Source organism: Mesorhizobium sp. L103C131B0 (assembly GCF_000502275.1).
In the GTDB taxonomy this organism is placed as follows: domain Bacteria; phylum Pseudomonadota; class Alphaproteobacteria; order Rhizobiales; family Rhizobiaceae; genus Mesorhizobium.
The window spans coordinates 1-110429 of sequence record NZ_AYXC01000017.1 but is presented as its reverse complement, the minus strand read 5'-3'; the positions used below and the strand labels follow the sequence as shown (position 1 = coordinate 110429).

The 110429-nt window shown below is 59.8% G+C and carries 88 protein-coding genes and 16 pseudogenes; 54 read left to right on the top strand and 50 right to left on the bottom strand.

Annotation, left to right across the window (positions count from 1 at the left end):
• The 9 genes and pseudogenes from X730_RS0134440 to X730_RS141325 form a co-directional block, all read right to left on the bottom strand.
• Positions 1-491, bottom strand: a pseudogene (locus X730_RS0134440) (type I secretion system permease/ATPase); the annotation flags it as partial.
• A gap of 487 nt (positions 492-978) precedes the next feature.
• Positions 979-1953 carry a LysR family transcriptional regulator gene (locus X730_RS141290; RefSeq protein ID WP_023685036.1) on the bottom strand — a complete coding sequence of 325 codons (975 nt, stop codon included), beginning with the start codon at positions 1951-1953 and terminating at the stop codon, positions 979-981.
• A 64-nt stretch (positions 1954-2017) separates the two neighbouring features.
• The gene (locus X730_RS141295) at positions 2018-2806 is read right to left on the bottom strand and encodes an ABC transporter permease (RefSeq protein ID WP_023698293.1); all 789 of its coding nucleotides are present in this window, start codon (positions 2804-2806) and stop codon (positions 2018-2020) included.
• A 3-nt stretch (positions 2807-2809) separates the two neighbouring features.
• Complete coding sequence (gene nodI / locus X730_RS141300; protein WP_023685034.1) at positions 2810-3721, bottom strand: nodulation factor ABC transporter ATP-binding protein NodI; 912 nt, start codon at positions 3719-3721, stop codon at positions 2810-2812.
• Positions 3722-3775: 54 nt separating this feature from the next.
• Positions 3776-4009: pseudogene (locus X730_RS141305) on the bottom strand (carbamoyltransferase N-terminal domain-containing protein); the annotation flags it as partial.
• Between the two features lie 37 nt (positions 4010-4046).
• The gene (gene nodS, locus X730_RS141310; RefSeq protein ID WP_023750023.1) at positions 4047-4655 is read right to left on the bottom strand and encodes a nodulation methyltransferase NodS; all 609 of its coding nucleotides are present in this window, start codon (positions 4653-4655) and stop codon (positions 4047-4049) included.
• 34 nt (positions 4656-4689) lie between these two features.
• Entirely contained in the window at positions 4690-6048 is a 1359-nt protein-coding gene (gene nodC / locus X730_RS141315) for a chitooligosaccharide synthase NodC (RefSeq protein ID WP_023750024.1), read from the bottom strand.
• A gap of 13 nt (positions 6049-6061) precedes the next feature.
• Positions 6062-6721, bottom strand: a complete 660-nt coding sequence (gene nodB / locus X730_RS141320; protein ID WP_023724589.1) for a chitooligosaccharide deacetylase NodB — start codon at positions 6719-6721, stop codon at positions 6062-6064.
• Positions 6718-7311, bottom strand: coding sequence for a NodA family N-acyltransferase (locus X730_RS141325; protein WP_023694280.1), 594 nt, complete (start codon positions 7309-7311; stop codon positions 6718-6720). Before X730_RS141325 ends, nodB begins: the two co-directional genes overlap by 4 nt.
• A gap of 237 nt (positions 7312-7548) precedes the next feature.
• Between X730_RS141325 and X730_RS141330 the strand changes: the two genes are divergently transcribed.
• Complete coding sequence (locus X730_RS141330; protein ID WP_023712679.1) at positions 7549-8574, top strand: LysR family transcriptional regulator; 1026 nt, start codon at positions 7549-7551, stop codon at positions 8572-8574.
• A 599-nt stretch (positions 8575-9173) separates the two neighbouring features.
• Here X730_RS141330 and X730_RS141335 read toward each other — a convergent pair.
• Together X730_RS141335 and X730_RS141340 are read right to left on the bottom strand one after the other, a co-directional pair.
• A complete protein-coding gene (locus X730_RS141335; RefSeq protein WP_023672231.1) occupies positions 9174-10205 on the bottom strand; it encodes a LacI family DNA-binding transcriptional regulator in 1032 nt (343 codons plus the stop codon).
• A gap of 304 nt (positions 10206-10509) precedes the next feature.
• Positions 10510-11838 carry a dicarboxylate/amino acid:cation symporter gene (locus X730_RS141340; protein WP_023706359.1) on the bottom strand — a complete coding sequence of 443 codons (1329 nt, stop codon included), beginning with the start codon at positions 11836-11838 and terminating at the stop codon, positions 10510-10512.
• Positions 11839-12995: 1157 nt separating this feature from the next.
• Here X730_RS141340 and nifA point away from each other — a divergent pair.
• The 3 genes from nifA (at position 12996) to X730_RS1000000166620 (ending at position 17262) form a co-directional block, all read left to right on the top strand.
• Complete coding sequence (nifA, locus tag X730_RS141345; RefSeq protein ID WP_023827200.1) at positions 12996-14759, top strand: nif-specific transcriptional activator NifA; 1764 nt, start codon at positions 12996-12998, stop codon at positions 14757-14759.
• Positions 14760-14993: 234 nt separating this feature from the next.
• Complete coding sequence (hisC, locus tag X730_RS141350; protein ID WP_031197237.1) at positions 14994-16133, top strand: histidinol-phosphate transaminase; 1140 nt, start codon at positions 14994-14996, stop codon at positions 16131-16133.
• 88 nt (positions 16134-16221) lie between these two features.
• Positions 16222-17262 carry an LLM class flavin-dependent oxidoreductase gene (locus X730_RS1000000166620; RefSeq protein ID WP_031194208.1) on the top strand — a complete coding sequence of 347 codons (1041 nt, stop codon included), beginning with the start codon at positions 16222-16224 and terminating at the stop codon, positions 17260-17262.
• A 554-nt stretch (positions 17263-17816) separates the two neighbouring features.
• On the opposite strand, the gene X730_RS141360 is transcribed toward X730_RS1000000166620, so the two are convergent.
• The 17 genes and pseudogenes from X730_RS141360 to X730_RS141435 all read right to left on the bottom strand — a co-directional run bounded on the left by X730_RS141360 (position 17817) and on the right by X730_RS141435 (position 33206).
• Positions 17817-19709, bottom strand: coding sequence for an ABC transporter ATP-binding protein (locus X730_RS141360; RefSeq protein ID WP_023727113.1), 1893 nt, complete (start codon positions 19707-19709; stop codon positions 17817-17819).
• Positions 19709-21577, bottom strand: coding sequence for an ABC transporter ATP-binding protein (locus X730_RS141365; RefSeq protein WP_023712675.1), 1869 nt, complete (start codon positions 21575-21577; stop codon positions 19709-19711). Before X730_RS141365 ends, X730_RS141360 begins: the two co-directional genes overlap by 1 nt.
• An 85-nt stretch (positions 21578-21662) precedes the next feature.
• Entirely contained in the window at positions 21663-22556 is an 894-nt protein-coding gene (locus tag X730_RS141370) for an SIR2 family protein (RefSeq protein WP_031197236.1), read from the bottom strand.
• Between the two features lie 32 nt (positions 22557-22588).
• Entirely contained in the window at positions 22589-22801 is a 213-nt protein-coding gene (gene nifT, locus X730_RS141375; protein WP_023672220.1) for a putative nitrogen fixation protein NifT, read from the bottom strand.
• On the bottom strand, positions 22798-23118 hold the full coding sequence (locus X730_RS141380) for a nitrogen fixation protein NifZ (RefSeq protein WP_023672219.1): 321 nt from the start codon (positions 23116-23118) through the stop codon (positions 22798-22800). The genes nifT and X730_RS141380 overlap by 4 nt, the downstream gene beginning before the upstream one ends.
• A gap of 98 nt (positions 23119-23216) precedes the next feature.
• Positions 23217-23411 carry a 4Fe-4S dicluster domain-containing protein gene (locus tag X730_RS141385; RefSeq protein WP_023672218.1) on the bottom strand — a complete coding sequence of 65 codons (195 nt, stop codon included), beginning with the start codon at positions 23409-23411 and terminating at the stop codon, positions 23217-23219.
• Between the two features lie 31 nt (positions 23412-23442).
• A complete protein-coding gene (gene nifB / locus X730_RS141390; protein WP_031197235.1) occupies positions 23443-24921 on the bottom strand; it encodes a nitrogenase cofactor biosynthesis protein NifB in 1479 nt (492 codons plus the stop codon).
• A gap of 227 nt (positions 24922-25148) precedes the next feature.
• Positions 25149-25300 (bottom strand): annotated as a pseudogene (locus X730_RS1000000168760) (helix-turn-helix domain-containing protein); the annotation flags it as partial.
• Positions 25301-25871: 571 nt separating this feature from the next.
• A complete protein-coding gene (locus X730_RS141395; protein WP_023687351.1) occupies positions 25872-26171 on the bottom strand; it encodes a ferredoxin family protein in 300 nt (99 codons plus the stop codon).
• 11 nt (positions 26172-26182) lie between these two features.
• Positions 26183-27490 carry an FAD-binding protein gene (locus X730_RS141400; RefSeq protein WP_023687350.1) on the bottom strand — a complete coding sequence of 436 codons (1308 nt, stop codon included), beginning with the start codon at positions 27488-27490 and terminating at the stop codon, positions 26183-26185.
• Between the two features lie 10 nt (positions 27491-27500).
• Positions 27501-28610, bottom strand: a complete 1110-nt coding sequence (locus X730_RS141405) for an electron transfer flavoprotein subunit alpha/FixB family protein (RefSeq protein ID WP_023685019.1) — start codon at positions 28608-28610, stop codon at positions 27501-27503.
• A gap of 18 nt (positions 28611-28628) precedes the next feature.
• On the bottom strand, positions 28629-29480 hold the full coding sequence (locus X730_RS141410) for an electron transfer flavoprotein subunit beta/FixA family protein (protein WP_023672212.1): 852 nt from the start codon (positions 29478-29480) through the stop codon (positions 28629-28631).
• 185 nt (positions 29481-29665) lie between these two features.
• On the bottom strand, positions 29666-30046 hold the full coding sequence (gene nifW, locus X730_RS141415) for a nitrogenase stabilizing/protective protein NifW (RefSeq protein ID WP_023687348.1): 381 nt from the start codon (positions 30044-30046) through the stop codon (positions 29666-29668).
• Entirely contained in the window at positions 30043-31251 is a 1209-nt protein-coding gene (gene nifV, locus X730_RS141420; protein ID WP_023727119.1) for a homocitrate synthase, read from the bottom strand. The genes nifW and nifV overlap by 4 nt, the downstream gene beginning before the upstream one ends.
• A gap of 25 nt (positions 31252-31276) precedes the next feature.
• Positions 31277-32443 carry a cysteine desulfurase NifS gene (gene nifS / locus X730_RS141425; RefSeq protein WP_023827194.1) on the bottom strand — a complete coding sequence of 389 codons (1167 nt, stop codon included), beginning with the start codon at positions 32441-32443 and terminating at the stop codon, positions 31277-31279.
• 36 nt (positions 32444-32479) lie between these two features.
• Complete coding sequence (locus X730_RS1000000168270) at positions 32480-32707, bottom strand: hypothetical protein (protein WP_023827193.1); 228 nt, start codon at positions 32705-32707, stop codon at positions 32480-32482.
• A 178-nt stretch (positions 32708-32885) separates the two neighbouring features.
• Complete coding sequence (locus X730_RS141435; protein ID WP_023672207.1) at positions 32886-33206, bottom strand: iron-sulfur cluster assembly accessory protein; 321 nt, start codon at positions 33204-33206, stop codon at positions 32886-32888.
• A 536-nt stretch (positions 33207-33742) separates the two neighbouring features.
• Here X730_RS141435 and hemP point away from each other — a divergent pair.
• The 6 genes and pseudogenes from hemP to X730_RS1000000167700 all read left to right on the top strand — a co-directional run.
• Positions 33743-33847 (top strand): hemin uptake protein HemP, encoded by a 105-nt coding sequence (gene hemP / locus X730_RS1000000167705; RefSeq protein ID WP_023672206.1) that lies wholly within the window; start codon positions 33743-33745, stop codon positions 33845-33847.
• Positions 33848-33877: 30 nt separating this feature from the next.
• On the top strand, positions 33878-34969 hold the full coding sequence (locus X730_RS141440; RefSeq protein WP_023672205.1) for a hemin-degrading factor: 1092 nt from the start codon (positions 33878-33880) through the stop codon (positions 34967-34969).
• Between the two features lie 844 nt (positions 34970-35813).
• On the top strand, positions 35814-37031 hold the full coding sequence (locus tag X730_RS141445; protein WP_031197232.1) for a cytochrome P450: 1218 nt from the start codon (positions 35814-35816) through the stop codon (positions 37029-37031).
• 39 nt (positions 37032-37070) lie between these two features.
• Entirely contained in the window at positions 37071-37262 is a 192-nt protein-coding gene (locus X730_RS1000000166610; RefSeq protein ID WP_081725572.1) for a ferredoxin, read from the top strand.
• A gap of 329 nt (positions 37263-37591) precedes the next feature.
• Positions 37592-38206: a nitrogen fixation protein NifQ gene (locus X730_RS141450; protein WP_032910252.1), complete on the top strand. Its 615-nt coding sequence runs from the start codon at positions 37592-37594 to the stop codon at positions 38204-38206.
• A gap of 264 nt (positions 38207-38470) precedes the next feature.
• Positions 38471-38577, top strand: a pseudogene (locus X730_RS1000000167700) (ABC transporter permease); the annotation flags it as partial.
• Between the two features lie 392 nt (positions 38578-38969).
• Here X730_RS1000000167700 and X730_RS141460 read toward each other — a convergent pair.
• The 5 genes from X730_RS141460 to X730_RS141475 all read right to left on the bottom strand — a co-directional run bounded on the left by X730_RS141460 (position 38970) and on the right by X730_RS141475 (position 47554).
• Entirely contained in the window at positions 38970-42713 is a 3744-nt protein-coding gene (locus tag X730_RS141460; protein WP_023827189.1) for a hypothetical protein, read from the bottom strand.
• Positions 42710-43882, bottom strand: coding sequence for a Fic family protein (locus X730_RS141465; RefSeq protein ID WP_032910265.1), 1173 nt, complete (start codon positions 43880-43882; stop codon positions 42710-42712). The genes X730_RS141460 and X730_RS141465 overlap by 4 nt, the downstream gene beginning before the upstream one ends.
• 371 nt (positions 43883-44253) lie before the next feature.
• A complete protein-coding gene (locus X730_RS1000000165450) occupies positions 44254-44718 on the bottom strand; it encodes a Mov34/MPN/PAD-1 family protein (protein ID WP_050593865.1) in 465 nt (154 codons plus the stop codon).
• On the bottom strand, positions 44715-46373 hold the full coding sequence (locus tag X730_RS141470; protein ID WP_023827187.1) for a ThiF family adenylyltransferase: 1659 nt from the start codon (positions 46371-46373) through the stop codon (positions 44715-44717). Before X730_RS141470 ends, X730_RS1000000165450 begins: the two co-directional genes overlap by 4 nt.
• The gene (locus tag X730_RS141475; protein WP_023827186.1) at positions 46373-47554 is read right to left on the bottom strand and encodes a cyclic GMP-AMP synthase DncV-like nucleotidyltransferase; all 1182 of its coding nucleotides are present in this window, start codon (positions 47552-47554) and stop codon (positions 46373-46375) included. Before X730_RS141475 ends, X730_RS141470 begins: the two co-directional genes overlap by 1 nt.
• Before the next feature lie 330 nt (positions 47555-47884).
• Between X730_RS141475 and X730_RS141480 the strand changes: the two genes are divergently transcribed.
• Together X730_RS141480 and X730_RS141485 are read left to right on the top strand one after the other, a co-directional pair.
• Complete coding sequence (locus X730_RS141480; protein ID WP_023724567.1) at positions 47885-48358, top strand: hypothetical protein; 474 nt, start codon at positions 47885-47887, stop codon at positions 48356-48358.
• Positions 48359-48370: 12 nt separating this feature from the next.
• On the top strand, positions 48371-49081 hold the full coding sequence (locus tag X730_RS141485) for a hypothetical protein (RefSeq protein WP_023827185.1): 711 nt from the start codon (positions 48371-48373) through the stop codon (positions 49079-49081).
• Between the two features lie 453 nt (positions 49082-49534).
• Here the strand turns inward: X730_RS141485 and X730_RS141490 are convergent, their stop codons facing one another.
• From X730_RS141490 to X730_RS141500, 3 genes are all read right to left on the bottom strand, one after another.
• Positions 49535-50794 carry a hypothetical protein gene (locus X730_RS141490; protein WP_155922505.1) on the bottom strand — a complete coding sequence of 420 codons (1260 nt, stop codon included), beginning with the start codon at positions 50792-50794 and terminating at the stop codon, positions 49535-49537.
• A gap of 668 nt (positions 50795-51462) precedes the next feature.
• Positions 51463-51888: a hypothetical protein gene (locus X730_RS1000000168265; RefSeq protein ID WP_280816029.1), complete on the bottom strand. Its 426-nt coding sequence runs from the start codon at positions 51886-51888 to the stop codon at positions 51463-51465.
• A gap of 939 nt (positions 51889-52827) precedes the next feature.
• Positions 52828-54078 carry a DUF3644 domain-containing protein gene (locus X730_RS141500; RefSeq protein WP_245261410.1) on the bottom strand — a complete coding sequence of 417 codons (1251 nt, stop codon included), beginning with the start codon at positions 54076-54078 and terminating at the stop codon, positions 52828-52830.
• Between the two features lie 274 nt (positions 54079-54352).
• Between X730_RS141500 and X730_RS0134425 the strand changes: the two genes are divergently transcribed.
• Entirely contained in the window at positions 54353-55405 is a 1053-nt protein-coding gene (locus X730_RS0134425; RefSeq protein WP_196814841.1) for a putative phage abortive infection protein, read from the top strand.
• A 12-nt stretch (positions 55406-55417) separates the two neighbouring features.
• Here X730_RS0134425 and X730_RS1000000165445 read toward each other — a convergent pair whose 3' ends face one another.
• The gene (locus tag X730_RS1000000165445) at positions 55418-55903 is read right to left on the bottom strand and encodes an HNH endonuclease (RefSeq protein ID WP_023827177.1); all 486 of its coding nucleotides are present in this window, start codon (positions 55901-55903) and stop codon (positions 55418-55420) included.
• On the opposite strand from X730_RS1000000165445, the gene X730_RS1000000169260 reads away from it, so the two are divergent.
• Entirely contained in the window at positions 55808-56182 is a 375-nt protein-coding gene (locus tag X730_RS1000000169260) for a transposase (RefSeq protein WP_348633131.1), read from the top strand. The two genes, X730_RS1000000165445 and X730_RS1000000169260, sit on opposite strands and share 96 nt — an antisense overlap.
• Positions 56183-56318: 136 nt before the next feature.
• Here the strand turns inward: X730_RS1000000169260 and X730_RS141510 are convergent, their stop codons facing one another.
• The gene (locus tag X730_RS141510) at positions 56319-56984 is read right to left on the bottom strand and encodes a protein kinase (RefSeq protein WP_023827175.1); all 666 of its coding nucleotides are present in this window, start codon (positions 56982-56984) and stop codon (positions 56319-56321) included.
• Between the two features lie 540 nt (positions 56985-57524).
• On the opposite strand from X730_RS141510, the pseudogene X730_RS01000000164750 reads away from it, so the two are divergent.
• Positions 57525-58555 (top strand): annotated as a pseudogene (locus X730_RS01000000164750) (IS110 family transposase).
• A 235-nt stretch (positions 58556-58790) separates the two neighbouring features.
• On the top strand, positions 58791-59393 hold the full coding sequence (locus tag X730_RS01000000164745; protein WP_245261409.1) for a phage integrase N-terminal SAM-like domain-containing protein: 603 nt from the start codon (positions 58791-58793) through the stop codon (positions 59391-59393).
• 221 nt (positions 59394-59614) lie between these two features.
• Here the strand turns inward: X730_RS01000000164745 and X730_RS141515 are convergent, their stop codons facing one another.
• From X730_RS141515 to X730_RS1000000167695, 6 genes and pseudogenes are all read right to left on the bottom strand, one after another.
• Complete coding sequence (locus tag X730_RS141515; protein ID WP_023827171.1) at positions 59615-60010, bottom strand: XRE family transcriptional regulator; 396 nt, start codon at positions 60008-60010, stop codon at positions 59615-59617.
• The gene (locus tag X730_RS1000000169255) at positions 60010-60216 is read right to left on the bottom strand and encodes a type II toxin-antitoxin system RelE/ParE family toxin (protein ID WP_348633130.1); all 207 of its coding nucleotides are present in this window, start codon (positions 60214-60216) and stop codon (positions 60010-60012) included. The genes X730_RS141515 and X730_RS1000000169255 overlap by 1 nt, the downstream gene beginning before the upstream one ends.
• Positions 60217-60826: 610 nt before the next feature.
• Positions 60827-62049 (bottom strand): annotated as a pseudogene (locus tag X730_RS06280) (MFS transporter).
• Between the two features lie 57 nt (positions 62050-62106).
• The gene (gene rpoN / locus X730_RS0134395) at positions 62107-63543 is read right to left on the bottom strand and encodes an RNA polymerase factor sigma-54 (RefSeq protein WP_031197223.1); all 1437 of its coding nucleotides are present in this window, start codon (positions 63541-63543) and stop codon (positions 62107-62109) included.
• Positions 63544-63612: 69 nt separating this feature from the next.
• On the bottom strand, positions 63613-64146 hold the full coding sequence (locus X730_RS141520; RefSeq protein ID WP_023724551.1) for a peroxiredoxin: 534 nt from the start codon (positions 64144-64146) through the stop codon (positions 63613-63615).
• A gap of 1201 nt (positions 64147-65347) precedes the next feature.
• Positions 65348-65608, bottom strand: coding sequence for a hypothetical protein (locus X730_RS1000000167695; RefSeq protein ID WP_155922504.1), 261 nt, complete (start codon positions 65606-65608; stop codon positions 65348-65350).
• A gap of 199 nt (positions 65609-65807) precedes the next feature.
• Between X730_RS1000000167695 and X730_RS141530 the strand changes: the two genes are divergently transcribed.
• The 20 genes and pseudogenes from X730_RS141530 to X730_RS0134380 all read left to right on the top strand — a co-directional run bounded on the left by X730_RS141530 (position 65808) and on the right by X730_RS0134380 (position 88266).
• Entirely contained in the window at positions 65808-67010 is a 1203-nt protein-coding gene (locus X730_RS141530; RefSeq protein WP_023827166.1) for a cytochrome P450, read from the top strand.
• 91 nt (positions 67011-67101) lie between these two features.
• Complete coding sequence (locus X730_RS141535; RefSeq protein ID WP_031197221.1) at positions 67102-68391, top strand: cytochrome P450; 1290 nt, start codon at positions 67102-67104, stop codon at positions 68389-68391.
• Positions 68375-68518, top strand: a pseudogene (locus X730_RS1000000169250) (ferredoxin); the annotation flags it as partial. The gene X730_RS141535 and the pseudogene X730_RS1000000169250, both read left to right, overlap by 17 nt.
• 168 nt (positions 68519-68686) lie before the next feature.
• Positions 68687-69529, top strand: a complete 843-nt coding sequence (locus X730_RS0134390) for an SDR family oxidoreductase (RefSeq protein ID WP_023715666.1) — start codon at positions 68687-68689, stop codon at positions 69527-69529.
• On the top strand, positions 69529-70872 hold the full coding sequence (locus X730_RS141540) for a cytochrome P450 (protein WP_023827163.1): 1344 nt from the start codon (positions 69529-69531) through the stop codon (positions 70870-70872). Before X730_RS0134390 ends, X730_RS141540 begins: the two co-directional genes overlap by 1 nt.
• Before the next feature lie 130 nt (positions 70873-71002).
• On the top strand, positions 71003-71992 hold the full coding sequence (locus tag X730_RS141545; protein WP_031197220.1) for a polyprenyl synthetase family protein: 990 nt from the start codon (positions 71003-71005) through the stop codon (positions 71990-71992).
• A 147-nt stretch (positions 71993-72139) separates the two neighbouring features.
• Positions 72140-73690, top strand: coding sequence for a hypothetical protein (locus X730_RS141550; protein ID WP_023827161.1), 1551 nt, complete (start codon positions 72140-72142; stop codon positions 73688-73690).
• Positions 73687-74589, top strand: coding sequence for a hypothetical protein (locus X730_RS141555; RefSeq protein WP_023827160.1), 903 nt, complete (start codon positions 73687-73689; stop codon positions 74587-74589). The genes X730_RS141550 and X730_RS141555 overlap by 4 nt, the downstream gene beginning before the upstream one ends.
• An 85-nt stretch (positions 74590-74674) precedes the next feature.
• Positions 74675-75724: a type 2 isopentenyl-diphosphate Delta-isomerase gene (gene fni / locus X730_RS141560; RefSeq protein WP_031197217.1), complete on the top strand. Its 1050-nt coding sequence runs from the start codon at positions 74675-74677 to the stop codon at positions 75722-75724.
• A gap of 643 nt (positions 75725-76367) precedes the next feature.
• A complete protein-coding gene (locus tag X730_RS1000000166605) occupies positions 76368-76694 on the top strand; it encodes a helix-turn-helix transcriptional regulator (RefSeq protein ID WP_081731633.1) in 327 nt (108 codons plus the stop codon).
• The gene (locus tag X730_RS141565) at positions 76669-77925 is read left to right on the top strand and encodes a HipA domain-containing protein (RefSeq protein ID WP_031197215.1); all 1257 of its coding nucleotides are present in this window, start codon (positions 76669-76671) and stop codon (positions 77923-77925) included. Before X730_RS1000000166605 ends, X730_RS141565 begins: the two co-directional genes overlap by 26 nt.
• Positions 77926-78384: 459 nt before the next feature.
• The gene (gene nifH, locus X730_RS141570; RefSeq protein WP_023712801.1) at positions 78385-79278 is read left to right on the top strand and encodes a nitrogenase iron protein; all 894 of its coding nucleotides are present in this window, start codon (positions 78385-78387) and stop codon (positions 79276-79278) included.
• A gap of 98 nt (positions 79279-79376) precedes the next feature.
• Positions 79377-80879: a nitrogenase molybdenum-iron protein alpha chain gene (gene nifD, locus X730_RS141575; protein ID WP_023827157.1), complete on the top strand. Its 1503-nt coding sequence runs from the start codon at positions 79377-79379 to the stop codon at positions 80877-80879.
• Between the two features lie 125 nt (positions 80880-81004).
• A complete protein-coding gene (gene nifK, locus X730_RS141580) occupies positions 81005-82546 on the top strand; it encodes a nitrogenase molybdenum-iron protein subunit beta (RefSeq protein ID WP_023827156.1) in 1542 nt (513 codons plus the stop codon).
• 55 nt (positions 82547-82601) lie between these two features.
• Positions 82602-84092: a nitrogenase iron-molybdenum cofactor biosynthesis protein NifE gene (gene nifE / locus X730_RS141585; RefSeq protein WP_023827155.1), complete on the top strand. Its 1491-nt coding sequence runs from the start codon at positions 82602-82604 to the stop codon at positions 84090-84092.
• 9 nt (positions 84093-84101) lie between these two features.
• Positions 84102-85484: a nitrogenase iron-molybdenum cofactor biosynthesis protein NifN gene (nifN, locus tag X730_RS141590; RefSeq protein WP_023827154.1), complete on the top strand. Its 1383-nt coding sequence runs from the start codon at positions 84102-84104 to the stop codon at positions 85482-85484.
• Positions 85450-85947, top strand: coding sequence for a nitrogen fixation protein NifX (gene nifX, locus X730_RS0134385; protein ID WP_031197212.1), 498 nt, complete (start codon positions 85450-85452; stop codon positions 85945-85947). The genes nifN and nifX overlap by 35 nt, the downstream gene beginning before the upstream one ends.
• 17 nt (positions 85948-85964) lie before the next feature.
• Positions 85965-86444, top strand: a complete 480-nt coding sequence (locus X730_RS141595) for a NifX-associated nitrogen fixation protein (RefSeq protein ID WP_023827152.1) — start codon at positions 85965-85967, stop codon at positions 86442-86444.
• A gap of 27 nt (positions 86445-86471) precedes the next feature.
• On the top strand, positions 86472-87257 hold the full coding sequence (locus X730_RS141600) for a response regulator transcription factor (protein WP_023827151.1): 786 nt from the start codon (positions 86472-86474) through the stop codon (positions 87255-87257).
• 103 nt (positions 87258-87360) lie between these two features.
• Entirely contained in the window at positions 87361-88266 is a 906-nt protein-coding gene (locus X730_RS0134380; RefSeq protein ID WP_031197211.1) for a universal stress protein, read from the top strand.
• 341 nt (positions 88267-88607) lie between these two features.
• Here the strand turns inward: X730_RS0134380 and X730_RS141605 are convergent, their stop codons facing one another.
• On the bottom strand, positions 88608-89075 hold the full coding sequence (locus X730_RS141605) for a hypothetical protein (RefSeq protein ID WP_023774416.1): 468 nt from the start codon (positions 89073-89075) through the stop codon (positions 88608-88610).
• Between the two features lie 92 nt (positions 89076-89167).
• On the opposite strand from X730_RS141605, the pseudogene X730_RS1000000166600 reads away from it, so the two are divergent.
• From X730_RS1000000166600 to X730_RS1000000166590, 8 genes and pseudogenes are all read left to right on the top strand, one after another.
• Positions 89168-89921, top strand: a pseudogene (locus X730_RS1000000166600) (IS5 family transposase).
• Positions 89922-90790: 869 nt separating this feature from the next.
• Complete coding sequence (locus X730_RS141615; RefSeq protein ID WP_023827148.1) at positions 90791-92074, top strand: TlpA disulfide reductase family protein; 1284 nt, start codon at positions 90791-90793, stop codon at positions 92072-92074.
• Between the two features lie 466 nt (positions 92075-92540).
• Positions 92541-92780: pseudogene (locus X730_RS1000000168260) on the top strand (DUF269 domain-containing protein); the annotation flags it as partial.
• Between the two features lie 111 nt (positions 92781-92891).
• Entirely contained in the window at positions 92892-93095 is a 204-nt protein-coding gene (locus X730_RS1000000168255; protein WP_031197208.1) for a CCE_0567 family metalloprotein, read from the top strand.
• A complete protein-coding gene (gene fdxB / locus X730_RS141620) occupies positions 93092-93409 on the top strand; it encodes a ferredoxin III, nif-specific (RefSeq protein ID WP_023827145.1) in 318 nt (105 codons plus the stop codon). The genes X730_RS1000000168255 and fdxB overlap by 4 nt, the downstream gene beginning before the upstream one ends.
• A 41-nt stretch (positions 93410-93450) precedes the next feature.
• Positions 93451-93762, top strand: a complete 312-nt coding sequence (locus X730_RS141625) for an exopolysaccharide production repressor protein (protein WP_023827144.1) — start codon at positions 93451-93453, stop codon at positions 93760-93762.
• Positions 93763-94097: 335 nt separating this feature from the next.
• Positions 94098-95048, top strand: a pseudogene (locus X730_RS06395) (1-aminocyclopropane-1-carboxylate deaminase).
• 329 nt (positions 95049-95377) lie between these two features.
• On the top strand, positions 95378-96223 hold the full coding sequence (locus X730_RS1000000166590; protein WP_081731632.1) for a radical SAM/SPASM domain-containing protein: 846 nt from the start codon (positions 95378-95380) through the stop codon (positions 96221-96223).
• 693 nt (positions 96224-96916) lie between these two features.
• Here X730_RS1000000166590 and X730_RS01000000164735 read toward each other — a convergent pair.
• Positions 96917-98056: pseudogene (locus X730_RS01000000164735) on the bottom strand (IS110 family transposase).
• A 629-nt stretch (positions 98057-98685) separates the two neighbouring features.
• On the opposite strand from X730_RS01000000164735, the gene ectB reads away from it, so the two are divergent.
• The 8 genes and pseudogenes from ectB to X730_RS1000000167685 all read left to right on the top strand — a co-directional run.
• Positions 98686-99942, top strand: a complete 1257-nt coding sequence (ectB, locus tag X730_RS141640; RefSeq protein ID WP_031197205.1) for a diaminobutyrate--2-oxoglutarate transaminase — start codon at positions 98686-98688, stop codon at positions 99940-99942.
• On the top strand, positions 99935-100774 hold the full coding sequence (locus tag X730_RS141645) for a hypothetical protein (protein ID WP_023827136.1): 840 nt from the start codon (positions 99935-99937) through the stop codon (positions 100772-100774). The genes ectB and X730_RS141645 overlap by 8 nt, the downstream gene beginning before the upstream one ends.
• Positions 100775-100963: 189 nt before the next feature.
• Positions 100964-101458 (top strand): GNAT family protein, encoded by a 495-nt coding sequence (locus X730_RS141650; RefSeq protein WP_023827135.1) that lies wholly within the window; start codon positions 100964-100966, stop codon positions 101456-101458.
• Positions 101459-101813: 355 nt separating this feature from the next.
• Positions 101814-102656: a transporter substrate-binding domain-containing protein gene (locus tag X730_RS141655; protein ID WP_023827134.1), complete on the top strand. Its 843-nt coding sequence runs from the start codon at positions 101814-101816 to the stop codon at positions 102654-102656.
• Positions 102657-103039: 383 nt separating this feature from the next.
• The gene (gene ehuC / locus X730_RS141660) at positions 103040-103723 is read left to right on the top strand and encodes an ectoine/hydroxyectoine ABC transporter permease subunit EhuC (RefSeq protein WP_023827132.1); all 684 of its coding nucleotides are present in this window, start codon (positions 103040-103042) and stop codon (positions 103721-103723) included.
• 2 nt (positions 103724-103725) lie between these two features.
• The gene (gene ehuD, locus X730_RS141665) at positions 103726-104394 is read left to right on the top strand and encodes an ectoine/hydroxyectoine ABC transporter permease subunit EhuD (protein ID WP_023827131.1); all 669 of its coding nucleotides are present in this window, start codon (positions 103726-103728) and stop codon (positions 104392-104394) included.
• On the top strand, positions 104394-105218 hold the full coding sequence (gene ehuA / locus X730_RS141670) for an ectoine/hydroxyectoine ABC transporter ATP-binding protein EhuA (RefSeq protein ID WP_023827130.1): 825 nt from the start codon (positions 104394-104396) through the stop codon (positions 105216-105218). Before ehuD ends, ehuA begins: the two co-directional genes overlap by 1 nt.
• Positions 105219-105444: 226 nt before the next feature.
• A pseudogene (locus X730_RS1000000167685) lies at positions 105445-105576 on the top strand (transposase); the annotation flags it as partial.
• Between the two features lie 688 nt (positions 105577-106264).
• On the opposite strand, the pseudogene X730_RS1000000165440 reads toward X730_RS1000000167685, so the two are convergent.
• A pseudogene (locus X730_RS1000000165440) lies at positions 106265-107610 on the bottom strand (IS110 family transposase).
• A 213-nt stretch (positions 107611-107823) separates the two neighbouring features.
• Here X730_RS1000000165440 and X730_RS141675 point away from each other — a divergent pair.
• Complete coding sequence (locus X730_RS141675; RefSeq protein WP_023827125.1) at positions 107824-108288, top strand: IS630 transposase-related protein; 465 nt, start codon at positions 107824-107826, stop codon at positions 108286-108288.
• Positions 108174-108782: an IS630 family transposase gene (locus X730_RS1000000168250; protein ID WP_348633132.1), complete on the top strand. Its 609-nt coding sequence runs from the start codon at positions 108174-108176 to the stop codon at positions 108780-108782. Before X730_RS141675 ends, X730_RS1000000168250 begins: the two co-directional genes overlap by 115 nt.
• Before the next feature lie 274 nt (positions 108783-109056).
• On the opposite strand, the pseudogene X730_RS1000000168245 reads toward X730_RS1000000168250, so the two are convergent.
• From X730_RS1000000168245 to X730_RS1000000167675, 3 pseudogenes are all read right to left on the bottom strand, one after another.
• Positions 109057-109620 (bottom strand): annotated as a pseudogene (locus X730_RS1000000168245) (IS110 family transposase); the annotation flags it as partial.
• Between the two features lie 3 nt (positions 109621-109623).
• Positions 109624-110103: pseudogene (locus X730_RS1000000168240) on the bottom strand (transposase); the annotation flags it as partial.
• Positions 110104-110131: 28 nt separating this feature from the next.
• Positions 110132-110429 (bottom strand): annotated as a pseudogene (locus tag X730_RS1000000167675) (transposase); the annotation flags it as partial.

Here is a 110429-nt window from a genome sequence, read left to right as displayed (position 1 = left end):
TCGGCATTGCAACGCGCTGCTTGCAGCAGACCATTGCGTGCCATGTTGTGGGCAACGGTATCGCTTATCGGCCCTTGCGAGAGAGTGTTGGCAAGGAGTGTCAGAGATGTGAGACCGACCGCCCCGATAAGTGCCGTCATGCCGATCCAGAAATGAAGGAGGAAGCAAATGCCAAGATAAAACAGCATCCATGGCAGATCGAAGAACGCTGTCGGACCGTTTCCACCTAAGAAGCCGCGAACATTGTCGAGATCGCGAAGCGGCTGCAAGCCGTCGCCCGGCATGCGCGTTGAAAGCGGAAGGCGAACGATCGCATCGTGAACGCGTCCGGAAAACTGTCCATCGAAACGCTCGCCAATCCGCAGCAGCACGCGGGCGCGCAAAATGTCGAGCAGGCATTGGAACGCATAAAGCCCCGCAGCGAGCACGACGAGCCCCACCAGCGTGGATACGCTGCCACTTGCCAGAACGCGGTCATAGACCTGAAGCATGAACAGCGGCGAGATGAGCGCAAGCACGTTGACCACGCCGCTGATCAACACAATGCCCCAAATCGCGGAAGTCAGAGGGAAGGGTCTCAAAGCTGAATCCTTTAAGGAATGGTTGTCACGTAAGTCTCCGGAGGCTGGCGACCCAGCTCCCTATATTGCTCCCCGACCGGCAACCGACTGCATCCGCTCGCTGGTTCAGGATCAGTGCTCCCGCCGAATATGTTTGGTCCTGGCATTTAATGGAGCGGGTCAACAACACCGTCCGGCTGAAGGTTTGGAAGGGATTCATCGTGGTCGGCCGCAAGGGCCCGAACAGGCTTCCGCTCCACACCTTCAGGCGCGTTCATATTCGTCATCGGACAATTGCAGAAATCGATTGCTTGGATAGGCACACATTTACGAAATGGATTCACTCTCGTTCGCTTCGCCCTTCTGCTGAGCAGTTGCGGGGTCGCAGGCGGCGGGGGATCGCCATCCATGCCTCCTCTCATAGTCGAGGGGGGGGCAGTTTCTCAATTTGGGGACAACTGAGACGTCCGGTGCTCTTAGGCAGAGGAATCATACGAGATCCCTCCTGCAACATCATTTCCCGCATCCACAGGCTTGCCGGATCACTATTGTGGAGCGCAGGCCATTGAACGGCCTCCGTGAATGCGGGAGGAAGTGGCGGCGGAAGTTTGACAATCCGCAGGGGTGTTGTTTTTGCGAAATGCTGCGCCAGCCGTAAGGGCATGGTCCCGATGCGGCTGGTGCCTGATACAACGGGCGGGATCAGGCTAAAGCCGTGTACGACAACTTCGATACGTCTCTCGAAACCGTGCTCGAGCAAATACCATTCCTCCATGGAGAGCTGCCGGGTGTCCCCGAATTTGAACACAACCTGCCCCATCGATAAGTATCGCTCCAATGTAAGTGGCTCTGACAGCTGCTTGTTCGTGCCGCAGCCTACGCACACGAGCATATCTTCGAACAGGGCTGCGCGAGGATGTTTCGACATGAATACTTCCGGCATGATCAGAAAATCAACGTCGCCGCGCCGGAGAAGCTCCTCGGGGTCGTCGGAAATAGGGAGACATTCAAAGCGGACGGCGGGAGCTTCCCGCGCAGCACGTTCTACGATCTTCTTAAAAAATACGAGCGTGATGTAATCGGAAAGGATAATCCGGAAGCGACGATCCGATTGGGCTGGGTTGAAGGCGTCCCAGGAAATAATCGATAGCTGGATGTGCAGCAATGCCTCCCTGACTGCTGGGGCGAGCCCCTCAGCGCGAGGTGTCAAAATGAGCTCGCGGCCGCTCATCGTAAATAGCTCATCGCTGAAATAGGCGCGTAACCGAGCAACGGCGGCGCTCATTGCCGGCTGGCTCAGGTTAATACTGCGGGCCGCCGCGGTGACTTTACGTTCCCTGACCAGAGCGTCCAACACAACGAGGAGATTCAGATCGAGTCCCTTAAAACGCATGTCTTGATCTAGGCGGCGTGTGAATGGGTTGCGACCAAACATTCAATTCGAATGGTGAGTAGCGTCAACGCATCAGCCTTCGACGAAAAAGAGCAATCGAAAAGAAGAAGGGCAAAACTGTGTATATGCAAAGCGCGCCGATATGCAGGCCCATTTTGTCAATCGGACGGCCAAGCATCGCTGGACGAATGAGGTCGATTGCATGTGCGAGCGGTAATAAGGAGGCAGCATACTGAAAAGCGCCGGGCAATTGGTTGATCGGAAACATCGCGCCGCAAAGGAACAGCATGGGTGTAATAACAAGCGTATTATAAAATATGAAATATTCATAACTGGGCGCAAGCGCCGTGACGACCATCGCTAGACTCGCGAAGGCGAGGCCATTGAGAGCGATGACTGGCAGCAAGCAGAGGATGGATGGCCACGATGCGTAGCCGAGCGTGGTGGCAACAATAGTGATTGCTGTGCCCGCCATGAGGGCCTTCGTGGCTGCCCACGCCAATTCGCCGAGTAAGATATCGCCGAGCGTCAGCTGAGTGCATAGCATTCCTTCCCAGGTGCGCTGGTCGCCCATGCGGCCGAAACTCCCGTAGACCGTTTCAGCGGTCGCCGATGCCATCACGCTTGTGGCAACCATGCCAGCCGCGAGAAACGCAATGTACGAAGTGCCCTCAACAGGACCTATCATTGTTCCGATGCCAAAGCCGAGACCGAACAGATAGATCATCGGATCGGCGAGGTTGCCGAGAACCGATGCAAGCCCGATTTTCTTCCATCCAAGATAGTTGCGGCGCCAAACCGCGACCCAATTCCACGCATTGGCGGGCATGCCCGCCGCATAACGTTCGCCCATTGTTCAGTCCTCCATCTCGCGCCCGGTTAACCGCAAAAACACATCCTCGAGATTGGGGGGACGCTGCAGAAGGCGTAGACCCGTGCGCCCGCGTAGCTGCGCCAGCACCTGCTCCGGATCGGGTGCATAGCAAAAAAGCGTCTCACCGCTCACCTCGATGCGCTGTGCGTACGGCCGGATCAGCGCACCCAGTTCATGCGGATTGCCGCCGTAGACCTCGACCACGTCACAGCCGATCTGCTCGTCAATGAGTTCGGACGGGCGACCTTCGGCGATCTTGCGCCCCTCCTCCATAACGCACAGCCGATCGCACAGCCGCTCGGCCTCTTCCATGAAATGGGTAGTCAAAAGAATAGTCTTGCCCCGCGCCAGCAGCGATCGCAGCCGATCCCAGATCAGGTGGCGGGCCTGCGGATCGAGGCCGGTGGTCGGCTCGTCCATCACCAGCAAGTGCGGGTCATTGATGAGCGCACGCGCGAGCGTCAGGCGCCGCTTCATGCCGCCGGACAGTTCGGCGACGCGCGCATCCGCTTTGTTCTCGAGGCGGGCGAACTCAAGCAGCGATGGTATGACCGCATCGATCTGGCGTCTGCTCATCCGGAAGTAGCGCCCGAACACCAGCAGGTTCTCGCGTACAGTGAACGCGGCATCAAGATTGTCGAACTGCGGGACCACGCCGATGCGCATACGCGCCAAACGCGCGCGCGCCGGCACTGGAGCGCCGAGCACAGTAATCTTCCCCGCATCAGGCGATGTCATGCCGAGGACCATACGCGCAATCGTGCTTTTGCCCGCGCCGTTCGGTCCCAAGAGCCCGAAGCATTCCCCCGCCGCAACGCGGAACGACAGCCTGTCGACAACGAGCTTGTCATAAGTTTTGCTTACGTCAGTAAGGTCGATCGCTATCATGGACATGGGTTCATTTTACCGAGAGGGACGACAAAACTGGCGGTTGCTTGGTTCCCTGCCGACCTGAAACTGTGACTCGTCTTCGCCATCCCCGCCGTCGATAACGAACTGATCGACATCACAAGGATCTAGCCGCTGCTCAGCTAAAGCGGCGACAATTGCGTCGAGATTATCGATGGATTGGTAACGCGGATCGTTGTGCCGCTTTTCCTGGTCATCGCAGAAGACGAGCCGTCCATCCTCGACCAGGGCGATCGCCCCATCATGGGTCAGCTTGGTACCACAGATGCGCATAGTGTCTCCACGTTAACGGCGATAGATTCGAGATTCATCAGGAAGCGGAAATCGGGTTCCGGAAACGGACGAGCAAGCAGTCTTCGTTGACGGACTCGCCCCGACACTCAAGCCGCTCTACCTCGATCAACGTTTCGTTCAGCATGGCGATGACCGGCTCAGCACCAGCGGCGTGACCCCAGCGACGGCAATTAGCATCCCTTGCCGATCCGAAGATCAGATGCCCGCCTGGCGCAAGCACCCGCACCAGGTTTTTGACGGCCGCGCGCATCTCGGCTATGTCTCCGAGGTAGTAGAGGACCTCCGCCACAACGATCACGTCAAACAACTCGTCGGTCGAAAACTGTTGAACATCGCAGACTATCCAGTTGATGCGCGACGGCTCCTTTATCCGTTGACGTGCTCGAGCAATCGCTTGCGCCACGACATCGATGACGGTGAGCCCTTGGCAGTAGGGGACTAGTTTTTCCGTGAATGCGCCGGCAGCGCACCCGACTTCGAGGGCATTTGTAATGGAGCCTTGGGCAAGCGCCAGCTGGAGCATTTGCGTGTGGCGCTTCCGCTCGAATGGATTGCCGTCGAGGCGCCACGGATCGTCGGCGGCCAATTCCCGATCAAGCAACTGATGATTCACGTTCTGGGTCAAACTCGTGCACCTCTCGTCCGTTAGGTATTTGCGGTCAGTCGTCGCCGCAAATGTTGTCCGACAGGACTAATTCCGAAGAATCCCGCGCAAGATTGAGCCTGCGAAGCGGAGCCGAATGGGGCGAGAGTTCTGCCCTGCTGGAACCAGTGATCGGAGCTTGGGTGGGGGCCTGTTTTCCCCCAGTGTTCGATGTAGCGACAGCAGAGCTTCGCGACAGCCAATCGCTATTGCTCAAGGTACACAGCGCGTAGGCCTTCAACGGAAGCAAGAGAAAGACGTTGATGAACGTGTGCAGCGAAAAGCCAAGAAATCGAAATTGTCGAGCACGAAATGCTACCACGCTGCATCGGAGCATGGTCATGGACACAATCATCAGTCCTGTCCACCAAGGCACAGTGCCTGTCAGTGCGAAATGTGCGAGGCCCGTTAATACCGATAGGGCGAGGAGTAGCGCGCCGAGATTCTGTCCGACCACGTCCAACGTGAGATAGCTATTTAGGCTAGGCAGCAAGCGCAGCCCAAGCAGCGTGTCCCGGAATGTGCTTCGTGCCCAACGGAGTTGTTGGCGCAGATACGGTCCGAGTCTGTTCGGAACGACTGTGGCCGCGATGGCGCTCGGAACGTATTCGGTTCGAAAGCCTGCTTTCAGCATCAGGATAGTAAGATGGCGATCCTCACCGAAGTCGCTTGGCTTGCCCCGAAAAAATTGCGACTCGTACTGGTCCAGTAACAAAAGGAGCGCAGACCGGCGGTACATGGCACATGGGCCGCAACAGCACATAACGGCACCGAAGCGAGCCTGTGCCGCGCGCTCCTCGTTGCAAGCCAGCCAGTACTCCATGTCTATCAGCCTGGTCAGCCAACTCTCGGTTCGGTTACTGGCCGTCAACTGACCCATGACTGCGCCGACCGCTGAATCTCGCATCTTCGGTACAAGCTTGGAAATGACGTCGGGCGCGAGTACCGTGTCTGAATCAACGTTAAGCACCAGATCCCCTGATGAGCGTCGTATCGCGGCGATCTGCGCCTTGCGCTTTCCAACATTCTCGGGAAGCAAAATGATGTCGAACCTGGGGTCGCGCGCGTAGTCTTCGTGGACAGTTCCTAAGGCTTCGCGATTTCCAGAACCGTCATCAACCAAATAGACCCGAAGTCTTCCGGCGTATTCTTGGTCTGCAATGGAAGCCAGGCACTCTGAAAGCGTGCGCGGATCCTCGTTGAAGCAGGGGACGATGACATCGACGCTGGGCAGTTTGTCGGAGCCGGCGAGAACCTCCAACGCCGACGAATCCTTTGTCGGCATAGCATAAAGCCCTTGCATGCTCTTATAGGCAGTCGAGAGCAGTGCATAAAGCGAAATGGCCACAGTGCTGGTTGTACCAAGAAGAGTCATGGGATCTCGTTGTTCAGTGATGTTGAGGAAGTGAGCGGATTACAAATCCGCGCTCACGCAGTGCTGGAATCAGCCGGGACAGCGCCGTGACCGTCTGGTCGCGCATGCCGGCGTGAGCGCCCTGGCTCAACTCGCCGGGAGGGCATCCGTCGTGCAAGAGTACAATTGCGCCCGGCCGGACGGAGGCGAGCACTTTATCGAGAATCGCCTCGACTCCAGGGCGAGACCAATCTCGAGGGTCGACGGACCAATGAAGGGCCGCCAGCCCGGCGATCTGTGATGCTGTGCAGACTTCTTCGCTCCAGGCGCCGTAGGGCGCGCGAACAAAGCGGACCGAGGCCTGCGGGCACGCTCTCATGATGGCGTCGTTCGCTTCAAAGACCTCACGTTGCACTTCGCCGAAACCGCATTGGTACAGATCCGGATGAGACATCGTGTGGTTGCCTACCTCGTGCCCTTCTGCGATCATCCGTTGGATTAGATATGGGTGCTCTAAGGCGTAGGCGCCGATGACGAAGAAAGTCGCCGGCACCCGCTGCTCTGCCAGCACGTCGAGAATCTCCGGTGTGAAAAGTGGATTGGGACCGTCGTCAAAGGTCAGATAAACGCTTCGACGGCCGGTGCCGTCAGAGCACTCACGGCGCACTTCGTACAAGCAATCGGACCGGCTCATAGCTCTGGTCCGTTCCGATCTATCATCGTGCCCGTGGGCCATTCGCTGATCGGCCGTCCAACTGGCAGAACAATTGTGAGTGCGTCATCGATGCGTGTGGGCGGCAGGTCGAGGCGGGCCTCTGGTCGGGTGGAGCGCACGCGAATTCCCGACAAAACGGCCATAGGGCTGTATCGCCGTCCAAACCTCTCAACATGATTCCGCAGCGCGTCCCTGACCGTTCCGAAAGCGAATGGAACGCCAAGCTCCTGCAGTATTGGAAGCATGACATGGATTGAATGGGCGATTCCCAGACCCTCAAGGTCCGGACGTACCCCGTACAGGCCCAGTTCAGCCACCAACAGGTCGACCGCGTCGACCTTGATGAAACGGCGCAGTATGCCCATGTGAGCCGCTACACCGCTTGAATCATAGGCGATTACGCGGAGTTCAGGCCTGGCTCCGGCCCAGCTTCGACTACCTTCGAACGGTTCTGCGTTGGACGCCCCAGTCGGCCCGTACGTATCACGAAAGAACTCGGCGAGCTTAACGTGATCGGAGAGCTGCAACTCGTTTTCCCAGCACAACTTCCACTGCACCTGATGGCGCATTCAGGACCTCTCTTCATATTGGTTTTTGCGGCCGCATTACTCGACCAAAGCGGCGTTGTTGGCTGCACTCAGCCGTTGTCGTTGGCGAAGGTGAGCCAGACACTCTCTCGAGTTCCGGCCCGTGTCGTCGATTTGAGCTTGACGTCGCTCACTTTCCGTTCCTCTAATGCATGGCTCGTAAATTCGTAAAATTGATTGTTTGAATGATACGCATCCACACGTTGGATAGAACATGACATGCGTTTTAAAGGGCTGGATCTAAATCTCCTCGTTGTGCTGGACGCTCTGATGAGGGAGCGTAAAGTCACTGCCGCGGCTCGCAGTATCAACCTGAGCCAGCCGGCCATGAGCGCCGCCGTTGCTCGGCTACGCGCCTATTTCAACGATGAGCTATTTACGATGAACGGCCGCGAGCTCATTTTGACGCCGCGCGCCGACGGGCTCGCCCCAGCAGTCCGGGACGCATTGCTGCACATCCAGCTATCGATTATTTCCCCCGACGCCTTCAACCCGGCCCAATCGGATCGTCTCTTCCGAATCATGCTTTCCGATTACATCACGCTCGTATTTTTTAGGAAGATAGTAGAGCGCGCTGCGCGGGAAGCTCCCGCCGTTCGCTTTGAATGTCTGCCTATTTGCGACGACCCCGAGGAGCTTCTCCGGCGCGGCGACGTTGATTTTCTGATTATGCCGGAAGTGTTCATGTCGAAACATCCTCGCGCAGCCCTGTTCGAAGATAAGCTCGTAGGCGTAGGCTGCGGCACGAACAAGCAGCTGTCGGAGCCACTTACATTCGAGCGATACTTGTGCATGGGGCATGTTGTGCTCAAATTCAGGCACACCCGGCAGCCCACCATGGAGGAATGGTATTTGCTCGAGCACGGTTTCGAGAGACGTATCGAAGTTGTCGTACAGGGCTTTAGCCTGATCCCGCCCGTCCTGTCAGGCACCAGCCGCATCGGGACTATGCCCTTACGGCTGGCGCAGCATTTCGCAAAAACAACACCCCTGCGGATTGTCCAACTTCCGCCGCCACTTCCTCCTCCTGCATTCACGGAAGCCGTCCAATGGCCTGAGCTTCACAATAGTGATCCGGCAAGCATGTGGATGCGGGAAATGATGTTGCAGGAGGCATCTCGCCTGGCGCCTTTGCCTGAAATCATTGAGCGTCTCGGGCACGCCGATCCGACCTTTCGTTTCTTGGTACCGACTGCCACCTCGAAATCGCGTGCGAAGTCCCGGAAGATGTTGAGCCCCACTTAATCACCGCCTGTAAGACAGGCTGATCAGCATGTTCGACAAGCGCCGGCGCGGCGCGTGTTACCTACGTTCTGGGGCTGATCTCAGGCGAGTTGCTCGTCGAGGATGTGTGGCAGAGTGATGCCAGCTGCCTTGATTGCCCGCTTTGGCCGTAGGTGGTGACGACGCGAGCATTCTTTTCGATGGCGGCTTCTGGAGGCGGACGCGATCGCGTAGGAGCGGTTGCCCTTCGGGCGTCGGGCCTTTGGCCCGGCAGAGCGGCGCAGTTCCTTGCTAAGTGCGAGGGGCCGGAACGAGCAGAACACACGCCCGGGCTGCTACTGAATTGACTGCCGCCTCGATTTGCGTGCGAAGTCCCAGAAGATGGTTAGCCCGGTTAAATTCCTACCTTGCCGGCTGTGCCGCGGCTTTTCACGTGCAGCCAGGCGAGGAGATGGCGGTCGACGAGGTCGACCCCAAATGGACTGTGCTGGCCTCGCTCGGCTCTTGCCGTGCGGGATCATTGACCACACCCCCTGCACGAGAACGTGGGGCATGTTGGCAAGTGAAGCCGGTGGAGGTTGACCCTGCGGATCTAGGCAATCTACCTCGCGCTTCCGCCCTCATATATTTTCCGGCAGATGGATGTCGAACGGCAGAAATGTCTGTCCGGGTGTTTCAGCGGTGCCGGTCTCGATAGCCCGTGTCATCAGCGTTATCAGCTCCTGGCAAAGCCGGCGCATTGGCGTGGCGACCGCCATCGTGACGATGTTATCTGCAAGCGCTGCCCGAGACTCAGGTGTGATTTCATTCACGATCGCGACGAGATCCCGACTTTTGCCCTCTTCTCGGAGCGCGGAGATCGCGCCCTCCATGCCGCCGCCGGCGACATAGAAGCCGACGAGCTCGGGCTCCCGCTGCATGAGATCAAGCGTTGCCTCGTAGGTGATCTGCCGCTTCTCGAGGTTCATGACCGGATCCAGCACCTCGAACGTGGGCGCGTTCTCACGGCAATAGGAGCGAAAGCCGACGTCACGGAGCTCGTGCCCCTGGAAACGATGGCTGCCGACAAACACCGCCACTTTGCCGGGCCGTTTTGCGACCTTGGACACCATCCAAGCGGCCGTGCGCCCCACCTTGCGGTTGTTGAGGCCGATATACCCCTGTCGCACGCCGGCGGCGAAGTCGGAAAGCAGCGAGAAAACCGGAATGCCCTTGGCCTTGAGGTCCTCAACCGCTGCTGTGATTTTCGGGTGGTCCGGTGCCACCATCGCGATTGCATGGCAGCGTGCGCCCAACTCCTTGAGCGGCGCGATCAGGTCGCTCGGCATATGTGACGGGGCGAATTCGACGAGCGGAATGCCGTGGAAGGACTGGGCCAAATTGACCGATGCTTCGACCTCGCGCGCAAAATCTTGGTAGAAATGCTGGGCCGGTTTTCTCAAGATGAAGCCCAGACGGTAGTGCGGTAGGTCTCGCCGCAACCGCTGCTTGATTAGCCCGGCAGCATGATAGCCGATCGCCTGGGCGGCGTCGTGGACCCGCCGCGCGGTCTCCTCGCGCACCGGATGGCGGGCGTTCAGAACCCGATCGATCGTTGCTACGCTGACTCGGGCTTCGCGGGCGAGATCGGCAATTGTGGGGCGCTTGGTCATAGGTCCTATTCTGATCGGTTTTTGACGCGGGCCGGCTCTCTGTCCGCCTAACGCGTTTCGGTTTCGGGTGGCAAAGTGAAGACGTCCCCATACGAATGGGCACAGCGTGTTGGACGAACATCATTGCAGACGTAAACCGGCCGGGTATACTGAAAGGCTCATTCGCTTAAAGGGCGGTGACGATTTGCACTCACACATTTAGCGCTTCTGATACATGGTCCGTGAGGAGCCGTTTAGAGGCTGCGGGTCGGTCGTTCAGTTATGTGACCAGCTAAGCGACTTCACAGGTCGTGGGCCGCCCACCTTACTTGCAGGAGGGTAGCCGGTTTGATGCCTCGGTAAGCTGATGACCGCTGAAGGCAGCTTTCATCTGTGCTCGGTCCAACTCTCCTTCCCAGCGTGCGACGACGAGGGATGCCACTGCGTTGCCGACGCAATTCGTCAGCGCCCGGCATTCGGACATGAATCGGTCGATGCCGAGTATCAGTGCCATCCCAGCAACGGGAACACTCGGAACTACCGCGAGCGTAGCCGCCAGGGTGATGAAGCCCGCACCTGTCACACCTGCAGCGCCCTTGGAGGAAAGCATTGCTACGAGCAGCAGCAGCACCTGATCGCCGATGGACAGATCCGTGTTCGTCGCCTGTGCGATGAAGAGAGCCGCTAGCGTCATGTAGATATTCGTGCCGTCCAGATTGAACGAATATCCGGCCGGGATGACGAGACCCACAACCGAACGCCTGGCGCCCGCCTTTTCCATTTTCTCCATCAGCGACGGGAGCGCCGCCTCCGAGGAGGACGTTGCGAGGACAAGCAGCAGCTCTTCCTTGATGTAACGAATGAGAGAACAAATCGAAAAGCCGTTGTAACGGCAGACTGCGCCGAGAACCCCGAACACGAAGAGGAAGGCGGTGAAATAGAACGTCGCGACCAGCATCGCGAGGTTGACTACCGAACCGATGCCATATCTGCCGATGGTGAAGGCCATCGCGCCAAAAGCGCCGATCGGCGCGGCCTTCATCAGAATTCCGACGAGCTTGAAGACAGGCACAATGAGCGCCTGGAGGAAGGAAACGACAGGCTTGCCCGTCTCTCCGGCCATCGCAAGCGCCATGCCGAACAGAACCGAGAAGAACAGCACCTGCAGGATGTCGCCTTCCGCGAAGGCACCGACGATCGTTGGCGGGATAATGTTCATCAGGAAGCCGGTGACCGACTGCGCTTTGGCTTTTGCGGCATAGGTATTCACGGCCTGGACATCGAGCGAGGCCGGATCGATGTTCAGGCCGTCGCCAGGCTGGACGACATTGGCGACGATGAGGCCGACGATCAGCGCGAGCGTTGAGAAGGTGAGGAAATAAACCATTGCCTTGCCGGCGACCCGGCCGACCTTATGAAGATCGTTCATGCCGGCAATGCCGGTCGCAATTGTCAGGAAGATGACAGGCGCGATGATCATCTTGACCAGCTTGATGAAGGCATCACCCAGCGGCTTCAGGCTCTCGCCGGTCTCCGGATAAAAATAGCCAATTGCGACGCCGAGCGCGATGGCGGCAAGCACCTGGGCGTAGAGCTTGGTGTAGAAGGGTTTGCGGGGCGCGGGACTCGCGCCGCGGACTTGTGCAGCTGACACTGTTTCTCTCTCCCTGACCGGATCGAGGTGGCGTGACTTCTCCCGGGCTTCTCCCTATCGCGGCGCTCCGGTCGAACGCTGCACCAACGCCGCCGCAATACCCATGCCAGATGAATCCGATCACCTGAACTGATGTGGGCTCGCCAATGATGGAGGAATGCGGTGTCAGACCAGCGGGCAAGGCCGCGGTCCCAACGCCCTTGATGGTCTGTGGCAGAGTGCTGCCGGTCGATCCCTCTGGCTAGCGGTTTTGCTGCACAGAGCGTGGTGGGTTCCTCGTTAGCCGGCTTTGGACCGGGCCCCATCGTTGGCGCCAGCGGGTACCAATAAGTCGCCTGTTCAAGGCCGTCCAGATGACAGGCTAACTTACCCCTTTTCGGAAGCGCTCGTTTCTAGACAGCCTACGACCATGCAGCCACTGCAATCACAGAATAAATTCGGACGGCCTTTTGGACGACCCATTTTGCAAATCAACGCCCGCAGCACGGGCAGCCGTTTTCAAGCGGTCGCATCGTAATCTGTTCAGACTTTTCGATACGCTCATTGAGTGTGCCGATTTCGGCCCCAGGCCGGTGATGGTGCTGACCACGACGATGCGATTCAGAAGTTGCGAGCACCGCCTACGAAGTCGTACTCGACGCCAGCTTCGCGCCTTCACACGCGACATCGCCGCCGCCTGATCAACTCGAGAAAGATGGCGCTTGCGGCAACGGACCAGTGCCGTTGGCTGTTATTATCGCTCCCGCCCCTCCTTCGCGGGCGCTGGTGAATGGCACGGCCCCGCATTTACACACCGCGCGGTCAGCCGCTCGGGCAAGGCATGGCCGGCCCAGGTATTTCTGCTTCAACGCAAAGATAGAACTGATGAATCCTATCATAAGCCGCGAGGTTTCCTTTCACAGATGAAAGAAAGCTCGATTGACTATGCCGCCTCGCTCCAGTCTTTTGAAAACAACGTGTGTTTGCCCGGGGCAAGCCAATAACATGGCCAAGCCTCGTGAGGGAGTAGCCAAGCGATGCGTCAGGGCTAGACCCGCTTTGCACTCGACCACACGGCGGCGGCACGAGTTCACGTCGGAGCATTTTCGCCCGTGCCCGCGACGTCGCGGGCGCACATGCCGCCAGCCTAGATTTGATGGCGCGAGATCGAGGATCACATGCACCACAACATTAGCAAGTCAGAACAGAATGCCCGCGACTGCGGCATATCGCTGCCGAATGCGATAAAGGGTTGTCCAAAGCCCGACACGAATCCTGCGAATGTGGCATTGCACGAGCGCGCGCTAACCGGCATCTTCGAAATATCGAAAGTACTCGCCGATGCCGCCCGGCTCGAACTCAAGTTGGCCAAGGTAGTCGATCTCCTGCACTCGTTTGTGCAGATGCGGCACGGCATCATCGCTCTCTGCGATGCCGAGGGCGGACTGGACATCACAGTGGCCAGCGGCTGCGGCACGAACGGCAATGAGCCCTCCCGCTCGCGCCTGCCGCGCAACGCCATCGACCAGATTGTGACGACCGACACGCCGCTTGTCGCCGACGACATAGTGATGCATCCGACCTTCACTGCCGCTGATATCGAGGTGCTTGGGGCCTCCGACACCGTGTCGTTCATCGGCGTTCCCATTCGTGTTGATGGGAACGCCATAGGCGCGCTGACTTTGGACCGGGTTTTGGAAAGCAGGTCAAGCTATCGGCTCGACGATGATGTCCGGCTGCTTACCATGATTGCCAACATGGTGGGACAGACAGTCAAGTTGCATCGCTTCTCCGCGGTCGACCGCGAGCGAACGCCGGAGCTGGAACATCGGCTGCAAACGAAATTTTCTGATGTTAAGCACCCTGCACCCCGGCGCAAAAAGGTCCACGTCGAGGGGATGATTGGTGACAGTCCGGCTATAAGCGCCCTGCTGGAGAAGATCGCGGTCGTAGCGAAGGCAAAAACCACAGTTCTGTTGCGAGGTGAGTCCGGTACCGGGAAGGAGCTGGCTGCCAAGGCAATTCACGAGTTGTCGCCGCGCGCCAAGCGGCCCTTCGTTAAACTCAATTGTGCAGCGCTCCCAGAGACAGTCCTGGAATCCGAATTGTTCGGTCATGAGAAGGGTGCCTTCACAAGCGCATTCAATTCCCGCAAGGGGCGTTTTGAGCTCGCTGACAAGGGGACGTTGTTTCTGGATGAGATCGGCGAGATCTCGGCCTCGTTCCAGGCAAAGCTACTGCGCGTGCTGCAGGAGCAGGAGTTTGAGCGCGTCGGCAGCAATCAGACCATCAAGGTCGATGTTCGCGTGATTGCCGCCACGAACAGGAACCTGGAAGAGGCGGTTGCAAGGAATGAGTTCCGCGCCGACCTATACTACCGCATCAACGTGGTTCCCTTGCTGGTACCAGCATTGCGCCAAAGGCGCAGCGATATTCCGCTCCTCGCAGCTGAGTTTCTCAAGAAGTTCAACGACGAGAACGGCCGTACGCTCACCTTCGATCCGCGTGCGATTGAAGTGCTGATGAAATGTGAGTTTCCCGGCAACATTCGCGAGCTTGAAAATTGCGTGCACCGGACAGCGATCCTGGCCGAGGGACTGTCAATCGGGAGAAACGACTTTGCCTGCTCCCAAGGCCAATGCTTTGCCGAGGCGCTGTGGAAGTGCAGATCGGGCAAGGCCGCGCTGCAACCACCGCCGATCCTGTCGGAGTCAGCGAATTTGGCCACGCCGCCGGACGCGGCCGCCAGTTCGGCCGCGACTAACCCACTTGCCGGCGCATCCCACCCAATTGGCGCGAGGACGCCCGATATAGAGCGCGTCATTGCTGCCATGGAAAGATGTGGCTGGGTGCAGGCAAAGGCAGCGCGCTTGCTTGGGCTGACCCCGCGCCAGATTGGCTACGTGCTGAGGAAATACGGCGTCGAGATCAAGCGTCTTTGAAAGCATGACCCTGGGCATGAGCTGAGCAGCTTAGCGCCTTGGCGCCGCGCAGCGATGCAGATCCGCGTGCGCGTCAACTCGATTCGACCGAGGACAGCTGGCTGAATTCCCATGTCAGCCGGCGCTGCGACCATTGTGTGAAAGGCAACCCTGCCATCGTCCAATCCCGTCCGCCATGTTGCTCTCGTTGCGAGCTCATGCGGATGCCCCTGTGTGACTGAAACGGAGTTAAATATGTCCGACGCAAAACTGCAAACTGTGCTTTCGGCTCTTTCGCAAGTGACACGACAGTTGGATGCTCTGCCGTCCAACGGACCAGCGCCGGACGCAAATTTTATCAAGCTGAATACGAATGAGAACCCGTTTCCGTTGCCGCCAATCATAATGCAAAGTGCAGTGGCGGCCCTCAAGCGCCAGTATCTATATCCGGATGACGATAACTTCAGACTGAGGGAAGCAGCGTCCAGCGCCTATGGCGTTTCCAGGGATCAGGTCATCGCTGGCAACGGGTCGTCTGAACTGCTCGGACTGATCTACAGAGCTTTCCTCGCACCCGGCGACAAGGTTGCGATGATGTCGCCAGGGTTTTCGTTCAACCGCAAACTTGCCATGCTCGAGGGCGCTGAGTTCCTCGAAATCGGATGTCAAGCTCATTCCCTGCCAATGGAGCAATTGCTTTCTGGTCCGGCAAAAGACGCCAAGTTTATTATGTTGGCCAATCCAAACAATCCGACCGGAACATTCCTCCCGATAAGCGATATCGAACGCCTCGTAGCACAATCGGACCGCTTGATTGTCCTCGATGAGGCCTACGTCGACTTTGCACCCGATCACGGACTGCGCCTCATCAACCGGTATTCGAACCTTCTGGTCTTGAGGTCATTCTCGAAAAGCTATGCCGCCGCCGGCATTCGCGTCGGTTTCGGTTTCGGTCACCCTGAAATTATTGGAAGGCTGCGAAACATCCAGAACGTCTTCAACATGAACGTGATCGGGCATGCCGTTGGTATCAGCGTGCTTGAACATCGCGGCGCCTACGCAGACAACCACAAGCACATCAAGGATGAACGAGAGCGAGTGACAGTTGCACTATCGCAACTCGGATTTTCCGTAACACCCTCCCGCGCAAATTTCTTGCTGGCCCGTGTGCCCGCGGGACAGGACGGCTCATGGTGGCAAGCAGCATTGGAGAGGCAAAAGATACTTGTCGCGTTTTTTCCGGACAAAGGCTTGGAACACTGTATCCGCGTCAGCATCGGCACAAAAGAGCAGATGGATGAATTTCTTGCTGCCGCTGGCGACATTGCTGGAAGCTTAACGGTGCCAAGCTCCAGAGGCAGGGAAGCGTCAGGCTCTGCTTCTTCGTTACGCTGACGCTAATCGGCGATCACACACATCTCTTCCGACTTGCTGGTGATCCCAGCAAGAAAACAGCCTGCTTTTAAAATCGGGGACTTAAAGAGTGACAAACGTCTTTCCTTCAAACCTGGCTTTCGGCATCTTCGATCATTTGGATGAGGATGGCCGCGATATAGGCCGGCAGTACGAAGATCGCCTGATATTAGCAGAGGCGTGCGATCAGCTAGGGTTCTATGCCTATCATCTCGCAGAACACCACTGTACTCCCCATGGGAGAGGCCCATCGCCGAATCTGTTCTTATCGAGCGTCGCCCAGCGCACCCGGCGCTTGCGTCTCGGACCCTTGGTGATGCTGCTTGCGCTTTATCATCCGCTGCGTGCGTTCGAAGAGATCTGTATGCTGGACCAGTTGAGCGGTGGCAGGCTCGAACTGGGCATAGGGCGCGGTGCTCTCCCGACCGAATTGGGCTACTTCGGGATTGGTGCGGACGCGGTGCCGGGCCGTTATGCCGAAGCCAGCGAAATTCTTATGCAAATACTTGTGAATTCGAGGGAGGTCGGCACGCTATGCTATCAAGGCCGCCATTTTGATCTCAATGACGTTCCTTTGACGCTGAGACCTCATCAGCGTCCACATCCGCCCACATGGGTCGCTGCCAATCGACCCGAGTCCACAGCTTGGGCCGCTGCGAATGGAACAAATATCGCGTGTGTAGGACCTTCCTCTTCTGTTCGCAAAACTACTGATGCGTTCCGCGCCTATCGAGAGGACAACGCAGGCGGGGGGGATCAAGGGAGATTTGTCGGATTGCTCCGCATGGTCGTGATTGGGCGTTGTGACACACATGCCTATTCGCTCGCGGCACCTGCTTACGCACGCTGGCTCAAGAGCTTCCAATTCCTTTACGAGCTTAACGCTATCCCCACTCCACCAAACTTGCCGCTAACCTTCGATGCGGCAGTCGAGAGTGAATTGTGCGTGGTAGGATCAGCAGAGTCTGTGCGAAAAGCTCTGCTAGATCAGTTGGAAGAGGCAGGTGCCAACTACCTGCTTTGTCAAATGGCATTTGGAAATCTGCCGCTAGATGCTTCCCTTTACACCGCGAGGACCATTCAGTCCGAAATCATGGCTCGACTTGGCTGACCATGTGCTCGAGCTTGCACGTGGTGGGGCGGGCAATCGGGAGGAGGCCAAACTGACGACGAGCAGGCGGCACAGAATACCAGCTTGTGCGTTGGCTGGCGTCTGGGCCATCGTGTGAACATGCACGATCCTAAGGAGAGGGTAGCCGAGCGCGTCACGATGCCGGCACGCGTCTGCTCGTCGCGCTGGCGCTAGTCGTTGCCCATAGCCAGCCGCAGGAGGTTCTTCTCGCCCGGGGCGGCGTCGGTGCGGCGCCCACTAATCCAGCTTCATCAGCGGCCCGTCGGTGGCAAAGCCGTCACTCGCTACGGCGCTATTGAGGGCGCGCTCGCGAGCGGCTTTGCGACGCCCAGCCAACACCTCCAGCGAGCTCGCCCGATGATGGTGGTGCACCGCGGTCGGATACGATGCTGGAGGAAATCGTTCGCAGCCGGTCTTCACGAATTGCGAGGAGTGCTCGTTCTTGAGTGCTGGCTGCTGGCCGGATGCGGTGGCCTGAGTGGTCTGCCGACACGCCCGAAAGTCAACGCCACTACCACAAGGCCGCCAAGATGTCAGGTCTGAGAGCCAGCTTGGACGGTGGTATCGTGTTCGGGAAGGTCGTCGAAGGAGGCGTAGTTGAGATAGTAGAGTTTGGAATACAGGCCGCCCATGGCTATTAACTCATCGTGGTTGCCAGTCGCAATAACTTGGCCATTCTGAAGCACGATGATGCGGTCGGCCCCCCGGACCGTGGCGAGACGGTGGGCGATGACGAGGCCAGTCCGCCCTTCAAGCAGCTTGATCAGAGCCTTCTGAATCTGCAATTCCGTGTAGCTGTCGATATTGGCGGTAGCTTCGTCGAGCACGAGGATCTTGGCGTCAGCGACGAGGGCGCGGGCGAAACTGATAAGCTGGCGCTGGCCGAGAGATAAGTTGTCGCCGCGTTCGCCAAGTTGGGTCTCATACCCGTCGGCGAGGCTCATGACGAAGTCATGCGCGCCGACAGCCTTGGCCGCCTCGATCACCTTGTCGCGCGTGGCTTCCGTCTTCTGGTATCGAATGTTCTCGAAGACCGTCCCGGTGAACAGGAATGGCTCCTGCAGCACCATGGCGACCTGGCGGCCGAGCGATTCCTGGGTGAGGTCGCGTACATCATGTCCGCCGACCAGCACCTGACCCTGCTGAACATCATAGAAGCGGTGGACCAGGGCCATCGCACTCGATTTGCCAGAACCGCTCGGTCCGACTAGTGCGACCGTCTCGCCCGGATTGACCTTGAACGAGACATTTTTCAGAACCGAACGGTTCGGATCGTAGCCGAAGGTGACGTCCCTAAACTCGACCGAGCCGTCCATTTCGGGCGAAAGCACCTCGGCATTGGGTTTGTCCTTAACATCGATCTTGACGTCGAGCACATCCGTCAGGCGCTTGCCTGAGGCCATGGCGCGCTGCATGACCGAATATTGCAGGGTGAGTGAGCGGATCGGGTCAAAGAAGCGCTGGATGTAAAATAGGTAGGCTACCAACACGCCCACATCTATACGGCTATTCATGACCATCGAGCCGCCGACCACAATAACGGCGGCCAAGGCGAGGCCGGTGATGCCATCGACGATGGGCACCATGACCAGTGCATATCTGGCAGCGATCAGGTGGGTCCTGAGGTTGGCATGGGCCCGATCGTCAAAAAGACTGAAATTCACCTGCTGGCGGTCCATTGACTGTATGGTCCGCACGCCGTGAATGGCTTCGGCCAGCGCGCCATTGACGACGGAATTGGTTTCGTGTGCAGCCATGAAGGCGTCGCGGGCACGCGGCAACCAGACAATGCGGACGATCACCAGGATCGGCAGAACCGATAGCGTCAGGAGGCCGAGGCGAAAGTCGAGCCACAGCATTACGAAAACGATGCCGAAGAGAAGCGCAACATCGCCTAGGGAATATACCGAGGTTTCCAGGAACTCCTGTATGGAGTTAACGTCGCCTTGCAGGCGCGACATCAGGCGTCCGACCTCGGTCTTGTCCATGAAAGAGAGCGAAACCTTTTGCAGATGGCCAAACATGGCGCGGCGGATGTCGAACAGGACAGTTTCGGCCATTTTCCCATCCAAGGCTTCCTGCATGTAGCCGGCGGCGAAATTGACCAAAATCGCCGAAAGGAACGCGCCGACGGCCGCAAGCTGGGCTGAGCGATCGGGCCTTGCGGGGTTCATGCCGAGGTCGATCGCGTAGCGGATGATCAAGGGGATGAGAAGCTGCGTCCCGGTGAAGATCAGCATCGCGACAATCGTGACAACTACCTTTGCCCGGTAGGGATGGACGAAGCCCCAGATGCGACGGAGGATGCTCTTGTCGAAAGCCCGGCCGAACATCTCCTCCTCGATCCGGTGCGAGCCGACGACCGCGCGCGGAGGGCGTCTCCCGTCGTCAGGTTCGGCTTCGAGTTCGCCGCGGCCCTGGTCCATCAGCGGGCGCCCCCATCCTGGCTAATAATGCTATCACCCGGGCACGTCTGGAGATCGTAAAGGGCCCTGTAGCGTCCCCGCTTCGCCAGAAGCTCTTCATGCGTGCCGCGTTCTACGATTTCGCCGTTATCGACAAAAAGGATTTGATCGGCATGCTTAAGCGCACTCAGCCGGTGCGCGATGATGATCGTCACCCGATCCTTTGCGAAGCGCCGCATCGCCGCGCGAATGCGCAGCTCGGTGCCGGCATCGATCGCGGCCATCGAGTCGTCGAAAATGATGACGGAGGGGCGCAGCATCATGGTGCGAGCAATCGTGAGACGCTGGCGCTGGCCGCCAGAGAGAGAAACGCCGCGTTCGCCCACGACCGTCTCATACCCTGCCGGGAGCCCGAGGATGTAGTCGTGGAGCTGGGCGAATTCTCCAGCGCGTTCAATTCGCTGTCTCTTCGCCCAGGGATCGCCATAAGCGATGTTGTTCTCGATCGTTGTGGTGAATAGGAACGCATCCTGCTGTACAACCGCGACCGCCTTGCGAAGGCTCTCGAGGGTGACATTGCGTATGTCCTGGCCGTCCAACGTGATGGCGCCACCGGTCACGTCGTAAAAGCGGGGGACCAGATGAGCCATCGTCGATTTGCCGGAACCCGGCGGACCGACGATCGCGATCGTCTCGCCTCTCCGGGCCTCAAAGCTGAGGTTCTTCAGAATGGCGCGGTTTTCGGCGTTGGGGTAGGCAAATGAGACATTGTGGAAGCGCAGAGTGCCGTCACTTATCTCAAGCGGTCTGGCCTCGAGAGCATCCCTGATGGTGATCTCCTGATCGAGGAGACCGAAAAGCCGCGAACCGCAGCTAGAAGCGCGGGCAAACGCATTGACCATGAGACCGATCTGGCGGACTGGCATTTGCAGCATGGTCATGAAGGTCAGGAAGGTCGCCATGGTTCCGACGCTGATCTCGCCAGCGACGAGCTTGTTGCCACCGATCCCAAGCACCAATCCCATTGCGAAAAAGTAGGACAAGGTCATCGCCGACGTGTTGGGTACGTAGATGTCAACGAGATCGTTGGCGAGGTCGAGCGCGTTCTTGGAAGCGCCGTCGAACTTCAGCATCTCATAGGATTGAGCCGCAAAAGCGCGGACCACACGGATACCTGCGAGATTTTCCTTCATCACGCGGCTTAGTACCGAAAGGCGCTCATAGAGGTCGAGCCAGGTGGCGCGCAGCCTAAGCTGTGTGGTCGATGAGCGCCAAGCGACAAAAGGCACGAAGCTGAGCGCGGCCAAGCCGAGCACGGGATCGGTCGAGATCATCATGTAAGCGCCAATCCCGATCAGCATCGTCAGCAGGAGCACCCGCATGAGCCCGGTGGAAAAATACATCCGCACGCCTTCGAGATCGAGCATTCCGGCGGTTATCAGATCGCCTGAATGGGCCCGGTCGTGAAAGGAAAAGCTTAGACGCTGGATCTTGTCGTAGTAGGCGAGCCGCAATTCGTACGCGACATGATGCCCGACGGCTTCGGCAAAATAGTTCTGCGCCATCGTGAAAACGCCGCGTAGCGCGCTGACGGCGAGCAGCAGGAGAGCCGGGGCCCAGAGTGCTTGTCCTGCCGCAGCCCCCGCGACACCGCCCCCGATAGCTGTCTGGGTCTGGTCGACAGCCCGGCCGAGAAGCTGGGGAATGAGCAACTGGAGGATTGCCGCCATGATCGTCGAGCCCATAGCGAGGGCGACCTGCCACGGATGGCGCAGATTCATACGCGTGATGCGCAACAGCGTACTCAAATCCCGGCCCCAGCGCGCCGCTTCAACATGGGCCAACGAATTCAGTGCGTTCGTTGCGCCGCTGACAGCTTCACTGTTCACGGGTGTATTCCCGACTGCATTTTGCGCCTTCGAGGAAAGCCGAAGCAGACATCATCAAAGGCATCCGCCATTGTTAATCCCGTCCTCAACCTGCAGCCGTGCCCGTTCCCACAAGCCGAGCCGCCGCTTGACTTAGTGGCATGTCGATCACCGTGATTCCGCTTGCCGCAAGAAAACGCGCTTCGTTTCTGGTCAGGGTTTCCGCGTCCATTACGGTGCAATAGGGACCGCGGGAGCGCTTCATGATCTGTCTGGCGTAGGTGCGCAGCATCTGATCGTTGAAGCGGCAGCCAACGAAGAAAAATCCACGGGTGATGCGCCGTTCCTTCACAGCGTCTGGGATCGGTGTCTGGATATCAATTTCGGACAGGACTTCGACGTAGTCGGAATCTGCGACGAGAAAGTTTTGCGCGGGCGTAATACTCCCGTGAGGTGAATAGAGAACCGTCTTGGCCCCCAATCGGGGGTCGAGCTCCCTCCCGGACAAATCGTAGGTTTTCGTCCAAATGTTGCCGATTTCATTCGCGCGCGTGACGCCTTGTATCTCAACGACGTCCGTTCGGCCGGTCTCTACCAGAGCCGTGCGCATCGCGCTGTCATACCAGCTGTCGATGATGAGGGAGAGTGGCAGCCTTGCGAGCCAGGCGTGGAAGGGGGTCGGCCCCACCGGCGCTGCGAATATGTCGGTCATCCAAGCTTGAAGCGTCCGGCGATGCCGGCGCTGTTCGATGAACTGTGCAACCGACCACATATTGGTGCGGATCCTGGAAGGGGCTGGAGCCCGTGCATTGAGTGCCGCGGCAACAACCTCCGGGGTATGCGGCACAGGCGGTTCCACACAGTTCAACTCAAGAAGACCCGGACCGAGATAGGGGATCACCTCATCGGCGGCGAGCGCTTCCTTCGCCAGGTCAAGCAGCTTTTCAGCAAAACTGTCCCGCACAATGACGAGGTGGCCCCATGTCAGGATCGTGTTCATCTCGTTTCCTCGCGACGCACCTAGGGGCAGCATCAGCCCTCTTCGGAAATCTTCCTTGCCTCGACGGTGATCGGCAGACGCGTATCATGTGGGAGATCGGGTAGGAGGAGCCGCCACCCGTTCCTGAGCGTGACCGTTCCGCCCCACAACTCTTCCTTCTCGAGTTTGATGATCGGCTCTTCGAGGTCCTTTTTGGGGACATACGCTGACAAACCAGCATCGGTCCTGCGGATCATGACTTTCATCTGGCCGTCCCTTCATTGGTATTGCTTTCAGCACTGCAGGGCGCCTCGGCCTCGTCGAGGCTCATCAGTTCACGCGCTCGCATACCGACTACGGTGCCACGGTCGATCCACTCGACCGCATAGATGAAGAACTGCTGGAGAAAGGTGCCAATGTCGCGCACATATCCCTCGTCCCCCTTCCGCACGAGATTTTCGCCGATCTCCCTGCCAGGATAGGTGCCGTCATTCTTTATGTGGCGAGTGGCACGTACCCGCTCTCCCGGCATGAATCGTGGAGGCCTGCGGATTTCGATCTCCTCTTCGCGTCCGAGCGACATGTCCGTTCCCTGATTTCTCTTGCGGCTGAGATTGCGAACAAGGCGTTCCAGGCGTCCTGCGTAGGCAGCCCCCAACCATGTCGGCAGTCCAATGTCCGTTACGCAGGAACGCAGGTCTTCGGCACCGGACATACCGAGGCACATTGCTGCGCATCGAAGACCCCCTCGCATTCGGTGCACTTCTGTGACTCGATCACGTAGCTCTCGCCTTTGAACTTGATCGCGCCGGAAGGACATTCGAATTCGCAGGCGCCGCATTGGGTGCATTGGGATGCGATGATCTTGAAAGCCATTTTAACTCCTGGTCCGAATGAATGAGACAGCTCAGGCCGTCGCCGCGAGTGTGGGGATCCCAGATGCGGCGATGTAAATCGCGCTGATTGCTGTCTCGATATAGTCATGGGCACAGGCGTCGGTGGCTCTGATTCCAGCCTCCGCGAGCTGATCCTGCGGGCAATTTCCAATCTTGGCGCACAGCACGATATCTATGCCTTGAAGCGCTGCGATGACGCCATCGAGGGCGGCTTCTGCGCCCCAGCCGCCAAGGCAATACTTGTCCACCTTCCGATGCCCGACGAAGCTGATCCCTTTCAGCGAGGCTTGATAAACCTGGAATTCCTTCGCATGGCCGAAATGCTCATTGACGCGGCCGCCGCCCTTGGTCGCCACCGCGAAGAGAAGGGACTTGCCGGGGCTCGCTGCCTTGACCAATCCGATCGCTTCTCTCCTAGCCTCGACGTGATCACGGCGCTCCTCCGCGACCAGCTCCCGATAGGCCTTGCGTTTGCTGGCATCGTAGGTGACCTCGCCGGGAATCCGGTCGACTGTGAATTCCTGGCCACGATCTTCTCCGAGCAGGCCCACGGCATCTGCCCGGCACTGCCGGCAGTGGCGCATCAACTGGGCGCCGTTTTCGACACGATCCTGAAGAGCCTTCATCTCCATTGCGTTTGGGCCGCGCTGCCCGCTCAGACCGTAGTGCGTGCCGTGGGCCGGGTCCGAAATCAGCGGCATAAGGTTGTGCAGGAACGCGCCTCGCTCCTTAATCCATCTATTCACCTCGATCAGATGCTCATCATTCACGCCCGGGATCACCACCGAGTTGATTTTGGTGAGGATGCCCCGCGCGGTCAGCATCTCCAGGCCCAACATCTGCCGCTGGTGCAGGATCCGGGTGGCTTCAATGCCGACGTAGCGGCGATGATCGTGAAAGATCCAAGGATAGATCTTTGCACCGACCTCAGGGTCGACCATGTTGATCGTGATCGTCACGTGATCGACATTCATGTCAGCAAGCTCATCGACATGGTCGGGCAGCGCCAGCCCATTCGTGGATATGCAAAACTTGATGTCTGGGATTTCCCTGGCGACCCTGGCGAAGGTCGCCTTCGTCTTCTTCCAGTCGTAGCAGGCGTCGCCCGGTCCGGCGATGCCGAGCACGGAAAGCTGCGGCACCTCATTGGCGACCAAGATCACCTTGCGTAGCGCCTGATCGGGCGTCAGCTTTTCAGAGGCCACCCCAGGCCGGCTTTCGTTGGCGCAGTCATATTTGCGATTGCAGTAGTTGCACTGGATGTTGCAGCCCGGCGCGACCGCGACGTGCATACGCGCGAAATAGTGATGCGCCTCTTCTGAAAAGCAGGGGTGATCCTTGATCTTCTCCCAGACAGCCGGATCCGTGTCGTCGGGCTTTGTCGACGAGCCGCAGGACGAAGACGCGCAGCCCCCGAGTTTCATGGTGCCAAGCAACTGGTCACCGAATGTCGTGCTGAGGCTCTCAAGCGAAATTGCCGGTGCAGACATGAACGGCTCCGTTGCTGCGTGATGTCGCAGTTCAAAGCGCAAGAGCTATGCCAGCCCAAAGAGCTGTTTCGGTTCACGAATAGGCTTCTCGTGTCAGATTCCTTCGGATTGCTCCGACACACCTTTGTCGGGCTTACGACAGTGGACAAGCAAATAGGGTCGCGAGGCTAGCAGCCTCGGGCGCGCAGAGTGTGAGCGAGACCACTCCGGGCTGCTTGCGCTTGACGTCATCGCGACGTCTGGAATTTCTTCACCCTGATACCATGCCGGCGCAGGGCGTAGCCGATTTGCCATGGCGTGAGGCCGAGGATACGAGCCGCCCAGGCAGAACCCAACCGGCCTTGTCAATCGCGTCGATCAGCCGGTTGCGTTCCGTCAGATGCGGGCGACAAGCGGCATGGTTCGGATGCGGCCGTAAGAGGAGATACCTTGATGCGGAGGCGCCGATGCGACTGGCCGGCAGCTGCAATTCGCTTGATCTGTTACGGCCTGTGATATGAGGCGGCGAGTGCCTGATTGAGGTGCGTGGGTATTGCCGGCAGTGCCGGCAATCTGCGGCTCTCCTTCAGCGTCCAGGACGACGATCGCTCAATTACCCGTCTGCAGAAAGCGGGCAGGACGTTCACGACAATTGGCCAGCGTATGGCGAGCGTAATCTCCAGCTCGCTCGGGGCGGTCGGCACCTTCACATATCGTAGAGTCCCTGAGCGGGTATCTGCTTAGGGCATGCTGGATGGGCGGTTCAGGGCCTCGTCGACCCGATCTGCGGCCCGGTGGCTCATAGAGACGACTTCAGCGGTTGTCGTCCAGAGTGAACCTGAATTTTTTATCTGAGGCTGAATTACGTATTCATGCAATGTCTCTTCATTTATTGGCTATTAAAGCAAAAAATGGCATGGCCGAGACTCAGCTGTACTGGATGATCGCCGCCTTAAGTGTGCGTGCGCCGGTCATCCGAATTTAAAGAGGATTCCGAAACCGCCGCGTGGATAGTTCCACTCGATCTCACCACTCGTCTCGCACAAAATCCGGCAGGTGCCGCACTCCATGCAGCCGTCGGCAGTGATCTCCACTTGACCCTTGTCGTTCAACTCATAACATTTCGCCGGGCAGACGTGGGTCAGCGCGAGCAAATTCGCGCTCGGCTTCTGGTGCGGTCGCACTTTGATGTGCGGGCGGCCGGAATCCACCAAGTAGCGGTTCTGGTAAAGCTTGTCCTCGACACGTGACTTCGTCGCTGCGCTGGTCATATCGTCTCCCCTCAGCGCCACGCCAATGCAAGGCGGACCGCGTCGCTGACCAGCCCCCAGCGCGAGCGCGCCTTGATGAAGGCCGCCGTGGTCGCCTTTTCCTTCTCGATCTTCGGCGTGCCGTCGACACGCATGAAGTTCTGCGCAGCTTGCGACATCAACCGCGGATAAGTCGTGAAATAATTGCTGGAATTGGTGTGGAGCAAGGCCGGCATGTCTTTGTATTTCCTCAGGTCCTTGACCACGAAGGACTTGTCCAGCATGGCTTTGTAAAGGGCGAGATTCCGTTTGTTCATCGGACCGTTGCGGCTCTTGACCTCGACGATTGCCTCAGCCGCAATGCGGCCGGAGGTCATGGCGAGGTTCGAACCCTCGCGGTGAATCGCGTTGTTCAGTTGCGCGGCATCGCCGACCACGACCCAACCATCGCCAAAGAGCTGCGGAATAGCCTTGTAGCCGCCTTCGGGAATGAGGTGTGCGGAATATTCTTTCACTTCCGAGCCGGCGATCAGCGGCCGGATCGAAGGATGGCTCTTCAAGGCATCAAGGAGAACGTAGGGGCTCTCGACCATCGCGGCAAAATCGGAGACGAGGCAGCCAATGCCCAGTGAGATGGACTCCTTGTTGGTATAGAGGAAGCCGAGCCCGGCCATGCTGCGGGAGGTCGTGCCCACCGCCTCGATCACGCAGCCCTCATCGCCCTTTACGCCAAACCGCTGCTCAATGACCTCTTCGGGCAAGAAATGCATTTCCTTGACGGCGAGGGCCACGGTTTGCGGCTTTGGCATCTCGCGCAGGCCGGCTCGAGTGCCAAGCAGTCCGCAGACACCTTCTGCGAGAACGACCACGTCCGCGTAGATGGCCCCGCCCGCCCGGTCTGTGCGGACGCCGATCACCCTGTCCTTGGCATCACGGATGAGTTCCGTCACGGTCGTCTCGCACAGAACGGTCGCGCCGGCCGCGCGCACCTTACGCGAAAACCATTTATCGAACTGGGCACGGATGATCGTGTATCGGTTGGGCTTCGCCTCATTGAAGTCGTCCGACCTATAGTGAATCCCGGTATGGGATGTGTCGTCCATCACCCAAAGCCGCTGTTCAACCAAATGCCGCTCGAGAGGCGCATCATCCCGGAAATCCGGGATGATCTTCTCCAGCATGTTCGCGTACATGATGGCACCCTGGACATTCTTGGAGCCCGGGTATTCACCCCGCTCCAACTGCAGCACCTTCAGGCCATGGCTGGCCATGGTGTAAGCAGCTGCGTTTCCGGACATGCCTGCCCCAACAACAATGGCGTCGAAGTTTTCCTCGATCATGTCCATCCCCTTAGCTCGAAAGCTTATCGCGACTGTGGGGCGACAGCCGCCGGGTGAAGGCTTCCGTCAGTGCGGGCAGGAAGCGGATCGCGTCGGTGACGATTCCGAGGTGAGCGAAATCGAAAATCGGCGCGTTCGGGTCGGTGTTGATGGCCACGATGAGATCCGCCCCCTCCACGCCAACCCGATGCTGGACGGCGCCGGAAATCCCGGCCGCTATGTAAAGCTTCGGCCGGATCGTCTTGCCAGTTTGGCCGATCTGCCGATCAGCTGGCATCCAGCTCTTCTGGACTAACGGACGCGAACAGCCGTGCTCGGCGCCGATTGCTCGTGCGAGGTTCTTCACAAGCTGCAGGTTCTCCGCCGCGCCAAGACCAAGGCCTCCCGCAACCACGACGTCGGCATAGGCAAGGTTTGCCTTCGCCGACTGATTGTCCGGCAGGAAGCCGAGGACTTTGGTAGCGATCTCGTCCTCGGCAAGCGAAAGCTTGTGCCGGATGACACGCCCGACCGGTTTATCCGTCCGCTGCGGCATGGGCATGACCCTCGGCCGCACGGTCGCCATCTGCGGGCGGAAATTGAGCGTATAGATCGTGCACAACAAGGAACCGCCGAAAGTCGGACGCGTGGCGGCGAGCGAACTGTCGGTATCTACATCGAGTTCGGTGCAGTCGGCCGTGAGCCCCGTCTGCAAGGTCGTCGCCACGGAGCCGGCAAGATCCCTGCCCAGTGTGGTGGCACCGAGAAGAAGGATTTCGGGTTTGTGGGTATCGACCAGATCCGTCAACGCCTTGGTGAAAGGTTCATTCCGATAGTCGGCGAGCAGGGGCGCCTCGGCGATGTAGACAAGGTCAGCGCCATACGCGAATGCTTCGGCAACGGCGTTCCCCACGGCCTCTCCCGGCGGTCCAAGCACGACACCTGCAAGCTGGACCTGAAGCTTGTCTGCTAAGTTGCGGCCTTCGCCGAGCAGTTCGAACGATACCGGATGGACCTCGCCACGTTCGAGCTCGATGAAAACCCAAACGTGCCGGTAGTCCTTGAAATGGGCGGGCAACTCCTTCTTTATGCCGGCGCGGCCGGCGGCAGGGCGAGGGGTTTCTCCATTCGCGGTCGACATCGTTTTTGCTCCTTGCCGTCACGCGCCGCCGTTAAAGGCGAGCTCATGTTCCAGCGCCGGCTGGCGGGTGAAGATTGCGGTGATGAGTTCGTCAGCGACATCGCGCAAGGCCTTCTCGGCGGTGTCGATTTGTGCCGCCTTTTCAGCTCGAGCAGGAGGGGCGAAAACACGTTTGACGACCGTCGGTGAACCGCGCAGGCCGCATTTGGTGAGATCCTCAATGCCGGCGTCGGCCGCGCTCCATTTCAAGACCTGGCTGCGCGCGGCGCACAAGGCGTCCTGGATCGAGCCCCGGCGGATCTCGTTTGTGCCTTCCAGCATGGTGATGAGGCAAGGGAGCCTGCTCTTCAGCATCTGTGTGCCGCCTTCGGAACGGCGCTCGACCTTGATCTCGCGTGCAGCAAGGTCGACAGAAGGGATCTTCGCGACATAGGTCAGTTGCAGGAGTCCGAGGCGCTTGGCGATGCCGGGCCCGACCTGGGCGGTGTCGCCATCGATCGTCTGCTTGCCGGTGAAGACGAGGTCTGGCGTGCCGAACGTCTCGCCAATCTTCGCGATTGCTTGGGAAAGGGCGAACGAGGTTGCCAGCGTGTCGGAGCCGGCAAAATAGCGGTCGGTCAAGAGCACCGCTCGGTCGGCGCCGTAACCGAGCGCCTTGCGCAGCGCGTCCTCTGCCATGGGCGGACCCATGGTGAGCACAGTGACTTCGCCGCCATGTGCGTCGCGCAGTCTGAGCGCTTCTTCGAGGGCGAACAGGTCGTAAGGGTTGATGATGGTCGGAACACCCTGGCGCATGATCGTGTTCGTGACCGGATGGACCCTTATCTGTGCCGAGTCCGGCACCTGCTTGATGCAGATTACGATGTGCATTGGCGGTTTCTCTAGGCTCCTGTCCGGGTCCGGCATTGCGGTTATCTCCTTTGTCCGCATTATTCGTGCCAAGTCTCTTGCGCTCCCCCTTTCCTACAACTTCGGCTGGTTGCTTCTGACGGCGCTGTGGTGATGACCGCATTTGGCGGCTGCTCGACATTGTCGCGTCGCACCCTTGTCGCCGGTCATTCCCGTCCGAACCGCTTCAGTACCGAGTCGAACGGAACAAAGGTGTGACCCGGCGCGGCAGGTTTGTTCGGATCGTGGTCCTTGAGCACCTTGAAAATCCGATGCGTGAGCGGCGAGGAAATCGCAAAGTCCTCGTAAGCTCGTTCGAGCGTCGCGCGCACCCTCGCGGCAATCACCTGGTCGGGCAGACCGGAGAAATCTTCTTCGGCGAGGTATTGGCCCACACGCTTCATGATATGGAGCCGCGAGACATTCAGTACCTTCGGGTCATAGGCGACGCCTAGGACTGAGAAGAATTCCTCTGCAGCCGACAAGCGCTTCAGTCGTGCGAGGATGTCGGTGACATCCATGGGGCGGCTGTCAGCGGAACAATTCATTGCATTCTTCCTGGTCGCAAAACTGTGGCCTCTGTGCGCTCGCGCACGGCTGACTTGGACCCGCACAGCTCGATGAGGGATGCCTCGCTGCACATTCCATCGTAGAGCTCGACCAGTCGAGTTGCAGTGACGGTCGATTTGGTCTCGGCCGCCTCGCGTCGGACGCGGGCCACCATCGCGGCTGCCAGATCCGGGTCGAGATCGCGACCGCTTTCGCTCAGCACATGGGCAATCGCAGTGGCGCCGGAATGCTTGCCGATGACGATCCGCCTGCAGCGGCCCACGAGAGTCGGATCGAGCCCCTGATAAGTACGCGAGTCCTTCAGCAGCCCTGCGACGTGAATGCCGGATTCGTGGGTGAATACATCGGCGCCGACGACCGGCTTAGTGGCTGCGGTCTGCCGGCGGGCGGCCCAAGCCACCTGGGCGGCGAGGCCGGGCAATGCGGTCAGCTCAATGCCGGTGTCTGCGCCGTCGAAGACTGCCATTGCGGCGGCCACCTCCTCCAGCGCGGCATTGCCCGCACGCTCGCCGAGCCCCAGGACGGTGACGGAGGCATGGCGCGCGCCTGCGCGGATCGCCGCCAGCGTGTTGGCGCCAGCAAGTCCGAGATCGTTGTGCGCATGAAATTCAAGGTCGATTGGAGACTGCACCACGAGCTGGGCGACAAGTTCGAAGGTCGAAAACGGGTCGAGAACACCGACTGTGTCGGCCAGCCTCACGCGGCTTGCGCCGGCGCGAGCGGCCGTCTCGATGACGCGGGCGAGATGATCCCGATTGGCCCGCGAGGCATCCTCGCAGCCCACCGCGACGAAGAAGCCGGCATCGGCGGCGCGCCTGACCATATGATCGATGACCTGGAGCGCTCCCGCCTTGTCGAGGCCGAGCTTGGCGGCAAGTTGGATGTCCGACGCAGGCAGCGACAAATTGACCGCTTGGACGCCGCTCTCGATCGCTGCATCGAGATCCAACGACGTCATCCGGCACCAGGCCATGAGCCGAACCGGAAGACGCCGCGCTACCACGGCGCGAATTGTTTCCATCTCGTCGACGCCCATGACCGGCGTGCCGATCTCGATCTCTGTCACGCCAGCCGCCGCAAGAGACTCAGCGATCTCCAGCTTTTCCGTCGTGGTGAAGGCGACGCCCGGCGCCTGCTCGCCATCGCGCAAGGTCGTATCGTTGAGGGAGACATGACCGGTCATGACAGGCAGCCTGTTCTTCTGCGGCTCACGCATAGACCGGACTACCCGGCCCAGAACCGGAAAAGCTGCGCAGCTTCCCCACGATTCCCGGCATGACCTCGAGTACCCGGTCGATGTCCTCTTCGCTGTTGTCCCGCGCCAAGGAGAAGCGGACTGCCGCGTGTGGCGTTTTCATCGCGCTTAGGACATGGCTTGGTTCCAGAGAGCCGGAGGTGCAGGCCGAGCCAGAGGAACACGCGATGCCAATGCGGCTGAGGAGAAGTGGAATTCCATCACTTTCGACATGTTCGAAGGAGATGTTTGCGGTGTTGGGCAACCGTTGCAAGGGATCACCAGTGACACAGGTGCTTGGGATGCGCTGGAGGATCCCGCCCTCCAGGCGATCGCGGAGCGACTTTACCCGTGTGGTCTCGTCGTCCATGAATTTCAAGGCGAGTTCGGCCGCCGTGCCGAGCCCGGCTATGCCGGGCGTATTCTCGGTGCCAGCACGCCGGTTGTGTTCTTGGTGACCCCCCTTGATCAGCGAATGGAAATCGACGCCACGTTTTACGAAAAGCGCACCGATCCCTTTCGGCCCGTGCAGCTTGTGGCCGGAGAGCGACAGCATGTCGATTGCGGTCGACTTCAGGTCCATCGGAAGCTTGCCGACCGCCTGCACAGCATCGGTATGGAATAGGGCGCCCACTTCCTTGGCCAACTCGGAAAGCCTTGCCACGGGGAAGATCACACCAGTCTCGTTGTTCGCCCACATTATTGATACGATTGCAACCTGTGGGGTGAGGGCGGCCATATAGGCGTCGAGATCGAGCCGACCACGGCAATCCACCGGGATCCTGTGCACCTTGAGGCGGCGGGTCTTCTCAAGATGCGCGCAGAGCGTCAGCACGGCGGGATGCTCGACCGCGGACGTCACGATCTCGGTTCGGTTGGGCGCCGCCTCGAGCGCTGAAAGAAGCGCTGCATTGTCGCTTTCTGTCCCACCCGAGGTGAAAGTGATCTCATCCTCGAACTGCGCGCCGATCAGCGCTTGCAACTGCCTCCGCGCCTTTCTCACCGCCGCACTGACTGAGGCGCCAAGAGCGTGTGCCGACGAAGGGTTGCCGAATTGATCCCTAAAGAACGGCAACATCGCTTGCACGACCTCAGGATCGACCCGTGTGGTTGCGTTGTTGTCGAGGTAGACAGGCTTCATAGGTGCGATCCTCAGTTAAACAGAATGACGCGAGCGCTAGACCGACTCGTTGAGCCTCTGGCGCATGCCGTTGATGATCATTTGAACTGGCAGCGCGCGCAGGCGCCCGGAGTGTTTGACGTAAACCGGATCTCCGTCGATATGGACATGTTCGCAGTGGCCGTAGGTCAGCCCGCAGGTACGGACGCCCGAACGCGATAACGCTACCGATGAGCCGAATTTGGCGCAGCGGCGCGATTTGTCCGCAAGCAGCTCGGGTGCCACCAGGAACCGAGCTGCTTCGGGAGGCGACGTTCTTTGAATCCTACTGGGAGCGAATGGCGGTCCCGAGATCGGCTTTGACCTTGTCTTGTTTTTTAGGACGGGGACATCTGTTGTGCCGGCCATATAAGTCTCCTCTGCCGCAAAATCACTCTGTCGGCCGCACAGACGCTTCGGGCGTTTAACTGAAGGACTTGCCGCAGCCGCACTTTTCGCGCGCATTGGGGTTATCGAAGACAAAACCGGAAGATTGGAGCCCGGTGAGGAAGTCGACGGTCATGCCGGCTACATGGGGTTGGGAGCCCGCGTCCACGAACAGCTTGACCCCATCTGTGTCAGTGATCGCGTCGCCCTCGCGCGACACGCTCTCCAGGCCCATTAAGTATTTGAAGCCTGCGCAGCCGCCGGCCTCGACCATAATGCGAAAGCCTTCCGCCGGCTCGCTGGCACGGCAAAGAGCAGTCTTGAAGGCGGCAACAGCGTTGTCGGTGAGCGTAATCATGGCTCCATTCTCCTCAGTCCGCGACCTGCTTGCCCATCACGTTGCATGCACCGTGCCAAAGCCAAAAAACGTTTCAACACAGCGCGGCATCTCTCGCACTGGTGCCTCTTGATTGCTGATAAGGTGTCGGCCAATCGACACGTGCTGTCGGGTTTGTCAGGTCCGGCACGAGGGATGTTGGCCTGAGTTCTTGGGTGAACTCACATCACCAAGGACAGAACTTCTTCTGAGCTTGCCTCGGCGCAATTGGCACGGTTTTTGAAGCTCCGTTTGGCGAGACGGCAAGAGCATGCCGATCCACAACCATGCCGTGGGTGCCATCGCGATGGATGGGGCGAAGCAAGGGAGTAACATGTCAGGACCGTGGTCAGATACGCGTTGTTGGCAAAGCAGCGCCGCTCGTGGCATCCGAATGCCCGCTTGGCCGATTGCGACAACATCCATACTGGCTCACCACCGCCCAGTAGCCGCCGACCGGCTCGATGGGATGCCATCGGCATGTGGCTGCTCGCCGGTTTTCGCATCGGTGCGACGCCGTGCGCACGCTGTCCAGCGACACCTTGTTCATGGGCCAGCAGCAGATCAGGATCGAGCATTTCGGCGCGCCTTATCGGCTGAAGGTTCCCGGGCAGGGCAGATGATCCTCACACGTCGTAGAAACAGGGGTACGCATGGACCAACGCGAGAAACCGTCGCCCGACGAAATCCGGCGGGCGTGCAAAGACAATCCGAAGATCCGGGAGCATGATCTCGCCGCTCGATTGGGCATTTCGGAAGCCGAGTTGGTCGCGGCGCATTGTGGTCACGGCGCGGTGCGCATCGAGCCGCGCGTCGATGATCTGCTGACCGGCCTCGAAGCGGTCGGCGAGGTGATGGCGGTCACCAGCAACGAAAGTGCCGTGCACCAAAAGATTGGCGTCTACGGCAAAGTGGTCACCGGCAACCAGCATGCCATACTGCTCGGCGACGAGATCGACCTGCGCATCTTCCCGAAAGCGTGGGCGTATGGCTTCGCCGTCGAGAAGCGCGAGGGGGCCGAGATCCGCCGCAGCCTGCAATTCTTTGATGCCACCGGCGAGGCGATGCACAAAGCTCATCTCACGCCCGCCTCGAACCTGCAGGCCTATCAGGATCTGACGGCAGAGCTTGTATCCCCCGACCAGGAGCCGATCATATCGCTCGAGGCGAGCGGGGCGCGCGATAACGCAGTGAGTCCAGACCACGCCACCACGGTCGACGACCTACGCGAGCACTGGGGCCGGCTAAGCGACGTGCATCAGTTCTACCATATGTTGAAGACACTGAAGCTCAGCCGCTGCCAGGCGATGCGTATGGCCGACGAGGATGACGCCTGGCTACTCGACAATGATGCCATTGGCGCCCTGTTCCAACAGGCGGCCGAAGACGAGATGCCGATCATGTGCTTTGTCGGCAATCGTGGTTGCATTCAGATCCATTCCGGCCCGATCAGGTCGGTCAAGCAGATCGGGCCGCGGATCAATGTGCTCGAAGAGACCTTCCATCTGCATCTTAGGACCCATCGCATCCGCGAGGTCTGGGCCGTGCGCAAGCCGACGAGGGATGGTCACGTTACGTCCATTGAAGCCTATGGCGCGGACGGCAAGATGATCATCCAGTTCTTCGGCACGCGCAAGGAAGGCGAACGCGAGGGCAGCGACTGGCGGTTTCTGGCCGAGAGTCTGCCACGCGTTCCCGGTCCGACCTCCAGGGGTGTGTTGACTGCCGACAGGTCCTCGGATTGAATTGGCAGCGATAGGACTCAGCACCACGTTCCGACAGCGGCTCGCGAGCAAATCTAGGTCCATGAGCGGAAAAGATGCCGTCGTAGCGCATGCGCATGGTCAGGTGATGCACGCCGGAATGGACCGCATCTATACAGTCAAGCTGGTCGCCGGTCGGCACCGGTGCGCACGAGTGCATCGCCGTCTGCCGGAAAAGCCTTGCAGCGCCTGCGAGCGATAAAACGCATACGCCATCAGCGCCGAACCGAAGCGCGGCTTGACCTTTTTAATATTTCCGATCGTCTCGCGCAAGCGCCGTCGGGTCTTCTCGGACCGCACCCGATCCTTGCGCTGGATCGCGTCATTGCTCAATCCGGGCCGTGCGAGCGATCTACTCGCTCGTCGACCGGCAGGCTGTGCAGCAACAGCCAAGCCGAACAGCCCGATGTCGCGGGCTCGACAAAACCGACCACGGATGTCGGTTGTCGGACGTTGTCATAAGAATGATGGACAGGTGATCATCAGCGGCAGACCCAGCGCAGGCTGGCATTGCTTGGTGCACCGCCATGGCTACCCTATCCGGCACGCGACTTGCTTCGACAATTTGATCAGCAGGGCAGAGGTGATTGACCAGTCTCTCAACCCTAACGGGGAAGCGGCCGCTTTGCTTCATGACCGGAGCGCGGCGGAGATGCCCCTCTGATCGACTTCGCAACCCATCTCATCCGCGCTGGTGCAGGTGGGCTGTATCAGGCGACAGAATCTAGAAGGCGCCCGACAAGAGACGTGCCCATGCTGGAAATCGACTTTATGAACAGCGGTGCAATCTCAATTGAGCCATGAACGCCAATGTAGAGAAAACAAAATGGCGACCAACCCCGTTCCAGATCATGTCCCGCCCGAAATGGTGAGGGACTTCAGCCTGTTTACATCGCCAGGGATGCCACCAACACCCAACGGGGATCCACACGCAGCTGTCGCTTGCGTACATGACGGGCCTCCGATCTTTTACTCCCGCTACAACACGCAAGATGGCCGGGGTACCTGGGTCATCACCCGTGCCGCGGACCAGCGGAAGGTGCTGCAGGACGCAGAGACTTTTTCCAGCCATCGCAGCATCTTCTCCTCCATACTGGGTGAGAACTGGCCGACGATCCCGCTTGAGCTCGATCCACCGGCCCATGGCGTCTTTCGCTCACTGCTTAATCCGCTGCTTTCGCCAAAGCGGGTGTTGGCTTTGGAACCGGCTGTCCGCGAACGGGCGGTCGAGCTGATCGAAAGGATCGCCGCGTCGCGCACAAGCTGCGACGTGATGAAGGATTTTGCCTTTCCTTTCGCGGTGAGCACCTTTCTTCGCTTTCTGGGGTTGCCTGATGACCGACTCGATACATTCGTCGGCTGGGGGAAAGATCTGCTCCACGGCGACGATAAGGAACGACCTGTGGCTGCCCGGACGATCGTGGCATTCATCGACGAACTTGCAGCCATGCGCCGCGATGAGGCGGTTGACGATTTCATGACCTTTATAGTGCAGGCACAGGTCGAGGGCCGCCGGCTGACTGACACCCAAGTCCGCGGCATCGGCGTGCTTGTCTTCGTCGCTGGGCTCGACACGGTCGCAGCAGCTATAGGCTTTGACTTGGCGTACCTCGCACGCAACCTCAAAGATCAGCAATTGCTGCGGAGCGAACCGGACCGCATCCCGCTCGCAACCGAAGAATTGCTGCGGGCCTATCCGCCCATTCAGTTGATCCGCGTGGCCACGAAAGATATCGACTTCGAAGGCGCGCCGATCCGGAAGGGGGACTATGTTTCCTGCGCCACGATGATTGCCAATCGTGACCCGGCGGAATTCGAATGCCCCAACACGATTGATTTGGAGCGGGAGGACAACCGCCACGCAGCGTTTGGCTATGGTCCCCACCGTTGCCTTGGCTCACACCTTGCCCGGCGGGAGATTGTCATTGGCCTGGAGGAGTGGCTGGCGCGCATCCCGGCTTTCAGGATCAAGCAGGGTACGGCGCCGATAACTTCTGGCGGCCATGTGTTCGGGATCGAAAATTTGGTCCTGGACTGGTCTTAGGCCCGCCCCGAGCCGGGCACAGACAATGGAGGCAGCGCCATGCGCATCATCGTCCAAAAGGCCAAATGCCAGGGCCACGCGCGATGCGCGGCGCAAGCGCCGGACATCTTTAAACTCGATAATGACGGTTACATCCTGCCTGGTGACATTGAAGTTGCGGAAGGGGAGGAACTGCCTGCATCACGAGGCGCGCGATCCTGTCCTGAACGTGCGCTGGAACTCACTCGCTGACGCTCTGGATGAGACGGCATTCAACCGTGAGTCTGGCGGCTTGAACCATGTGGCCGCACTCAGCACGCGGCGTTGTCCTGCACGGTCCACGTCCAACTCTGCGGGGCATTTCCGGCGCCAGTGTTCCCGTGAGGCGCAAACGGCAGGGCAGGGGTTCGCGAACCTCTTCGAATCACAGAATTTGCGTCAGAGACGATGGACCAGACGAGAATTGCCGAACTACTCGACGCGAGGCGACCCGGAGTGCCGTACCGAAGAACTGCCCGACCCATGTTGCGGCAGGCCGGCTCTCTGCATGATTTGATAGGGCGAAACCAGGAGAACGCACCATATTTGCCCAACATTATGCCCGGCTCAGCACCGGCCAATGGCCGCAGCTGGAGAGAAGGTTCGACCAGCATGTGCTTGCCTGTGTGCTTTCACGTGCGCTCGAGGAGATCGAGGCCGGCGAGGCGACGGCGACGGAGGCAACCGGACTTTCGCGCGCCGAGTTGCGCGATGTCCTGTCCCGCTGTTTCCCTGCTTTTCCTATCAACGCGTTTGCCTTGGAAGAGGGGAGCGAGCCTGAGCCGGATCTGGAAGAAGAACTTCTGCGCGGACTGCTGCTGGCGCATGCCCGGCCCGACGACAAGGCAAGCGCCCGCTTCGCCAAGATCATCGCCCGGCGTGCCATGCGCAATGACCACCTCTGGCAAGACCTTGGCCTTTTTAGTCGAAGCGACCTCGGCCGCCTGCTCGCCTCGCATTTTCCGACGCTGGCGGCCGGCAACACCCAAAACATGAAATGGAAAAAATACTTTTATCGCAAGCTCTGCGAGGCCGAAGGCTTTTCGCTGTGCAGCGCGCCCAGTTGCCGGGAATGCAATGATGTCGAAAGCTGCTTCGGCCCGGAGGAAGGCGAAAGCCGCCTCACACGGATCAAGAACGGCATCGCCTCGGATTGAGAACCGCTTTCGTCTGTCGTACAGCCGCAGCGCTCGCGCCGCGCCATATGTCTCTTACGAACGTAGACTGACGCCTTCGGGGATTGAATGCTGTGCCTGCTGTCCGATTAGTCGCCATGCTCACTTCGGCGGGCGCCGTCATGATGGCGGTGCGGGATGCGGCCCGCACCATCGCCGCCGAGCAACTGGTGTTCTCCGGGCCGTTGCTGCTCGCCTGCCTGGCGGTTGCGGCGCCTGGGCGGCCGCGGTTCACCGCCGTCATTGTTCGCGCTGGTGCACAGTTTCGCCTCGATCACCCATTGGGGTGGCCAGATTGTCTCCGGCGTCGCCATCAATTTCGTTGCTGCGGCTCCGCCATCATTCTCGGCCAGTTTCCGGCGGCGCGCGCGCTGGGGTTCCTGGAAGCTTTTCGAACTTTCTGCCTTGCGCCTCCAGCTGAATTTCGCGCGCTCATGAAGGAAGTTGACGGCCCTGGACATACAGTGATGCAAGCATGATCGAACCGCTTATTCGGGGGTTCGAGTCGGGAGAGGGCTACCGCCAATACAGCGCTGTTGTAGAGATCGTCTGCTAACGGACCATTCGCGGTGAGTTTATGCGGTTTAGATCTGGTTTTGCTTCAACCGAGTCCCGGCGCTGGTATCAAAGGGACTCAGACGGCCGCACCGGCAGAATCGCGTATGTTCGCGCACTCTCTTCGACCTTTCTGAGTTGCACCCAAGCCCGGTAGCGCGGGTCAATACTAGCCCCGAATATTTTACGTTTAATTGGCTGCTTTGCGCCTCATCTGCCCACTCAGGATCAGCGCGTCGGTGAGCGACCACTCCCGGTCACTATCCTCCACCGCTCGGGCATAAGCCCGGCGGCGCATATGTACGCGGTAACTCGGCTCGGGATGATCCTCGGCAAGGGTCAAAATCTCCCGATAGGTTGCTTCGCCTGGGATCGCCGAAAGGAGATTGAACAAACTGTTACGGGCATCTTGGGCATCATCGCGCGTCGTGGGCGAATAGACGCGGCCGTTCGCACGATCGAGGTCTTCCCTCGATCGGATATGTTGGTGCATCAGCACATAGAGCGCTTTGAGAAATTGAGGACTTTTCCAGGCGCTAGTCGACAAGCCCGACTGATAACTGCCGCCTACGAGAGAGACGACGAACTCCTCGGCAAAGCGTGCGTCGTCGGGCGACGAGAGCGATTCGAGATGAGCGTCGAGGACCGGGATCGCTGCGTCGGGAGCGCAATCCACCCACATGGCGAGCCAACTGGCAAACTGGTTCGCGGGAGTAGTCGCGTCCTCAACACGACGACGGGCGAGGGCGGCGAGAGAGGCGGTCGAAAGTCCACCGCTGATCATGATCGTGCATCCATGGCGCAGGCAATCGCCATTCGCGGCACCATGCTCGGACAGCCAATCATGGATCGACGGTGCCAAGGCCGCGTGTAGCCAAGGCGCGTGGTAGACCAGGTCGTGGAGCATGTAATGCATCGGCTTGGCACCGCTATTGGCCAGTTCCCAGCGCGTCTCGCCCCAAATCAGATCGAAACCGGCTTCAGGATGGGCACGGTAGAGCGGTTCAAGCCAGTGCGGAAAACCATTCAACTCGGAGAAGACGTAATGCAGGGCATGCAACGCATCGTCGTTGCCGAGCTGGGTCAGGCCCCTCCCATCATCGCCGGACTCGATCTCGAGCCCTGCCATTGCGAAGATCAACGCATAGGGAATGGAGTTGCTACCGCCATTTTCTGAGCGCAGGGTTGGGCGATAGGCGCGCCAATGTAGCTGAGCACCATCGCGAAAAGCCACGGCGACCGCCTCGCCGAATTCGGGAATGAGCATCTGCCATTTGCTACCAGCGCCGCGGCTGATTCGCATCCCATCGCCCTCAACACTCTGCAGCAGATGAGCTTGGTCCCAACTCATCTGTCCGGGTTCTAGGCCAGCCGGCTCGCGCACGAGGTCGGGATTTGCCTTGAGTCGTGCGACGAGCGCCGCCCGGCCGGCCGCCTCATTCTCGTCGCGCCTGCGGCGACGTTGTGCCCATTTGCGCTCATTGGCGCGCCACCGCCTCCGCTCTGGCGACGCCATCGGGCGCATTAAGGTCTTGAGTTTGGATTCCAGAATAGGATCGCCGCCAACCGACCGCCACAGAAGCCGGCGCCAACTACGAGGACGCCGGTTCTGCGCATAGGTACGAAACGTCCGGGACAATGCCAGCGAACGATCATCAGCTAAGTCTCGCGTTCTGGTCCAACCAAGCGTGCGCGAGAAGCTTGGTTCGTCAAATGCCCAGAAGTGACCCATCCAACTGACGGTCCAGTCGTCGTCCACCGGCTTGTCAGTGTCCTCACGTGCTTCGCGTACCATCGCGACCGTGTGCCAGAACAGTGCATCATTCAGTGCCGTCCACCGCGGGACTAACTTGTTAAGCTTGGTCCGATGCTCGTGTTCTTCGCTGGCGCCCCAATGTCGCAGGGCAGGCGCCTGGCTCAGTACCGCCAGCGGGGCGGGGTCGAAGCAGGCTTGCGAGCGGCTGACGATTAGGCGTTCGACGGCATGCATTGCCGGCGCCATCAGCCAGCGGAGGGTTTCCGAGATCTTGCATTCGCGTCGTTGGATATGCGGTTCGCGCGCGAGGAAATCGGCCAATCCCTCGATGAGTCGAACTAATGGCCGCTCCGGGGCAGTGTCGCTGGTTAGCGGTAGCCGATCGATCAGACTGCGAATAGCCTGACTAAGGCCTGTGGTCTCGAATCGTTCGTGCGACTCGACCGTTTCTAGTGACGCGAGCAAAAGGTCGACCGAAGCGAGATCTGGTGGCGCCCCATCGACAAGTTCGCCCAAAAGCCGGCGCGGCAGCACTACACCGGATGCATTCAGCGCAGACCATAACTCCCTGCCAGCGTCAGCACCGCCGATCGTCGAGACCGCACGGGTCGAAACAATACGCGCGTAGATGCCACGGTCAGGATCACGCGCGACTGGGGACAGTCGTTCGGCGGCGACCGCCATAGCACCCTGCCACACCAACCGGCCGAGGAAGAAGATGACGTCATCATTGTCACCATAGGCGCCGAGCAACGCCAACGTCTCATCGGTAAGGTCGGGTTGTGCGATCCTGGCAATCGCGCTGTTGTCGCCACCGCGTGAGTCTCCAGTGGCTATGCGCTCGACAAGATCGCGCAAGATGCGCTTCCGAACCTCGATCGGCAGGCGGGCTGGATCGCCGCCTTCGGTGATGATCTCCGGTTGCAAAGCGAGAGCCCGATCTCGTACGCGCTCATCGAAGAGGATGAGCCATGGTAGCAGCGGACGCGTGCGCGGCACGACCACGGCTTCCCCGTAGACTTCGCGGAATAGCAAAGCCTCAATCTTGGCGCGAAGCTCGGGGTTCGCCAGCGCGCCGGCCAACTCCTGCGCCGCCAGCAGTTCGCGGCTCTCGCGATGGCGGAAGCGCACCATTTTGTAAATCGCGTCGGTGAACACTCCCCGGCCGAGCAGCTCAAGGATCTCGGCGATCGTCCAGTCATGCAGAACTGCGACGGCATCGATCCCCCCGCCAGAGGCCCCGGGCATCTGAATGTTGGCCTCGCCGGTGAGTGTCGTTGCAATCGCGATGCGGCGGGCGCCTTCCACCGCCTTTTCTAACGATAGTGTGACGAGCCTGCCGGCTGAAGGCGCAAGTCTGCGCCGGAGACCGCGTTCGAGTACCGCCAGGCGACTGTCAAGCGAGCCGGTCTCCCCCCAGACGGCGAGGATGTCTTCCAGATCGAACGGAAGCTGGGCGATGACGAATAGATCGGTGCGTTCGAGCGCCTCGATCAACGCGTCGGCATCGCTCACTCCCCGATGGCCGGCAAAGATGCGGATATCGTCGGGGTCAAGTGGAGCAAGTCGAAAGAGTTCAAGGCCCGGCTTGGCATCGTTCTTGGCCGCTGACACCTCGGGCTCGGCCTCATCGCCGGTCGCCTCGCGTACGGGCGGCTCATAGGGCAGCAGTTCTTCTATCAACGCACCGTCGATCCTAGATCGCCAAGCGTATGGCCGGCTCGAAATATAGACATGCGCGCGCTGCCGTGCATCGTGGATACGGCTGGCAAAGGCGCGAATGGCCGTCTCGAACGCGCGCGGCGCCTCGAGCCTGACCTCGTCCACGGAATCGAGGAAGAACCAAGCTTCGCCGGTTCCCGCTAGCCACGCCTCGAAAGCCTCCGGCTTGCCGACCTCGAACGCGGCCCCAAACGCCTCGTCGATATCCTCGATCCTGATGAAGAAGGCATTGCGGCCACGTGCCGCAAGACGCTCCGCCTCCGCCTTAAGCTCAAACGTCTTGCCCGCGCCGGCATCGGCAAGGATCACGCATCGATAAGCGTCGCGAAGCGATCCCCATTCAAGGCGCTTACCCCGATCGAGGATCGTCCAGATGTTTTCAAGATCGACATCTGCGTCCTGATATTGGCGGGAGATCGGCGTGAACCGTCGGATAAGGGGGACGGCGCCGCTCACGGCCCTGACCCTGCATCGAGCGGATAAAGCCTCGGAAACCAGCGCTCGGCTATATTGGCCGGAAAACCCAACCGAAGCGGTGCCCGACTGCTCGACGATGTCAGCATGCCCCGATCGATCAGCGCCGAACTGATGATCCGCGCCGCGCGTTCCTCGTAGCCAGTGAGAGACGGCACCCGGCCGCGCTCGACCTCGCCATTGAGCGCTGCCTCTCGGAGTACCACGAAACTACCTCGTGGCAGCCGCTTGGCACGGACTTCTTCCTCGATATGCAGTTCCATCCGGCGCAGTAACACGTCGGGCTCAAGCAACTCGCCCATGAAGGCGATCTGATCGAGCGCGCGTTCAAGAAAGAATCGTGAGAAGGCGACCAAACCGCGCTGTGTCAAGTTCCCGCGCCCGTCGCGGTCGCCTTCCCGAGGACCATCGGCCGCCATCAGCAACTGTTTGTAACGGGTCTCTTCACGCGCAAGGCCGCGCGCGACCGACCAAAGACTTGTGCCAATGCCAAGCCTTTTCAGGAGTGCGTGTGACATCAGTCGCGCAACACGCCCATTGCCGTCGAGAAAGGGATGGATCCAAAGGAAGCGATGATGGACAGCGCCAACAGACTGGACCTGACGTAGGCGCGATAGAGTTGGGGCCGTATAAGCCTGATCGAACCGGGCGAGGAATCGTGGCAGGTCACCGTGAAGCGGAGGTTCGTGACGCCCAACACGGACATCGCGGGTTCTTAACTGGCCAGGCACCACTCGGAGCCGTTCGCCCGTGTCAGGATTCTCGACCCAAAGGAACTCTTCTGGCAGCCGCTCACAAAATCGCTCATGCAGCCAGCGAGCGTAGGTTGCAGTCGCCGGCCAGATCTCCGGATCCTTTTGCTCATCGATCAACTGCTGCACGTAGATATGCGCAACAGCCTCCTGCTGGAGTTCGCGCTGCTTGGGTTCACTCGAAAAGTCATTTGCTAGCGCACGGTCGATGTCGCGCGGATGAGTATCGTGGCCCTCGATCAGGTTTGAATAGTAGCAATTCATCGAGCGCACGAGCGCACCAACAGTCTCCCGCACGATCGGGTGCATGCGGCCGGCAAGGCGGCCGGCATCCAACAGCAACTGCGCTGTCGTGTCCTCAAGATCGCGCACACCCTCTTCGGGTAGCATCGGTTCCATCGCGCTAGTGCCCATGCCGGAAATTATGCCGCATTTCATGCCGCTTGTATATGCCGGATTTCATGGGAAAAGATGCGAATCATACCGCTATCCATGCCGGTTATATTTCCGGTTAGCTCCGTGGACCACTGCATGGGCTGAGAGGAGTTTCGCAAATCGCCCTTTTCAGCGCACCAACACGCGTATCCCGCGTCCTCCTATGCGAGCGAGATCCCGTAAACCTCGCGTTTCAGAGGCAACTAAGGCTGGCAGCAGCGACTTTCTCAAGCCAAACTTTCTGAAGCTTTCAAGCTAACTGACGAATGAAGAACGCATGCTTCAAAGTAGCGGAGCTTGGCGGTCAAGCGGCAAGTTGATTTTACGCCAAACGTTTAGGTAAAGAGTTTCGCTACGTCGTTTTCCTCGTCGAGCGTCAGCTTCTTAACGCGACTCACGTGCGGCGATTGCAAACCAGCATACATTTGAGTGTCGTTGAAGATCAGAAAAGCCATCAGTCTTTTTGTATGACCCGCGATGCGCCGCCAACTGCGCCGATCGACAAAGGACGGTTCGGCTACTCCGCCTGGGTGTGTATGCCATTCGCCAACCCAATCGATCGTCTGCCCCGAGCGCACCCACTCTCGAAGGGCCCGAAGCTTGTGACCTTGCTCAGATCTCCGGAAGAGGGTTGGAGTGGCATAGTCCCACCGCCCCGGGAAGGTAGCGCTGTCGATCTGAATTGCATCGTTTTTGCGGTAGCCGAGGAGAAGACCGCCGCGTTCGCTTAGTCTCGGCCAGTTATTTTCGTGTTCGCGAATTTTATCCAAGACCGATTTCGGCACCAGTACCTGCGTCATGCTGACGTTCGTCTCGACGCACATGCGGGGCAGAATTCAGAAGGTCTCGGAAAACGTGGTCCTTGCACCCGCCCGCGGCGCAGATCGACCACAGCGGACCTGAGCCGCGGACCCGGATGGCCGTTAGCCCAATCGAGCGCCGCACGCGTTGTCAGACTGGCTGCCATCATCGGCGCGTCGATCGTGAAGGGGATGAATGAGCCGTCCCCACAAGTCGCAGGCTGCAAATTCAGTTCGTCCTTCTCGTCTCCGACCGGAAAGCGCCAAGGTCCATCGAAGACGGGCTTCAAACACCGGAAGCAACTGAACTCGTCTCTTAAATTGAGAAAGCTCTGCACGCCCGCGCCGTTCATAAACACCCAAGAGTGAAGAAGTGCGCTAGTCTGAATGGCGGAGTTATCTAGATACCATTCGTTGATGGCCGACTGTACGTTCCAGGACCCTGTCGCATCGATTATCAGATCATGTTTACCCAGCACGTCCAAATGTTCGAGCGCATCTTGCTCGTAGGCAGCTACATGCACCTGCGGGTGAAACCGCTCTAGCTCGGCCGCGACAGCTGAGGCTTTTGGTTTTCCGATCTCGGTAAAGCCAAGCAAATGTCTCCCGATGTTGCCTTGGGCCAAAACTTCGTTGTCGAAGAGGCTAAAAGGCTTGCAACTGCCCGCGCCTATCTGGACGAGCATGCGAGCAAGATTGCTACCGATCGTGCCGCAGCCAATGAGGGCTATCGATTTTTGCTGCAGGGTATTTTCGCTTTGATTGTTTCGATTTGTCACGTCAGTCAGACTCGACCATTGACCCGAATATCTGTCCAGAGTGATTTTGGTGGCTAGCGTTTCTGCGATACCAAGCAGCGCCTGTTGACGTATATTACCTTTCGACACTGCATGCTTGAGGTCTTGCGGAAAATTGACGGAAATGCCAAGCAGAGCGTTTGGCGCGGAGATAAAGAGACAGTTGTCCGCACATAGGAACTGCACAAGCCTTCGCCAATCGCGGTGCAGATCAGGATGTCCTACCAGCCACTTCTTGAGGTCTGCGAGCGTCCGCGGCGCCATCATGATACCTATAGGCCCAACGAGCTTTTCCGTTCGCCAGAACTCAACTGCACGGGGAAATGCTGACTCGTAGCCGCGTAGTTTCTCTTCACTTGAGATGCATAGAAATTCCACCTTGCCTTCACGCTTGGCAAGAAAGAGAGTTGCACGCCTGCCATCTGCAACCTCATCTCGCGGAAGCATGCAGCGCACTGTCAGGTCTGACTTCCAGTAAGATTGGTATTCGTCTATCAACTCGGCGGGGCCTTTCCCTCGGTAGGAAAGCTCCAGTGTCCTGCTCGCTTCTTCGAGCACTCGCAAAATCGCCTCGCCAGGCTGATATAGATCTAAAGGAAGCCCAGCCCCGGAGGCATAGCAAATCCCGGTCTCCTCTTCGACATGCGCGAGAGTTTCGACCGGAATCTGAGTGCGATCTTTGAGTGTGATCCGAGGGCGAGTTGCAAAGCGCATATCGGGGATCGATATGGAAACATCGACGGGCCTGCCATGCACTCTTATCTGGCCGTCATAATCGGCTGGCCCTACACCGGCAGGAGCGAAGCCGGCATTGCGCAAGGTCGCATCGACGATAGCCAGTGCGTCCCTTGAATTCATTAGCCCGAAGTCGAAGCAATAATACGCGGTGCGGGGACAACCGCGGCCGCCGCCTTTTGGATCGCTGAAATTTTTGGCGCCATTTTAATCGCGTCGGGCCGATAAGGGATGCGCGTGCCGAAACGGTTCCGCAGTTTCAGCACAACCTGTTCTGCGTCGCCCGTGCGTTCGAGGGCGGCTTCCATTTCACCTCGAAGCGCGACCGCGCCTCTTACGATCTCGTTGCGATCTTGGTCGCTCCAGTCATTGATGCAAAGATGCCACAGAACCGGGTTGACGATCGTTCCGTCGAATATACCGGGCAGGCGCTTCGCAATCTCCAGTATCAACTCATCGTCGCGATCGCCTCTCGGAAGGCCCGGGAGTTCCGAGAGAGCCATGTCGATTGCACGCATCAGGCAGATCGAGGAGAGCACCGACTTCTCCCAAGTGTAGTCGCGCCAGCCCTTGAAGAAACGGCAAAGACGTCGAAACGGCGGCCCGTATCTCTCCGATCGGCCGTCGACCCAATCGTGTATCATCTGCGGGTCGGACTGAACCCAACTCCCGTCTCGTTGAGCCAACATGATCTTATCTGAAGGTAGTTTCCAGCCACCTTTAACGGAACCGCGTGTTGCTACGGCTATATGCGCCTTTGCGAGACTTTCACGAAGTTGATTGAAGCGGTCCTGTGGGATTGAATAGATCGGAATGTCGATGTGAGCACCCGGCCACAATTTCACCCTTGCACAACAAGCTTTGGTCGTATCACGGACCCAGCCTCGCGCGTCGCAAAGCGGTATCAGCACTGAATCCACAAACTCGAACAAGCCTTTCGCGGCAAGTGCGGGTTCGCCGTTGGCGATGAACTGGACGGGCACGTACATGCCGTCGTCAAGGTCGATTTCTTGCTTGGGCTTTTGCGCGGGCTCGTTGAGCGTCCGGTAGGCGAAGCTGCCTTGGGTCATGAACTTGACTTGGATTTCGGGTCGTTGCCGCCAGTTGACTTTCTGACGATACGAATCCTGCCAGTAGTTGTCGGTCAGTTGGATTTGTGATGCCGCGGCCTTCAATGTCGCGCGAATTTCACTGCGCGCTTCCATCAGTTGTGCGCGTTCATCGTCGCTTACATCTAGGTTCGCCAGATAGCTCGGCTCGGCTTTGAGGCCGTAAAAAAGCGCGTGCGCATTTGCTAGAGTCATTCCCCACCTGGCCGATTCTTACTTTGATCTGAACATGGGCGAGGCACGCAGGGGTTTCAAGGAGTATAGGCGCGATATCTACAGGAGTCTGACGAAGGCTTGATTTTTTGCCGTTTTGGCTGTTTGTGCTAGACCTTGCGCCACTTTCAGATCCGATCGGGTCCAGGATGGCGCGCCAGGACAGGCTTGGTCTGAAAGTCGAATGGATTTCTACCATGCGCCTCTGGACCACCCCAGCTTCAGGTAACCAAAAAATTGGGCAGATCAGCTCGCACAAACACAATGTTGTAACGGTTTGCATTCGATTCCAAAAGCGCGCAGTTCAGCACCATGACGTCGGCCGCACCCAAAAAATTGATCAAGCAACTGGTGAGCCTTCTTGAGGAAGTCGACGTTCGCGCAGGGTCAGATTTCTCCGGAATTGGGTTGATAGTGGCGGAATCTCCTGAATACTTGCCGATCATTTCGCTGCGCCCGACAAGCAATCTCACCGATGATGCCGAAACTGCAACAGCGTTGGCGGCGATCTCGCATCCTTGGCATGAACTTCATGATGGCTTTCATGTTCTTAAGCCAAACCTCGAAGTGACCAGGGTTGCTCAATATTTTTCGCCACCTATCGTTCCTGCGGCACGCATTGACAGAAAGAAACGCTTCGGTGGGCGTTATCTCGCAGCGTTGTTTGGATCGACGCTCCCCGGGGTGCTGGCCACCGGCATTTCGAGTCGTGACTTCGGCTTGGCCGTGTTCCATCGAGGTAAAGAGGAGTTCTACCGTGCTGCACGCGATCGCGGCCGGGAGTGAGGGGGCTTTGCAATGATCTTCGCAATGAGTCGCAGTCTGATTCTGAGTACGCTCGTGCTGGTAATCGTGGCGTTCTGCGTGGGAATTCTCCATTTTGGCTATGCGGCAAGTCCCCGAGATCTTTTTGAATGGACTTCCAAAATTGCACTATTCATCAGTTGCGCGATCGTGCTGCTTAGTATCCGACCAATTTTGCGCGTTCTGCACTGGATAACTTTTGCGAAATACTGGTGGTTTCCATGGCTTGACGGGGAATGGCGTGCCGAAATTCGGTCCAACTGGCCCAAGGTGCAGCGCTTGTACTTGGCCGCTAAGCGCGAAGCTCCTTCCTTCGATGCTCTCGCCACGGGACTGACACAAGCCGATGAATTGGTTACCAAGGCGACTGTCACGATAGAATCGAGCCTGTTCGACATTTCGATCGAAATTACGCCGGACGGAACAAAAAAAGTGAGCCGCACTCGCTTCGTTCGTCCACGCTGGGCAAAGCCAGATCGGCCAGAGCTGAGCTACGTCTATGAACAGTTGGATAACACCAGTCTTGAACCGACTGACGTGAGACAGCATTACGGGGCCGGCATTGTCGAGTTCATCGCAAGGACCGGCGAGCTCTCTGGTCACTACTGGACCAACCGAAAGGCCGAAGCCGCATTGAGTACGGCCGGCACTATTGTCATGCGCCGCGTGCCAAGACCTGGCTTTTTCGCGCGGTTCTTAGGCTAAAAATCCGCGTAGCTTAAGGCCGGACTGGGTGGTGCGTGTGTCCGCCAGCCCTTTCTGGCCTGTTTCTCAAACCCTTGGTCTCAAGGGCTGTACAAGCCTGCAGATCTCAAAATGGGTGGTGGCGCCTAGAGACGAACGCGTTGATCCAGATTTCTAGCTTACGGAGGACCGATCGAAAGCTTGCCTCGTCTCGGCAGAAGATGGTGGCTGTCGAGCGATTGTAATCCTCATCTCTGTCGCTCAGGAACGCTTCGGCCTCATCCTTGCTCAATCGCTGTTCAACCGCTTTCCGCAATTTCTGACGCCACAAATTTGCTTCGGCTAGGTTGTCACGGTCAGCCCGTTGGCGGCGTTCAATCGCGGAAAGGATTTCACGCGCCTTCCCGGCGGCGTGATAGCCATGATAGGCGGCCTCCGAAGGCGAGCGACCGTCAAGATCAGGATGTGACTCGTTCAGCCATGCGCCGGGGTCGTTGAGTACCGTTTCGGCGTACTCCGCAAGCTCTTTCTGCCGATTGATTTTGATTGTCTCAGCTTGCACGGCAGCTCTGGCCTTCTTCTCCGCCTCCTTCGTGGCAACAACAGCCAGGCGACGATCGCATTCGTTTGCAATCGGAAGGCCCAAAAGTTCACGTACGTCAGTGCGAGTGCCGTTGAAAAGGCCAACGATGGCGCGCAACTCAGCTTCAACTGGTTGCATCGTGCGGTGCTTGCCAGCAGGGCGGCGTACGGTTCAGCTGTCTCCGGGTTGATCATGTTCAGCCAATCCTCGACCGTCATACCGCCGCGTTCTTCGTCAGGCAGCTGGTCAAGAAGCCATCGTACCGTTTCTTCGATCCCCGTTCGGGCGGAAGACCTGCTCATCTCTTCCATGACTTGATCGAACCAAGATGAGGCCACAGCCGGCGAAATTGCGAAACCGTGCGTCCAATCCAGCGCGACGCCGACTCCGGTAAGATATTTCAGATAGAATTCCACAGCCTTCCATGGCGCAGCAAAGCGATTGTCTAGCGCCTCGATGGCCGCCTCAAGGCTGGGATGCGTGGTGAAGCAGCCATACCCGGCAACCTCTAACCCGATGTGTTTGTCCAGGCCGATTCCACGCAAGACATCGATGGTCGATATGGGTAGAGGTTCCGGCATTGAGTCCAGAGCGATGTTGTAGGCGCGGGCTTTCTGTCGAGCGTCGGCCGTCAGTTTGTTCGCAGCGGCCCCCATTGCTGCGGTAGCTTCTTTTTGGAGCTCCACAACAGCGCGGTCGATCGCCTCGTTGAACAGCCATTTCCTGGGGGCCGAGCGGATTACGGCGTCGGCAACCACCTCTAGCGCGGCATCCCTAGGTATGTGCCAAAGGTCGATTTCTATCGCCGCAACGCCGTGTTGGCGGATGCGTCGAATCTTTTCTTCGCCGCAGGGGTGGGTCACCGCAATTTCTACAAACAGCTTTCGTCCGCCGAGGGTGACATAGAGATCGGGGACTATCTGCTGCGGGTCACGGAATTCGAGAGTCGCCGACTCGAGTTGTATTTTTTCTCGACCTGGAAGGACCTGTTCAACGCTCCCGTGGTTCGCGATCCGCCTTGGGACGAACAAGAGCAGGCGTTCCTTGATGATCTGCTTGGCTAGCTTGTGCAGGGCAGTTTCAGGCCCTCCGCCACAGGCATCGCGATGATGGTGCGCGAAATGTGGCGTCTCTGCCAATGTCCTGGCCACGAGGCGACTGCCGCACCTTCCGGGGCAGACGCAGTCGCACCTGAGCCCGTGGACGGCCATCGAGATGTGCACCAAACTGCCGTCAGACTGCTGCCCATACACAAGCTCGGCGCGATCCGAGCCGAACTTAGTGCGCAGAGGTCCATGGCCTGAACGAACTGTCATATATCAACCGAAGCGGCATCGAATTGTTTGTCGGTCACGTCAAACTACGGCAAAGGTTGGCTAGTGATCACCTACGGAGGACCGTGCCCACACTCTTCCATCGAAATGCACTTGCCCCATTTCCGGCTGGAGGCCTCTCTCGTCGATATCCAACAGCACGAACCCAAATCGATGGCAGTCCAGTTCACTAGGGAGCGTCCCTCCGCTGCTATTCCGGCTTACGACTGACCAGGAAAATGCAAACGGCACAGGCGATGCTCACAACCAACTCAGCCTGGTCGTCGTCCGGCATCTCTCCTTCCCGGAGATGACGTCCGTACTGTGAAGCGAACCCCCAGAGCTTGTCCAGAGCTTGGTCAAGTGGCTTGGGCAAATCGAGTGCGTCGACGAGCTGTCCGAGGTTCTTGTTCGGCTGCCCAGTGAGATGGCGTGCGGTTGCTTCGAGGGCGGCAACTGCATGTTGGATTGCGCCCGTGCGATCTGGAATTGGGCGGCGTGAAAGATCACCCTGCTTCTCTAATTTCGTTGGCGGCTGTCGCTCTGTCACTTTGCTTGAGCACTTGCAGCGCCTTCGCTGTAACGGCCGAAAAGCCCTCGCTGCCTCGGAACGTAAGGCCTTTGTGCTCCTCCAGCTGCCAGCCAATGCCTTTTTCGCGGAAGAACCGGTTGAGCTCCTCCCGATATCGATCCTGATTTTCTGGGTCGTCACTAAGCCCGCGCCAAAGGGTCTCAGCGATGTCATACACCTTGAACCATTGGCAATCGGCGATCAGGCCAACGACTTCACGACGGACATTCGCATCGGACCAATTGTTGTCGTCTGGAACTTCAAAGAGCACCGCACAAACCTGCTCACGAATCCACCTTCCAACTGCTCCCTGTGTTGTGTGTGATCTGAACGATTGCGAAGCGAAGACTCTCTGGGGCATCCTCGCGGAGTGTGATTTCAGCATCAGGACCGCTGTAGCCAAAGCGTTCAGAAGATGGTCGATTCATTCGTTGAATCCGTCGTTAGGTGGGCGGCGCCGCAACCTTAGCGTCTCCCGGTCGCCATCCGAAGCGATGATCATAATCCCGTTGGTGGCCAACGACACGCCCCAAGTCCGACGATCTGGCTGCGGTCAAAACGAGCATTCATCAGCTAGCCTCGTCAAGCATCTCAAATGTATTGTAGCGCCGCTGAGCGGTGCGAGTGCAGTTCGAACTCATGTCGGCCGCATTTTTCTCGGACGCCGACTGATCTAGGAGATCCGCTCCGGCGAATGGGACAAGATGCAGACAGGAACGACGGAGCGCACGTTGTGCTGCCTGCGGCAGTGCGATCGCGAGACGGCCGGACCGCGCCGGATTGCCTGTGACGATGCTCCGTCAGTCCGATGGAAAAGTGCGCCGCGACGGTTTCGGCGCTGCGAATTAGCAGCGCAACTACCCGTCGCAGAGCGCGGAAGACTGCACGGCGCATCAGAGCTCGACGCAAGAGTACGAGATCGTGGCATAGAGCATAGAATATTAGATTTGAGGAGGAACGACGATGGATAGCAAGTCGCGAAAAATACGACCGATTAAGACGGCAAGATAAAAGGGCGCACATTGTGCTGCGGTCGGTTGGTTGTTTTTGCTAGGATTTTTTGCGCCCTCGGCACATTGTGAGGTTTTGCCGCAATGTTGCGCTCCGATCCGAAACAATTGTTTTAGCTTAACAATTTACAATGTGCTTCTCAATCGGCGATTGCGATTGTCCACGGATATTTGGAAGCGGTTCCGCACCGCCGCGAAGTTAGGCCCTTGATGGCTGTCGCGTTTTCATGAGGGCAGCCTGCTCGACATCCGAGCGACGAAGCGAAACGGCAAGAGTGATCTGACCGAGGTCAGGATTGACCTTTACCCGGCGCCATGAGCGTCGTCAGCACTGGTGGGATACCAATTGCAACCTTCGGCGCTTCGGCAGCCTTTTTCGGTGGAAAGAGATCCCCATTGTTGCCTGGATCACCGGGTTTCGCCGGCTTTGTGAGTTCGCTAACGAGCAGATCCACCCATGCGTCGTTGTAGGTATAGCCATCATAAGCCTTGTGAAAGATGCAGTACGTCCTGTTGGTCTTGTCGCCTTTGGCAGGACGCACCTTGTGCCTTTTCCAAGCGTCGGTGTGGTCGCTGAGCGTAAAGCGTTTGGACGTTTTTTTGCTCACCATGGCAGCCACTTCTCCGGGCCTGTAGGGATAGAGCTCATCGGAGATCTTGTACTTCTGCAGAACGTTGTGGACGCTTTTCCCCTCCTCGGATTCCGGCGTGAGGAACTGGATATGCGCACTACCCTTGGATACGCTGTCGAATGTATAGACGACCCGGAACTGATATTCCAAGTCGGCCAGCTCCTCTTCGGTGAGCTTCGCGGTCAGTAGCGCGTCCAGTGCGGCTATGTGCTGGGGCACGTCATACTGGTGCAGTTGGGCGGCCTGATCGATCTGGAGCTTGCCGAACTGCAAGGCAACGGAAATCTCGTTCTGCAGGCTCAACCGCCGGCCGTGTAGCTCAACGATCGTCTTATCGAAGTTGAGGCAGCAGGCCTGGAATAGCGATAGCCAGCGCGGATCACTACGCCCCAATAGCTTGTGTTCGACCTCGTCCCGAATGGCCTTGATGGTCGCGAGATTGTTTTTAATGCCTTTGGAGAGCGGGCAGTCTGTTCTGCTAAGCATATGGCTCAGGGCAAAGGTGGTCCCATCTGCGTTCAGGATCGAACCATCCTTGCGCTGGTGGAACTCGTGAAGAAGATAGGTCCATGCGATGTTCGCGAGAATGGCGAACATGCCGGTCTTGAATTTGTAGGTGCTGCTGTTGAAGATGGTGACAGCAAGGATCATTGCCTCGCGCGCCCTTATTAACCGCTCGTCGTCGTAAAGATTCAGGCCGGTGACGGGGTCGAAGGACTGCTTCCGCTTTTTGTAGAACTCAATCTGCTCGTCAGTAGCAGGAACAATCTTCTTGTCTTTCTTGACCCCGGAAATACGGCCAAAATTGACGGTCGGCGTGCGCTGGTAGTTGATGAGAGCGTGAATATCCTGGTTGCGCTCCCCCTTGGCCAGCAATGCCTTGACGATGCTCTTCTCAAGAGCGGTCAATCCTCCTCCGGCCATCATGCTCCCCCAAGCGGCTAAATAACGGAATTTCGTTCAAGGTGCAGTGTAGCGCTGTATTTCCGGAAGTTAAAGTAGCCGCGCGTGTAGGGCGCGCGGAATACATGAAAAGCAAAGTGCTGCATAGCGCTCGCCGAATAGATAACCGTAGGTGACACCGAGAGCGAGGCAGATCGGCTCGAGCTCGCGGTAATCCGGTTTCAGCGGGTTGGCCTGGAACAGCTGCCAGCGATGCCAAGGGACGCCTGTGGCAATGGTTATGCGACCGCTGTCCATTGCGTTCTGGGGGATTGCCAATGGCCGCCAAAGCCGTTCGCCATCACACCCCCAAACAATATTGCGGCTTTCAATCTTGGCTGATACTTCTCTGTTTGAGGGAAATGCGATGAATGGCTGGGTTATCTTTTGGCTGGCAATAATAGCCTTCGTCGCTCTTGTGTGGGCAAATTCTCGCGGCACTCAGCGGTGGCCTGGGTTCGACGGGTTCCAAGCGATTGTCGCTCCAAAGGCCGGTGACTCCGCTCACGGCTTATACAAGATTCTTGTCGTGTCGGTCCTGATCGTCGCCGGGATCTTTATCTTTGGGTATGCCAAACTGGATAAAGCGGAAACGCTTGCATGGTTTGGGGACTTCGTCGGCGGCGTCATTGGCCCGGTTCTGACGTTCTTGACCTTCGTCGGGCTGCTGGTCACCATTATCCTTCAGCAGAACGCCAACAGGGAGGCGAGAGCCGAGGCCGCAAAGGCCGAACAGGCATTCGAAAAGCAGCTGTCGTCGCAGAAACGCGAGAGCTTTGAATCCACCTTTTTCCAGATGCTCACCTTGCACAACACGATCGTCACTTCCATCGATATTCGAAGGTCGGATATCAAGCTGGGAGACATCAAGGGTCGGGACTGCTTCAAGTTCTTCAGCCAAATCCTGCGAGCCAAATTCGAACAGGACAAAGAGCTTGGATTGACCGATAGGGATGCCATCAGGATCGCTTATTCAGCATTCTGGATTGAGTGGCAGCAGGACCTCGGCCACTATTTTCGCTACCTGTACAATGTCATCCGCTTCATTGATGAGGCGAATGTGCGTGCTCGGTACATGAAGCTGCTAAGGGCGCAGCTCTCGGACTTCGAGCTTGTGATCATGTTTTACAACTGCCAGACCGAACAGGGTGCAAAACTAGGAAAATATGCTGAGCAATACGCAATGTTCGATAACCTACCTAAACATCTCTTATACTCACCTACTCATGCTGGTCTGATGCACGGCTCGGCCTTTGATGAGACGCTGTTGCCACAACAGGCGGTTTATGGATGACGCGTCCCTCACTCATTGCCGGCTGGTTCCCACAGGCATGGGCTCGGCCAACCGACGCTCGATCTGGACCGACGCCGCCTGAGCTTCAGTCATCATTTGTTTGATGTCGTCCAGCCGCTGCCAATACTGATCCCATAGCTCAGCGCCTACCGTCTCGCGGAGCCGTTCAATCGACATGGGTTCGGCCGCGCCAGCCTCCCTCTCGAACGCCTCTAGGCGCCCAATACGCTCCGCAATATCCGAAGTGCCTTTGCGAGTTGGCGAGCCTTTGGCCTGGCTCAACATCCAACGTTTCCAGTCAGCTGCGCCTTTGGACTGGTTGCACGGCCCGCAGGACGGCACCAGATTGCTGGTGGTGTGGAAATGGCCTGAAGGGCGCCCAGCCTTCACCAAACCGCGCAAATGGTCCTTGTCGGTGGCCAGCGCGCCGCAATAGACGCATTCTCTCTCTTTAATGCCGGCTGCAGCAAACAGCTCGGCCTGGGCGATCGGGTCCACATCGCGCGGAATGATTGCATGAACGAACGCATGGGCAAGCTACGTGCTACGTCCGGTAATAGTTGGTCTCGCGGCCATTTACTTCTCCGAGAACTCCTCGCTACCACGACCCATCATCTGCGCAACGCCGAGTTCGCTACGCTGCGGCTCAGGCTGCTCAAGCTCGGCGCCCGCGTCATCGAAACCGTCTCGCGCATCCGCCTGGCCTTCGCCGCCGCCTGTCCCGAGGCAAGTCTGTTCCGGGCGATCGCCAGCAATCTGCTACCGGCAGGACCATGACCGCCGGGGCAGCGGGCCCCGCCGAACCACACAGCTTCCACCCTCCAGCGCGTTCACAAGTCCAGACACAGCCGCGGTGAAAAAGACGCCGAGCCGCCACCTGTCCGCCGCTCAGCGGCAAACAAACCCAGATCCGTCATGAATAAGACGGGCTAACTTGGGATAAGGTAGCAAGATGCCTACGATTCGGCGAATCCGTAGCTAGGCTGTAGTCAAGCGCCAGGAATTCAGGGGAGCTGTATCGAAGAGTCCCAATAAAAGGTCGTTGGAAAGCGTCGGTTAAGTTCGACAGACCCACCGGGAGGAGCACTCCGAGGTCTAGGAGGATGGCCCTTTCTGAATCATCAGTGACGGCAATGTTCTCGGGCTTGATGTCTCTGTGCGCGAGGCCGAGATCCTCAAGAAACCGCGCGGCGGAGGCGACCTGTGAAATCAGGGTGCCGTATTTTTCCGGTGCGATTGCTGAAAGTGAGGCATGGAGATTTTCATAAGGGAGTCGCTCCATCACCACAAAAAGGTGCCCGGTAACTGAGCAGGCGCCACCGTCCAGTATAGTGACCAGGTGCGGGTGGCTTTGACCAATGAGGCTCTTTTCACGATCAATCCTTGCGAGTTGGACATCTCGCCCGTATCGCTCGATGAGTTCGGGATGAAAGATCTTTATCGCCCCTTTGACCCCATCCTTCTCTGCAGAAAAAACAACTGCGGATTTTCCGTTGCCGAAGGTGGCGTCTATTGTCCATCCTCCTACATTGCTTCCCAGCAAGCTCTCAGCGAAGATTTTGGCTTGAGCGCTATCCATTTAATTCCCCCACCGCACGATACCCCAAAAAACATTTCATCCATGAGCATAAATAAGGGCCTAAGCAACCCTGAACTCACTGTAATCTGTCGCTAATATTAGTTTCTCAGGGTCTATCACCAAGGAATCTGCGAGGGTTGGCGTGTCTCCAGTCAGGCCTCTCATTCATCGGAGGCTCTGGCGGTGGAGCCGGGCAACCGTGATGATCATGGAAATTGAAAACGATGTAGGAAACTAGTCGACTGGTGCAGAATGCCCAAGTTTCAGCCGAATGGAGGATGGGTCCGAACGGCCCGATGAAGTCAACTGATGAATGGCAACGATCCGGTGGGGGCCACTCGGAACCGGACAGTCCGGAATCGGCCCACAGCCGCCGGGCTGCAATGCGCCTCATGCACGAACATGACGTAATCGCGAAAGGGGTGGCCACCTGAGATGTGGCGGCGATGTTCGAACATCTAGCCGGCTGGCTGTCCTCCGATAGAATGAAGAACGGGCTGTCGATGGACACCGGGCCCAGCCACCGAACGGAGGACAGCCATGGAACACTATATCGGTATCGACGTATCCATGAAAAAGACGGCAATATCGATCCGGCAGAACGGTAAGAGGATTTGGCGGGGCAAGTGCGTGTCCGATCCGCAACTGCTTGCGGCGGTGATCCGCAAGCGCGCACCGCATGTCCGACGGGTCGTGTTCGAAACGGGGCCGCTGTCGGTGTGGTTCTACCATGCGTTGACGGCAGAGGGCCTGCCGGTGATCTGCATCAACGCGCGGCATGCCAAAGCCGCGCTCGACATGGCCGCGAACAAGACCGATGCGAACGATGCCGATGGCCTGGCACATCTGGCCGAGGTCGGCTTCTACCGAGAGGTTCGCGTCAAAGGTTTCGACAGTTGCTGATCCGCACGCTGATCGCCGCGCTGCGCCAGCTTCTTAACATGCGTTTGCAGATATCCAACCAGATCCGTGGGTTGATGAAGACGTTCTGCCTCGTCGTGCCCAAGGGCGCCGGCAGCGTGTTCGAGCGCAACGTTCGCGACCTTCTGCAGGGCGAAGAAAAGCTGGCGCGCATCGTCGCGCCAATGCTTCAGGTATGGAGTGATATCCGGTACCAAACAGCAGAGCTGAGCCAGCAGCTGGCCGCGATGGCGCGTGAGGACCTGCACTGTCGTCTGCTCATGTCAGTGCCCGGTGTAGGCACCGTCACAGCCACCGCCTTTGCCGCAGCCGTGGAGGATCCGGCGAACTTCAGGAACTCGCGCGCCGTGGGTGCGTGGGTGGGCCTGACCCCGAGGCGCTACCCGTCCGGCGAGGGCGATACTGACGGACATATCTCTCGCCGTGGCGACAATCAGTTGCGCGGGCTGCTATACGAGGCGGCCGCAGTCATCCTGAACCGGTCGACGGATACTACCACACTGCGAACCTGGGCTTTGGAGCTGAAAGAACGGCTTGGCTTCAAGCGAGCGGCCGTGGCTCTGGCGCGCAAGCTGGCGGTGATCATGCATGCGATGCTCCGGACGGGCGAGCTGTTCGATCCGCACGGAGGAACGCCTGCCGCAGCCTGATCCTGCATACGCTTGCCGGCGACGATTTCCTCACGTCATTCAACCGATAGCGTTCTTCCAGGACGCACCGAGCTGTCCCTGCCGGGACGTGCCTGAGATCATTCCGCGAAGCGGGAAGCAACTGCCTCGGTAAGCAGATTGCGCCTCGGCCTGAGATGGCGCGACTGCCATTTGACTTGAGCGGGAAGAGGCGTCGATCTGATCTTGGAGTTCCGTTCAACGAGAGGAACTCGCCATGGCTACCCTGTCGACCGATGCACCAATCTCTCCGCTTCGCCAGCGCATGCAGCACGACATGCTCATGCGTGGCCTGGGCTCCCATACCCAGCAGGACTACGTTCGTCACCTCCGGCGCTTCGCTGTGTTCCTTGGCCGCTCGCCCGACACGGCGACGGCTGCGGACATCCGTCGATTCCAGCTGCATCAGCATGAGAGCGGCGGCGGCCCTGCGACGATCAATTGGCGCCGTCTCGGCACTGCGGTTCCTGTTCCTCGTGACGCTGAAGCGTCGGGATCTGGCGCGTGCGCTGGTGATCATGAGGTATTAGCGCAAGCTGCCCGAGGTGCTGAGCGTGGAGGAAGCGGCGCGGCTGCTCGAAGCCGCACCCGGCATCAAGTAAAAGGCCGCGCTCGGCGTCGCCTATCGCGCGGGCCTGCGCGTGTTGAAGTTGCGCACCTCAAGATCGACGACATCGACTCGACACGCATGCTGATCCGCGTCGAACAGGCCAAGGGACGCAGGGACCGCAACGCTATGCTCTCGCTGCAATTTCTGGAACTGCTCCGGCTGTGGTGGCGCGAAGGCAGGTGGCGCGGGGTGATGCTCCCCCATGGCTGACTGTTCCCCGGGGCGCAGCTTCACCGCGCCGATCTCATCGAGGCAATTGCACCGCGCAGTCCAGGAGGCAGCCAAAGTCGCCGGCATCCGCAGCTCACACCTATGTCGGCCTCCGTTACCTTGCCGCGAGCTGGCTTAACTAGGACGTTGCTCATACCTACTCGTCGCATGGACGAGAGCATCTCGCCCCCATCGGTAGTCTTTAGCCGAACAGAGTGAGGTCAGCCGGCGCGTGCGGCCTTTGTGCGATTACGTCCACCTGCCGCTCTTTTAACGCTATGCACGGAGACGGCTTTGGGAGCCACGACGTCGCCGAGCCGCTCTATACGGAGGGGCGCGCGCGAGGGAAGGCGAACGACGAGTTCGAGTTGCCCCCCGACCGCCTCGACGTAGCTTTTAAGAGTAGACAAGTACATGTCGGCTTGTTTCTCGATCTTCGAGACCGAAGGCTGCTTGATCTTGAGGACCGAAGCGATTTCGGCCTGGGCCTTTCCAGCGGCACGCCGCAAATCGCCGAGACTCTCGACTTCTCCCCTTAACTCTTCGAAACGCGCGTCGACCCGCTCCCGACGATCCGCGGGGAGCGCAGCGATTAGGTCATCAAGCTTGCGTCCCATCACTTCTTCTCCTTCTTCGCCGCCGCCAAACGGTCGAGATGCCCTTGATAGCGCTTGTCCGCCTTGGCGATCAGACGTTTATAGAAGCCCTTCTCACTCACGCCCGACTTATCGCCGGCGACGAGCAGGATCGCCTTCCGCTTCCGGTCGAATGCGAACGCAACCCGCCAGACACCATCATCAGCATCGAAGCGAAGTTCTTTCATGTTCGCGAACGACGAGTCATTCAAGGTATCCGCATGCGGTCGCCCCAGCTGGGGCCAAACACACCGAGCAGCTTAGCGGAGGCCAATAGCTCATCTTGGACTGTCTGGGGCAACGCCTCGAACTCCCCATCGAACTCATCGCCAAAAACGACTTCCAAAGTCATACATAGCTCCTAGGCTATGTTGTCAACATCATCAAGCTGCCGAACGATAGTCTGCGGCCGAAACAAGGTAGGCGCGGTCGACGATAATCCGGCCGCCGTTGACACGACTGGCAATTCGCGACCTGTCTGCGCTATCGAGCGGCATCGTCACCGGCGTTCTGACGGGCATGGCCGGCGCGTAGCTGTCGCTTGCCCAGAATGCCGGCTCGTCGTAAAGGATATGACCGCCAGCAAGGGTTCCATCGCGCCGGCAGCGCTCACCGACGCCAAATGGAACCGGTGCCGGCGAGGTTCGCGTGTCTGGCGGCGAAGGTCGCGTGGCCCGGAGGTGAAGCCGGCGAGGCGCTTGCGCTGGTCCATGCGTAATCGTGCGGAGGACCGCGCCGCGCCGTGCATCGCATCTCTTGTCCCGCTGCGCTGCTGAGACCTCTCTCCTGTCAGGCGGTCTAGGTTTCGCGCTTCGGGCCGAGCACGAACACTATGAGGGCAGCGACGAACGTGGCAACAGCACTGTAGGCAATGGCGCTGGTAATCCCCGCATTCTCCACCAATAGTCCGCCGAAAATCGCGCCGGCGGCGATTGCCACTTGGAATACTGTGACCAGCAGCACACCGGCGCTTTGGGCCTGCTCGGGAACAGCCCTCCGTACCATCCACGTCTGCAATCCCACTGGCACCGCGCCGAAGGCAAACCCCCACGCGGCAACAGCAATCGCCGAGGCCAAGGCCGATGCTCCCGCCGTCAGCAGCGAAACAGCGGCTATCGCTATGAGCAGCGGTGCAAGGGCCGCGACTGCCTTGAGACTGTACTCGGCCAGAAGCCCGCCGGCCAGATTGCCGAAAAATCCGCCGATGCCAAAAGCAAGCAACACAAGCGAGATCGTTTCTACATCCAGCGCGGGAATCTTCTCGAGGAAGGCGCGGATATAGGTGATTCCGGCGAAGTGGCCGGAAGCGACCAGCAGGACGACCAAAAGCGCAATTTTGACCATCGGAATCTTGGCCACATCCAGCAGGCTTCGGAAGCTAGCCACTCCAATCGGAGGCAGTCTCGGAATGGTTATGAGTTGCACGAGCAGTGTAGCGGCGGCGCCGGCTGCGGCGAGCATGAAGGCGCTTCGCCATCCCCAGATATCGCCGACATAGGCGCCGATTGGAGCTGCGCAGACGGTAGCTACGGAAACGCCGGTGAGGATGATCGACATAGCGCGCGGCAGGAGGTGGCTTGGAACGAGCCGCATCGCCAGTGCTGCCGACATTGACCAGAAGCCTCCGAGCGCTATGCCGAGCACGACGCGTGCAGTCAGGAGAACCGCCAGCGACCACGCGCCGGCCGCCAGAACGTCCGACAGGATCAGCAGCAGCGTCATTGTCCACATGACGGTCCTGCGGTCCAGGCGCTTTGTGATGATGGCCACCGTCGGCGCCGAGATCGCCCCGACGATAGCTGTCGCCGTCATCGCCTGTCCAGCCGCTCCCTCGNTCCCTCGCTGATACCGAGATCACGCGCGAGGGGCGTGAGCAGGCTGACAGGCAGAAACTCTGCCGTGACCAGCCCGAAGGTGCCCAAGGAAAGCGAAATGACCGCACCCCATGCGGGACCAGACGGTGGGACGGGCTTTTCTGGGTGCAGAACAGCGTCCATGACACCTGCTGCGGATTGGGTCATGAACGAAGTCTCCACTTTGATGCAATGCAACGTGATGTTGGCTGCCTTGACCCAAATCTAAAAACACAAGCGCATTTCCCGGCGGCGTTGCACGGAGGAGGGTATGTTCATTGCTTCGCGATATTTTGTGACGGTGCGGCGCGCAACATCGATGCCGGTTTCCTTCAGCCGGACAGCGATGTCCTCATCGGAAAGCACGTCGCCGGGAGATTCTGCGGCAATGATCGCTTTGATCCGATGCCGGACAGCTTCGGCGGAGTGCGCATCGCCGCCTTGGCAGGACGCGATCGCGACGGTGAAAAAATACTTCAGTTCAAAGACTCCGCGCGGGGTAAGCATGTACTTGTTCGAGGTCACCCGGCTTACCGTAGACTCGTGCACGCCGATCGCGTCAGCGACGGTTCTAAGATTGAGAGGCCGCAGGTGGGCGACGCCATGTTCCAAAAAGGCATCCTGCTGACGCACGATTTCAGCCGCAACCTTGACAATGGTCTTGGCGCGCTGATCGAGGCTGCGGATTAGCCAGTTCGCATTTTGTAAGCATTCGTCGAGAAATGCTTGATCTTTCGAATTTTGGGCAGTCTGACGCGTGACTTCGGCATAGTAGGTTTGGTTGATCAGCAGCTTCGGCAGGGTGGCGGGATCAAGTTCGATCTGCCACCCGCCTTGCGGCGAGGGCGTGACCCAGACGTCGGGTATGATTGATTCAGACGCACCGGATTCGAATCTGTTCCCAGGCTTTGGATCGAGCGCACGAACCTCATGCATCATGTCGAGAAGGTCTTCTTCATCGACGCCGCAATGCTGCTTCAGCGCCTCAAAATCGCGTCGCGCAAGCATTTCAAGATGGGCAACCAAAGCTGCCATTGCCGGGTCGAGCCGGTTTCGCTGGCGCAACTGAATCTCGAGGCATTCTCTGAGACTTCGCGCAAAAACTCCCGGTGGATCAAATTGCTGCAAGGTTCCGAGAACCCGTTCCACAACAGCCTCATGGACATTTAGGCTCTCGGCCAGCTCCAAAAGGTTTGCCCGAAGATAGCCAGTGTCTTCCAGATCGGCGGCAAGCTGGCCAGCGATCAGCCGCTCCTGTGGTGTGAACGCAGTGAGGGCGATCTGACGAGCGACATGGTCGTGCAATGTTTCGGCGAGGGTGGCAAACTCGTCGAGGGAAGGGCCATTGCCCGGCGGGTTGTTGGTCGTGTTGCGAAGTGATTTCCATTGCCCGAGCCGTTCAGGCGACCCTGCCCCGGTCGCACCTTCAACGGCGTTTGCCCCAAAGCCGACAGGCTGATCCGCTCCCGAAATCGAAGCATCGTCAAAAGGCCCGCCATCGTTTGACGCAGATTCCAAGAGCGGGTTCTTCTCGATTTCCCCCTCCACGAACTGATGCAGTTCGGTATGCGCCAGTTGCAGCAAGCGAATCGACTCAATGAGTTGAGGCGATGCGACGATGGATTGCTTCTGGCGCTGAAACAGGCTTGCTGAAGATTGCATGGTGAGTGCGATAATCCTGTCGAGGAGCCTCTTGGGGCCTGCAATGGCGCCAGTGAGACGTTTTCTAGGTCATGCGGCGGCTTTCAGCGTTTCGAGAACGTTTTGCGGGGATGAAACGCCATACGGGTCGGCCTCGCAGTTGTCGGAGAAACCTTCCTCCTCGAACCAGTGCTCCACCACGCCATTGTTGATCAGGGCGGCGTAGCGCCATGAGCGCATCCCGAATCCGAGATTGTCCTTGGCAACCAGCATGCCCATCTTGCGTGTGAACTCGCCTGAGCCATCGGGGATGAGCTGGACCTGCTTCAGGCCCAAGGACTTTCCCCACGCATTCATGACGAAGGCATCGTTGACTGAGAGGCAGTAAATCGCGTCAATTCCCTGCTTCGCAAACTGATCATAGAGCTCTTCGAACTTGGGCAATTGGTAGGTCGAGCAGGTCGGGGTGAAGGCGCCAGGCAGCGAGAACAGGATGACCCGCTTGCCGGCAAAGTAGTCGTCAGATGTTTTTTCTTGCCAGCGATATGGATTTGGCCCCTGGACTGACTTATCGTGAACACGCGTGAGAAAGGTGACGAAGGGAACTTTCTTTCGAACTGTCATCAAGTTGCTCCTGAAGAAGACTGCGCTGAATTCTGGCAGAGGCTGGCGCAATACCGGGCAAAGGCTCGTATCCCCGGCACGGAATGAGGGCCTCGCGGCTCGCAACCTCCTTTTTTCCCTCCCGACGTATGGGAACGTCTTGGCGGTTGGTCTTGGCCACCCGAACGCAATCGATCTGAGCGAGCTGGACACCGTCGAGCCGGTTGCTTTCCACGGCTATGGCGCCGGAAGCGGGATCGGTCACTAGCGATAGTGCGTTTGGAAAAGGGATAGCGGCCGGAAGGAGCCAATATCGCAAAGCATGTGGGGGCCTGAAATGTCACTTCACGCAACAGACCCGCTTCACTGGATTCCACGTCACTGGACTGGTTCAGCATGTTGTGGATATGTGGCAGTGACCCGCCGGCTTTGGCTTGGGTGACGACCCTTTGACAAGGCTTTTCGGCACTCAGATGCTGAACAGAACCGGCAACCCGCATTTGCGTGCGCTGCCCGTGTTGGCGTGCCGGCATCGGACCAGCCATGCGCAAAGCGGCCATCCAGAACGGACTTCCGGAGGAGACGATGCCCCGATGTTCAGCTGCAAGGGGCACCGTCTCCTCAGGCCACGGTCTGGAGCTTCGCGTGTCGGGCATGGTGCAAGTCGCTTTCATCGTGATTTGATGGTGCTCTAACCAGGAGCAGCAAGCGGCGTGCCATTTGGAATAGAGGGGCTGTTGGACCGCCCCTCCTTCTCGGAGGCCGTGTCTTAGAAGATCGGGCGCGCGCTATAACCGCCTCGTCACACAGGCAACAACGATGCTGTATGGTGCGGATATTCGGCGCTTCAGCCCCGGCTGGGCAAAGACGAACCGGAAGCCGAGCCGATGCATTACCTGAGCCTGGAGGGCACTCCAGTCATTGCGTAACGTGTGGCGCTAGCGTTCATTGGTGCGCCGGCACGGCTATCGCGAACATGCGCCTGTCGCAGCGACCATGAGCGGGCGCTCTTGGGCAAGCGCCTTGGCCCCGTGAGGATCGAATTCCCCAATCGTGTCTGTTCGCCGCCTCTTATGTTCGAAACTGGACCAGAATGTCGCAAGCCCGACCTAAAGGTCGCCGAGGCGTTCTGTCCGACACTTTTCCGTCGCCTTTGTTGGCCCGCGACACCGGCCTATTTCGCCTAGCTCTTCTCTGGCCTCAGGCTAAGCCCCTAAAAGCATCACAGATTTTTTTCTTCGGTTGGCCAAATTGGCACGAGTTTTGAAGCCGCTTCGTTGCGGGCCGGGAGCCGCCGACCGACTTTCATTTCGTGGATGGCACGAATGGAACGAAGAAAGAAAAGCAAAATGTCAAATCCGCGTCGGATAGCGTCTATGGGCATGGGGTCCTCGGCGAAACCGCCCTTACCCAACAGCTCGCCGCTCTTGTCGACCCTTGCGCAGGAAATCTTGGCCGGCGGCGAGTCAAAGGCCCACCACACCGACTTTATCCTGACCTCGAAGGTACAGGATAACGTTCTGCATCTCGCCGCGCGTTTGCCTAGGCAGTTAAGCGTTAGCCGATCCTGATAATCGGTCTGCCTTCCGACGACGTCGTCTACATGCCGTCTTAGGTCTTCTCTACCGCAGCGCCCGCCGGTCACCTTCCGCCCTTCCATCGCTATAGAGTGAAGTGCCAGCATGTCCGAACAACCTTTGCCGACGCTGCCGATGTGGCGCGTCGATCACATTGAGCCCTCGCCTGAGATGTTGGCGCTACGGGCCAACGGTCCGATCCACCGCGTGCGCTTCCCGTCCGGGCACGAAGGCTGGTGGGTGACAGGCTATGACGAGGCCCGGGCGGTGTTGTCCGACGCGGCGTTCCGGCCCGCGGGAATGCCGCCGGCGGCATTCACCCCGGATTCGGTGATTCTCGGTTCGCCAGGATGGCTGGTCTCGCACGAGGGGGGCGAGCATACGCGGTTACGCACGATCGTGGCGTCGGCCTTCAGCAACGGCAGGGTGAAGCTGCTCGCGCAGCAGGTCGAGGCGATCGCCGCGCAGTTGCTCGAGACGCTGGCGGCCCAGCCCCAGCCCGCCGATCTGCGGCGCCACCTCTCCTTTCCGCTTCCCGCCATGGTCATTGGCGCGCTGATGGGCGTGCTCTACGAGGATCACGCCTTTTTCGCCGGGCTGTCCGACGAGGTGATGACGCACCAGCATGAAAGCGGCCCGCGAAGCGCGTCGCGCTTGGCCTGGGAAGAACTCCGCGCCTACATTCGCGGCAAGATGCGGGACAAGCGCCAGGATCCGGGCGACAACGTGCTGACGGATCTGCTCGCGGCGGTCGACCAGGGCAAGGCGACCGAGGAAGAGGCGATCGGCCTGGCGGCGGGCATGCTGGTGGCGGGGCACGAGAGCACCGTGGCGCAGATCGAATTCGGCCTGCTGGCCATGTTCCGCCATCCGCAACAGCGCGAACGCCTGGTCGGCGATCCATCCCTGGTGGACAAGGCGGTAGAGGAAATCCTGCGCATGTACCCGCCGGGCGCCGGCTGGGACGGCATCATGCGCTATCCGAGGACCGACGTGACCATCGCGGGCGTGCATGTTCCCGCGGAGAGCAAGGTGCTGGTCGGCCTGCCGGCGACGTCATTCGATCCGCGCCATTTCGACGACCCGGAAATCTTCGACATCGGACGTGACGAAAACCCGCACCTGGCGTTCTCCTACGGGCCCCACAACTGCGTCGGCTTGGCGCTGGCCAGGCTGGAACTCAAGGCGGTGTTCGGTTCGATCTTCCAGCGCTTTCCCGCGCTGCGCCTGGCCGTGGCGCCCGAAGAACTGAAGTTGCGCAAGGAGATCATCACTGGCGGGTTCGAGGAGTTCCCGGTGCTCTGGTGATGCGCGGACGCCACCAGGAATCCCGATGTTCTCGAGTTGCCGGCGCGACTGCCGCGCGCCGACCAGATCAGCCAGCCAACAGGTGACCAAGATGGACGTGCAAGAAACCATGGCATCATGCCGGGACGCCTTCGCCGAACTGGCGTCGCCAGGGTGCATTCAGGACCCGTACCCATTCATGCGGTGGTTGCGCGAGCACGATCCGGTACATCGCGCGGCGTCGGGCCTCTTTCTGTTGAGCCGTCACGCCGACATCTACTGGGCGCTCAAGGCCACGGGCGATGCTTTTCGGGGACCGGCGCCGGGCGAACTGGCGCGCTATTTCCCGCGTGCGGCGACCAGCCTGTCGCTAAGTTTGCTGGCGTCCACTTTAGCGATGAAGGAACCACCAACGCATACGCGTCTGCGCCGGCTGATCTCGCGCGATTTCACCATCGGCCAGATCGACAACCTGAGGCCGACCATCGCTCACATTGTCGCAGCGCGCCTGGACGGCATGGCGCCCGCGCTGGAGCGCGGGGATGCGGTGGACCTGCATCGGGAATTCGCGCTGGCCTTGCCCATGCTGGTTTTCGGCGAACTGTTCGGCATGCCCCGGGACGACATGTTCGGGCTCGTCGCCGGCATCAGCGCCATTCTGGAAGGCCTGAGCCCGCACGCCAGCGATCCCCAACTCGCCGCGGGCGACGCGGCCAGCGCCAGGGTGCAGGCCTACTTCGGCGACCTCATACAGCGCAAGCGCACCGATTCCAGCCACGACATCGTGTCAATGCTGGTCGGCGCACACGACGGCGATGCCGAGATACTGTCGGATGCGGAATTGATCAGCATGCTGTGGGGCATGCTGCTGGGCGGCTTCGCCACCACTGCCGCGGCCATCGGCCATGCGGTCCTGGCGATGCTGGCGTATCCCGAACAGCGGCATTGGCTGAAGGGAGATGCCGTGGGGGTGAAGGCATTCGTCGAAGAAGCTCTGCGCTACGACGCGCCCGCGATGTTCAGCTCCATTCCGCGTATCGCCCAGCGCGACATCGAACTGGGCGGCGTGGTGATCCCGAAGAACGCTGACGTGCGCGTGCTGATCGCGGCCGGCAATCGCGACCCGGACGCCTTCGCCGATCCCGATCGCTTCGATCCCGTGCGGTTCTACGGCGCCAGTCCTGGCATGTCGATCGACGGGAAGATCATGCTGACCTTCGGCCATGGGATCCACTTCTGCCTTGGTGCGCAACTGGCCCGGGTGCAGTTGGCCGAGAGCCTGCCGCGGATCCAGGCGCGCTTCCCCACGCTGGCATTGGCCGAGCAGCCGACCCGGGAGCCCTCCGCGTTCCTTAGGACATTCCGCGCGCTGCCGGTACGGCTGCATGGGCAGGAGGGCTGAGATGCGCGTCGTGGTCGATCAGGATCTGTGCGGAACGACCGGGCAGTGCGTGCTGACGCTGCCGGGCACCTTTCGCCAGCGCGAACCGGACGGCGTGGCCGAAGTGTGCGTGGCGACGGTCCCGCAGGTGCTGCACGCCGCCGTGCGGCTTGCGGCCAACCAGTGCCCGGTCGCCGCCATTCGTGTCATCGAAAGCGACGCTGGCCATGACGAGCGCGCCAGCGCCGACCCTGCGCCCTCTCCGGTGGAGGCCGAGCGGCATGCTGCGAAAGACCAATGCAATTCAGGAGACACGATGGGACGGTTTGAAGGCAAGGTGGCCGTGGTGACCGGCGCCGGCGCCGGCATCGGCAAGGCATGCGCTCTCGCCATCGCGCGCGGGGGCGGCAGAGTGGTGGTGGCCGACATTGATGGCTCGGCGGCCATCGCCTGCACTGCGCAGATCGCGGCCGAAGCAGGCCACGCGCTGCCCATAGCCATGGATATCGCTGATGAGCAGGCGGTGGCAGCGCTGTTCGAGACGGCGGAGCGGCACTTCGGGGGGGTCGACCTGCTGGTGAACAATGCGAGCGCCGTGCATCTGACCCCGCGCGACCGCGCCATCCTCGAGCTGGACCTGGCGGTATGGGACCAGACCATGGCGACCAATCTGCGCGGCACGCTGCTCTGCTGCCGGCAGGCCATCCCACGGATGATCGCCCGCGGCGGTGGCGCGATCGTCAACATGTCGTCGTGCCAGGGGCTCAGCGGTGACACGGCGCAGACGTCCTACGCCGCGTCGAAGGCAGCGATTAACATGCTGTCGGCCTCGCTCGCCACCCAGTACGGTCACTCTCAGATCCGCTGCAACGCGGTTGCGCCGGGTCTTATCATGACCGAGCGTCTCCTCGCCAAGCTGGACGAGTGCATGCAACGCCATCTGCGTCGGCACCAGCTCCTGCCGCGCGTCGGCCGTCCCGAGGACGTTGCCGCGCTGGTGGCGTTCCTGCTCTCCGACGATGCTGCGTTCATCACCGGCCAGGTCGTGTGCATCGATGGCGGCATGCTGGCGCATGTGCCGACATACGCCGACGGTGGCAACAGCTGCGCCGCGCGCCCTGCCGGCGACACCGGATCGGCGGCGGCGGCGCGCTGCTGATGGACATGCTGCTCAACCCACTCAACCGTCGGCACCGGCTGCGATGCGACATCCCGGTCATGCCTGGCGCTTTCCCCCTGGTCGGGCATCTTCCTGCCATTGTCTGCGACCTGCCGCGCCTGCTGGAGCGCGCAGAACGGACGCTGGGCAGCCACTTCTGGCTGGATTTCGGCCCTGCCGGACATCTGATGACCTGTGTGGATCCGGACGCATTCTCTCTGCTCAAGCACAAGGACGTGTCCTCGGCGCTGATCGAAGAGATCGCGCCCGAATTGCTTGGCGGAACGTTGGTTGCCCTGGACGGCGGCGCGCACCGGCAGGCGCGCGATGCCATCAAGGCAGCGTTCTTGCCCAAGGGGCTGACCCAGGCCGGGATCGGCGACCTGTTCGCGCCGGTCATCCAGGCGCGGGTGCAGGCGTGGCGCGCCCGCGGCGAGGTAACTATCCTGCGCGAGACCGGCGACCTGATGCTGAAGCTCATCTTCAGCCTCATGGGAATCCCCGCGCAGGACCTGCCGGGATGGCATCGCAAGTACCGGCAATTGCTGCAGTTGATCATCGCGCCACCGGTCGACCTGCCCGGATTGCCTTTGCGGCGCGGCCGCTCCGCCCGCGACTGGATCGACGCGCAGTTGCGCCGGTTCGTCCGCGATGCGCGCGCGCATGCCGCGCGCACCGGGTTCATCAACGACATGGTGAGCGCTTTTGACAGCAGCGACGGTCCGCTCTCCGATGACGTCCTGGTCGCGAACATTCGCTTGCTGCTGCTTGCCGGTCACGACACCACTGCCTCGACGATGGCCTGGATCGTGATCGAGCTGGCGAGGCAGCCTGTGCTGTGGGACGCCCTGGTCGAGGAGGCGCAACGCGTGGGCGCGGTGCCGACCCGGCACGCGGACCTGGCGCAGTGTCCGGTCGCCGAGGCCCTGTTCCGCGAGACACTGCGCCTGCATCCGGCGACCACGCTCCTGCCGCGTCGCGCGCTGCAGGAATTGCAACTCGGCCAACGGCGTATTCCCGCGGGCACCCACCTATGCATCCCGCTGCTGCATTTCTCGACCTCGGCGCTGCTGCACGAGGCGCCTGATCAGTTCCGCCTGGCGCGGTGGCTGCTACGCACAGAACCGGTCCGGCCCGTGGACATGCTGCAGTTCGGTACCGGCCCACACGTCTGCATCGGCTACCACCTGGTATGGCTGGAAATGGTGCAGTTCTGCATCGCCTTGGCGCTGACCATGCACAAGGCCGGGGTGCGGCCGCAGTTGCTGAGCGACGTCGAAAAAGGCCGGCGCTATTACCCGACCGCACATCCGTCCATGGCAATCCGCATAGGCTTCTCATGAGCTGGCGTCGCACGCCCTGTGTAGCAAGGCAGCGGCGCCGGCGGGGCGCGGCATTGCTGCACTCAGCGCACGCACTCGTGTGACGACTTGCGCTCGCCGTGGCCGTCTCAGCTACAAGGACATGAACAACATGCAAACCGGTTCCACTCCACGCGACCGAACTGGCGTTTCCGCATTCGGCGGGTTGGGCGCGCCGGCGCGCGGCGCATCTGGCGGGCTGCTCCCGGAGATCTGGATGCAGGACGGCGCAAAGCGGGTCGAACAGGCGCTGGCGCGTCTGCTCTGCGCCGAAGACGACGGTAAGACAGAGCTGATGGCAGCCATGCGCTACGCCACCGTGCATGGCGGGAAGCGCACCAGAGCCTTGCTCTGTCTGGCTGCCGGCGCACTGGCGGGCACGCCGGCGCACATGCTCGACGACGTCGGTGCCGCCATCGAGATGATGCACGCCTGTACCCTGGTCCACGACGACCTGCCCGCGATGGACGACGACGTGCTTCGCCGCGGCCTTCCGACCGTGCACGTAAAGTTCGGCGAAGCCACTGCGATCCTGGTCGGCGATGCGCTGCAGGCCCACGCCTTCCTGACCCTGGCGAGCCTGGATGCGCCGGGCGACAATCGTATCGCGCTCGTGCGTGAACTGGCGCAGGCGGTGTCCGCCGAGGGTGCCGCAGGCGGGCAGGCCATGGATTTGTCGCTGGTCGGAAAGCACGCCGGGCTGGACAGGATCCTGGCGATGCACCGGATGAAAACCGGAGCGCTAGTGCGCGCGTCGGTTCGCATGGGCGCGCTATACTCCGTCGCGGAGGATGCCGCGCACACTACGCTGTACAGTGCACTCGATCGCTACACCGCCTGTTATGGCCTGGCGTTGCAGGTGGCCGACGACATTCTCGACGCGACGGCGGATACCGCGACTCTTGGCAAGACCCCCGGCAAGGACGCGGCGGCGCAGAAGCCGACCTGCGCGTCAATCATGGGGCTGCAGGCAGCGCGCCAGTTCGCGCTGTTTTTGTTGCACGACGCCGGGGAGGCCATCGCCCCTCTGGGGCCGCGTGCGGAAGGGTTGGCTCAGATGCTGCAGCGGGCCAACGTCTATCTGTCCGCGCCATACGCATGAGCGCGCCCATCCGTGAGGACTCGCCCCTGTGCTGGTGCGATCGGCCGGGCGGGCGCTGCATGCTGCACTGTGTCCGTGTCGGCGGCGACGTGCGCGGCGTCTGCCCGTTTCTGTTCTCGTTAGCCCTCTGCAGAAGGAACATCCCGCGTGAACGCGCTGTCCGAACAGATCCTTTCCGAATTGCGCCACCTGCTGAACGAGATGAGCGACGGCGGCAGCGTCGGCCCGTCCATCTACGACACGGCGCGAGCTCTGCAGTTCCACGGCAACGTCACCGGTCGGCAGGACGCGTACACGTGGCTCATCGCGCAGCAACAGGCCGATGGCGGATGGGGAAGTGCGGACTTCCCGCTGTTTCGCCATGCGCCCACTTGGGCGGCGTTGCTGGCATTGCAGCGTGCCGATCCTCTTCCCGGCGCTGCCGACGCAGTCCAGGCTGCAATCCGGTTCCTCGAGCGCCAGCCCGATCCCTTCGCCTATGCGGTGCCGGAAGACGCGCCCATCGGCGCGGAGCTGATCCTGCCACAGTTGTGCGACGAGGCCGCATCGTTGCTGGGCGGCTTGGCGTTTCCGCGCCACCCGGCGCTGTTGCCGTTGCGGCAAGCACGCCTGGTCAAGCTGGGGGCTGTGGCGACGTTGCCGAGCGGCCATCCGTTGCTGCACTCCTGGGAAGCCTGGGGGACGTCGCCAGCCACCGCATGCCCGGACGACGACGGCAGCATCGGCATCAGTCCAGCGGCCACCGCCGCCTGGCGTGCCCACGCCGTGACACAGGGGAACACGCCGCAGGTCGGGCGCGCCGACGGGTATCTGCAGGCGGCATCGCGGGCGACGCGCAGCGGCATCGAAGGTGTCGTTCCCAACGTCTGGCCGATCAATGTGTTCGAGCCATGCTGGTCGCTGTACACCTTGCATCTGGCCGGTCTGTTCGCGCATCCCGCTTTCGCCGAGGCGGTGCAAGTGATCATCGCGCAGCTCGACGCCCGCCTCGGAGCGCGCGGTCTGGGCCCGGCCTTGCACTTCGCGGCCGATGCGGACGACACCGCCGTTGCGTTGTGCGTCCTTCGCCTTGCAGGCCGCGACCCGGCGGTCGACGCGTTGCGCCATTTCGCAACCGGCGAGCTCTTCGTCACCTTCCCCGGCGAGCGCAATGCCTCAGTGTCGACCAACATCCATGCCCTGCATGCGTTGCGAATTTTGGGAAAGCCCGCCGCCGGCACCAGCGCCTACGTCGAGGCCAATCGCAACCCGCACGGTCTATGGGACAACGAAAAATGGCACGTTTCCTGGCTGTATCCAACCGCGCATGCGGTCGCTGCGCTGGCGCAAGGCAAGCCCCAGTGGCGCGACGAGCGCGCGCTGGCAGCGCTGCTGCAGGCGCAGCGCGACGAGGGCGGCTGGGGCGCCGGTCGCGCGTCCTCATTCGAGGAAACCGCCTATGCGCTGTTCGCGTTGCACGTGATGGACGGGAGCGAAGAGCCGGCAGGGCGTCGGCGCATCGCGCAGGCGGTGGCGGGTGCGCTGAAGTGGATGCTCGCTCGCCACGCGGCGCATGTATTGCCCCAGACGCCGCTGTGGATCGGCAAGGAACTGTATTGCCCCACCCGGGTGGTGCGGGTGGCCGAACTCGCCGGGTTGTGGCTGGCGCTTCGTTGGGGGCGGCACGTCTCGGCCGAGGGAGCAGGAGCGGGGCCATGATCCCGACCGATCGCGCCCTGCAGCACGTGCTGGATTGGGGGCGTTCCCTGACCGGGTTCGCCGACGAGCATGGCGTGGAAGCAGTCCGGGGCGGCCAGTACATCCTGCAGCGCATCCATCCGAGCCTGCGCGACACCAGCACCCGCACCGGCCGCGATCCGCTGGACGAGACGCTCATCGTGGCCTTCTATCGCGAACTGGCGCTGCTGTTCTGGCTCGACGATTGCAACGACCTTGACCTGATCGCGCCGGAGCAGCTCGCCGCGGTGGAGCAGGCGCTGGGGCAAGGCGTGCCGTGCGCGCTTTCCGGATTCGAGGGCTGTGCTGTGCTGCGCGCTTCGCTGGCCGCGCTCGCCTACGATCGTCGCGACTATGCTCAGCTTCTCGACGATACCCGGTGCTACTGCGCGGCGCTGCGCGCCGGACACGCGCAGGCGGCAGGGGCGGAACGCTGGTCCTACGCCGAGTACCTGCACAACGGCATCGATTCGATCGCCTACACGAACGTGTTCTGTTGCCTGTCGTTGCTGTGGGGGCTGGACATGGCGACCTTGCGCGCGCGTCCGGGGTTTCGCCAGGTCCTGCGGCTCATCTCCGCGATAGGGCGCTTGCAGAACGATCTGCATGGACGCGAAAAGGATAGGTCGGCCGGCGAGGGAGACAACGCGGCGATCCTGCTGCTGCAGCGCTATCCGGCCATGCCTGTCGTGGAGTTCCTCAAGGACGAGCTGGCCGGCCACACACGCATGCTGCACCGGGTGATGGCGCAAGAACGCTTTCCCCCGCCGTGGGGACCGCTGATCGAAGCCATGGCGGCCATCCGCGTGCAGTACTACCAGACCTCAAACAGTCGCTACCGCAGCGACGCTGCAGGCGGAGGCCAGCGTGCGCCGGCCTGAACGCGGGGGAAACGGCGGCGTGCGCGCGCTGCCGTCGGTCCGACCCGACGCAACGCCGTCGCCCGATGCGGCGGAAGGAGCGAGCATCGGCGACGCCAAGTTGAGCCGGCGCAAGGACGACCACCTGGACATCGTGCTGGATCGGCGAATGGCGTCGGGCAAGGCCGGCGGCGGCTGGGAGTACATTCGATTCGAACACTGCGCATTGCCCGAGTTGGACCTGACGCAGATCGACCTCAGCGCCTCGCTGCTGGGCAAGACCATGCGCGCGCCGCTGCTGATCAGCTCCATGACCGGCGGCATGCCACGCGCCGAGGCCATTAACCGCCATCTGAGCGAGGCAGCGCAAGCCTTGGGGATCGCCATGTGCGTCGGTTCGCAGCGCGTGAGCCTACAATCCCGCAACTCCCAGGGGCTGACGCGCGCGCTGCGCCGCCTGGCCCCAGACGTTCCCCTGCTGGCCAATATCGGCGCCGCGCAACTGCGCGAGGCTGACGGCCTGGACCTCGCGCGCCGAACGGTGGATGCACTGGAGGCCGATGGACTCATCGTCCATCTCAATCCGCTGCAGGAAGCGGTACAGCCGGAGGGCGACCGCGACTGGCGCGGCGTCCTGGCGCAGATCGCTCGCGCCGCACGCAGTGTCGGCGTGCCGATCGTGGCCAAGGAAGTGGGGTCGGGCCTGTCCGCCTCGGTGGCCTGTGCGCTCGTCGAGGCGGGGGTGGCGGTGATCGATGTCGCCGGCGCCGGCGGCACCAACTGGGCCGCGGTGGAGGGCGAGCGCGCCCGCGATGCCGCCGACCGCGCAGTGGCAATGGCGTTCGCCGATTGGGGGATTCCGACCCCGGCCTGCGTGCAGGCGGCCCGTCGGGCGCTGCCAGCGGTGAAGCTGATCGCGTCGGGCGGGATCAGCGACGGCGTCGACGTGGCGAAGGCTATCCGCTTGGGCGCGGACATCGCCGGGCAGGCGGCTGGCGTGCTGCGCGCGGCTACGGTATCCACCGAGGCGGTTGTCGCGCATTTCGAGATCGTCATCCGCCAGTTGGCCGTCGCCTGCTTCTGCACCGGCTCGGCTGATCTGGTGGCGTTGCGTCAGGCGCGCTTGTTGCCCTCGGCGCACCTGCCCGCCGGTTGATCCCGGCGTCGCGCCGTGGCGGCGGGCGCCTAGTCTTATGAGTCAGAAAGTCTCGGATGCGGGGGGAATCGCGCTGGTCGCGGATTTGTTAGGGTGCTGCTTCGTGATCAGGGAGGCGCCCCGCCATGCTCGACGGACAGCCGAGAGCAACGGGTATTCGACGGCTATGTCGATGCTTGATACAGGATGATCGGTCACGCGAACCGCGCTGAGCCCCTGAAAGGGTCGGAACACCAGGTGCGGCGGGAGACCGGCAGGGAGTACATGGTATAAAGCCATTGCAACAGGAGTGGCGATCCACATTGACCTCAGTCAGCGCGGCCGNCGGCAGGGAGTACATGGTATAAAGCCATTGCAACAGGAGTGGCGATCCACATTGACCTCAGTCAGCGCGGCCGGCTGTATGAACGAGAAGAGACGAGCGATTTCAGCTGCCGGACCGCCTTGATTTACATTCCGATAGTTTCGGAGGGCTGATCGGGCGTCAGTTTCGGACGGCGTTCACCGTCGGGCGGTGATTGATCTGTTTACGTATGATAAGGCTGATGATGATACGCGAACAGATCATAACGTGTTGACTCGATCACTGGATAAGATACTCTGCCATATCATCTAGCGTTGGAATGGATCGTTTACGTATCACATGGGCCCTCAATCGGAAACTCTACGCGAAATTGGTGGGCTTTTCAGGCAGGCGAGGCTGGCCGCTGCGATGACGCAGGAGCAGGTCGCTGATTTGGCGGGTATATCCCGTCCCCGATATCGCGACATCGAAAAGGGAGCCGCAGCCGCGCGTGCAACGACGCTCATGAATATCGCTCGCGCGCTCGGCCTGGAAATGATGCTGGTTCCGCAAGCCATGGTGCCGGCTGTCCAGGCTCTATTGCGTCCGCATGATGATGACGATCGACCCGCCTTTGTTTCTCAACCTGACGATGACGATCATGGCTCCAGTCTTTCGCGCACCTAAGACGATCCCGTCGCTGGACGTGCTCTTGAACGCAGTGAAGGTCGGCACACTCGTCAGGACGCCGGGCGATTTCAATGCATTCAACTTCGATGAGGCCTACCGCGCGACGGGCGGCTTTCCGGTTCTCAGCCTGTCGTTCCGGGCAGCGACGGGAGGATTGCGGAAAGATCCGAAGCCTGTGGCAAGCGCCTTGCCCGCTTTCTTCGCGAACCTCCTGCCGGAGGAGAAATTGCGCGAGGCGATGGAAAGGCACCACGAAGGCAATGTGCGGCCAGGCAATGATTTCGACCTTTTAGCGGCGCTGGGCGCCGATCTGCCGGGAGCCGTACGGGCGTTGCCCAGTGACGGCGCGATAGCGGTTTCACAGGACGCTTCAAAGGATCAGCCCAAGGCACGGTTCTCGCTTGCCGGCGTGCAGATGAAGCTGTCGGTCATGAAGAACATTGGAAAAGGCGGCGGCCTTACCTTGCCAATGGACGGCGAGCAGGGCCGGTACATTGCCAAGTTCCGTGCGACGGCCTTTCCGGGCGTTTCCGAGAACGAATTCGCCAACCTCGCGCTGGCAGCAGCAATCGGCATGGAGGTTCCTGAATGCGAACTGGTCGAGAAGTCCGATTTCGAGGGCGTTCCCGAAGAATTCAACACGCTGTCTGACGGCAAGGTCCTTCTCGTCAAACGCTTCGATCGCGGCGCCGGTGGCGAGAGGATACACATCGAGGATTTCGCTCAGGTCTTCGGTGTCTACCCGTCGCGCAAATATGAGGGGGCTGCTTATCACGACATAGCCTTGGCTCTTGGTGTCGCCGTCTCGCCTACGGCGGCTCTCGAATTCGTCCGCCGCCTGGCACTGACCGTCATCACCGGCAATGGCGACATGCACCTGAAGAACTGGTCGTTGATCTATCCGGGTAACGGCGACAAGCCGGCGCTTGCACCAATCTACGACGTCCTGTCCACCGTGCCATATATTCCCGCCGACGCCATGGCGCTGTCGCTTGGAGGAGAGCGCTCGTTCAAGGCGCTGGCAGCACCGCGATGGAAAGCATTTGCGAACCGTGCACGGCTTCCGGAGCCAGCAGTCCTGAAGGCAGTGGTCGAGACGGTCAAACTCGTCAACGAGTACTGGTGGCGTCTGCCTGAGCGCGACGTTGTCGCAGCGAAAGTGCTCGAGCGGATCGACGGACATGTGAAGGCGATGACGCCGATACTGAACTCCTGCGCCGAGAAGTAAACCGAGTCCCTCGGGTTGATATAGCGGAACTATTCGCCCGTGCCCCGGATTAGTGGCCGTGGATCGGTGGTATGCTAGGATCGCGCGCAAAGTCGGCGGAGTGTCCACTTGGACACGCGTTGAGCAAGCACGTCAGCTCGCGAGCACAGAAGAGTTCGCAGCATCCCGCAGAGGGTCGAGATGCTGTTCGTCGGATGGGGTTCAACCGAATGCGGTGACTGAGGATCGCGATCCGACGCTTTGTGTCGCCAATGTCGCGTCCGCTACACGGGCTGTTCCGACGATCCTTTCTTGGAACTCAAGCTAAACCCTTGAAAAGCAAACATGAAATTATTCTTCGGTTGGATCAGCCAAATTGGCATGAGTCTTGAGATCCTTAGGTGCGAGGCGGCTAGAGCTGCCCGACCGGCATTCATGTCGCGGCAGCCGCGATGGATGGAACGAAGGAAGGAAAGCTACATGTCAGGTTTGCGTCAGATCGCCTTTTACGGCAAGGGCGGCATCGGCAAGTCCACCACCTCCCAAAATACGCTCGCCGCCCTTGTCGACCTCGGGCAGAGAATCCTCATCGTCGGCTGCGACCCCAAAGCCGACTCCACCCGCCTGATCCTGAACGCGAAGGCGCAGGATACGGTCCTGCATCTCGCGGCAGAGGAAGGTTCGGTGGAAGACCTGGAACTCGCTGACGTGCTCAAGGTCGGCTACAAAGGCATCAAATGCGTCGAGTCGGGCGGACCCGAGCCAGGTGTCGGCTGCGCCGGCCGCGGCGTGATCACCTCGATCAACTTCCTCGAGGAGAACGGCGCCTACGACGACGTCGACTATGTCTCCTACGACGTGCTCGGGGATGTGGTGTGTGGCGGTTTCGCGATGCCGATCCGCGAGAACAAGGCCCAGGAAATCTATATCGTCATGTCCGGCGAGATGATGGCGCTCTATGCCGCCAACAACATCGCCAAGGGTATCCTGAAATACGCCCATTCGGGCGGCGTGCGGCTCGGCGGCCTGATCTGCAACGAGCGCCAAACCGACCGCGAACTCGACCTCGCCGAGGCGCTTGCTTCCAGGCTCAATTCCAAACTTATCCACTTCGTGCCGCGCGACAACATCGTCCAGCACGCCGAGCTCAGGAAGATGTCTGTGATCCAGTATGCGCCGGACTCCAAGCAGGCCGGCGAATACAGGGCGCTGGCCGAGAAGATCCATGGGAATTCGGGCCAGGGCACCATCCCGACCCCGATCACCATGGAGGAGCTCGAGGACATGCTGCTCGACTTCGGCATCATGAAGACGGACGAGCAGATGCTTGCCGAGCTTCAGGTCAAGGAAACGGCTAAGGCGGCCGCACAGTAGCGACCGCTGCCGACATGAGGCGCCGCCTGATCTGGTGCGTCTTTCAAAGAACGGCGCCTCGTCGGTGAGGCGTCACCCTGAACCTTGAAAGGGGTCCCATGAGCCTGGAATACGAGAATGACGGTGGCCTCCATGCGAGGCTTATCGAGGAAGTGCTGTCGCAATATCTTGATAAGGCGGCGAAGCGCCGCAAAAAGCACCTCAGCGTCGCAAAAAGCGGCGACGAGGCTGGCGAGGAAAGCGAGGTCCTTTCCGAATGCGAGGTCAAATCGAACATCAAGTCCATCCCCGGCGTGATGACAATTCGCGGCTGCGCCTATGCCGGCTCGAAAGGCGTGGTGTGGGGTCCAGTCAAGGATATGGTCCATATCTCGCACGGCCCGGTCGGATGCGGGCAATATTCCTGGTCTCAGCGCCGCAACTACTACGTCGGCACGACCGGCATCGACACGTTCGTCACCATGCAGTTCACCTCCGATTTCCAGGAGAAGGATATTGTTTTCGGCGGCGACAAGAAGCTCGAACGGATCATCGACGAGATCGAGGAACTCTTTCCGCTGAACAAGGGCATGACTGTGCAATCCGAATGCCCGATCGGCTTGATTGGCGACGACACCGAAGCTGTGTCCCGCAACAAGGCCAAGCAGCACGAAAAGACAATCGTGCCGGTGCGCTGCGAGGGCTTCCGCGGCGTCTCGCAATCCCTCGGCCACCACATCGCCAACGACGCGATCCGCGACTGGGTGTTCGAGAAGAAGGACCTCGAGTTCGAGGCCGGCCCGTACGATGTCAATGTGGTCGGCGACTACAATATCGGCGGCGACGCCTGGGCTTCGCGCATCCTGCTCGAAGAGATGGGTCTGCGCGTGGTCGGCAACTGGTCGGGCGACGCTACCCTGGTCGAAATAGAGCGAGCGCCAAAGGCGAAACTCAATCTCATCCATTGCTATAGGTCGATGAACTACATCTGCCGGCACATGGAGGAAAAGTATGGCATCGCCTGGATGGAGTACAATTTCTTCGGCCCCTCCCAGACTGAAGCCTCTCTGCGCAAGATAGCCAAGCACTTCGGGCCGGAAATCGAGGCCAAGGCCGAGGCGGTCATCGCCAAATACCGGCCCTTGGTCGACGCCATAATCGCCAAGTACCGGCCGCGCCTCGAAGGCAGGACGGTGATGCTCTATGTCGGCGGGCTGCGCCCCCGTCACGTCGTCACGGCATATGAGGACCTGGGCATGGTGATCGTCGGCACTGGCTACGAATTTGGCCATAACGACGACTATCAGCGCACCGGCCACTACGTGAAGAAGGGCACCCTGATCTATGACGACGTGACTGGTTACGAGCTGGAGAAGTTCATCGAAGGGATCCGTCCCGATCTCGTTGGCTCCGGCATCAAAGAGAAGTACCCGGTCCAGAAGATGGGCATACCGTTCCGTCAAATGCATTCCTGGGATTATTCCGGCCCGTATCACGGCTACGACGGCTTCGCCATCTTCGCCCGAGACATGGACCTGGCCATCAACAACCCGGTCTGGAACCTCTACGACGCTCCCTGGAAGAAAAAAGCCGAGCCGTCGGCGGCGATCGCAGCCGAATGAAACCTTGGCCTCCCGGAAGCCGGGAGGCAGTGAACGCCTGTGGCCACTTGTCCGCGGGAGACCTGAAACGTTTCGACGTCCCTGTGCCGCCCTATGGCGGGCCAGATGGAAAGAGGTAACCACCCATGCCGCAGTCGGCTGAAAAAGTTCTCGACCACGCGCCCCTGTTCCGGGAGCCGGAATACAGGCAGATGCTTGCCGAGAAGAGGCTGAATTTCGAATGTCCGCACCCGGACCAGGTCGTCACCGACCAACGCGAATTCACCAAGACGTGGGAATACCGCGAAAAGAACCTTGCTCGCGAAGCGCTTCTCGTGAACCCCGCCAAGGCCTGCCAGCCGCTCGGTGCGGTGTTCGCGGCCGCAGGTTTCGAGCGAACCATGTCCTTCGTCCACGGCAGCCAGGGCTGCGTGGCCTATTACCGCTCGCACCTGTCACGCCATTTCAAGGAGCCTGCTTCGGCGGTTTCCTCCTCGATGACCGAGGACGCGGCAGTGTTCGGCGGCCTGAAGAACATGGTCGACGGGCTCGCCAACACGTACCAACTTTACGACCCGAAGATGATCGCCGTCTCGACCACTTGTATGGCGGAGGTCATTGGCGATGACCTGCACAGCTTCATCGAGAACGCCAAGGACGAAGGCTCGGTCCCGCGCGACTTCGACGTGCCCTTCGCCCACACGCCGGCCTTTGTCGGCAGCCATGTCGACGGCTATGACGTTGCGGTCAAGGGCATTCTGGAGCATTTCTGGAAAGGCGAGGAGCGAACGGAAGCCGAGGGGACCATCAACGTCATTCCGGGTTTCGACGGGTTCTGTGTCGGCAACAACCGGGAACTCAAGCGCCTGCTCGACCTAATAGGCGTGTCCTATACTTTCATCCAAGACGCCTCTGACCAGTTCGACACGCCGTCCGACGGCGAATACCGCATGTATGACGGCGGCACGAGGATCGAAGAGGTGAGGAAGGCACTCAACGCCGAGGCGACGCTGTCGCTGCAGCATTACAACACCCGAAAAACACTGGAGTATTGCGAGGGGGTAGGGCAGGCGACTGCCTCGTTCCATTACCCGCTCGGAGTCCAGGCGACCGACGACTTCCTGATGGAGGTCTCCGCAATTTCCGGCAAGCAAATCCCCGAGGCAATCCGCCTGGAGCGCGGCCGACTTGTTGACGCCATGGCGGACAGCCAATCCTGGCTGCACGGGAAGAAATACGCCATCTACGGCGATCCGGACTTTGTCTATGCCATGGCCCGCTTCATCATGGAGACGGGCGGCGAGCCGACCCATTGCCTCGCCACCAACGGCACCTCGGCGTGGCACGCGGAGTTGAAGGAGCTGCTTGCATCATCGCCCTTCGGTAAGGGTGCTCAAGTCTGGGCGGGCAAGGATCTGTGGGCGTTGCGCTCGCTGCTCTTCACCGAGCCGGTGGACCTGCTGATCGGCAACTCCTATGGCAAGTATCTGGAGCGCGACACCGGCACGCCGCTGATCCGGCTGACGTTTCCGATCTTCGACCGCCACCATCACCATCGGTTTGCCCTTATGGGCTACCAAGGCGGGTTGCGCGTCCTGACGACGATCCTCGACAAGATCTTCGACAAGCTCGATCGCGAGACAAGCCAGACGGGCGTGACGGACTATTCGTATGACCTCACCCGCTAAGCGTGACGGTCGACTTGGCCGGTCGTCTTCCCGAGGGACTTTGGAGACCAACGCAATGTCCTCGCTCAGAGCCAAAATCCAGGATGTCTTCAACGAGCCCGCCTGCGAGCAGAACCGCGGCAAGGATGCCAAGGCGCGCAAGGAGGGCTGTTCGAAGCCACTGACCCCCGGGGCGGCGGCCGGCGGCTGTGCCTTCGATGGCGCCAAGATTGTGCTGCAGCCGATCACCGACGCCGCACACCTGGTCCATGGGCCGCTCGCCTGCGAGGGCAATTCCTGGGACAACCGCGGTGCGGCTTCGTCCGGGCCAACCCTGTGGCGCACAAGCTTCACGACCGACCTCACCGAACTCGATGTTGTGATGGGGCAGGGCGAGCGGAAGCTTTTCAAAGCGATTCGCGAGATCAAGGAAGCGTATGGATCGCCGGCGATCTTCGTCTATCCGACCTGCGTGACGGCGCTGATCGGCGACGACATCGAGGCTGTCTGCAAGCGCACGGCGGCAAAGTTCGGCTTGGCCGTTGTGCCGGTCAATGCGCCGGGCTTCGTCGGCTCCAAGAATCTCGGCAACAAGCTTGCCGGCGAGGCGTTGCTCGAGCATGTCATCGGCACGCTCGAGCCCGACGATGCCGGCCCTTACGACATCAACATTCTTGGCGAATTCAACCTCTCGGGCGAATTCTGGCTGGTGAAGCCGCTGCTGGATCGGCTCGGGATCCGGGTGCGCGCCTGCATTCCGGGTGACGCACGTTACGCCGACATTGCCGGCGCGCACCGCGCCCGGGCGGCTATGATGGTGTGCTCGACCGCGCTCATCAATCTCGCCCGCAAGATGGAGCAGCGCTGGGGCATCCCGTTTTTCGAGGGCTCCTTCTACGGCATCACCGACACCTCGGAAGCGCTCCGACAGATCTCCCAGCTGCTGGTGAAGAAGGGTGCCGATCCGGAGATCCTCGGCCGCACCGAGGCGTTGATTGCAGAGGAGGAGGCGATCGCTTGGAAGAAGCTCGCCGCCTACCGGCCGAGGCTCGAAGGCAAGCGCGTGCTGCTCAACACCGGCGGTGTGAAGTCCTGGTCGGTCGTCCATGCGCTGATGGAGATCGGCATCGAGATCGTCGGCACCTCTGTCAAGAAGTCGACCCTCGAAGACAAGGAACGCATCAAGCAGATCCTCAAGGACGACAACCACATGTTCGAGCAGATGGCGGCGCGCGAGCTTTACGCCATGCTCTCGGAACACAAGGCCGATATCATGCTGTCGGGCGGGCGCACGCAGTTCATCGCCCTGAAGGCCAAGACACCTTGGCTCGATATCAACCAGGAGCGCCAACATCCTTACGCCGGCTATCACGGCATGGTGGAACTCGTACGCCAGATCGACCTCGCTATTCATAACCCGATCTGGCGCCAGGTGCGGGAACCGGCACCATGGGATTGCCAGCCTGCGGTGAGGCAGGAACTGCCGCGCACGAAAAGCGAGACCGCGACCTTGGATGTTGTCCAGGAATTCGCAGGCACGACGGCCGGCAATTTCGGCGAGCGTTGAGGAAGGCAGATGGTCCGCATTCTTCCCCAGACCAAAGCGGCGGCGGTCAATCCGCTGAAGTCATCGCAGCCATTGGGTGCCGCCTTGGCCTTTCTTGGCGTCGACGGCGCGATGCCATTGTTCCACGGCAGCCAGGGGTGCACCAGCTTCGCCCTCGTGCTCTTCGTGCGACATTTCAAGGAAGCCATCCCCTTGCAGACGACGGCGATGGACGAGGTGGCGACGATTCTCGGCGGGGCAGACCATCTGGAAGAGGCGGTCCTCAACCTCAAGGCCCGCGCAAAGCCAACGCTGATCGGGGTCTGCACGACGGCGCTGGTGGAAACCCGGGGCGAAGACTGCGCAGGAGATATTGCCAATATCAGGCTGAAGCGCACGGAAGAACTCGCGGGTACGGAGGTGGTGCTAGCCAACACACCGGATTTCGACGGCGCGATCGAAGAGGGCTGGGCCAAGGCTGTCAGCGCGATGATCGAAAGGATTACGCGTCCCGGCGAGCAGGCGCGGCAGTCGAAGAAGATCGTGATCCTGCCTGGCTGGAACCTCACTGTGGCTGATATCGAGCATTTGCGTGAGATGGTTGAAAGCTTTGGACTGAAGCCGGTGATTCTGCCGGACGTCTCCGGCTCGCTGGACGGTACGGTGCCCGACCGCTGGGTCACGCCCACCTATGGCGGCACCAGCGTCGAGGATATCCGCGAGCTAGGCACGGCCGAGCGATGCATTGTCATCGGTGAGCATATGCGCCGCCCGGCCGAGGTGCTGCAGAGGTTGACCGGGGTTTCTTACGTGCTGTTCCGGTCGTTGACTGGATTGAGGGACGCCGACCGGTTCGTCTCGCTGTTGTCGGAAGTTTCGGGCGCGGCGGCGCCGGCTGGGGTGCGCCGTCGGCGGGCGCAGTTGCAGGACGCTTTGCTCGACGGACATTTCCACTTTGGAGGTAAGAAAATTGCGATCGCTGCTGAACCAGACCAACTCTACCAACTCGCGAGCTTCTTCATCGGCATGGGCTCCGAAATCGCGGCGGCGGTCACAACGGCCGCTATGTCGAAAATTCTGGAGGAAGTGCCGGCGCAGTCGGTTCAAATCGGGGATCTCGGCGATTTGGAAGCGCTTGGCGCCGGCGCTGATCTTCTCGTTACTCATTCCCACGGCCGCCAGGCGGCGCAGCGCCTCGGCATTCCGCTCATGCGGGTCGGCTTCCCGATCTTCGACCGGCTCGGGGCCCAACACAAGCTCACAATCCTCTACCAAGGGACCCGCGACCTGATCTTCGAGGTCGCCAACATTTTCGAAGCCAACCGGCGCGCGCCGACGCCTGAGGCGCTTGATCCACTCCGTAAGCGGGAAATGCCACATGAGCTCCGTCCGTCGCCTCTCGCTCGTCACTGACGAGGTTCACGCACCGACGCCGGAACGTCAGGCCGGCGCATTGCGCGTAGCGATCGCCACGCACGACATGAAGAACCTCAACGCCCATTTCGGGTCGGCCAGGCGCTTTGCTGTCTACGAAGTGATGCGCGAGGAGTGGAATCTCGTGGAAGCCGTGGTCTTCGATGATGTTTCCGACGAGAGCGGGAAGCACCGAACTGAGGGCGACGACCGCATCACCCCGAAGGTGGAGGCGCTAAAGGGCTGTCATCTCCTGTTTTGTCGGGCGATCGGCGGACCTTCGGCAGCCAAACTTGTTTCCGCAAAGATCCATCCGATCAAATTGCCGCAGCCCCAGACCATCCAAGAGGTGCTGTTGCGCACGCAGATGATGCTCAGGACGTGTCCTCCCCCTTGGCTGCGCAAGGTGCTGGCGCAGGCGGGTGTCGCTGAACAGAAACCGTCCTTCGAGGACGAAAGCTGAAATGAGGAGTGGGCGAAATGTTTGAAGCCGCTGTTAGCCCTGCCGCCACCGAGGACGAGGCGGCCCTTGCCACGCCGTTCGTCAAATGCCTCGTGCGGCTGATGCGTGCCAATGATTCCCACGGGTCATGGGAAGGCAAATCGGACGCCGAACTGCTGGGCGACTTCATCATCACCAGGGAACAGCGTCGTGCAATTCCAATCATCGGCGATCCCGATCCGGACGTGCTGTGGAGGCTCGATAAGTTCTACACCGCCGTCGGGCTTGCGATTGAGGAACGCTCCGGCCTGATGGCATCGCCGATCATGGAGATAAGCCATGAGGGCTTCGGGCGCGTGCTCTTCACGGCCGGGCGACTGGTCGTTCTGTCCAAGACCCTGCGCGACGTCCATCGGTTCGGCTTCGAGACGTTCTGGAAACTCGCCGCGGCCGGTACCCAACTGGCCGGCGATGCAACCGCAGCCATCGAGGCTTATCCCGAGGTGGCGCGGGCGTGATGGAACCGATTTTCGATCGAGGAGATCATGTCAGGCCTTGAGGACATGCGATGGCCAGCCCTCTCAATCGAGGCGGTCGAGGCCGATATGGTTCTTGGGGTAGCGCTGACGAAGCCAGTGGTCCTGATCTGTTCGCAAGATGCGGAGCTGTATCTGTTCCTCAGCCACATTCTGGGGGTGGACGGCTTCACGAGTGAGCCGGCAGGAGGCGTGAAGGAAGCACTTGCATTGGCCGACCAACGGGAGCTCCAGGCCGTAGTCCTGGACTGCGGGCCAGCAAGCGCGACGGGCTCCACAATCTGCGCCCGGTTCAAAGGGGAGCCCCGGACCGGCCGCCTGCCCGTCATTGCGTTGATCGCGCCCGGCGCCGAGAACCAGCACCTCGATCTCCTGAAGGCAGGTATTGACGAGAGCTTTGTGCGGCCCTTCGCGCCGGCCAAGCTGCTTGACTGTCTACGCACGAAGCTGGCGCTGCCACAGCCGGGTTCAAACGGGATAAAAAACGGCAGCTGGCTCAGTTGCGGCAGCCTTGAGATGAAGCTCGATGCCCACCGCGTTCGAGGTAATGGCCACGACATCCATCTCGGACCTCTCGAATTCAACCTGCTGCGGCAATTTCTTGAGGCTCCCGGCAAGGTCTTCAGCCGAGACGAACTGATCGACGCGGCCTGGCCGGACAACATACATATCGGTGAACGCACGGTCGACGTCCATATCAGCCGGATCAGAAAGGCGCTGAAGGCGGCCTCGCCAGGCAGCGTCATTCGTACCGTCAGGTCTGCCGGGTACTCGCTCGAGAAGCCGGACGACTGATTAGCAAACGGACGGTGTGCCACTCTCCGTCTTTGTTGTGCTGAAGGCAATTCTTGCGGTTCGAAACGCGCAGGGCCCGACATCTCAGGGGGAAGCAGTCAAAATGGCCTTCAAGAAAATACTCAGTGTGTCGGGAGCTGACCATTCCGATCAGGACATCGCAATAGCTGCTCGCTTATGCGCCGAGGTCGGCGCGTATCTTTCCGTACTAATTATGTCGCCTCCGCCGCTCCTGATGTCGCCTCCGCTTATTGGGTCCCCTCCGCCGTTGGGCGGTGGCATCCCCGAGTGGCCTAGACATCGCGCACACCACATTGCCGCACCGGAAAAACGGTACAGGCAAATCGAGAGATTTTCACAGGCCACGGCCAGTCTGAAAAAAAGATCCAGGGAAATTCACAAACTGCTGAGAGCCACGTGGCGGTGCTATGATGTCGATATTGCCGACTGCGATCAGGCCAGCGTCGGTGACGCGGTGCGACAGCGGGCGCTTTGCAATGACCTGACAATCGTCGGGCCCGCACTTCTCAACGACATTAACCTGGGACCCCTAGTTATCAACGGCAGCCTGTTCGACACCGGAAAGCCGGTGCTTGTCGTGCCGGAAGGCGCTGAGGCGACTCTGTCGCCGCGGCGCGTGCTGGTCGGCTGGGATTCGCGAGTCGAGGCGTCCCGTTCGGTTCGCGAAGCGCTGCATCTGCTAGCCGGTGCTGAGGAAGTTCGCGTCGCACTAGTCGATCCGGAGGCGACCTGCATCGGAAACGGCGCCGAGCCGGGAGCCGACATCGCTACCTATCTCACTCGGCACGGTGCTCGGGTGTCGGTCGACCGGCTGGCGAGCCGCGGCAACCCGGTGGCCACGGTGCTAGCGCAGCACGCAATCGACACGTCTGCCGACCTGATCGTCATGGGCGCTTATGGCAGCCGCCGGCTGCGCGAGCGGCTCTTCGGTGGCGTGACAAGATGGATAGTTGGCAAGCCGCCATTGCCGCTGTTTTTGGCTCGCTGACGGGTTCTGAAGTAGCACCGATGCTGTTCCAAGCTCGACTCCCCTGGTCACCTACCTGATGCGAAGTCGGAGAAAGGTCGCCGCAAAGAGCAAATTTCGCGAAGCTCATGAGCAACTTGCAAGCGCCGTCGCGAAGAACATTCCCCGGAAGCCTCTAACGCGCTCGGTGTCTGCTCGCCGAGACAACCCGTAACGCGCAGACAAACGGCCGGGCAGAAGCCCAGGCGTCCTCAATGCGCTCAAAACACCAATACTCGAGCCGGCGTCAGGTCGAGAAGGAGAGTCGTTTCAGCGCGGCAGGCCGCGTTCGGACCATAGCCTCTCCGTATTAGGTCGTGAACTCATAAATGCGGAATGGCCGAGATGGGTGGAGTGCCGCCATCGTCGGGCTCAGTCCATCGAACGGCCGTTTTCCCCATAGACAGGATGTCGCCACGGAAGTCCGCCTTCACCCTGATCGATTTCGCGTCGTCAACCTTCAGGGCGGCCTCGACGACTGTGGCTAGCTGTTCGTAGCGCTTCCTGTCCTTTGCGAGAGTCGGGTGATGGTCTTCTGGCTGCAGAGTGCCATCGTCCTGCGCCGATCGCCACCGCAACCAGAGATGCCATTGCTCTTTGACGGCAGACATTTGTTCGTCACTGATCGGGCTTAATAGGAGCGTATCCGCCCAGTCATCCTGATCTATATCCCATTCGCGCATATAGGCATGCGGGAACCCTTTATAGTCGGCGGTCCCCTTCAAGGGTCGACCATAGAAGTCATGAACAGTGTGAACGGCGTCCCACTCGTCGGCTTCAACAGAACTCATCTACCGGCCTTATAGCTATGCCTTCCTCGGCAATGGATCATTCTTTCAACTTGACGCTTTCATATCACGCCAGGTTCTGATTCAGAATCATCATGAGCCGATATGACCTTAGCGACTTCGAATGGCGCGTGATCAAGCCGCTTCTCCCCAACAAACCGCGTGGTGTGCCGCGTGTAGACGACCGACGTGTAATGAATGGCATCTTCTGGGTTCTGCGCTCCGGTGCGCCGTGGCGCGATCTGCCCGAGCGCTACGGCCCACGAACCCGCTTCGTGCGATGGCGGAAGGCGGGCGTGTGGGACCGGCTGATGGGCGCCATCACCTCCGCGCACGACGGTGACATCCAGATGATCGACAGCACCTCCGTTCGCGCCCACCAGCAGGCCGCGACGGCAAAAAAGGGGGGCCAGATCACTGTCTCGGTCGATCGCGCGGCGGGCTCACGACGAAAATCCACGTCGTTGTCGATGCGCAAGGGCTTCCCATCCGGCTCGGCCTGACCGCCGGACAGGCGCATGACAGTCAGATCGCAGATCAACTGCTCAACCACCTCAGCCCCCGCACCATCGTGCTGGGCGACAAGGCCTACGATGCGGATCGCATCCGCTCCTTGATCGAGGAGCAGGGTGCAACGCCCAACATCCCACCTAAAAGCAATCGGCGCTGGAAACCGTGATTCAGCAAACGGCTCTACCGCGAGCGTAATCTGATCGAGCGCTTCTTCTCCAAGCTGAAACACTTCCGCCGCATCGCCACCCGCTACGACAAGCTCGCCGCCAACTTCCTCGCTATGGTCCAGCTCGCCAAACGCGCCTGTGGCTGCGTGCTTATGAGTCTACGGCCTAGCGTTATCACGATTTTCCTCACCACTGGCCGGGAACTTATCACGGAAACGACCCTGCAGCGGCCAACGCACCGACCTTCGAGTCCGACGGTCGGGCTCTTGCCGGCCCTCGGCGCGAACGGTGGCATCAATCACGTAGCATCGCCTGGGATGGTAGCCGTCAGCGGGGCGAGGGCGGCCGCATCTTCGGCGTTTTCAGTCTGCCTTGGCCCATCGCGTGGCGACCTAGCGGCCTTGAGGCCGGCCAATTCCGACAACGCTCACATTCGCACCAGGCGGTCCCTGGGGGACCTGTGCACAGGGATACAGAACAACAAAAGCAGGAATCCGGGAGAGTTCACCGGCCCGGCACATGCCGGCAGATCCCGGCTCTCTTCGGCACGATCACCTCCTCGATCTGGCGTTATCGCGACACGCAGCCGGACATGACCGGCTTCGTCGTGAAACTCTGGCGTTGCGAGCCAGGAATTCAAGCGCAAAGCGGAAGAGGTAGGGCAGAGGCGATGCTCGGAGGGAGCGGCCCCTGCAATCGCAATGGCGTTCCGCTGAGCGACCGGAACGGCAAGAAGCTCAAGGAAGGCTTGAGGCGGACGATGATGACGTGGTTGGCGCTAGCCAACGCAGTTATGATGTCCATCTGTTCGTCCCTATGTCGAGACGTCCGTGGCCACGCTTCTGTGCCGACGCGAAGCGGGTGATGCGTGTCCAAGACCTGACAATGGCAGGAAAAATGTCGCGATTAATACAACCGGCTATTTGAGCGCCCCGGAAGCTTTTGAGTATAATCAGCATTTACTGCACGCCGAGCGCGTTGGCACGACCTTTGCGAATTAAATTTCAGCAACACTGAGTGAAGGCTGAATGCACGCAGATGCGCAAGACGAGCGATGCTCTCCCTTCGTTGAACCCTCGTGCCGCGGTCTCAAAGGGGAACAAGCTTGCCCATAAGGTCACGCAGCCTTGGGCAACAGCTTTGGAGGGCAAGATGATGTTGCGGATGGGGTCACCGGCTCCTTCGATCAAAGTGGAGGACTGGCTGCGTGGCGAGCCCCTTGCGGACTTCCAGCCCGGCAAAGTCTATACCATCGAATTTTGGGCAACTTGGTGCGAACTATGTGCGGCGGAGATGCTCGAGCTGATGCAGCTACAGGAGAAATACAAGGACAGCGGACTTGAGGTCGTCGGGATCGCGGCTGATGAAGACGCTCCAACGGCCGTCGAGGCCCGGACCAAGTTGGACGCCTGGTTGGCCGAAAAGTGCCCGGATCTGAATCATCGGATTGCGTTCGACTTCACAGGCGAAATGAAGAAACTTTGGAGGGAACCCAGCTTTTGCGTCGGGGTTCCGACCTCGTTCGTAGTCGACCGAGACGGCTGCATCGCCTTTATCGGTCATCCGAGCCAACTCGGTGAGGTTTTGCAGAAAGTGCTCAACGGCAGCTGGCGTACCAGCAAGAAGGCGAAAGCCGCCGATCATGAGCGGATCGCCACAAGCGAACCCCTGGCGCGCGAACAAGCGTTGAAGAAGCCGATCGATGACAGGTTCTGGGCGGCGGTGAAGTTGGAAGATTGGAAGACGGCGCTCTGGGCGATCGAAGAGGGCATTGCCTTGATGCCGGACGACCTCAATTTCCGCCTGGCTCATGCACATCTGTTGCTTCACAAAATTCAAGACATGTGGACCGGTCTGCCCGTAATGCGCGAATTGGTTCGCGACGCGATCGACAAAAATTCCGAGGATTGGATGGTTTCCGCGCTAGACCAACTTTTCCATCCGGCCAATGACCATTCGCGCCTTCCCCCTGCTGAGCGCTTCGCGATTGGCAAGGAGCTGTCCGAACACATCCTGGCGCTGAATCCCCCGCAAGGCGACAGCCCTAAGTACCGGTCTTATCCGGCTGTCGCCCGGTACTATCACGAGAACGGCAACAATGATCGGGCGATCGAGTTGGTCGAACTGGCACTGACTTCGCTGGACGGTCCGGAGCCTATCCCGGCCGAATTGAAAGAGCAGCATCTGCCGGATTTGCTGCAGGCCCTCGCCGAGTACAGGGGTGCGAAGGCTTGTTGCGGCGCTCTCTTTGCCGCTGCGCAAAACAGTTTCCCGAAGGTGCCAAAGCGCGGTCGGCCGAGGAAGAAAGATAAAAAAGGGTAATTGGTGGAAATGGCTTACTGGCCAATTCGTCCATTTCCTTGGCGTGACCGCAGCAAGGAGGGTCCATGCAGCACTTGGTCGAACCTTTGCAGCAGGATCGAGGCTCGAATCTTCATGGCCTCGGGCCGCATGGCGGCGGAAGCGATGTTCGACGCGAATTCGATGGAAGACTTCGCAGTCGTGGACGTGTTCAAGGTTGGACCGAGGGACATCAATTGCGTGGAATCAGCGGCGCCGAGCCGGGCGTCGTCTGCGCAAGTGTGCCCGGAGTAGGCGTCCCAGAAAACAGACGTCGTGCTTCGAGGAAGAGGACTGAAATGAGGAGAAGGCGAAATGTCTGATGCCGCGGTCAGCCTGGCTGTCAACGAGGACGAGGCGGCCCTTGCCTTGCCTTTTGCGAGATGCCTCGTGCGGCTGACCGTGCTCAGGATGCCTCCGGGTCACGGGAAGGCAATCCGACGCCGAACTGCTGGGCGACTTCATCATCACCAAAAAACAGCGCCGTGCGAGCCCCATCATCGGCGATCCCGACCCGGACGTGCTGTGGAGGCTCGATATGTTCTACACGGGGGCTTTGGATCGAGGAACGCTCCGGCCTGATGACATCGCCAACGATGGAGATGAAACCCATGGGGCTTCGGACTTGCTTTTCACGGCCGGGCGCTTGGTCGCTCTGTCGAGACATCCACCGGTTCGGCTTCGAGACGTCAGGAAGCTCGCGGAGGCCGGTACGAACTTGGTCGACGATGCGACTGCAGCATTGAAGCCTATCCCGACGTGGCACGGGCGTGAAGAAACCGATTTCGAGGAACGATTTATGTCAAACCTAGATGAGATGGGGACGAAAGTTCGAAAGCTTCAGCTGCGCGCGGCAGTTGCCAAGATGAGATTGCGCGGCCTTGCAGAGGAACTCCCGAGAAAATGGAGGGAGATAGAGGAAGTTGCCGAGGAAACGTCGGCCGTTTTTGCCGAGTTGGATGGTGCCAAGAGAGAGCTCTCTGCAATGAAGAAGTTACGATGACGAGCACATTCACCACCCGCGACGGCTCCGGATGGGTGCCGGAATATCTCACCGCTATAGACGGCGCGACCTGCATCGGCTGCGGCCGCTGTTTCAAAGTCTGTTCGCGCGAGGTCATGCATCTTTACGGCGTCGATGACGCGGGTGAAATCCTCGGCGCCTGCGACGGCGAAGACGACGATTTCGATGGCGAGCTCAATCGAATGATCATGGTCGTCGATCATGCCGGCCGCTGCATTGGCTGCGGAGCCTGCGCCCGCGTCTGCCCGAAGAACTGCCAGACCCATGTTACGGCCGACCAGGTCGCAGCATGATCTGAGGAGACAAAACCAGGAGAACGGCGTTGCCCTTTAGAATGTTTTGCCGCGTCTTGGGGCTGGTGCTGTGCAGCACCGCACTGACCGTCTACTTCGCATCTCATTCAATCGGCACAGTAGTCGTCACGACCCTGGCTTGTTCCCTGCTCCTTCAGCTGGCGTATTTCGCAAGCGTGCTCTTTCTGATCTGGCGGTCTGGCTGCGATAGCCGAGTTGGCCAAAGGGCTGGGCATTTCGGCAGTTGCAAGGAAGTTGGATCCGAGCCGCCAGACCTTGATGAGGTGACGAATGAATCCGCAGATTTGCTCCAGCGCGATCAAATGCTAGCCATATCGCTGCTGCTGCCTTGAGGTGCCATGATAAGGTCGGTTCTAAAGCTGGCACCACTTTGGACCAACCATAAATATTGAGCAGATATTCGCAGGACTGCTTTGCTTGAGAAGTCCATTGGCGACCGCAATCCGGTCATTCTAGTATTCCAGGAGATGCAGTTCTGAATGCCATACCATCGTAGCCTCTCGCAGCACGCCGGCGCGCGGTTGCAACTCTCAATGACGAACGAGGCGCTGGAAATAGTAATGGGACTCTTCTGGCGCCGAATAATGCATACGACCTCAAATCAAAGACGCCTTAGAATGACTCGTGAATGGCTAATTCAGCTCCACCGCGTGTTGCCGGAGAGAAAATGCTGGAAAAGTTCGAACGCTATCCGCTCACCTTTGGACCAACGCCCATCGAGAAGCTCGACCGCCTCGGCAAGCATCTCGGGGGAAAGATGGAAATCTACACCAAGTGCGAGGACTGCAACTCCGGTCTCGCATTTGGCGGAAACAAGCTCCGCAAGCTCGAATACATCATCCCCGATGCGCTCGCGTCAAATGCCGATACGCTTGTCTCCATCGGCGGCGTGCAGTCCAACCACACGCGGATGGTCGCCGCGGTCGCCGCCAAGATCGGCATGAAATGTCTCCTGGTTCAGGAGAGCTGGGTACCACATGAGGACGCCGTCTACGACCGGGTCGGCAACATTCTCTTGAGCCGGATCATGGGAGCAGAGGTGCGCCTTGGCGACGAGGGCTTCGATATCGGCATCCGCCGCAGTTGGGAACAGGCGCTCGATGAGGTCAAGTCAAGGGGCGGCAGGCCCTACGCGATACCGGCCGGGGCCTCAGTTCATAAATATGGCGGGCTTGGGTACGTCGGGTTCGCGGAGGAGGTGCGCCCAGGAGAAACAGCTTGGGTTTGCCTTCGACTACATTGTCGTTTGCACAGTCACGGGCTCGACGCATGCCGGCATGCTCGTTGGATTTGCCAAGGACCGTCGACAGCGCAATCTCATCGGTATCGATGCTTCTGCCACCCCCGCCCAAACCAAGGCGCAGGTGCTAAACATTGCCGGTATACTGCGAAGCTCGTCGACCTTGGCACGGAAATCGTCGAGGATGACGTGGTGTTGCTCGAGTGTGCGCGGCTCGAGGGTATAATTACTGACCCCGTCTACGAGGGCAAATCGATGCAAGGGATGGTCGACCTCGTCCGAAAAGGCTTCTTTCCGGAGGGGTCGAGGGTCCTCTACGCGCACCTCGGCGGCGGGCCGGCCATCAACGGTTACAGCTACACCTTCCGCAACGGCTGAGGCTCGACAGATTGCGATTTCGCCGTCCTGCCGTGCCGGCGATGCGCCCAAAGTTGGTTCGAGGGCCGCCCAGCAAACCGAGGGAGCCGTCGGTTGATTGCCGTTCATCTGGAAATTTTGGTCGATGGATATTTGCTGAGGAAATCCGAAAATCCGCTGAGAGTATTATCATGGAAATATTAGAAGTATAGTTGTTAGACCGGTGTCATAAAAGGCAAGTAAATATATTCTGGAAAGCGAAATAACGTTCCATCAGAATTAAATAAGCTAACTTGTTATTTGAAAGTTCAGGATTGGCCTAGAGGGCCAGAAAAGTGGAGGCATATCCGATGATCTTACAGGAACTGGGCTCTGCCATCCCGGGCGGCAGGGTTTTGGAAATAACGACGACCACCGGCTGCATCGTCGGATGTTCTTATTGTCCGCAGGATAAGTTCGCCCATCGGCAAAGAGCGGTCTCTCATGTGAAGCATCTTCGTCTTGAAGATTTCAAGCGATGTCTGGCGCGCGTACCAACTTCCGTCGACATTAGTTTCGCCGGGTACTCCGAGCCTTGGCTCAATCCGGATTGCACCGAAATGGTTGAGCACGCTTACGCCAGAGGCCATGGCATCCGGATTTTCACGACGCTTGTAGGAATGAAGGGGCGGGATCTACACCGCTTGCAAGCGCTGCGCTCAAGGGTATTCGTGGTCCATGTTCTCGATGATGGCGCATACATGAATAGCCGTCTCGTCGGAGACAAGTATCTCGCTTTGATTCGTCAAGTGGTCGACACAGACATTGCCTCGATTCGGTTTGTCGTTCTGGGCGAGGTCCATCCGGATATCGTCGAGTTAATCCCCGCCGAAGCGCTAGTTCGCGCGCGGCCGCTGAGCAGCAGGGGTGGAAGCGTCGATCCGAAGATCGTCGAACCACGGCAGCCAGTCGTCGGAGCGCTGACATGCGTTGACGGACGGCAGTATCGGAATGTTCTTCTCCCAAACGGTGACGTTACGCTCTGCTGCATGGATTTTGAGCGGCGCCACGTATTGGGCAATCTTCTGGGCGACGAATACGAAGATCTTTTTGAAGGGCCAGTTTTTAGCGAAATCGTCGATCGCATGAATGGGACGGATGGTTTTCTGCTTTGTAGGATGTGCGAATATGCTCATGCAAAGGCGTCCGCATGCTGATTGGGGGCCGGCGAACTGCCTGAAAGCGGGGCCGGAGCGAATGTCGATCCTCTTGAGACTGCATCAGGCGGGCCGCCTCCTTCTGCCTCGCGTGAACCCGGTCGATGGAGTCTAGTCCCTATTTTTACGCGGCTTCGACAGATCCTGTGGTTGCATCTCCCAGCACGAAGCTGTCTGGCTATTGGCCTAAGAGGGGGAGAACCGACTTAGTCTGGTCCCACCTATATCCTCCGCTGTCGGCTTTTCGAAACCCTAATCCTCATTCAGGCAGAGTTGGTCGAGACGCTTCAGAAGCGGTCCGAAAGCGGCCCCGACATTTGAAGAACGCCGATCATCGCCGCTACGCCGCTCGCTCGCTACAGCGCTGTTTATATGAGGAAGGTCAAGTAGGAACGGATATGTCAGGGCAACATTTTTCACCTTCTCGATGTGTTGCGAATCCATGGTCTGAGCCCGTGGCATGACGCGGCCCGTTTATTCGAGCCAGATCCAACTTATATACGGTCGCTGCTCGAAACAGCGGCACCAACATCCCGCTTGCGGCGGGCACAGGCTCAGGAGCACGGGACCATTCTGAGGGAGAGGCGTTTCAAGCCAAACAGCGCTTCGGTTCGTCCACCTGGATCCGCCAGGACTGATCAGGTCCTGGAAGAATTGCTAAAGTTCAGATGCTAGGGGTGAGCGGCGGGTGTGTCAGGTGCTCTTCATGACCGCCCCCTCGATGACGAGGCCGGCGTTGACTTTTCCACAGCGCCACGAGCAGCTTGCAGGCGAGCGCCACAATCCTCGCCTTCTTGAGGCGTCCGCCGTTCTGCTTCACCCGGTCCTTGAACCACAAGGTGAGCGCCGAGTGCGGTTGATGGCGCCGCCACAGCCAGGACATCTGGATCAGTGTCGTTCGCAGCCTGGGATTGCCCGGCTTTCGAAACCCCTGGTTGTGATTGACCAAGCCGCTCTGCCAGGGTGTCGGCGCGAGGCCGCGTCGTTTGTCGAAGTGCCGCGACAGCCCTTCTGTCCACAGTACGGCGGCAAATTCCCGATCCGATGCCCTTCAGGTCGAGCAGCATCGCCGGGCTGGCGAGGCACGCTGCTCGGCCGCGAGCATGGCGTCGCGTTCGGCCTCGACCGCCTCGATCTGTTCGATCAGCAGCTCGAGCCTGTCGAGTTCGCGGCCGATCTGCGTCTTCAGATGTGCAGGCAGCGGACGACCGTCGCCGGTCTTGAGTTCCTCCAGTCGCTTGTGCCGATTGCGGCGCAGCGGCTCGTAGCCGGATACGCCCTGGCTGAACAGCAGGCCCTTGATCCGGTTGACGTGGCGCACGCGCTCGTTCGTCAAGGCCTTGCGCTCACGCGCGATGCGACGGCGGTCCTCCTCCGCGGGCGTAGGCACCCGGACCATCGCACACACCCGTGGCTCGCCCCGCTTGTAGGCCAGCAACGCCCGGACCAGCGCCTCGCCGTCGATCTTGTCGGTCTTTGCCCGGCGCCGCCGGCGCGAGGTTGCAATCGACGCTGGATCGACGACATGGCTTTCGATCCCCTCGGCCTGCAGCACGCGGTGGATCCAGAAGCCGTCGAGGCCGGCTTCCTGGATCACGATGATCGGAAAGCATTTCCCCGTGCGCGCCTCTGCCTGTTGAGCGCGGCAAAGCGCGCCAGCAGTCCGGCGACATCGCCGGCCACCACCGAATGCTTCGACATCTTCTCGCCGCCACCCGGCGACAGCGAGGTGATCAACCATTTCGAGCGGCTCAGTTCCAATGAGACGAAGATTGCGCCAAGATCGGGACGGATAGCGGTCGGCGCTTCGGATTGGTGAGCTGCAACGGGCATGCTTGCCTCCAGGGTCAGGTGTTGATTCAGCGACCTCACTTTGCCACAGCGCAGGTCGCTATCCACCCTCCTCATAGGATCTTAGGGCGCGCTCGCGAGCGGCTTCGCTACCGCCGAGCTACGCTACGAGCCGGGGCACGATGTGGTTAGTGTTGCTGCCGAAGCGGCCTGCAACACCTTAGCATGCTGCTGCATGGCAGAAGCGCCTGTTACACATGAGCAAGTGCTAGCGATGAGCTTGATAGGATTGGCAGGGCGTTTCGCCGGGTACAAGAGGTGCGTCAACTACCAAATGCCGTAGTATCGACGCCTCCCCGAAAACTCTAGAACGGAGTTCGACCAACGCATGCGAGAGATATCGCCGTGCAGAGCAACGTGACTACGGTGGAGGTTCCGAAGTGCGTCAGTGCAGCAGTTGAGCTGCCGCGCGAGTCCGGTCTCCCTTTTGGCGCGGACCTTTTGAGGAGCGTGTCGGCATTACGAACATATTCCTGGGAGGTCACGACCGTCCAAAGTTCCGCCCGGACCGTTCCAATCTTCTAGTGAAAGTGACGAACAACCGCGACCAACCAAACGCATTTAATCAATCTCTCGCTGAACGCGACGCCCACATGCAGAGGGACCATGAAATGAACATCGACGTTTTTACGACCCATGAGTCTAACGTTTGTCGCTACGGGCGGTCGTTTCCCACAGTCTTTACGAAAGCCCTTGGGGCGACGATCTGGGACGAGGCCGGCAACCCATATATCGATTTCCTCGTGGGGTCCGGCGCCCTCAATTACGGACACAACAACCCGAATATTATTGCACCAGCAATCGAATATCTCGTTGGCGAGAACATTCTTCTGTCGCTCGACATGCATACGTCGGCGAAGCGGGACTTTATTGAGGTCTTTGTGGGTTCGATCCTGAAGCCCAGGGGCCTTTGTTACAAAATACAATTTCCTGGGCCGACCGGCACAAACGCAAACGAAGCGGCTCTAGCGCTGGCGCGAAAATATACCGGCCGCTCAAGCGTCATGGCCTTCACAAATGCGTTCCACGGCATGTCGCTCGGCTCCCTGGCGGTGTCGGGTTCGGCGTCAACCAGGGAACTGGGCGGCGTTGCTCGCCACGATGTGATCCGTGTCCCCTACGACGGCTATCCCACGCAAGCTTTTGATTCCGCTAGCTACATCGACTATGTTTTAGGCGACCCGGGGAGCGGCATAGAAAAGCCAGCCGCAATCATTCTGGAGACTATCCAGGCAGAAGGCGGCCTGAACACTGCATCTGCAGCATGGCTCACAGAAATTCAGCGCACTTGCCGCAAGCACGGTGTTGTTTTGATCGTCGACGACATTCAGGCCGGTGCGGGACGAACGGGCGAGTTCTTCTCATTCGAGTTCGCGGGTATTGATCCCGACATCGTATGCCTTTCAAAGTCCCTAAGCGGATCAGGTAGTCCGTTCTCCATCGTTCTGATTCGGCCCGACCTGGACATTTGGAATCCCGGAGAACATAGCGGGACCTTCAGAGGCAACAATCTCGCCTTCGTGACTGCAGGGGCGATGTGCAAACTGTGGTCCGACACGCAGTTTACTGCAGGCGTCGAGCGGACAGCCGTCAAGCTGCAAGGACACCTTGACCGCCTCGTTGCGAAATTTCCCACGTGCATCGAACAAAAGCGCGGCCGTGGTCTGATGGCCGCTCTCAAATGCCGTTCACAGGCCGTTGTCGGCCGTGTGCACGATGTCGCATTCGAAAATGGCCTGCTGATCGAATCTTCAGGACCAAATCGCGACGTCATCAAAGTCCTCCCACCGATAACCATCACCGATGACGAACTCGATCAGGGCATCGCCATCCTTGATCACGCACTAAAGGAGCAAGCCAATGACTAACCAGGGATCTAAAGCGCGAGCCATCTCGCCAGTTGCGATCAGAGAACGAACCGGCTCGATCAGCACTGCAGACATCATCTCAGTCCTGAAAGGTGAGATCACCGCTCTGCACATCAGGCAAGCTTTCAGCACCGAAATAGCCGAGGAAATCACCGCGAACTTCAGTGGCAGTCCCGGTCTCAAGGAGCGTAAGGATGGCGTCCCTGGACAATATGTCGGCGCATCGCACTACAGGAAGGATGCAGCCACATATTTCGCAGAGGCGGAAACTGCTCGACCGTACGTCGACGCCCTTTTTGAGAATCTGGTTGATCCGGTCCGAGCATTGTTCGACGCGTTGAAGCGCGAGCTTCGCAAACAGGGCATTGAATTGCGGCTGGCCCGTTCGGAGCATGGTCAGGCTAATGTTTGTCGCGCTCTCAGTTGGTCTGGCAGCGGCACATTCTCCTTGGACCCCCACGACGACGTCGCTCAAGTATTATGTGCTGGGAACGATTACGAGCTTTCTGCGGTGGCGCACAACATCGTCGCAGCACTCAACTTCTATCCCAGCATGCCCGAGGAAGGTGGCAAGCTGCGGCTCTGGAGCCACAAGCCGACAGTCACCGACCGAAAGTCTCAAGGTGTGGAGACTACGGGCTATCCCTATTCGGCAGCCTATCTCGAGGGCGTTCCTTGTCGCGACTTCCAGCTCAGGGCGGGGGATATCGGCCTGATCGATGGCGGTTTCGTTCACGGGGTCACCGGTCAATCAGGCAACGGAAAGCGTCGCCTAGTGCTGAACAGCTTTTTCGGGTATGCGCGACCAGATCTTGTTCTCTGGTGGACCTAATGTTCGATGTCGAAGCAACTGACCAGCTTCCGCCGCCAGTTAAGGGTCAACATCATAAGCGAGCTGAGCGATTCGACCTAGGGCCGATCCACAAACGAATAAGAGAGTCTCATGAGGTGAGAAGACCTTGGCAAAGCTCTCGAGCGGTCTTGTGCGCTGTTGCGAAACATCGATCGACAGGATTGTCCAATGAACGTGACCTTGAGGCGGGCCGCCGCCGACATCCCGTTCATCATGCGCACGGAGCGGCTGGAAGGATACGAAGCGCTAGTCGGCCGCTGGGAGGAAGCCCGGCATTTGGCGGCTCTCGCGGATTCGCGTTATGCCTACTTTGTGGCCGAGGATGACGGAATGCCGCTCGGCTTCGCCATCCTACGCGACTGGGCTTCGCCAGAGCACACGACGCTTATAGAGCGGGTTGCCGTCGCCGAGCCGGGCAGAGGATTTGGCACGGCAATGATGCGCGCCGTAGTAGATGCGACGTTCACGGAGACCGACGCCCACAGGCTCTGGATTTGCTGTTTCCCAGACAATCTCAGGGCGCGGCGCAGCTACGAGGCCGTCGGCTTTGTTGCCGAAGGCGTGGCGCGCAGCAGCGCCTTTTTCCGCGGTGAGCATCGCGACGAGCTTGTACTGTCGCTGCTGAGGCCGGAATGGGATGCGCGCGGGTGCGCAGGCCTCTGAAAAAGCTCGCGCCAGCTAGGGCCCGTCGGGGGATCGTTGATTGTGATGTGAGACAAAGCGCGCCTGCCAATCCACTTTCACTTCGATAGAGCTGGATGCTGGCTCGAGGGCTCGGTGTGGATCTTCGGTCGCGTGCGTTGGGTGCTGCGGATGAAGGGGGTAGACCAGGCGGCCGTTCGGCGTGGGTGATCGTTGAGGAAAGGCCGCGGCATCAGAATTGTAATCGGCAGACGAAGTGCGTTGGTCACTTAGCCTTGCAATATCGAGGCGATCCTGGGCCGAGGCTCCGGAGCTGCGGTGACCACAGATCGCTGCCTTGTCAAAAACTAAAAGCGTCACCATAGAGGGTAAAACAATGGGTAAGCTGAAACTCAACACTTTGATGGCAGTTCTCGGGCTCTTTTTGGGTTCGTGGACTGCCGATGCCGGTCCACTAACCGATCGTGTCAAGGCAGAGCAATCAATCAGGATAGGGTTCGCCAGTGTCGTGCCCTTTGCATTTACCGACGATCAGGGCCATCCAAAAGGGTTTGCAAACGAAATTGCCCTCGGTGTCCTGAAGAAGATGGGCTACACAAACGTGGAGACAAACGTCACCGACTGGGGAGGCCTAATCCCTGGCCTTCAGGCAAGCCGCTATGACATTATCACGGGGGGAATGTATATCTTGGGTGCTCGGTGCAAGAATGTCACTTTTTCCGAGCCTATTGCGAAGCTCCGCGATGGCTTCATAGTGACGGCCGGCAATCCGAAACACATCAATACGTACAAAGATATCGCCGATAAAGGAGCGGTGTTTGTGACATATGCTGGATCCAGCACGATTGCAGCCGCCAAAAAGGAAGGAATTGCCGAGGACAAAATTATGGTTGTTCCCGGACCTTCGGAGGTGATCGCGGCAATTAAGGCAGGACGTGGCGATGCTGGAAGCATGACGTATTTGGAAGCCAAACTCATGGCAGATCAATCGGATGGCGAAATCCAAGCCACCGATCCTGCCGCTCTGCCGAAGTGGACCTATAATTGGGTCGGTCTCGGTTTCCGCTCCGAAGATGCCGACTTTCTGGCCAAATTCAACGAGGGTCTGAAGCAGTACGTCGGCTCTGAGGAGATGATGAACTCTGTTAAACAATTTGGAATCGTAGCTGCCAGCCTTCCAGGTGCCACGACAACCAAGTGGATTTGCTCCAATCGTTAGTGACGGCATCGTGGTGGGCCCTTCCTGGCCCACCCTTGCTCCAGATCAGGGCGACTTTGTCAGAGTTGTACACCAACCGCTTCAGCTGCATTCCCAGAGGCATTAAGATCGCAGGAGCACGTCGGGAATAGTAGACTTCCGGAACGACGAGCGCCCGACATCAAGTGGACGCCTGCCCCTACACCAAGGCCGCAAGGCAGGCGGGTCGCGCCAGCGGGGCCGGCAGCCTGGCCGACCCGGTCGAGTTTATGGTTCTAGTGCGCCATGCCGGCATGGCGATGACTGAAGCGGGTTGGCACTTCGAGCCGCCCGGATAGTACAATTATAGAGGGCTTGTCCTCAGCAGCTCACTGCGGCTTCTGCAGCCGATGTCCGATTGTCCGTTGATCTTTCGCGAGCCGATGTCCTATTCCGAATTCCTTGTCACGCATGGGAATCTGCTGCTAAGCGGCACGCTGGTTACGGCCATGCTGGCCGCCCTGTCGATCGCGCTGGCGATCGTACTGGCTCTTACCGCGGGCCTGATGCGGCTCGCGCCGGCCGGTCCTATTCGCTGGATCGCCACGGTCTATATCGAGTTTTTCCGCGGCAATTCGCTGCTCGTGCAGCTTTACTGGATTTTCTTCGTCCTGCCACTGTTCGGGCTCTCGCTGGACAAGTTTATAGCGGGTTTTATCGGCGTCGGTATGAACCTTGGAGCGTACGGGGCGGAGCTAGTTCGCGGCGCGATCCTCTCAGTGCCCAGGGGACAGTGGGAGGCAGCCTCGGCGATCAACATGTCGCCGCTGACTCGCATGCGACGCATCATTCTTCCCCAAGCTCTCGTCATCATGCTGCCGCAATGGGGCAATTTGCTGATCGAGCTTCTTAAGGGAACCGCCCTGGTTTCATTGATCTCCGTCGCCGACTTATCGTTCCAAGCCAAGCAGATAAATGCGACGACTTTCCTGTCCGCGAAGGCTTTCGGAACGGCACTAATCATCTATTATGTCATGGCCCGTTTCATCATCACGCCCTTCATGCGCTGGCTTGAATGCTTTATGGAACGCAAGTCGGGAAGGGCTTAGCGATGTTCGGTTGGGACTGGGATTTCGCTTGGGAAATTCTCCCCCGCCTGCTGGCGGCGACCGGAAATACGCTTTTGGCCGCCGGTATCGGCTACATCATCGCGATCTTCCTGGGGCTCGTGTTCGCGCTTGCGCAACGCACGCCGTACAGGACATTGACAATGACCGCGCGCGAGTGGGTCGAGTTCATCCGCTCCACGCCGCTGGTGCTGCAGATATTCTTCGTGTTCTACGTCGGGCCGGAGTTCGGCGTTGTCCTTTCGCCGTGGGTGGCGGGCATGATAGCCATCGGGCTGCACTATGCAGCTTACCTTTCGGAGTTGTACCGCGGGGGTCTAGAAAACGTGCCTAAGGGACAGTGGGAGGCGGCGACCTCCCTCAATCTGTCTACGGCGCGTACTTATTTCCGCATCATCATTCCCCAGGCGCTGCCACCTTCCGTGGCGGGCATGGGGAATTACCTGGTAGGCATCCTTAAGGACACGCCCGTGCTGTCGGTCATCGGCGTGGCGGAATTGATTCAAACAGCAAACTCAATTGGCTCGGAAAACTATCGCTACCTTGAACCCTATACGATGGTCGGTATCATCTTCCTTTTGATTTCATTGCCGTCGGCCGCCGTTCTTCGCAGCTTCGATGGTTGGGTTCGCGGCAAAGTCGGGACGAACTGATGGACGAAACAGAAGACCTTTCCCAATACCCGCTAGAGCTTACCGGCGCGGGTGTGCCGATGGTGCGTTTCCAGAAGGTCGCAAAGCGTTACGGATCTTTGATTGTTCTCGAACACCTCGATCTCGATGTCGCAGAGGGCGAGATGGTCACGATCGTCGGGCCGTCAGGTTCGGGCAAGACCACGGTGCTGCGCACACTGATGACACTGGAAAACATCAACGAGGGCGTCATCTACGTCGACGGCAAGCCGCTCACCCACATGGAGAAGGACGGCAAGTTGGTGCCCGCCAGCCAGAAGTATCTAAGATCAATGCGCTCGAAGATCGGCATGTGCTTCCAGAATTTCAATCTGTTCCCGCACATGACGGCGCTGGAAAACTGCATGGAAGGGCCCGAACACGTGCTGGGCATTCCGCGCAAGCAGGCGCGTGAGCGCTCAGAGGAGCTGCTAGAGATGGTCGGAATGGGCGACAAGCGCAACCAGCATCCTTCGCGCCTGTCCGGTGGGCAGCAGCAGCGCGTGGCGATAGCTCGAGCGCTTGCGATGCGGCCCAAGGTCATGCTCTTCGACGAGGTGACGTCGGCGCTGGATCCTGAGGTCATCGTCGAAGTGACAAACGTCATTCGCCGGCTTGTGTCGGATTACAGCCTGACCATGCTGATGGTTACGCATCAAATGGGCTTCGCCCGCGACATCGCCGATCGTGTCTGCTTCTTCTTCGGCGGCAGGATCGAGGAGCAGGGCACGCCGGAGCAGCTGTTCGGCAATCCGCAGCGCAAGCGCACCCAGCAGTTCCTAAGCGCCGTGAAGGAGGCGGTATAGGTAACTTGAGCCTCGGCCGGAAAGGAAGGCTGCATCCCTTGCCATTGCCGTCGAAGACGGGGCTCAAGCCGAATACCCCATCTAAACATCTAAGACACGGCTGCGACCAGATCCCGCAGGAACTCGGCAATCGTGATCTTGTCCGCCGTCGCCGGCAGTTGCGCATAATCGAACTTGGACGTCCAATCGGTGGCAACGAGCAAGCGCCGGCAAGAGCTCCCCCCGCAGCGGCGTCAAGCTCATCATCTCCGACGCGCACGAAGGCCTCAAGGCGGCCGTTACCAAGGTGCTTAGTGCCACTTGGCAGAGGTGCCGCGTGGGCCTGTTGAAGAAGTCTTTCCCCACTGTTTCAATGTAAGCGGTGTTTCGGGACCACCTTTCGGGAGTGGTCGCGATCTGTGAGGTTGCCGATGCTGTATTGGGATCGGAGATCGGCTTGTGTCTGGACTTGACCTTACGTTTGACCCGGAGCGGCATCTTCGGCGTTTCGAGGTGATCAATGGTGCCGGCGGTCGGCGTCATTGGTCGGTGGATGACAAGGCGCGGATCATCGCGGAGACGCTGGGGCCGAACGCAATCATTTCCGAGGTCGCCCGTCGGTAAGGCCTTAGGCCGCAGCAGGTCTTCGCCTGGCGCCGCGCGCGCCACCAAGCCAAGAAGGTCGCGATGCTCATCCAGCCATCGCGACATCGCCTTCAACTCGTGACCGATCTCGAGCGTGGAGAAAAGATCGAATATTGCTTATATTACGAGCGTCAATGCGGAACTGTCGTCAGGGTGACATTTTTGCTTTCCGTCGGTTGTTCCGGCGTACTCGGTCTGAGTCCGATTGCAAGACGCGGCTGATTGCCAAGCCACATCCTACTTATATACGGTCGCTTTTCGAGACAGCGGCACCAACATCCCGCTTGCGGCGGAGTCAGGAGGGACGAGACCATTCTGGCTTACTGCATTCGGGGCCATGCATATTCCCGGTTCGTCCCACCTGGATCCGCCAGGACTGATCGGATCCTGGAAGATTTGCAGAATTCAGTTCGGCTAACGCGTCAGGCGGTCTTCATGACTGCACCCTCGATGACGACGCCGGCGCTGACGTATTTCCACAGCGCGACGAGCAGCTTGCGGGCGAGCGCCACAATCATCGCCTTCTTGAGACGGCCGCCGTTGTGTTTGTCCCGGTCCTGGAACCACAAGGTGAGCGCCGATCGCGGTTGATGGCGCAGCCAGAGCCAGGCCGTCTGGAGATTGCCGGCTTTCGATACCCCCTGGTCGTGATCGACCGAGCCGCTCTGCCACGGTGTCGGCGCGAGGCCCGCATGGGGGCAACCTGTCGTCGGTTGTCGAAGTGACGTGACAGCCCTCCGACCACAAGACGGCGGCAAACTTCGGCCCGATGCCCTTCAGGTCGAGCAGCATCGCCGGTGCCGGCGAGACAACCTCCGTGGCGCGAGCATGGCATCGCGCTCGGTCTCGACCGCCTTGATCTGCTCGAGCAGTAGTTCGAGCCTGTCGAGTTCCCGGCCGACCTGCGCCTGCAGATGGGCCGGCAAGGGTCGGCCGTCGCCGGTCTTGAGCGCCTCCAGTCTCTTCCGCCGGTACGGCGCAGCGGCTCGTAGCCGGACACGCCCTGTGCGAACAGCAGGCCTTTCACGCGATTGACGTGTCGCACGCGCGCGTTCGTCAAGGCCCTGCGTTCACACGAGATACGGCGACGGTCTTCTTCCTCGGGCGTCGGCACCCGGAGCATCGCACACACCCGTGGCTCGCCTCGCTTGTAGGCCAGTAACGCCCTGACCAGCGCCTCACCGTCGATCTTATCGGTCATGGCCCGGCGCCGCCGGCGCGAGGTTGCAATCGATGCCGGATCGACGATCCCTTCGGCTTGCAGCACGCGATGGATCCAGAAGCCGTCGAGCCCGGCCTCCTGGATCACGATGATCGGAAAGCACTGCCCGGTCCGAGCCTCTGCCTGTTTCCTGAGCTCGCAAAGCGCGCCAGCATGCCGGTACGTCGCCGGCCGCCACCATATGTTTCGACATCTTCTCCCCGCCACCTTGCGACAGCGAGGTGATCAGTCATTTCGAGCGGCTCAATTCCAATGAGATGAGCGCCAGCACCGGGTCGTGGCGAAGTGTATCGTGATCGTCGACGTCCTCGCAACCGCGCGATTGCCGCGATGCGCTGTCCGAGATTTGTGCAGCGTGCAATCCGGATCGCGGTGGTCGATGAAGCAAGCGGCCACCCGGTCGAAAAGGCCGAGAGCCCCGTCGGCGTGGCGAAGCAGCAAGACGCCGGCATCCGAGGGTGATCGCCCCACCGTCGAAACCGACGACAACTTTGGGGGGGCGAAGCCTTCAAATTCGAGCTGGTCAGAGATACAGTGTGTTTGCATCGGACCCCGTCCTTGGATCTGATAACCCTTTGCTTCAAAAGAATTCTCGGGCCGATGCACCCCCCCTCACTTTGAGATATTCAGCTAGAGCATAATCTGACCTGATGGAATCGCGAGGGATTCCCGTCGGGGAGAATATCTGATTCATCATGTCGGCTGGGTATGGAGGCCAGCAGGCATGGTTGAGCCATATCGGAGGATTTGCGTTCGCGAGTGATCGCAGCGGTTGAGAGTGGCCTGTCGCGGCGGGCTGCGGCGGNTAGAGCCATATCGGAGGATTTGCGTTCGCGAGTGATCGCAGCGGTTGAGAGTGGCCTGTCGCGGCGGGCTGCGGCGGATCGTTTCGGTGTTGCCGCGGCAAGCGCGGTCCGCTGGGTCCGCGAATGGCGAGAGAGCGGCGCGACGCGGGCAAAGCCCCAAGGCGGAGACAAGCGCTCCCAGCGGATCGAAGCCTACCGGGATACGATCCTAGCGGTGATCGAAGGTCAGGACGACATCACACTGGTCGAGTTGGCTGAATTTCTCAGGGCGGAGCATGCGGTCGTGTTCGCGCCGAGCACGATCTGGCGCTTTCTCGACCGTCACTCGATGACCTTCAAAAAAAACAGCGCACGCCAGCGAGCAGGATCGGCCCGACGTGCTCGCGCGGCGACGCGCCTGGTTCAAGGCCCAGCCTGATCTCGATCCCGAACGGTTGGTCTTTATCGACGAGACCGGCGCATCGACGAAGATGGCTCGCCTGCGTGGACGGGCAAAGNGATCCCGAACGGTTGGTCTTTATCGACGAGACCGGCGCATCGACGAAGATGGCTCGCCTGCGTGGACGGGCAAAGTGGGGCATGCGGTGCCGATCTCCGATCCCGCACGGGCACTGGAAAAAGACTACTTTTACAGGCGCATTGCGCCTGACGGGCATGACTGCGCCGATGGTCCTCGACGGACCGATGACGGGTGAATGGTTCGCCGCTTATGCCGAGCATGTATTGGCGCCTACGCTTCGAGTTGGTGACATCGTCATCCTCGACAACCTGCCCGCTCACAAAGTCGCCGCCGCCCGCCAAGCGATCGAAGCGGCCGGCGCGCGAATGCTCTTCCTACCGCCTTACAGCCCCGACTTTAACCCGTGTATGGATGGCTCCTGCGGGTCAAGGGTATCGGATCGGGTTTGGTGAACAGGTCGGTTGCGGCCATGTATACGGCGTCTGAATGTGCAACGGGATCGCTGCGCGCCCTGATGAATATCCGCTTGGAGAACAGGTCCCACTCAATCGAGCGCGCTCGAGGCGCTTCGGATTAATCGGGGTGTCCTGGTTCTTCGTCTCCGTTTGTTCGCCATCACCTCACTTTGCCCTGACCATTCCGAGAGCCTGTCAGGCTGACTGCGGCTCGTAACGCGATCCGTCCCTCAGGACGGCNTCACTTTGCCCTGACCATTCCGAGAGCCTGTCAGGCTGACTGCGGCTCGTAACGCGATCCGTCCCTCAGGACGGCGAATATTGTTCGTGCCATGCGATGCGCCAAAGCGACGGCGACGATCTTCGTCTTCTTTCGCATCAGCATGCCCGATAGCCAGTCCGAGCTCGGCTCGCGCTTGAGTCTGCATCTGAGCATGATCTGCGCCATGGCGCCCAGATACAGCAAGCGTCGGATATAACGATTGCCCATCTTCGAGATCCGGCCCACCCTCTGCTTGCCTCCGGTGGAGTGCGGCTTGGGAGTGAGGCCGAGCCAGGCGGCATAGTCCCTTGCGCTGCCGAAATTGTCGACATCCGGCGTCGTCGCCGCGATGATCGTCGCCGACAGCATCCCCACACCTGGGATTGTGGCTAGACGCTGGCTTGTCTCGCTTTGCGCGTAGGTCTCTTCGAGCTCATCGGTCAGCCGCTCGATCCGCTTGTCCGTCTCGGCCAACTGATCGAAGAGCAAACTCACAGGTATTCGAGCTACTTCCGGCAGTTGATCCAGTTGATCCTTCAGTCGATTGACGTTCTGCGCGCCCTTCGCCGCGATGNACAGCATCCCCACACCTGGGATTGTGGCTAGACGCTGGCTTGTCTCGCTTTGCGCGTAGGTCTCTTCGAGCTCGTCGGTCAGCCGCTCGATCCGCTTGTCCGTCTCGGCCAACTGATCGAAGAGCAAACTCACAGGCATTCGAGCTACTTCCGGCAGTTGATCCAGTTGATCCTTCAGTCGATTGACGTTCTGCGCGCCCTTCGCCGCGATGACGCCGAACTCCGTCATGTGGGCCCGGATCGCGTTGCCGATCTGCGTGCGCTGGCGAACCAGAAAGTCTCGCGTGCGGTGAAGAACCAGAACCGACGAGCAGGCTTCGCTCTTGATGGCGACAAACCGCATGGAGGGGCGTGTCACGGCTTCACAGATGGCGGCCGCATCCGCAGCATCCGTCTTCCCGCGCCTCACGTAAGGCTTCACATAGGAGGGCGGCATCAGCCGGACGTCGTGCCCCATCTCCAGAAGCCTGCGCCCCCAATCGCAAAAACCAACGCAAGCCACCATACCNGCGTGTCACGGCTTCACAGATGGCGGCCGCATCCGCAGCATCCGTCTTCCCGCGCTTCACGTAAGGCTTCACATAGGAGGGCGGCATCAGCCGGACGTCGTGCCCCATCTCCAGAAGCCTGCGCCCCCAATCGTGAGAACCTGCGCAAGCCTCCATGCCGATCAGGCATCGTGGACGCTTCTGGAAAAACACCAGCAACTGGCTGCGGCGAAGCTGACGGCGTACGAGAACCCGACCGTTCCCATCGACACCATGGATCTGGAAGACACTCTTTGCGAGGTCGATGCCAACTGTGGCA

What these genes read in the sequence shown, in the direction of transcription:
- nodC (WP_023750024.1), bottom strand. Translation starts at nt 6,048, where the DNA reads ATGACTCTTCTTGGTACAACCAGCACTGTGGCCATTTCGCTTTATGCA.
- X730_RS0134390 (WP_023715666.1), top strand. Translation starts at nt 68,687, where the DNA reads ATGGGACGGTTTGAAGGCAAGGTGGCCGTGGTGACCGGCGCCGGCGCC.
- X730_RS141470 (WP_023827187.1), bottom strand. Translation starts at nt 46,373, where the DNA reads ATGAATTCAAGGGACGCACTGGCTATCGTCGATGCGACCTTGCGCAAT.
- nifX (WP_031197212.1), top strand. Translation starts at nt 85,450, where the DNA reads ATGAGCTCCGTCCGTCGCCTCTCGCTCGTCACTGACGAGGTTCACGCA.
- nifN (WP_023827154.1), top strand. Translation starts at nt 84,102, where the DNA reads ATGGTCCGCATTCTTCCCCAGACCAAAGCGGCGGCGGTCAATCCGCTG.
- nifB (WP_031197235.1), bottom strand. Translation starts at nt 24,921, where the DNA reads ATGTCTGCACCGGCAATTTCGCTTGAGAGCCTCAGCACGACATTCGGT.
- X730_RS141445 (WP_031197232.1), top strand. Translation starts at nt 35,814, where the DNA reads ATGGCGACCAACCCCGTTCCAGATCATGTCCCGCCCGAAATGGTGAGG.
- X730_RS1000000166610 (WP_081725572.1), top strand. Translation starts at nt 37,071, where the DNA reads ATGCGCATCATCGTCCAAAAGGCCAAATGCCAGGGCCACGCGCGATGC.
- X730_RS141555 (WP_023827160.1), top strand. Translation starts at nt 73,687, where the DNA reads ATGATCCCGACCGATCGCGCCCTGCAGCACGTGCTGGATTGGGGGCGT.
- X730_RS141605 (WP_023774416.1), bottom strand. Translation starts at nt 89,075, where the DNA reads ATGAGTTCTGTTGAAGCCGACGAGTGGGACGCCGTTCACACTGTTCAT.
- nifS (WP_023827194.1), bottom strand. Translation starts at nt 32,443, where the DNA reads ATGAAGCCTGTCTACCTCGACAACAACGCAACCACACGGGTCGATCCT.
- X730_RS141465 (WP_032910265.1), bottom strand. Translation starts at nt 43,882, where the DNA reads ATGGAACCGATGCTACCCGAAGAGGGTGTGCGCGATCTTGAGGACACG.
- ehuD (WP_023827131.1), top strand. Translation starts at nt 103,726, where the DNA reads ATGTTCGGTTGGGACTGGGATTTCGCTTGGGAAATTCTCCCCCGCCTG.
- X730_RS1000000165450 (WP_050593865.1), bottom strand. Translation starts at nt 44,718, where the DNA reads ATGACGCAGGTACTGGTGCCGAAATCGGTCTTGGATAAAATTCGCGAA.
- X730_RS141650 (WP_023827135.1), top strand. Translation starts at nt 100,964, where the DNA reads ATGAACGTGACCTTGAGGCGGGCCGCCGCCGACATCCCGTTCATCATG.
- X730_RS141335 (WP_023672231.1), bottom strand. Translation starts at nt 10,205, where the DNA reads ATGACCAAGCGCCCCACAATTGCCGATCTCGCCCGCGAAGCCCGAGTC.
- X730_RS141625 (WP_023827144.1), top strand. Translation starts at nt 93,451, where the DNA reads ATGTTTTGCCGCGTCTTGGGGCTGGTGCTGTGCAGCACCGCACTGACC.
- X730_RS0134425 (WP_196814841.1), top strand. Translation starts at nt 54,353, where the DNA reads ATGCGACCGCTGTCCATTGCGTTCTGGGGGATTGCCAATGGCCGCCAA.
- X730_RS141655 (WP_023827134.1), top strand. Translation starts at nt 101,814, where the DNA reads ATGGGTAAGCTGAAACTCAACACTTTGATGGCAGTTCTCGGGCTCTTT.
- rpoN (WP_031197223.1), bottom strand. Translation starts at nt 63,543, where the DNA reads ATGCAATCTTCAGCAAGCCTGTTTCAGCGCCAGAAGCAATCCATCGTC.
- X730_RS01000000164745 (WP_245261409.1), top strand. Translation starts at nt 58,791, where the DNA reads ATGGCTACCCTGTCGACCGATGCACCAATCTCTCCGCTTCGCCAGCGC.
- X730_RS0134380 (WP_031197211.1), top strand. Translation starts at nt 87,361, where the DNA reads ATGGCCTTCAAGAAAATACTCAGTGTGTCGGGAGCTGACCATTCCGAT.
- X730_RS141295 (WP_023698293.1), bottom strand. Translation starts at nt 2,806, where the DNA reads ATGGGCGAACGTTATGCGGCGGGCATGCCCGCCAATGCGTGGAATTGG.
- X730_RS141400 (WP_023687350.1), bottom strand. Translation starts at nt 27,490, where the DNA reads ATGATCGAGGAAAACTTCGACGCCATTGTTGTTGGGGCAGGCATGTCC.
- X730_RS141600 (WP_023827151.1), top strand. Translation starts at nt 86,472, where the DNA reads ATGTCAGGCCTTGAGGACATGCGATGGCCAGCCCTCTCAATCGAGGCG.
- nifE (WP_023827155.1), top strand. Translation starts at nt 82,602, where the DNA reads ATGTCCTCGCTCAGAGCCAAAATCCAGGATGTCTTCAACGAGCCCGCC.
- X730_RS1000000168255 (WP_031197208.1), top strand. Translation starts at nt 92,892, where the DNA reads ATGTCAAACCTAGATGAGATGGGGACGAAAGTTCGAAAGCTTCAGCTG.
- hisC (WP_031197237.1), top strand. Translation starts at nt 14,994, where the DNA reads ATGTCCGACGCAAAACTGCAAACTGTGCTTTCGGCTCTTTCGCAAGTG.
- X730_RS141480 (WP_023724567.1), top strand. Translation starts at nt 47,885, where the DNA reads ATGACGTCGGCCGCACCCAAAAAATTGATCAAGCAACTGGTGAGCCTT.
- X730_RS141530 (WP_023827166.1), top strand. Translation starts at nt 65,808, where the DNA reads ATGTCCGAACAACCTTTGCCGACGCTGCCGATGTGGCGCGTCGATCAC.
- X730_RS141485 (WP_023827185.1), top strand. Translation starts at nt 48,371, where the DNA reads ATGATCTTCGCAATGAGTCGCAGTCTGATTCTGAGTACGCTCGTGCTG.
- nifH (WP_023712801.1), top strand. Translation starts at nt 78,385, where the DNA reads ATGTCAGGTTTGCGTCAGATCGCCTTTTACGGCAAGGGCGGCATCGGC.
- X730_RS141395 (WP_023687351.1), bottom strand. Translation starts at nt 26,171, where the DNA reads ATGACCAGCGCAGCGACGAAGTCACGTGTCGAGGACAAGCTTTACCAG.
- X730_RS1000000166590 (WP_081731632.1), top strand. Translation starts at nt 95,378, where the DNA reads ATGATCTTACAGGAACTGGGCTCTGCCATCCCGGGCGGCAGGGTTTTG.
- X730_RS141535 (WP_031197221.1), top strand. Translation starts at nt 67,102, where the DNA reads ATGGACGTGCAAGAAACCATGGCATCATGCCGGGACGCCTTCGCCGAA.
- nifA (WP_023827200.1), top strand. Translation starts at nt 12,996, where the DNA reads ATGCACCACAACATTAGCAAGTCAGAACAGAATGCCCGCGACTGCGGC.
- nifT (WP_023672220.1), bottom strand. Translation starts at nt 22,801, where the DNA reads ATGAAAGTCATGATCCGCAGGACCGATGCTGGTTTGTCAGCGTATGTC.
- X730_RS1000000169260 (WP_348633131.1), top strand. Translation starts at nt 55,808, where the DNA reads ATGGTCCTTGTCGGTGGCCAGCGCGCCGCAATAGACGCATTCTCTCTC.
- nifK (WP_023827156.1), top strand. Translation starts at nt 81,005, where the DNA reads ATGCCGCAGTCGGCTGAAAAAGTTCTCGACCACGCGCCCCTGTTCCGG.
- X730_RS141595 (WP_023827152.1), top strand. Translation starts at nt 85,965, where the DNA reads ATGTTTGAAGCCGCTGTTAGCCCTGCCGCCACCGAGGACGAGGCGGCC.
- X730_RS141515 (WP_023827171.1), bottom strand. Translation starts at nt 60,010, where the DNA reads ATGGGACGCAAGCTTGATGACCTAATCGCTGCGCTCCCCGCGGATCGT.
- nifD (WP_023827157.1), top strand. Translation starts at nt 79,377, where the DNA reads ATGAGCCTGGAATACGAGAATGACGGTGGCCTCCATGCGAGGCTTATC.
- ectB (WP_031197205.1), top strand. Translation starts at nt 98,686, where the DNA reads ATGAACATCGACGTTTTTACGACCCATGAGTCTAACGTTTGTCGCTAC.
- X730_RS1000000168265 (WP_280816029.1), bottom strand. Translation starts at nt 51,888, where the DNA reads ATGCCCCAGAGAGTCTTCGCTTCGCAATCGTTCAGATCACACACAACA.
- X730_RS141435 (WP_023672207.1), bottom strand. Translation starts at nt 33,206, where the DNA reads ATGATTACGCTCACCGACAACGCTGTTGCCGCCTTCAAGACTGCTCTT.
- X730_RS141540 (WP_023827163.1), top strand. Translation starts at nt 69,529, where the DNA reads ATGGACATGCTGCTCAACCCACTCAACCGTCGGCACCGGCTGCGATGC.
- nodI (WP_023685034.1), bottom strand. Translation starts at nt 3,721, where the DNA reads ATGTCCATGATAGCGATCGACCTTACTGACGTAAGCAAAACTTATGAC.
- nifV (WP_023727119.1), bottom strand. Translation starts at nt 31,251, where the DNA reads ATGACCGGTCATGTCTCCCTCAACGATACGACCTTGCGCGATGGCGAG.
- nifW (WP_023687348.1), bottom strand. Translation starts at nt 30,046, where the DNA reads ATGAATTGTTCCGCTGACAGCCGCCCCATGGATGTCACCGACATCCTC.
- X730_RS141440 (WP_023672205.1), top strand. Translation starts at nt 33,878, where the DNA reads ATGGACCAACGCGAGAAACCGTCGCCCGACGAAATCCGGCGGGCGTGC.
- X730_RS1000000169255 (WP_348633130.1), bottom strand. Translation starts at nt 60,216, where the DNA reads ATGAAAGAACTTCGCTTCGATGCTGATGATGGTGTCTGGCGGGTTGCG.
- ehuA (WP_023827130.1), top strand. Translation starts at nt 104,394, where the DNA reads ATGGACGAAACAGAAGACCTTTCCCAATACCCGCTAGAGCTTACCGGC.
- X730_RS141565 (WP_031197215.1), top strand. Translation starts at nt 76,669, where the DNA reads ATGGCTCCAGTCTTTCGCGCACCTAAGACGATCCCGTCGCTGGACGTG.
- X730_RS141615 (WP_023827148.1), top strand. Translation starts at nt 90,791, where the DNA reads ATGCGCAAGACGAGCGATGCTCTCCCTTCGTTGAACCCTCGTGCCGCG.
- X730_RS141520 (WP_023724551.1), bottom strand. Translation starts at nt 64,146, where the DNA reads ATGACAGTTCGAAAGAAAGTTCCCTTCGTCACCTTTCTCACGCGTGTT.
- X730_RS141385 (WP_023672218.1), bottom strand. Translation starts at nt 23,411, where the DNA reads ATGGCTTTCAAGATCATCGCATCCCAATGCACCCAATGCGGCGCCTGC.
- X730_RS141380 (WP_023672219.1), bottom strand. Translation starts at nt 23,118, where the DNA reads ATGTCGCTCGGACGCGAAGAGGAGATCGAAATCCGCAGGCCTCCACGA.
- X730_RS141370 (WP_031197236.1), bottom strand. Translation starts at nt 22,556, where the DNA reads ATGAACACGATCCTGACATGGGGCCACCTCGTCATTGTGCGGGACAGT.
- X730_RS141645 (WP_023827136.1), top strand. Translation starts at nt 99,935, where the DNA reads ATGACTAACCAGGGATCTAAAGCGCGAGCCATCTCGCCAGTTGCGATC.
- X730_RS141405 (WP_023685019.1), bottom strand. Translation starts at nt 28,610, where the DNA reads ATGTCGACCGCGAATGGAGAAACCCCTCGCCCTGCCGCCGGCCGCGCC.
- nodB (WP_023724589.1), bottom strand. Translation starts at nt 6,721, where the DNA reads ATGAGCCGGTCCGATTGCTTGTACGAAGTGCGCCGTGAGTGCTCTGAC.
- X730_RS1000000166605 (WP_081731633.1), top strand. Translation starts at nt 76,368, where the DNA reads ATGGGCCCTCAATCGGAAACTCTACGCGAAATTGGTGGGCTTTTCAGG.
- X730_RS141510 (WP_023827175.1), bottom strand. Translation starts at nt 56,984, where the DNA reads ATGGATAGCGCTCAAGCCAAAATCTTCGCTGAGAGCTTGCTGGGAAGC.
- X730_RS141290 (WP_023685036.1), bottom strand. Translation starts at nt 1,953, where the DNA reads ATGCGTTTTAAGGGACTCGATCTGAATCTCCTCGTTGTGTTGGACGCT.
- X730_RS141325 (WP_023694280.1), bottom strand. Translation starts at nt 7,311, where the DNA reads ATGCGCCATCAGGTGCAGTGGAAGTTGTGCTGGGAAAACGAGTTGCAG.
- X730_RS141475 (WP_023827186.1), bottom strand. Translation starts at nt 47,554, where the DNA reads ATGACTCTAGCAAATGCGCACGCGCTTTTTTACGGCCTCAAAGCCGAG.
- X730_RS141410 (WP_023672212.1), bottom strand. Translation starts at nt 29,480, where the DNA reads ATGCACATCGTAATCTGCATCAAGCAGGTGCCGGACTCGGCACAGATA.
- X730_RS141330 (WP_023712679.1), top strand. Translation starts at nt 7,549, where the DNA reads ATGCGTTTTAAAGGGCTGGATCTAAATCTCCTCGTTGTGCTGGACGCT.
- fdxB (WP_023827145.1), top strand. Translation starts at nt 93,092, where the DNA reads ATGACGAGCACATTCACCACCCGCGACGGCTCCGGATGGGTGCCGGAA.
- X730_RS141360 (WP_023727113.1), bottom strand. Translation starts at nt 19,709, where the DNA reads ATGGACCAGGGCCGCGGCGAACTCGAAGCCGAACCTGACGACGGGAGA.
- X730_RS141545 (WP_031197220.1), top strand. Translation starts at nt 71,003, where the DNA reads ATGCAAACCGGTTCCACTCCACGCGACCGAACTGGCGTTTCCGCATTC.